Annotated in this window: 107 protein-coding genes, 6 pseudogenes and 1 riboswitch (1 of these 114 running past the window's edge); of the genes and pseudogenes, 81 read left to right on the plus strand and 32 right to left on the minus strand. The window is 72.7% G+C overall.

The window, feature by feature from the left end:
- Positions 1 to 86 precede the first annotated feature (86 nt).
- The 3 genes from QQK26_RS02220 (at position 87) to QQK26_RS02230 (ending at position 3960) form a co-directional block, all read left to right on the plus strand.
- Positions 87 to 215 (plus strand): hypothetical protein, encoded by a 129-nt coding sequence (locus tag QQK26_RS02220; RefSeq protein ID WP_284229614.1) that lies wholly within the window; start codon positions 87 to 89, stop codon positions 213 to 215.
- Positions 216 to 643: 428 nt separating this feature from the next.
- Positions 644 to 2233, plus strand: coding sequence for an ATP-binding cassette domain-containing protein (locus tag QQK26_RS02225; protein ID WP_348520042.1), 1590 nt, complete (start codon positions 644 to 646; stop codon positions 2231 to 2233).
- Positions 2230 to 3960 (plus strand): ABC transporter ATP-binding protein, encoded by a 1731-nt coding sequence (locus tag QQK26_RS02230; RefSeq protein ID WP_284229618.1) that lies wholly within the window; start codon positions 2230 to 2232, stop codon positions 3958 to 3960. The genes QQK26_RS02225 and QQK26_RS02230 overlap by 4 nt, the downstream gene beginning before the upstream one ends.
- A gap of 43 nt (positions 3961 to 4003) precedes the next feature.
- Here QQK26_RS02230 and QQK26_RS02235 read toward each other — a convergent pair whose 3' ends face one another.
- From QQK26_RS02235 to QQK26_RS02280, 10 genes are all read right to left on the minus strand, one after another.
- The gene (locus tag QQK26_RS02235; protein ID WP_284229620.1) at positions 4004 to 5044 is read right to left on the minus strand and encodes a zinc-binding dehydrogenase; all 1041 of its coding nucleotides are present in this window, start codon (positions 5042 to 5044) and stop codon (positions 4004 to 4006) included.
- Entirely contained in the window at positions 5034 to 5804 is a 771-nt protein-coding gene (locus QQK26_RS02240; RefSeq protein ID WP_284229622.1) for an SDR family oxidoreductase, read from the minus strand. Before QQK26_RS02240 ends, QQK26_RS02235 begins: the two co-directional genes overlap by 11 nt.
- Positions 5805 to 5815: 11 nt before the next feature.
- Positions 5816 to 6862 carry a D-2-hydroxyacid dehydrogenase gene (locus QQK26_RS02245; protein ID WP_284229624.1) on the minus strand — a complete coding sequence of 349 codons (1047 nt, stop codon included), beginning with the start codon at positions 6860 to 6862 and terminating at the stop codon, positions 5816 to 5818.
- 68 nt (positions 6863 to 6930) lie between these two features.
- Positions 6931 to 8181, minus strand: a complete 1251-nt coding sequence (locus QQK26_RS02250) for an aminotransferase class I/II-fold pyridoxal phosphate-dependent enzyme (protein ID WP_284234412.1) — start codon at positions 8179 to 8181, stop codon at positions 6931 to 6933.
- The gene (locus QQK26_RS02255) at positions 8138 to 8881 is read right to left on the minus strand and encodes a 4-carboxy-4-hydroxy-2-oxoadipate aldolase/oxaloacetate decarboxylase (RefSeq protein WP_284229630.1); all 744 of its coding nucleotides are present in this window, start codon (positions 8879 to 8881) and stop codon (positions 8138 to 8140) included. The genes QQK26_RS02250 and QQK26_RS02255 overlap by 44 nt, the downstream gene beginning before the upstream one ends.
- Positions 8878 to 9633 (minus strand): SDR family oxidoreductase, encoded by a 756-nt coding sequence (locus QQK26_RS02260; protein ID WP_284229632.1) that lies wholly within the window; start codon positions 9631 to 9633, stop codon positions 8878 to 8880. The genes QQK26_RS02255 and QQK26_RS02260 overlap by 4 nt, the downstream gene beginning before the upstream one ends.
- 29 nt (positions 9634 to 9662) lie before the next feature.
- Positions 9663 to 10997, minus strand: a complete 1335-nt coding sequence (locus QQK26_RS02265) for an MFS transporter (RefSeq protein WP_284229634.1) — start codon at positions 10995 to 10997, stop codon at positions 9663 to 9665.
- Entirely contained in the window at positions 10994 to 12037 is a 1044-nt protein-coding gene (locus tag QQK26_RS02270; protein ID WP_284229636.1) for a 5-oxoprolinase subunit C family protein, read from the minus strand. Before QQK26_RS02270 ends, QQK26_RS02265 begins: the two co-directional genes overlap by 4 nt.
- Entirely contained in the window at positions 12034 to 12750 is a 717-nt protein-coding gene (locus tag QQK26_RS02275; RefSeq protein ID WP_284229638.1) for a 5-oxoprolinase subunit B family protein, read from the minus strand. The genes QQK26_RS02270 and QQK26_RS02275 overlap by 4 nt, the downstream gene beginning before the upstream one ends.
- Complete coding sequence (locus QQK26_RS02280) at positions 12747 to 13517, minus strand: LamB/YcsF family protein (protein ID WP_284229640.1); 771 nt, start codon at positions 13515 to 13517, stop codon at positions 12747 to 12749. The genes QQK26_RS02275 and QQK26_RS02280 overlap by 4 nt, the downstream gene beginning before the upstream one ends.
- Before the next feature lie 249 nt (positions 13518 to 13766).
- On the opposite strand from QQK26_RS02280, the gene QQK26_RS02285 reads away from it, so the two are divergent.
- The 5 genes from QQK26_RS02285 to QQK26_RS02305 all read left to right on the plus strand — a co-directional run bounded on the left by QQK26_RS02285 (position 13767) and on the right by QQK26_RS02305 (position 19207).
- Positions 13767 to 14777 (plus strand): LacI family DNA-binding transcriptional regulator, encoded by a 1011-nt coding sequence (locus QQK26_RS02285; protein WP_284229642.1) that lies wholly within the window; start codon positions 13767 to 13769, stop codon positions 14775 to 14777.
- 443 nt (positions 14778 to 15220) lie between these two features.
- Entirely contained in the window at positions 15221 to 16312 is a 1092-nt protein-coding gene (locus tag QQK26_RS02290) for an extracellular solute-binding protein (protein ID WP_284229644.1), read from the plus strand.
- Positions 16313 to 16356: 44 nt separating this feature from the next.
- Positions 16357 to 17460 (plus strand): ABC transporter ATP-binding protein, encoded by a 1104-nt coding sequence (locus QQK26_RS02295; RefSeq protein WP_284229645.1) that lies wholly within the window; start codon positions 16357 to 16359, stop codon positions 17458 to 17460.
- Complete coding sequence (locus tag QQK26_RS02300; protein WP_284229647.1) at positions 17457 to 18389, plus strand: ABC transporter permease; 933 nt, start codon at positions 17457 to 17459, stop codon at positions 18387 to 18389. Before QQK26_RS02295 ends, QQK26_RS02300 begins: the two co-directional genes overlap by 4 nt.
- Complete coding sequence (locus QQK26_RS02305) at positions 18386 to 19207, plus strand: ABC transporter permease (protein WP_284229649.1); 822 nt, start codon at positions 18386 to 18388, stop codon at positions 19205 to 19207. Before QQK26_RS02300 ends, QQK26_RS02305 begins: the two co-directional genes overlap by 4 nt.
- A gap of 78 nt (positions 19208 to 19285) precedes the next feature.
- Here the strand turns inward: QQK26_RS02305 and QQK26_RS02310 are convergent, their stop codons facing one another.
- The gene (locus QQK26_RS02310) at positions 19286 to 19597 is read right to left on the minus strand and encodes a Dabb family protein (RefSeq protein WP_284229651.1); all 312 of its coding nucleotides are present in this window, start codon (positions 19595 to 19597) and stop codon (positions 19286 to 19288) included.
- Positions 19598 to 19687: 90 nt separating this feature from the next.
- Positions 19688 to 19796: riboswitch (TPP riboswitch) on the plus strand.
- A gap of 51 nt (positions 19797 to 19847) precedes the next feature.
- On the opposite strand from QQK26_RS02310, the gene QQK26_RS02315 reads away from it, so the two are divergent.
- The 4 genes from QQK26_RS02315 to QQK26_RS02330 are packed head-to-tail and all read left to right on the plus strand — an operon-like array spanning position 19848 to position 23695.
- The gene (locus QQK26_RS02315) at positions 19848 to 20498 is read left to right on the plus strand and encodes a YkoF family thiamine/hydroxymethylpyrimidine-binding protein (RefSeq protein WP_284229653.1); all 651 of its coding nucleotides are present in this window, start codon (positions 19848 to 19850) and stop codon (positions 20496 to 20498) included.
- Positions 20495 to 21091, plus strand: coding sequence for an ECF transporter S component (locus tag QQK26_RS02320; RefSeq protein ID WP_284229655.1), 597 nt, complete (start codon positions 20495 to 20497; stop codon positions 21089 to 21091). The genes QQK26_RS02315 and QQK26_RS02320 overlap by 4 nt, the downstream gene beginning before the upstream one ends.
- Positions 21081 to 22928: an ABC transporter ATP-binding protein gene (locus tag QQK26_RS02325; RefSeq protein ID WP_284229657.1), complete on the plus strand. Its 1848-nt coding sequence runs from the start codon at positions 21081 to 21083 to the stop codon at positions 22926 to 22928. Before QQK26_RS02320 ends, QQK26_RS02325 begins: the two co-directional genes overlap by 11 nt.
- The gene (locus QQK26_RS02330) at positions 22925 to 23695 is read left to right on the plus strand and encodes an energy-coupling factor transporter transmembrane component T family protein (RefSeq protein WP_284229659.1); all 771 of its coding nucleotides are present in this window, start codon (positions 22925 to 22927) and stop codon (positions 23693 to 23695) included. The genes QQK26_RS02325 and QQK26_RS02330 overlap by 4 nt, the downstream gene beginning before the upstream one ends.
- 217 nt (positions 23696 to 23912) lie before the next feature.
- Here QQK26_RS02330 and QQK26_RS02335 read toward each other — a convergent pair whose 3' ends face one another.
- The 4 genes from QQK26_RS02335 to QQK26_RS02350 form a co-directional block, all read right to left on the minus strand.
- Positions 23913 to 24596, minus strand: a complete 684-nt coding sequence (locus QQK26_RS02335; RefSeq protein WP_431307976.1) for an RNase H family protein — start codon at positions 24594 to 24596, stop codon at positions 23913 to 23915.
- A gap of 220 nt (positions 24597 to 24816) precedes the next feature.
- Positions 24817 to 25350 carry an alpha/beta fold hydrolase gene (locus tag QQK26_RS02340; RefSeq protein ID WP_284229661.1) on the minus strand — a complete coding sequence of 178 codons (534 nt, stop codon included), beginning with the start codon at positions 25348 to 25350 and terminating at the stop codon, positions 24817 to 24819.
- Positions 25351 to 25362: 12 nt separating this feature from the next.
- The gene (locus QQK26_RS02345) at positions 25363 to 25683 is read right to left on the minus strand and encodes a hypothetical protein (protein WP_284229663.1); all 321 of its coding nucleotides are present in this window, start codon (positions 25681 to 25683) and stop codon (positions 25363 to 25365) included.
- A 39-nt stretch (positions 25684 to 25722) separates the two neighbouring features.
- Positions 25723 to 26223: a DUF805 domain-containing protein gene (locus QQK26_RS02350; protein ID WP_284229665.1), complete on the minus strand. Its 501-nt coding sequence runs from the start codon at positions 26221 to 26223 to the stop codon at positions 25723 to 25725.
- Positions 26224 to 26284: 61 nt separating this feature from the next.
- Between QQK26_RS02350 and QQK26_RS02355 the strand changes: the two genes are divergently transcribed.
- The gene (locus QQK26_RS02355; protein WP_284229667.1) at positions 26285 to 27385 is read left to right on the plus strand and encodes a DNA alkylation repair protein; all 1101 of its coding nucleotides are present in this window, start codon (positions 26285 to 26287) and stop codon (positions 27383 to 27385) included.
- A gap of 5 nt (positions 27386 to 27390) precedes the next feature.
- Here the strand turns inward: QQK26_RS02355 and QQK26_RS02360 are convergent, their stop codons facing one another.
- On the minus strand, positions 27391 to 29529 hold the full coding sequence (locus QQK26_RS02360) for a RecQ family ATP-dependent DNA helicase (protein ID WP_284229669.1): 2139 nt from the start codon (positions 29527 to 29529) through the stop codon (positions 27391 to 27393).
- Positions 29530 to 29570: 41 nt separating this feature from the next.
- Between QQK26_RS02360 and QQK26_RS02365 the strand changes: the two genes are divergently transcribed.
- The 3 genes from QQK26_RS02365 (at position 29571) to QQK26_RS02375 (ending at position 31238) form a co-directional block, all read left to right on the plus strand.
- The gene (locus tag QQK26_RS02365) at positions 29571 to 30602 is read left to right on the plus strand and encodes an aldo/keto reductase (RefSeq protein ID WP_284229671.1); all 1032 of its coding nucleotides are present in this window, start codon (positions 29571 to 29573) and stop codon (positions 30600 to 30602) included.
- 47 nt (positions 30603 to 30649) lie between these two features.
- Positions 30650 to 30835, plus strand: a complete 186-nt coding sequence (locus tag QQK26_RS02370; RefSeq protein WP_284229673.1) for a hypothetical protein — start codon at positions 30650 to 30652, stop codon at positions 30833 to 30835.
- A 154-nt stretch (positions 30836 to 30989) separates the two neighbouring features.
- Positions 30990 to 31238: a hypothetical protein gene (locus QQK26_RS02375; RefSeq protein ID WP_284229675.1), complete on the plus strand. Its 249-nt coding sequence runs from the start codon at positions 30990 to 30992 to the stop codon at positions 31236 to 31238.
- A 6-nt stretch (positions 31239 to 31244) separates the two neighbouring features.
- On the opposite strand, the gene QQK26_RS02380 is transcribed toward QQK26_RS02375, so the two are convergent.
- Positions 31245 to 32012: a hypothetical protein gene (locus QQK26_RS02380; protein WP_284229677.1), complete on the minus strand. Its 768-nt coding sequence runs from the start codon at positions 32010 to 32012 to the stop codon at positions 31245 to 31247.
- Positions 32009 to 32659, minus strand: a complete 651-nt coding sequence (locus tag QQK26_RS02385; protein ID WP_284229679.1) for a hypothetical protein — start codon at positions 32657 to 32659, stop codon at positions 32009 to 32011. The genes QQK26_RS02380 and QQK26_RS02385 overlap by 4 nt, the downstream gene beginning before the upstream one ends.
- A gap of 78 nt (positions 32660 to 32737) precedes the next feature.
- Between QQK26_RS02385 and QQK26_RS02390 the strand changes: the two genes are divergently transcribed.
- The gene (locus tag QQK26_RS02390; RefSeq protein WP_284229681.1) at positions 32738 to 33067 is read left to right on the plus strand and encodes a hypothetical protein; all 330 of its coding nucleotides are present in this window, start codon (positions 32738 to 32740) and stop codon (positions 33065 to 33067) included.
- Positions 33068 to 33073: 6 nt separating this feature from the next.
- Here QQK26_RS02390 and QQK26_RS02395 read toward each other — a convergent pair whose 3' ends face one another.
- Complete coding sequence (locus QQK26_RS02395; protein WP_284229683.1) at positions 33074 to 33820, minus strand: hypothetical protein; 747 nt, start codon at positions 33818 to 33820, stop codon at positions 33074 to 33076.
- Positions 33821 to 33840: 20 nt separating this feature from the next.
- On the minus strand, positions 33841 to 34437 hold the full coding sequence (locus QQK26_RS02400) for a hypothetical protein (RefSeq protein ID WP_284229688.1): 597 nt from the start codon (positions 34435 to 34437) through the stop codon (positions 33841 to 33843).
- A 99-nt stretch (positions 34438 to 34536) separates the two neighbouring features.
- Here QQK26_RS02400 and QQK26_RS02405 point away from each other — a divergent pair, with 99 nt between their 5' ends.
- The 10 genes from QQK26_RS02405 to QQK26_RS02450 all read left to right on the plus strand — a co-directional run bounded on the left by QQK26_RS02405 (position 34537) and on the right by QQK26_RS02450 (position 48017).
- A complete protein-coding gene (locus QQK26_RS02405) occupies positions 34537 to 35634 on the plus strand; it encodes a hypothetical protein (RefSeq protein WP_284229690.1) in 1098 nt (365 codons plus the stop codon).
- A 1833-nt stretch (positions 35635 to 37467) separates the two neighbouring features.
- A complete protein-coding gene (locus QQK26_RS02410; protein ID WP_284229692.1) occupies positions 37468 to 39993 on the plus strand; it encodes an FtsK/SpoIIIE domain-containing protein in 2526 nt (841 codons plus the stop codon).
- A gap of 109 nt (positions 39994 to 40102) precedes the next feature.
- On the plus strand, positions 40103 to 40723 hold the full coding sequence (locus QQK26_RS02415) for an FHA domain-containing protein (protein ID WP_284229695.1): 621 nt from the start codon (positions 40103 to 40105) through the stop codon (positions 40721 to 40723).
- Positions 40724 to 40856: 133 nt separating this feature from the next.
- On the plus strand, positions 40857 to 41150 hold the full coding sequence (locus QQK26_RS02420) for a WXG100 family type VII secretion target (protein WP_284229697.1): 294 nt from the start codon (positions 40857 to 40859) through the stop codon (positions 41148 to 41150).
- 64 nt (positions 41151 to 41214) lie between these two features.
- Positions 41215 to 41718 carry a WXG100 family type VII secretion target gene (locus QQK26_RS02425; RefSeq protein WP_284229699.1) on the plus strand — a complete coding sequence of 168 codons (504 nt, stop codon included), beginning with the start codon at positions 41215 to 41217 and terminating at the stop codon, positions 41716 to 41718.
- Positions 41711 to 42022, plus strand: coding sequence for a hypothetical protein (locus tag QQK26_RS02430; RefSeq protein ID WP_284229701.1), 312 nt, complete (start codon positions 41711 to 41713; stop codon positions 42020 to 42022). The genes QQK26_RS02425 and QQK26_RS02430 overlap by 8 nt, the downstream gene beginning before the upstream one ends.
- Before the next feature lie 16 nt (positions 42023 to 42038).
- A complete protein-coding gene (locus QQK26_RS02435) occupies positions 42039 to 45941 on the plus strand; it encodes a glycohydrolase toxin TNT-related protein (protein ID WP_284229703.1) in 3903 nt (1300 codons plus the stop codon).
- Positions 45938 to 46717, plus strand: coding sequence for an Imm61 family immunity protein (locus QQK26_RS02440; protein ID WP_284229705.1), 780 nt, complete (start codon positions 45938 to 45940; stop codon positions 46715 to 46717). The genes QQK26_RS02435 and QQK26_RS02440 overlap by 4 nt, the downstream gene beginning before the upstream one ends.
- A gap of 218 nt (positions 46718 to 46935) precedes the next feature.
- A complete protein-coding gene (locus QQK26_RS02445; RefSeq protein WP_284229708.1) occupies positions 46936 to 47451 on the plus strand; it encodes a hypothetical protein in 516 nt (171 codons plus the stop codon).
- A gap of 209 nt (positions 47452 to 47660) precedes the next feature.
- On the plus strand, positions 47661 to 48017 hold the full coding sequence (locus tag QQK26_RS02450) for a hypothetical protein (protein WP_284229710.1): 357 nt from the start codon (positions 47661 to 47663) through the stop codon (positions 48015 to 48017).
- Here the strand turns inward: QQK26_RS02450 and QQK26_RS02455 are convergent.
- On the minus strand, positions 48014 to 48889 hold the full coding sequence (locus QQK26_RS02455) for an EamA family transporter (protein ID WP_284229712.1): 876 nt from the start codon (positions 48887 to 48889) through the stop codon (positions 48014 to 48016). The two genes, QQK26_RS02450 and QQK26_RS02455, sit on opposite strands and share 4 nt — an antisense overlap.
- 217 nt (positions 48890 to 49106) lie before the next feature.
- Between QQK26_RS02455 and QQK26_RS02460 the strand changes: the two genes are divergently transcribed.
- From QQK26_RS02460 to rlmN, 10 genes and pseudogenes are all read left to right on the plus strand, one after another.
- A complete protein-coding gene (locus tag QQK26_RS02460) occupies positions 49107 to 50246 on the plus strand; it encodes a glycerol dehydrogenase (RefSeq protein ID WP_284229714.1) in 1140 nt (379 codons plus the stop codon).
- A gap of 222 nt (positions 50247 to 50468) precedes the next feature.
- Positions 50469 to 51233, plus strand: a complete 765-nt coding sequence (locus QQK26_RS02465) for a DeoR/GlpR family DNA-binding transcription regulator (RefSeq protein ID WP_284229716.1) — start codon at positions 50469 to 50471, stop codon at positions 51231 to 51233.
- Between the two features lie 53 nt (positions 51234 to 51286).
- Positions 51287 to 51499 (plus strand): annotated as a pseudogene (locus tag QQK26_RS16370) (AraC family ligand binding domain-containing protein); the annotation flags it as partial.
- Between the two features lie 221 nt (positions 51500 to 51720).
- Entirely contained in the window at positions 51721 to 52023 is a 303-nt protein-coding gene (locus tag QQK26_RS02470) for a helix-turn-helix transcriptional regulator (protein WP_284229718.1), read from the plus strand.
- A gap of 253 nt (positions 52024 to 52276) precedes the next feature.
- Positions 52277 to 53302, plus strand: a complete 1026-nt coding sequence (locus QQK26_RS02475; protein WP_284229720.1) for an ABC transporter substrate-binding protein — start codon at positions 52277 to 52279, stop codon at positions 53300 to 53302.
- A gap of 7 nt (positions 53303 to 53309) precedes the next feature.
- A complete protein-coding gene (locus tag QQK26_RS02480) occupies positions 53310 to 54359 on the plus strand; it encodes a FecCD family ABC transporter permease (protein ID WP_284229722.1) in 1050 nt (349 codons plus the stop codon).
- Positions 54356 to 55414 carry a FecCD family ABC transporter permease gene (locus tag QQK26_RS02485; protein WP_431307977.1) on the plus strand — a complete coding sequence of 353 codons (1059 nt, stop codon included), beginning with the start codon at positions 54356 to 54358 and terminating at the stop codon, positions 55412 to 55414. Before QQK26_RS02480 ends, QQK26_RS02485 begins: the two co-directional genes overlap by 4 nt.
- Complete coding sequence (locus tag QQK26_RS02490) at positions 55411 to 56211, plus strand: ABC transporter ATP-binding protein (protein WP_284229724.1); 801 nt, start codon at positions 55411 to 55413, stop codon at positions 56209 to 56211. Before QQK26_RS02485 ends, QQK26_RS02490 begins: the two co-directional genes overlap by 4 nt.
- A gap of 28 nt (positions 56212 to 56239) precedes the next feature.
- A complete protein-coding gene (locus QQK26_RS02495; protein ID WP_284229726.1) occupies positions 56240 to 56938 on the plus strand; it encodes a phospholipase D family protein in 699 nt (232 codons plus the stop codon).
- 503 nt (positions 56939 to 57441) lie between these two features.
- Positions 57442 to 58662, plus strand: a complete 1221-nt coding sequence (rlmN, locus tag QQK26_RS02500; RefSeq protein WP_284229727.1) for a dual-specificity RNA methyltransferase RlmN — start codon at positions 57442 to 57444, stop codon at positions 58660 to 58662.
- A 66-nt stretch (positions 58663 to 58728) separates the two neighbouring features.
- Here rlmN and QQK26_RS02505 read toward each other — a convergent pair whose 3' ends face one another.
- Positions 58729 to 59061: a CHY zinc finger protein gene (locus QQK26_RS02505; RefSeq protein ID WP_284229729.1), complete on the minus strand. Its 333-nt coding sequence runs from the start codon at positions 59059 to 59061 to the stop codon at positions 58729 to 58731.
- Positions 59062 to 59262: 201 nt separating this feature from the next.
- On the opposite strand from QQK26_RS02505, the gene QQK26_RS02510 reads away from it, so the two are divergent.
- The 9 genes from QQK26_RS02510 (at position 59263) to QQK26_RS02550 (ending at position 67562) form a co-directional block, all read left to right on the plus strand.
- On the plus strand, positions 59263 to 59961 hold the full coding sequence (locus QQK26_RS02510; RefSeq protein WP_284229731.1) for a DarT ssDNA thymidine ADP-ribosyltransferase family protein: 699 nt from the start codon (positions 59263 to 59265) through the stop codon (positions 59959 to 59961).
- Positions 59962 to 59986: 25 nt separating this feature from the next.
- Positions 59987 to 60346: a hypothetical protein gene (locus QQK26_RS02515; protein ID WP_284229737.1), complete on the plus strand. Its 360-nt coding sequence runs from the start codon at positions 59987 to 59989 to the stop codon at positions 60344 to 60346.
- Positions 60343 to 60534, plus strand: a complete 192-nt coding sequence (locus QQK26_RS02520) for a hypothetical protein (protein ID WP_284229739.1) — start codon at positions 60343 to 60345, stop codon at positions 60532 to 60534. Before QQK26_RS02515 ends, QQK26_RS02520 begins: the two co-directional genes overlap by 4 nt.
- A 162-nt stretch (positions 60535 to 60696) precedes the next feature.
- A complete protein-coding gene (locus QQK26_RS02525; RefSeq protein WP_284229741.1) occupies positions 60697 to 61710 on the plus strand; it encodes a substrate-binding domain-containing protein in 1014 nt (337 codons plus the stop codon).
- Between the two features lie 4 nt (positions 61711 to 61714).
- On the plus strand, positions 61715 to 63268 hold the full coding sequence (locus QQK26_RS02530; protein ID WP_284229743.1) for a sugar ABC transporter ATP-binding protein: 1554 nt from the start codon (positions 61715 to 61717) through the stop codon (positions 63266 to 63268).
- Positions 63265 to 64266 (plus strand): ABC transporter permease, encoded by a 1002-nt coding sequence (locus QQK26_RS02535; protein ID WP_284229747.1) that lies wholly within the window; start codon positions 63265 to 63267, stop codon positions 64264 to 64266. Before QQK26_RS02530 ends, QQK26_RS02535 begins: the two co-directional genes overlap by 4 nt.
- On the plus strand, positions 64263 to 65480 hold the full coding sequence (mtnK, locus tag QQK26_RS02540; RefSeq protein ID WP_284229750.1) for an S-methyl-5-thioribose kinase: 1218 nt from the start codon (positions 64263 to 64265) through the stop codon (positions 65478 to 65480). The genes QQK26_RS02535 and mtnK overlap by 4 nt, the downstream gene beginning before the upstream one ends.
- The gene (gene mtnA, locus QQK26_RS02545; protein WP_284229752.1) at positions 65386 to 66471 is read left to right on the plus strand and encodes an S-methyl-5-thioribose-1-phosphate isomerase; all 1086 of its coding nucleotides are present in this window, start codon (positions 65386 to 65388) and stop codon (positions 66469 to 66471) included. The genes mtnK and mtnA overlap by 95 nt, the downstream gene beginning before the upstream one ends.
- Positions 66468 to 67562: a RuBisCO large subunit C-terminal-like domain-containing protein gene (locus QQK26_RS02550; protein ID WP_284229754.1), complete on the plus strand. Its 1095-nt coding sequence runs from the start codon at positions 66468 to 66470 to the stop codon at positions 67560 to 67562. Before mtnA ends, QQK26_RS02550 begins: the two co-directional genes overlap by 4 nt.
- 266 nt (positions 67563 to 67828) lie before the next feature.
- Here the strand turns inward: QQK26_RS02550 and QQK26_RS02555 are convergent, their stop codons facing one another.
- Positions 67829 to 68221: a cupin domain-containing protein gene (locus QQK26_RS02555; protein WP_284229756.1), complete on the minus strand. Its 393-nt coding sequence runs from the start codon at positions 68219 to 68221 to the stop codon at positions 67829 to 67831.
- Between the two features lie 401 nt (positions 68222 to 68622).
- Here QQK26_RS02555 and QQK26_RS02560 point away from each other — a divergent pair, with 401 nt between their 5' ends.
- The 9 genes from QQK26_RS02560 (at position 68623) to QQK26_RS02600 (ending at position 76052) form a co-directional block, all read left to right on the plus strand.
- Positions 68623 to 69006, plus strand: a complete 384-nt coding sequence (locus QQK26_RS02560; protein ID WP_284229758.1) for an LbetaH domain-containing protein — start codon at positions 68623 to 68625, stop codon at positions 69004 to 69006.
- Between the two features lie 157 nt (positions 69007 to 69163).
- Entirely contained in the window at positions 69164 to 70117 is a 954-nt protein-coding gene (locus QQK26_RS02565) for an ABC transporter substrate-binding protein (protein ID WP_284229760.1), read from the plus strand.
- Between the two features lie 55 nt (positions 70118 to 70172).
- Complete coding sequence (locus tag QQK26_RS02570; RefSeq protein ID WP_284229762.1) at positions 70173 to 71150, plus strand: ABC transporter permease; 978 nt, start codon at positions 70173 to 70175, stop codon at positions 71148 to 71150.
- Entirely contained in the window at positions 71137 to 72147 is a 1011-nt protein-coding gene (locus QQK26_RS02575) for an iron chelate uptake ABC transporter family permease subunit (protein WP_284229765.1), read from the plus strand. The genes QQK26_RS02570 and QQK26_RS02575 overlap by 14 nt, the downstream gene beginning before the upstream one ends.
- On the plus strand, positions 72144 to 72902 hold the full coding sequence (locus QQK26_RS02580; RefSeq protein ID WP_284229767.1) for an iron ABC transporter ATP-binding protein: 759 nt from the start codon (positions 72144 to 72146) through the stop codon (positions 72900 to 72902). Before QQK26_RS02575 ends, QQK26_RS02580 begins: the two co-directional genes overlap by 4 nt.
- A 74-nt stretch (positions 72903 to 72976) precedes the next feature.
- Positions 72977 to 73309 (plus strand): TraR/DksA family transcriptional regulator, encoded by a 333-nt coding sequence (locus QQK26_RS02585; RefSeq protein WP_284229769.1) that lies wholly within the window; start codon positions 72977 to 72979, stop codon positions 73307 to 73309.
- A 273-nt stretch (positions 73310 to 73582) separates the two neighbouring features.
- Positions 73583 to 74257, plus strand: a complete 675-nt coding sequence (locus QQK26_RS02590; RefSeq protein ID WP_284229771.1) for a sugar phosphate isomerase/epimerase family protein — start codon at positions 73583 to 73585, stop codon at positions 74255 to 74257.
- A 66-nt stretch (positions 74258 to 74323) separates the two neighbouring features.
- On the plus strand, positions 74324 to 75094 hold the full coding sequence (locus QQK26_RS02595) for a polyprenol monophosphomannose synthase (protein WP_284229773.1): 771 nt from the start codon (positions 74324 to 74326) through the stop codon (positions 75092 to 75094).
- Between the two features lie 25 nt (positions 75095 to 75119).
- Positions 75120 to 76052: a hypothetical protein gene (locus QQK26_RS02600; RefSeq protein ID WP_284229776.1), complete on the plus strand. Its 933-nt coding sequence runs from the start codon at positions 75120 to 75122 to the stop codon at positions 76050 to 76052.
- A gap of 10 nt (positions 76053 to 76062) precedes the next feature.
- On the opposite strand, the gene QQK26_RS02605 is transcribed toward QQK26_RS02600, so the two are convergent.
- The 4 genes and pseudogenes from QQK26_RS02605 to QQK26_RS02620 all read right to left on the minus strand — a co-directional run bounded on the left by QQK26_RS02605 (position 76063) and on the right by QQK26_RS02620 (position 80199).
- Positions 76063 to 77148 (minus strand): carboxylate-amine ligase, encoded by a 1086-nt coding sequence (locus QQK26_RS02605; RefSeq protein ID WP_284229778.1) that lies wholly within the window; start codon positions 77146 to 77148, stop codon positions 76063 to 76065.
- Positions 77149 to 77235: 87 nt separating this feature from the next.
- A pseudogene (locus QQK26_RS02610) lies at positions 77236 to 78248 on the minus strand (LLM class flavin-dependent oxidoreductase).
- A 123-nt stretch (positions 78249 to 78371) separates the two neighbouring features.
- Complete coding sequence (locus QQK26_RS02615) at positions 78372 to 78656, minus strand: GNAT family N-acetyltransferase (protein WP_284229780.1); 285 nt, start codon at positions 78654 to 78656, stop codon at positions 78372 to 78374.
- A 67-nt stretch (positions 78657 to 78723) separates the two neighbouring features.
- The gene (locus QQK26_RS02620; RefSeq protein ID WP_284229782.1) at positions 78724 to 80199 is read right to left on the minus strand and encodes an MDR family MFS transporter; all 1476 of its coding nucleotides are present in this window, start codon (positions 80197 to 80199) and stop codon (positions 78724 to 78726) included.
- 221 nt (positions 80200 to 80420) lie between these two features.
- Here QQK26_RS02620 and QQK26_RS02625 point away from each other — a divergent pair, with 221 nt between their 5' ends.
- From QQK26_RS02625 to QQK26_RS02640, 4 genes are all read left to right on the plus strand, one after another.
- Entirely contained in the window at positions 80421 to 81026 is a 606-nt protein-coding gene (locus QQK26_RS02625; protein WP_348519978.1) for a CDP-alcohol phosphatidyltransferase family protein, read from the plus strand.
- Positions 81027 to 81042: 16 nt separating this feature from the next.
- The gene (locus QQK26_RS02630; protein ID WP_284229783.1) at positions 81043 to 81522 is read left to right on the plus strand and encodes an FHA domain-containing protein; all 480 of its coding nucleotides are present in this window, start codon (positions 81043 to 81045) and stop codon (positions 81520 to 81522) included.
- Positions 81523 to 82227: a transcriptional regulator FtsR gene (gene ftsR / locus QQK26_RS02635; protein WP_284229785.1), complete on the plus strand. Its 705-nt coding sequence runs from the start codon at positions 81523 to 81525 to the stop codon at positions 82225 to 82227.
- Positions 82228 to 82407: 180 nt separating this feature from the next.
- Positions 82408 to 82956 (plus strand): MerR family transcriptional regulator, encoded by a 549-nt coding sequence (locus QQK26_RS02640; protein ID WP_284229788.1) that lies wholly within the window; start codon positions 82408 to 82410, stop codon positions 82954 to 82956.
- 78 nt (positions 82957 to 83034) lie between these two features.
- Here the strand turns inward: QQK26_RS02640 and QQK26_RS02645 are convergent.
- Positions 83035 to 83825, minus strand: a pseudogene (locus QQK26_RS02645) (ParA family protein).
- A gap of 155 nt (positions 83826 to 83980) precedes the next feature.
- Between QQK26_RS02645 and QQK26_RS02650 the strand changes: the two are divergent.
- Both QQK26_RS02650 and QQK26_RS02655 read left to right on the plus strand, forming a co-directional pair.
- Entirely contained in the window at positions 83981 to 85273 is a 1293-nt protein-coding gene (locus tag QQK26_RS02650; protein WP_284229793.1) for a MinD/ParA family ATP-binding protein, read from the plus strand.
- A complete protein-coding gene (locus QQK26_RS02655) occupies positions 85273 to 85761 on the plus strand; it encodes a peptide deformylase (protein ID WP_284229795.1) in 489 nt (162 codons plus the stop codon). The genes QQK26_RS02650 and QQK26_RS02655 overlap by 1 nt, the downstream gene beginning before the upstream one ends.
- Positions 85762 to 85821: 60 nt before the next feature.
- Here QQK26_RS02655 and QQK26_RS02660 read toward each other — a convergent pair.
- Positions 85822 to 87650: pseudogene (locus QQK26_RS02660) on the minus strand (AMP-dependent synthetase/ligase).
- A 154-nt stretch (positions 87651 to 87804) separates the two neighbouring features.
- On the opposite strand from QQK26_RS02660, the gene QQK26_RS02665 reads away from it, so the two are divergent.
- Both QQK26_RS02665 and QQK26_RS02670 read left to right on the plus strand, forming a co-directional pair.
- The gene (locus QQK26_RS02665) at positions 87805 to 88494 is read left to right on the plus strand and encodes a lysophospholipid acyltransferase family protein (RefSeq protein ID WP_284229796.1); all 690 of its coding nucleotides are present in this window, start codon (positions 87805 to 87807) and stop codon (positions 88492 to 88494) included.
- Between the two features lie 83 nt (positions 88495 to 88577).
- Entirely contained in the window at positions 88578 to 89951 is a 1374-nt protein-coding gene (locus tag QQK26_RS02670; protein ID WP_431307978.1) for a class II 3-deoxy-7-phosphoheptulonate synthase, read from the plus strand.
- Positions 89952 to 90008: 57 nt separating this feature from the next.
- On the opposite strand, the pseudogene pknB reads toward QQK26_RS02670, so the two are convergent.
- Positions 90009 to 91984 (minus strand): annotated as a pseudogene (gene pknB / locus QQK26_RS02675) (Stk1 family PASTA domain-containing Ser/Thr kinase).
- A gap of 73 nt (positions 91985 to 92057) precedes the next feature.
- Complete coding sequence (locus tag QQK26_RS02680) at positions 92058 to 93566, minus strand: lytic transglycosylase (RefSeq protein WP_284229798.1); 1509 nt, start codon at positions 93564 to 93566, stop codon at positions 92058 to 92060.
- A 151-nt stretch (positions 93567 to 93717) separates the two neighbouring features.
- Here QQK26_RS02680 and QQK26_RS02685 point away from each other — a divergent pair, with 151 nt between their 5' ends.
- Positions 93718 to 94056, plus strand: coding sequence for an Rv2175c family DNA-binding protein (locus QQK26_RS02685; protein ID WP_284229800.1), 339 nt, complete (start codon positions 93718 to 93720; stop codon positions 94054 to 94056).
- Positions 94057 to 94118: 62 nt separating this feature from the next.
- Here the strand turns inward: QQK26_RS02685 and QQK26_RS02690 are convergent, their stop codons facing one another.
- Positions 94119 to 95225, minus strand: coding sequence for a polyprenyl synthetase family protein (locus QQK26_RS02690; RefSeq protein WP_284229802.1), 1107 nt, complete (start codon positions 95223 to 95225; stop codon positions 94119 to 94121).
- 78 nt (positions 95226 to 95303) lie between these two features.
- On the opposite strand from QQK26_RS02690, the gene QQK26_RS02695 reads away from it, so the two are divergent.
- From QQK26_RS02695 to QQK26_RS02770, 17 genes and pseudogenes are all read left to right on the plus strand, one after another.
- Complete coding sequence (locus QQK26_RS02695; protein WP_284229803.1) at positions 95304 to 95693, plus strand: SCO2097 family morphological protein; 390 nt, start codon at positions 95304 to 95306, stop codon at positions 95691 to 95693.
- A gap of 391 nt (positions 95694 to 96084) precedes the next feature.
- Complete coding sequence (gene mraZ / locus QQK26_RS02700) at positions 96085 to 96516, plus strand: division/cell wall cluster transcriptional repressor MraZ (protein WP_284229805.1); 432 nt, start codon at positions 96085 to 96087, stop codon at positions 96514 to 96516.
- 101 nt (positions 96517 to 96617) lie between these two features.
- Positions 96618 to 97574, plus strand: coding sequence for a 16S rRNA (cytosine(1402)-N(4))-methyltransferase RsmH (gene rsmH, locus QQK26_RS02705; RefSeq protein WP_284229807.1), 957 nt, complete (start codon positions 96618 to 96620; stop codon positions 97572 to 97574).
- A complete protein-coding gene (gene ftsL / locus QQK26_RS02710) occupies positions 97571 to 98164 on the plus strand; it encodes a cell division protein FtsL (protein ID WP_284229809.1) in 594 nt (197 codons plus the stop codon). The genes rsmH and ftsL overlap by 4 nt, the downstream gene beginning before the upstream one ends.
- Positions 98165 to 98195: 31 nt before the next feature.
- The gene (locus tag QQK26_RS02715; protein ID WP_284229810.1) at positions 98196 to 99965 is read left to right on the plus strand and encodes a peptidoglycan D,D-transpeptidase FtsI family protein; all 1770 of its coding nucleotides are present in this window, start codon (positions 98196 to 98198) and stop codon (positions 99963 to 99965) included.
- Positions 99966 to 100005: 40 nt separating this feature from the next.
- Positions 100006 to 100797, plus strand: coding sequence for a Mur ligase family protein (locus QQK26_RS16135; protein ID WP_348519979.1), 792 nt, complete (start codon positions 100006 to 100008; stop codon positions 100795 to 100797).
- A gap of 331 nt (positions 100798 to 101128) precedes the next feature.
- Positions 101129 to 101536: pseudogene (locus QQK26_RS16145) on the plus strand (glutamate ligase domain-containing protein); the annotation flags it as partial.
- A complete protein-coding gene (locus QQK26_RS02725) occupies positions 101533 to 102969 on the plus strand; it encodes a UDP-N-acetylmuramoyl-tripeptide--D-alanyl-D-alanine ligase (protein ID WP_284229811.1) in 1437 nt (478 codons plus the stop codon). The pseudogene QQK26_RS16145 and the gene QQK26_RS02725, both read left to right, overlap by 4 nt.
- Positions 102966 to 104066: a phospho-N-acetylmuramoyl-pentapeptide-transferase gene (mraY, locus tag QQK26_RS02730; RefSeq protein ID WP_284229813.1), complete on the plus strand. Its 1101-nt coding sequence runs from the start codon at positions 102966 to 102968 to the stop codon at positions 104064 to 104066. The genes QQK26_RS02725 and mraY overlap by 4 nt, the downstream gene beginning before the upstream one ends.
- The gene (gene murD / locus QQK26_RS02735) at positions 104063 to 105592 is read left to right on the plus strand and encodes a UDP-N-acetylmuramoyl-L-alanine--D-glutamate ligase (protein ID WP_284229815.1); all 1530 of its coding nucleotides are present in this window, start codon (positions 104063 to 104065) and stop codon (positions 105590 to 105592) included. The genes mraY and murD overlap by 4 nt, the downstream gene beginning before the upstream one ends.
- Positions 105555 to 106790, plus strand: coding sequence for a putative lipid II flippase FtsW (ftsW, locus tag QQK26_RS02740; protein WP_284229817.1), 1236 nt, complete (start codon positions 105555 to 105557; stop codon positions 106788 to 106790). Before murD ends, ftsW begins: the two co-directional genes overlap by 38 nt.
- The gene (locus QQK26_RS02745; RefSeq protein ID WP_284229819.1) at positions 106787 to 107881 is read left to right on the plus strand and encodes a UDP-N-acetylglucosamine--N-acetylmuramyl-(pentapeptide) pyrophosphoryl-undecaprenol N-acetylglucosamine transferase; all 1095 of its coding nucleotides are present in this window, start codon (positions 106787 to 106789) and stop codon (positions 107879 to 107881) included. Before ftsW ends, QQK26_RS02745 begins: the two co-directional genes overlap by 4 nt.
- A complete protein-coding gene (gene murC, locus QQK26_RS02750; RefSeq protein WP_284229820.1) occupies positions 107878 to 109275 on the plus strand; it encodes a UDP-N-acetylmuramate--L-alanine ligase in 1398 nt (465 codons plus the stop codon). The genes QQK26_RS02745 and murC overlap by 4 nt, the downstream gene beginning before the upstream one ends.
- Before the next feature lie 131 nt (positions 109276 to 109406).
- Complete coding sequence (locus QQK26_RS02755) at positions 109407 to 110387, plus strand: FtsQ-type POTRA domain-containing protein (protein ID WP_284229822.1); 981 nt, start codon at positions 109407 to 109409, stop codon at positions 110385 to 110387.
- A 154-nt stretch (positions 110388 to 110541) separates the two neighbouring features.
- Complete coding sequence (gene ftsZ / locus QQK26_RS02760; protein WP_284229823.1) at positions 110542 to 111672, plus strand: cell division protein FtsZ; 1131 nt, start codon at positions 110542 to 110544, stop codon at positions 111670 to 111672.
- A complete protein-coding gene (locus tag QQK26_RS02765; RefSeq protein WP_284229825.1) occupies positions 111638 to 112342 on the plus strand; it encodes a YggS family pyridoxal phosphate-dependent enzyme in 705 nt (234 codons plus the stop codon). Before ftsZ ends, QQK26_RS02765 begins: the two co-directional genes overlap by 35 nt.
- Before the next feature lie 33 nt (positions 112343 to 112375).
- Positions 112376 to 112728, plus strand: partial view of a cell division protein SepF gene (locus QQK26_RS02770; RefSeq protein WP_284229827.1) — the 5' portion only. Its footprint extends 145 nt past the window's final position; the window shows 353 of its 498 coding nt (coding positions 1-353); it begins with the start codon at positions 112376 to 112378; its stop codon lies beyond the right edge, outside the window.

The raw sequence follows: 112728 nt of genomic DNA on the forward strand, positions 1-112728 counted from the left end.
CAGAATCGGAGCAGTTCAGTGGACCAGCCGCGAAGGAGCCGTCCCGGATCGCTGCGCGTACGAAGTCCACTGCACCAGGAGGTCCGATGTCCGCTCGCTCGCACCGTCGGAAGCCGCCGCGCCGCCCCGATCGGATGGACCGCATCCTCATTCCGATCGCCGTGGTGCTCGCCATCGGCGCCGCCGTGCTGGTGGTGCTCGCGTTGACCCGCTGAGTCACGCGCCCGTTCCGCGTCGCCGACGCGCCCTCTCGGCCGGCGCTTCCTGTGCACCCGCCCAGCGCCGCCGGCCTCGGGTCGGGCGGGCCGTGCGCCGCCGGTAGCATGGCCTCGCCGATGCCCAGCGCTCGGCTCCGGCGTACGCAGCCGGCCGCCGTCGCGGCCCCGTCGCCGGCCACCGCACGAACGGCAAGGCACCCCATGACCGCAGAGCGTCCGGCGCACGGAACCGACCCGCGCCCGGGCGGAGTGGTCGCACGCCCCGGCGGAGCGCATCCCGGCGCCGCGGCACCCGGAGGGGTCGTCCCGGCGGCGGTCACTCCGGGCACGCGGGGCACCCCGGGCACACGGGGCGTCCCGGTCACGCCGAACACGCGGGGCGGCCCGGGCACCCCGGCGCCGCCTCCGGGCCGCTGCCGGCCGCGATCCGCGCGGCGAGCCCGCGGTGGGCGCTCGTCGCGTCGGCGGCGCTCGCGTGGGGGTCCGCATCCGCCACCGCCGTGCTGTTCGTGCTCGCCGGTCACGGCATCGACGACCTGCTGGCCGGCAGCCGGCCCGACGGCCTGCTCGGCATGGGCGTGCTCGCCGTGCTCGCCGGGGTGCTCGCGGGTCTCGGCGCCTGGTTCTCGCAGCGGGCGGCGGCCGATGCCGAGCGGCGGCTGCGCGGCACCGTGCTCGCCCGGGCGTTCGAGCGCGGCGCGGTGGACGTCGCCGGGCGCACGGGCGCCCTGCTCGCGCTGGCGACCGGCGCGGTCGAGCGCGTGGCGCAGTACCGGGCGGCGTTCCTGGGGCCGATGCTCGGGGCGCTCACCAGCCCGCTGCTCGCCCTCGCGGTGCTCGCCGTGACGGTCGATCCCGTCGCCGCAGGCCTGCTCGCCGCGCTCCTGCTCGTCGTGCCGCCCATCATCGGGGGCTTCCAGCGCCTGGTCCGCCCGCTCGGCGGCGCCTCGCGGCGCACGCAGGCGCGCCTCACCGCCGAGTTCCTCGAGGCGATCCAGGCGATCGGCGCACTCGTCTACGCGCGCGCCGCCCGGCGCACCGGCGAGGAGCTCGCCCGCCGCGGCGAGGCCTACCGCCGCGACCTGCTGCGGGTGCTCGCGGGCAACCAGCTGTTCATCCTCGTCGTCGACGCCGTGTTCTCGCTCGGCGTCATCGTGGCCGCGGCCGTCATCGCCGCCGCGCGGGTCGCCTCGGGGGCGCTGACGCTCGGCGAGGGCGCGGCGGTGCTGCTCGTCGCGCTGCTCGTCACCGGGCCGGTCGACATGATCGGCCAGTTCTTCTACGTCGGCATCGGCGGTCGCGCCGCGCAGGGGCAGATCGCCGCCCACCTCGCCGGGCCGCGCCGGCGCGATGGTGCGGAGCGAGCGGATGCGCCGGCCGGCTCGATCGTGCTCGATGCGGTCACCGCGGGCTGGCCCGGTGCCGAGCCCGTGCTGCGCGAGCTCTCGCTGCGGGTCGAGGCGGGGGAGCGGGTGGCGCTGGTCGGGCCGAGCGGCGTCGGCAAGTCCACGGCCGCCGCGCTCATCCAGGGGCATCTCCTGCCGAGCGAGGGGCGCGTGATCGTCGACGGCCTCGTCGGCGACCCGGCCGCGCTCCGCGAACGGCTCTCGGTCGTCGAGCAGCGCAGCTTCCTGTTCCTCGGCAGCGTCGCCGACAACCTCCGCGTCGCCGCGCCGGAGGCCTCCGACACCGAGCTCTGGGCCGCGCTCGACGCCGCCGGGCTGCGCGAGGAGATCGCCGCCCTGCCCGACGGGCTCGGCGCGGAGGTCGGCGAGCAGGGCGCGCTGCTCTCCGGCGGACAGGCCCAGCGCCTCGCGATCGCTCGCGCGTTCCTGCGCGACGCGCCCATCCTGCTGCTCGACGAGCCGACCTCGCAGGTCGATCTGGCCGCCGAGGCCGCGATCCTCGCGGCGCTCGACCGGTTGGCCGCGGGGCGCACGGTGCTCATGATCGCCCATCGGCCCGGCGCCATCCTCGCCGCCGACCGCGTCATCGCGCTCGGGGGCGCCTCGTGAACCGGCTCGCCGTGCTGCGCTGGCTGCTGAGCGGCATCCGCGGCCTGCTGCCGGTGCTCGGCGTCTCCGTGCTGGCGCGCGTGCTGCAGCAGCTGCTCGGCGTCGCCCTGCTCGTGGTCGCCGCGGCGGCGGTCGTCGCCGCCGAGCCGCCGACGTGGGCGCTCGCGGGCTGGTTGGTCGGCATCGCGCTCGTCAAGGCGGCACTGCGCTACCTCGAGCAGTACGCGGGGCACTGGGTGGCCTTCACCGCGCTGCAGCGGCTGCGCGAGCTGTTCTTCGCACGGCTCGCACCGCAGGCCCCGGCCGCCACGCAGGGCCGCGCCGGCGCCGAGCTCACCGAGCGCGCGACCCGCGACATCGACCGCGTCGAGGTGTTCTTCGCCCACACGATGCCGCCCGCGATCTCCGCGGTGGCCGTGCCGGCGATCGCGCTCCTCTGGCTCGGCGCGGCGGTCGACGCCCGGCTGGCGCTCGTCCTGGCCCCCTTCGCCGCCGCCGCGATCGCGCTGCCCTTCCTCGCCGGCGGCGCGTCCTGGCGCGGCGCCCGCGCGGTCGCCGCGCGTCGGGGCGCGCTCGCCGCCCGGATCGGCGACGACCTGCAGGGCATCCGCGAGGTGCTCGGCTTCGGCATCCAGCACGCCCGCCTCGACGCCCTCGACGGCGCCGACCGTGCGCTGACCGCCGCCCGCAGCCGCGACGGTGCGCTGCAGGGCGTGCGCACCGCGTGCGTCACGGCGCTGCTCGGCGGCTCGCTGGTCGCGGTGCTCGCCGTCGCCGCGGACGGAGCGGATGCGCTGCTCGCCCTCGCGGTCGCCGCGGGCCTGTGGACGCCCATCCGCGGCGTGGACGCCTTCGCCAGCGGACTCGACACGGCCTTCGCCGCCGCGGCGCGCGTGCGCGAGGTGGTGGAGGCGCAGCCGCTCGTGCGCGACGACACCGCGACGACGGGGGCCGGCCCCGCGGGGACCGGACCGGCGGGATCGGCCCCGCCGGCCGCATCCGCTCCCGGCATCGTGCTCGACCGCATATCGCTCACCTACCCGGGCCGCGCCCGCCCGGCGCTCGACGCGGTGAGCCTGCAGCTCGCCGCCGGCGACTGGTCGACCATCGTGGGCGTCTCGGGCAGCGGCAAGAGCAGCCTCGGCGCCCTACTGCTGCGCGGATGGGACCCGGATGCGGGCACCGTCTCGCTCGACGGCGTCCCGCTGACCGCTCTGCCGCTGGACGCGCTGCGGCGGCGGGTCGCGCTCGCCCCGCAGCAGCCCGTGCTGCTCAGCGGCACCGTGGCGTCGAACCTGCGGCTCGCCGCGCCCGACGCCGACGACGCGCGGCTGCTCGACGCGCTGCGCACCGTCGCCCTCGACGACTGGCTCGCCGGTCTGCCCGCGGGGCTCGACACGCCGCTGCGCGAGCGCGGCGTCGACGTCTCCGGCGGGCAGCGCCAGCGGATCGCACTGGCCCGCGCGCTCGTCGCCGAGCCGGAGGTGCTCGTGCTCGACGAGGCGCTCAGCCAGCTCGACGGCGCCACCGCCGCGACCGTGCGCGCGCGGCTGCTGGAACGGCATCCGGGGCTCACCGTCGTCGAGATCACGCACCGCGCCGACCTCGTGCCCGACGGTTCGCCGGTCGTGGTCCTCGATGCGGGGCGGGTGCTCGAGACGGGCCTCGCCGGCGCGCTCCGCGCCACGGGCGGGGCCTTCGCGAGCATCGAGGCCCGGGCGCGCTGAGCGGACCGTCGCCGCCTCGACGGCTGCGGCCGTGCGCCGCGGCTCAGAACCGCAGCAGCACCTTGCCCGAGACGGCCGCGTCGCGCGCGACACCGAACCCCTCGAGCGCGTCCTCCACGCGGTACTCGTGCGTGACGACGGCAGCGGCATCGAGCGAGCCGTCCGCGAGCGCGGCGATCACCTCGTCGATCTCGCCGTTGAAGCGGAACGAGCCGACGAGCTCGAGCTCGCGTTGGAGGGCCGTGGCGATGAGGACGGGCTGCTCGCCGGCGGGGAGCAGCCCGACCATGACCAGGCGTCCGCCCCGGGTCGTCGCGCCGATCGCGGACGACAGGCCGCGGAGGCTGCCCGACGACTCGAACGTCACGTCCGCATCGACGGCGGCGACCGCGGCCGCATCCGTGGCCGGGATGGTGCGGGTGGCGCCGAGGGCGCGAGCGCGAGCGAGCGCGGAGGCCTGCAGATCGACCGCGACGATCTCCGCAGCCCCGGCGCGGCGCAGCACGGCCACGATGAGCCCGCCGATGGGGCCGGCGCCGATGACGAGCACCCGCTTGCCGGCGACGTCGCCGCCGCGGCGCACCGCGTGCCAGGCAACGGCTGCGGGCTCCACGATCGCGGCGGTACGCAGCTCGAGGCCGTCGGGCAGCGGGCGCAGCATGCGGCTCGGCAGCGCCACGCGTCGGGCGAAGGCGCCCTCCGTGTGCGGGTCCTGCTGCGCGCTGCCCAGGTAGGTGACGCCCGGGGAGAGGTTGGGGCGGTCGGCGGGCCAGCGCGCTCCGGTTCCGCCGGGGGTGGCCGGATGCACCGCGACACGGGTGCCCGTCGCAGGACCGGAGCCGTCCGCTGCGGCCTCGAGCACCGTGCCGACGATCTCGTGACCGAGCACCATCGGACGCTTGAGCACCGACGCTCCCGCGGCACCGTGCAGCCAGTAGTGCAGATCGCTGCCGCACACCCCGCCGTAGGCGATCGCGAGGACGGCCTCATCGGGCGCCGGACGGGGTTCGGGGCGCGCCTCGACGCGCAGATCGCCCGCCGCGTGCGCGACGACGGCGAGGTTCGGGCGCTGATCAGACGACAACGGTCATCCCACCGTCGATGAAGACGACCTGTCCGTTGACGAAGTCGCTGCCGTCCGAGGCGAGCCAGACGGCGGGGCCGGCGAGGTCCCGCACCTCGCCCCAGCGGTTGGCGGGCGTCCGCCCCAGGATCCAGCCGTTGAACGCCTCGTCGTCGATCAGCCTCTGCGTCATCTCGGTGCGGATGTAGCCGGGCGCGATCGCGTTGATCTGCAGGTTGTGCTGCGCCCATTCGGCCGTCATCGCGCGGGTGAGGTTGCGCAGGCCGCCCTTCGCCGCGGTGTACGGGGCGATCGTGGGGCGGGCCAGGTCGGTCTGCACCGAGGCGATGTTGATGATCTTGCCCTCGCCGCGGCCGATCATGTGCCGGGCCGCCTCGCGGCCGACCAGGAAGGCGCTGGTCAGGTCGGTGTCGATCACGCGTCGCCAGTCGGCCACGTCGAGGTCGAGCATGGGCACCCGGTGCTGGATGCCGGCGTTGTTGACGAGGATGCGCAGCGGGCCGATCTCCCGCTCGATGCGCGCGACCGACGCGGCCACCGCATCCGCATCCGTGACGTCGAAGGCGATGGCACCGATGCGCTGCTCGCCGTAGCGCTCCGCGAAGGCGGCGCGGGTCGCCTCGAGGCGCTCGGGGTCGCGCCCGTTGAGTACGAGCGAGGCGCCGGCGTCGGCGAGGGCGAGGGCGATCTCGCGGCCGATGCCGCGGCTCGAGCCGGTGACGAGGGCGAGGCGCCCGCTGAGGTCGAAGAGGCTGGTCATGGTGCTCCGGATCAGTAGAACTCGACGGTGTTCACGCGGTTGCGCAGCGGCTCGCCATCGAGCAGGCGCCGCGCGTTGTCGGCGAAGAGCTCGGCGATGGCGCGTTCCTCGCCGTGCGAGAGCGCGGCGGTGTGCGGGCTGATGAGCACGTTCTCGAGGCCCCAGAGCGGGCTGTCGGCGGCGAGCGGCTCGACGGCGACGACATCGAGCGCGGCGTAGCCGACCCGGCCACTGCGCAGGCCGGCGATCAGCGCCTCCTCGTCGACGACGGTGCCGCGGCCGACGTTGACGACGGTGACCCCGTCGCGGGCCGCGCCCAGCAGCTCGGCCCCGAGCAACCCGTTCGTGGCGTCGGTGCCCGGCAGCGTGTTGACGATCGCGTGGGCGCGCGGCGCGACCTCGATCAGGCGGTCCGGATGCACCAGCTCGACCGGGAAGTCGGTGTGCGTCACCGAGCGGCTGGTCGCGATCACCGTGGCGCCGAGGGCGGAGAGGATGCGCGCCGTGCGCTCGCCGATGCCGCCGAAGCCGAGCACGAGCACGGTCTGCTCGGCGAGCTGCCCCATGGTCCAGCGGCCCGGCCACGTGCGGGCGGCCTGATCGCGCTGGAGGCGCACCAGCCCCTTCGCGCCGGCGAGGACGCCGAGGAGCGCGAACTCGGCGAGCGGCGCGCCGTGCACGCCGGCCGACGTCGTGAACGCGACGCGCCCGAGCTCCGAGTCGTCGAGGCCGGCAGCGCGCACCTGCGCGCCGCCGCCGGCGGCCATGGTCTGCACCCAGCGCAGGCGCGGGTTCGCTCGCACCGCTCGGGCGAGCGCGGCCGGATCGACGTCGGGGATGCCGTAGAGGGCGTCCGCCTCGTCGATCAGCGCCTCAAAGGCGGCCTGCTGCTCGAGAGTGCGGGCGAAGGACGGGTCGCCGGAGTAGTCGGCCGGCCAGCGCATGGGCGGCAGGAGCGACGGCTCGCGCACGAGCTCGACGCGCGGCTCCGTGCGTTCGATCAGGGCGCAGAGCTCCTCGCTCAGCGGGGTCGCGACGGCGACGCGGAGGGTGGTCATGCGGGGGTGGGCTCCTCTCGGGATGCGTGCGGGGCGCATGCCGGGTGCTCGGCGGGCGCCCGGGTGGGTCAGCGCAGGGCGCGCACCGCGGCGTCGACCGCGGCCGCGCCGCGCTCGATGACCTCCTCGCTGGTGGCGAAGGAGATGCGGAAGAACGGCGCGGTGCCGTAGGCGGAGCCCTGGATCACGGCGACGCCGGCGGCCTCGAGCAGGTGCAGGGTGACCTGCTGGTCGTCCTCGAGCACGGTGCCGTCCGGCGTCGTGCGGCCGATCAGTCCGGCGCAGTCGACGTAGAGGTAGAAGGCGCCGTCGGGCACGAGCGGTTCGAGACCGTCGATCGCGCCGAAGCGCTCGACCGCGAGGTCGCGCCGCGCGCGGTAGGCGGCGACGCTCTCCCTCACGAAGCCCTGATCGCCCGTCAGCGCCTCCGCCGCCGCCGCCTGGCTGATCGACGACGGGCACGACGACACCTGCGACTGCAGCTTGTTGATCGCGCCGACCAGCGTGGGATGGCCGATGCCGTAGCCGAGTCGCCAACCGGTCATCGCATAGCTCTTCGAGACGCCGTTGACGCTGAAGACCCGGTCGCGGATGGAGGGCGCCGACTCGGCGAGACTCACGAAGGGCTCGTCGGCGAAGAGGATCTCGTCGTAGATCTCGTCGGTGAGCACCCAGACGTGCGGGTGCCGCTCGATCACGGCGGCCAGCGCCTCGAGCTCGGCACGGCTGTAGACCACGCCGGACGGGTTGCTGGGCGCGTTGAGGATGACCCACTTCGTGCGCTCCGTGATGGCGGCCTCGAGCTGCTCGGGGGTGAGCTTGTACCGTTGCTCGGACGAGGTCTCGACGATCACGGGCGTGCCGTCGTTCGCGAGCACCATGTCCGGGTACGAGACCCAGTAGGGCGCGGGGATCACGACCTCGTCACCGTGGTCGAGGGTCGCGGAGAAGGCCATGTAGATGACCTGCTTGCCGCCTCCGCCGACCGTGATCCAGCTCTGGTCGTAGGCCACGCCGGTCGCGCGCTCGGTGCGCTCGAGGATCGCGGCGCGCAGCTGGGGGTGCCGTTGACGGGGGTGTACTTCGTCTCGCCGGCCTCGATGGCGGCGATGCCCGCATCCTTCACGTTGCGGGGCGTGTCGAAGTCGGGCTCGCCCACGGTGAGGTCGATGATCTCGCGCCCGGCGGCCTTGAGCTCGCGCACCTTGGCTGCCGCGGCCGAGCTCGGCGAGTCGCGGATGCGCCGCACCCGCGACGAGACGATCGTGCTGTCGCTCACCGCTCGCCCAGTCCCTGGTCCGGGTCGATGCCGTCGAGATCGGTGGTGATGCCCTTCTCGCGCAGCTTGTCGTGCAGCTTGCAGAGGTCGATCGTGGTGCGGCCCTGCTTGTAGAGCTCGATGAGCTCGCGCTCATCGGCGTCGCGTGCCTCGCTGAGCGCGATGACCTCGTCGATCTCCTCGCGGCGCACGACCACGATGCCGTCGGCATCGCCCTTGATCACGTCACCGGGGTGGATGATCTCGTCGCCGAAGACCAGCGGCTGGTTGATGTAGCCGAGGGTCTCCTTGACCGTGCCCTTGATCGACACGGAGCCCGAGAAGACCGGCAGGCCGAGCGCCCGCAGGTCCTGGGTGTCGCGCACGCCGCCGTCGGTGACGAGGGCCGCGATGCCCTTGGCCTTGCAGGCGTTGCCGAGCACGTCGCCGAAGGTGCCGGCCTCGGCGAACGCGCCGGTCGAGACGACGAGCACGTCGCCGGGCTGGGCGAAGTGGATCGCGACCTGCAGCATGAGGTTGTCGCGCACCCCGCCGACCACCGTGACGGCGGACCCGATGAAGGAGCTCTCGAGGTCGATCGGCTTGATCGTGGAGGAGAGCGCGCCGCGGCGTCCCTGGGCCTCGTGGATGGTGGCCGAGCTGCTGCGCCCGAGGCGTTCGATGGCCGCCGCATCCGCTCGCTCGATGCGGGTGGTGACGTGCGGGGGTGCGATGCGGGTGACCGCGGGGGCGATGCTCATGCTTCTCTCCGATCGAAGGTCAGGCCGCCGGCGACCTGGAAGGTTGGGGTGATCTCGATGAGGCCGAGGTTGACGTGCCGCGGCGCGGCGACCGCGAAGTCGACCGTGCTGACGATGTCGGCGGTGGTCAGCGACTCGTAGCCCTCGTAGTAGGTCTCCCAGGCCTGCTGCAGCGCCTCGGGGGTGCCGCCGAGGTTGCGCCCGAAGATCTCGGTCTCGACCCGGCCCGGGCACACCTCGGTCACGCGGATGCGCTTGCCGACGGTGTCGTTGCGCAGCTGCCGGGAGATCTGCCCGACGGCGGCCTTGGTCGCGTGGTAGGCGGTGTGGCCGAAGAAGTTGTAACGACCGGCGATGCTGGAGATGTTGATGACGTGGCCCAGATCGCGCTCCACCATGCCCGGCAGCAGCAGCCGTGCGAGGTGCAGCACGGCGCCGACGTTCACGTCGATCATCGCGTCGACCGTGGCGCGGCTCGCGTCGAGGATGTTGCCGGTGGCGCTGACGCCGGCGTTGTTGACGAGCACGTCGATCTCGAGACCGCCGAGCTCGCGCTCGAGGGCGTCGACGTCGGCGAGGTCCACCGCGTGCGGGATCGCGCCCGTCTCGTCCGCGAGCCGGCGCAGGCGCTCGGCGTCGCGGGCGACGGCGTGCACCTCGAGCCCCCGTTCGCGGAACTGCTCGACGATGGCGGCGCCCATGCCGGTGGAGGCGCCGGTGACCAGGGCGGTGCGGTAATCGGAGTACGGCACGTGATTCCTTTCGTGGAGGTCGGAGGGGCTCAGTCGCGCAGCGGCTGGTGGGCGCGGTCCTTGACCGTGAGCACCGCGGCGAGCGTGCCGAGCGAGGTGAGCACCGCGTAGAAGGCGGGCATGTAGACGTTGCCGGTGCTGCCGATGAGCCAGGTCATGAGCAGCGGGGCGGTGCCGCCGAAGAGGGCGGAGGAGATGTTGTAGCCCAGCCCGTAGGCGCTGTAGCGGATGCGGGTCGGGAACAGCTCGACGATCATGATGTGGATGACCGCGGTGTGCCCCGCGAAGACGACGGCCATGACGCACGCGCCGAGGATCGCGAGCGGCAGCTGCCCGGTGGCGATGAGCGCGTAGCTCGGCACGGCGAGCACCGCCATGGCGATGGCCGCCCCGGCGAGCACCCGCTTGCGCCCGATCCTGTCGGAGAGGCCTCCCATGATCGGGATCGCGATGCAGATCGCCACGAGGCTGGAGGCGGTGACGACGAGTGCCGTGCCCATGTCGAAGCCGATGGTCTCGCCCTTGAGGAAGGTGGGCATGTAGGAGAAGAGCACGTAGTAGCCGGAGCCGTTCATGAGCGGGATGAAGAGCGCGAGCAGCATCGCCCTGCGGTGCTCCGGCGTGGAGAAGGCCTCCTTGAGCGGATTGCGGCTCAGACCGCCCTCCTGCTGCAGTTTCTTGAAGTTGGGGGTGTCGTCGAGCGACTTGCGGATGACGAAGCCGATCACACCGAGCGGCACCGCGACGAGGAAGGGGATGCGCCAGGCCCAGGCCCCGAAGCCGTCGCCGGTGAGCGCCTCGTCGGTCAGCCAGGGCGACATCATGAAGGCGACCAGCGTGCCCACGAGGAGCGCGCCGAAGGAGGCGATCTGGGCGAGGCTCGTGTTGAAGCCGCGCTGGCCCTCGGGGGCGTGCTCGGCCAGGAAGGTCATCGCGCCGGCCGCCTCGCCGCCGACCGAGAAGCCCTGCATGAGGCGGAACAGCACGAGCAGGATGGGTGCCGCGATGCCGATGGCCGAGTAGGGCGGCAGCAGGCCGAGGCCCGCCGTCGCGACGCTGATCAGCATGATCACGGCCACGAGCATCCGCTGGCGGCCGAAGCGGTCGCCCATGAGCCCGAAGAAGATCGCGCCGAGCGGACGGACGAAGAAGGAGACGGCGTAGCCGGCGAAGACGAACACCAGCGCGGTGGTGGGGTCGCCGGAGGGGAAGAAGACGATGGCGAGGGCCGCCGCCATGAAGGCGAAGATGCCGTTGTCGTAGAGCTCGACGAAGATGCCGATGCAGCCGGCGACGAGCACGCGTCGGTTGGACGGGTGCTCCTGCTGCACGGCGGTGGCCGGAACGGTGGATGACGCGGTCATGAGTGCACTTCCCAAGCGATGGTGTGGTCCGCTGCGGCGGACGGGACGGCCTCGGGCAGCCCGAGCTGGGCGGCGACGCCGAGGCAGGAGTAGATGGTGCCGATGCGCTGTCGCAGGGCATCGAGGCGGTCGCGCCACAGTCGCGCGTTCCGCTCGGCCTGCTCCACCGTCGAGTGACGGAAGCGCACCCGCTGGCCGGGTCGCACCTGCCCGAGATCGTCGAGCGAGAGGGGTGCGACGACGGCGAGGACGGGGTAGCCCGCCGTGACCCCGCGTCCGCGGTGGAGGACGAGGAGCTCGTCGCCGGGAGGCACCTCGACGGCGCCGACGGGCACGCCGCGCGAGATCACCTCCTCGGTGCTGCGCCGCACGGGCAGGTCGCCGGTGAGGCGGAGTCCGATGTGGTTGCTCTTGGCGGTGACCGTGAACGGCTCGCGGAGCAGCCGGTCGGCCGTTCCCGCGAACTGCTCCGCATCGGGGCCGTCGGTGACGTCGATGATCGCGTCGCCGCCGAGGTAGGGCACGAGCACGTCCAGGTTGAACAGGGACATGTCGAAGTAGGGATTGACGATCGGATCGATCGAGCGGCGCACGGGCAGCGCGGTCCCGGGGGCGAGCACGGTGCCGAAACCCGCGACCGTGTCGGGCGCGCAGCTGCCGAGCAGCAGCGGCACGTCGAAGCCGCCGTGCACGGCCACGTAGGTGCGCAGCCCCTCGGTCATGCCCGCGAGGCTCACCGACTGGCCGGCGCGCACGGAGACGGGCTCCCACATCGGGCGCGGCACGCCGTCGACGCGCACGCCCATGGGAGCGCCGGTGACCGCGAGCAGCACGTCCGCATCCGCGGTGAAGGCGAGGTCGAAGGCGGTGACCTCGATGATCGGAGCACCCTCGTCGTTGGCGACGAGGATGTTGCCCACGCGTGCCGAGTACTGGTCGAGTGCGCCGTTGACGGGCAGCCCCAGCGCCGGCCCGCGCGCTCGCCCGAGATCGGTGACCACGGCCACGCGGGACTCGGTGACGAGCAGGGCGCCGCTCATGCGAGCACCTCCTCGGCCCGCAGCATGGCGCCGTCGAGCCGCGCGAACTCCGCGTCGTCGATGGCGCGGAAGCGCAGGGTGTCGCCCGGGCGGTAGGGCACCGGGGGCTCCTGGGTCAGGTCCATCACCCGCAGCGGAGTCCGGCCGATGACGCACCAGCCGCCGGGGGCTACGGCGGGTGTGAGCGTGGCCTGCCGCCCCGCGACCGAGATCGCGCCGACCGGCACGCTCGTGCGGGGGCTCGCGAGCCGCGGCACGGGCACCGGGAACGCCGGGCCGTCGAGCATGGGTGAGCCTCCAGGGGCGCCGAGGCAGCGCACCGTGTACGTGGGCTCGCCGTGCAGGCGGACCACCTCGGCGGCGTCCAGGCCGGTGAGCCGAGCGACGTCGTCGAGGTCGGGCCCGTGCTCGCCGCCGTAGACCACCGGCACGGTGAAGCGGCGCGGCCGCTCGCTGAGCGGTGCGTCGGCGTCGATGGCGTCGAGCAGGGCGTCGACCACCGAGCGGATGCGGGCGCCCGTGGTCGCGAGCGCATCGAATTCGACGAGCACCGACTCGTAGGTGGGGATGCTGCCGAGGTAGCCGGCCGGTGCCTCGGCGGCGAGACCGCGCGCGAGATGGTGCACCGTCCGCCAGTCGCGCTCGCGATCGCCCGAGACGCCGGTGACCCGCAGCGCGGCGGGTCCGCACGGGGCGATCTCGATGCCGTTCACGCACGCCGCCCGGGCGCTGCGATGGCGATGCCGTTCGTCTCGAACCCGGCGCGGATGCGCTGCGCCACGGCAACGGCCTCGGGGGAGTCGCCGTGCAGCAGGATCGAGTCGCAGTCCACGGGCACGACGGTGCCGGCGCGGCTGATCACGACGCCCTCGAGCACCATGCGCAGGGCCCGCTCCGCGATCTCGCCGGCGTCGTGCAGCACCGCGCCGGGCTGCGAGCGCGGCACGAGCGTGCCGTCGTCCTCGTAGGCGCGGTCGACGATGCCGACGATGCCGACGGCGATCCCGTCCGCTCGGGCCGCGTCGGCCAGGCAGCCGTCCTGGGCCAGGATCCGCAGCGAGGGGTCGACATGGCGCACCGCGTCCACGACCGCATCCGCGTAGTCCTGCCGCGTCGCCACGAGGTTGCCGAGGCGCCCGTGCGGGGCGAGGTGCACGACCTCGGCGCCGTGGTACGCGGCCACGGCGCGCAGGGCGCCGAGCTGGTAGACGACGTCGGTGCGCACCTCGTAGCCGGTGAGGTCCATCGCACGGCGGCCGAAGCCGACCAGGTCGGGGAAGGCGGGATGCGCGCCCACGGCGACCCCGCGGCGCACGCATTCCGCGACGGTGCGGTCCATCACCCTCGGGTCGCCGGCATGGAAGCCGCAGGCGACGTTGGCGGAGGAGAGGATCTCGAGCAGTGCGGCATCGTCACCCATGCTCCAGTCGCCGAAGCTCTCGCCGAGATCGGCGACCAGGTCGATGGTGCGGTGCGTCATGCTGATGAGCCCTTCCGTTGCGGCGTCCTTACCGAGCAACGTAGGAAACGCTACGTTTCGGCGGTGTTACGCCTCATCGACCTTGCCAACTCCGTGCCAGATCGCCGTCCCGGAACCCCGTAGGGTGCGGATGCAGGGCGATCATGGCCGCGGAAACGTGGCACGAAAGTTGCCGGATCGCTTGCCACCGCCGCCGACGCCGCCGACGCCGAGGCGCCCATCCGTCCCGTCGAACCCGAGGAGCCGATCGTGCAGCCCTCCCGCCGCGTGCAGCGCCGCGTCACCCTCACCGAGATCGCCGCGGCCTGCGGCGTCGCCCCGTCGACCGTCTCCCGCGCCCTGTCGAACCCGAACCGCGTGAGTCCGCAGATGTACGAGCGCGTCGCGCGCAAGGCGCGCGAGCTGGGCTACGGCTCGGCCGCGATGGCCGAGCAGCGGCGCCGGGTCGCCCGCGGCACCATCGCGCTGCTGCTGCCGAACCTCACCAACCCGTTCCTGCTCGACTTCATCCGCGGCAGCCAGGCGCAGGCGCAGGCCGCGGGTTTCCTGCCGCTGCTCGCCGCGAGCGAGGAGAGCGAGCAGGTCGAGGCGGATCTGCTCGACGAGCTCGCGCACTCGGTCGACGGCATCGTCGTCGTCTCGCCCCGATCCGACGACGCGCTGCTCGCGCAGATCGCCGAGCGGGTGCCGCTGGTCGTGCTCAACCGCGACGTACCGTGGATCTCCGGCGTGCTCATCGACACCGCGGCGGGCGTGGCCCAGGCGTTCGAGTACCTCGTCTCGCTCGGCCACGAGCGCATCGCCTACGTACGCGGGCCGGCGACGTCCTGGACCGACAAGGCGCGTTTCGCCGCGCTCGAGGCGGTCGCGGAGCGCAACGCCGCCGAGCTCGTCGCGGTCGGGGCGTTCCGGCCGACGCTCGCCGCCGGTGCCGCGGCGGCCGACGCGGTGGCCCTCGCTCGGGTGAGCGCCGCGATCTTCTTCAACGACACCCTCGCGATCGGTGCGCTCGGCCGCTTCCAGCAGCGCGGCATCACGGTGCCCCGTGACATGAGCGTCGTCGGCTGCGACGACGTGTTCGGCGCGTCCTTCACCTCGCCGCCACTGACCACGGTCACCGCCTCCGGCGAGCAGGCCGGTCGGGCGGTCACCGACCTGCTGCTGAGCGGCTTCATGGCGAAGGGTCGCCCGCACCGGCTCGACTCGCTGGCGACGCACCTCACCGTGCGCGAATCGACCGCGCCCGCGCCCTCCGCCTAGCCGTCGTCTCTGCGCCCGTGCACGCGCCGGGCGAGTGCAGCGCGTCGCGATGAACCCCCGCCCCAGTGGGCGGAAGATGCGCCGCACGCGCGTCCGAGAAGCACGTGGTGTCCCCTCGGGTCGTCGCTGCACGACCTCCCGAGGAGCTCCTCCGAGGGGAGCCGCGATCCGCCGTGCGGCACCACCCGTGCCGTCGCGAATGGCAAGAACGTTGCCAGATCTGCGACGGTCCGCATCCGCTCGTTCCCGCTGGATCGGGGGATCGCGTGGCGCTCTCGGCACGCGCTTGGCAAACCCGAGGCTATTTACCCCGTTGTAACAAGCCGTTGCCTAGCGTTCACTCACCGGCCACCGCGCCGGTGCCTCGCACCGCTCCACCCCACCTGCTGCGGTTCCGTCACTGCAACGCCGCAGCAACTCGAAGCACCACGAGAGGAACCACCGTGAAGTACACCCGAAGCGCTCGTCGCACCGCCGTCATCGCCGCCGGCGCCGCGACCACCGCGCTGCTGCTCAGCTCCTGCTCGGCGACCACCGACGCCGAGCCGTCGGGTGACGGCGGCGGGCTGACCGGCGAGCTCGTCATCACCGCCTACGCCTCCATCTGGGAGGAGCAGTACCGCGCCGCCGTCATCGACCCGTTCCTCGAGGCGAACCCCGGCGTCTCCGTCACCTACAACGCCCGGCGCTCCTCGGCCGAGATGCTCAGCGCCCTGCAGGCCGAGGGATCGGCAGCCACCAGCGACGTCGCGATCATGGACGTCTCGGTCGGCAACACCGGCAACGCCACCGGCCTGTTCCGCACCTACGACGAGACCGAGGTGCCGAACCTCGCCGATGTCGCCCCGGAGTTCCAGAACGCCGACGGCTACGGTCCGGTCGTCATGGCCGACGCCGTCGGCCTGCTCTACGACGCGCAGACCTTCGACGAGGCGCCCGACAGCTGGGAGGCGCTCTGGGACGACGACTACGCCGGCCGCGTCTCGGTGATGGCCCCGCCCTCGGGTCTCGGCATCAACCTCACCGCGATCACGGCCGACCGCATCGGCGAGGACTTCACCCAGGGCATCGACGAGACCATCGCCGAGCTGCAGGAGCTGGCCCCGAACGTGCAGACCTGGGTGCCCAGCCCCGACGAGTACCAGAGCGTGCTCACCGGGCAGACCGTGCTCGGCATCGGCCAGAACGCCCGCGGGCAGTTCTACGCCGATCAGAGCGGCGGCAAGCTCGGCGTGACCATCCCCGAGGAGGGCACGGTCTACCAGCTCAACACCATCAACATCCGGGAGGGCTCCCCGAACGAGGAGGTCGCGCTGGCCTTCGTCGACTACGCCCTCTCCGCCGAGGCGCAGGAGGCCTTCGCCGCCGCGCTCTTCTACGCCCCGACGGTGACGGATGCGGAGCTGCCGGCCGAGGTCGCCGATCGCGTCGTGCAGACCGACGGCTCCACGAACGTCATCGAGCTCGACCAGGCGTGGCTCTCGACCGTGCGCGAGGCGTGGAACGAGCGCTGGCAGCGCGAGGTCATCGGCTGACCCCGAGCCCGCATCCGATCGAACCGCTACCGGAGACACCCATCATGACCGCCGTCAAACTCACCCTCGATCGACTCACCAAGCAGTACCGGGCAGGCCTCGCGCCGGCGGTCGACCGTCTCGACATGGAGGTCGAGGAGGGCCACCTCGTGGCGCTCCTCGGCCCCTCCGGTTGCGGCAAGACCACGACGCTGCGCATGGTCGCCGGCCTCATGGACCCCACGGCCGGACGCATCGTCGTCGACGGGCGCGACATCACCGCCACCCCGGTGCACGAGCGCGGGATGGGCATGGTGTTCCAGTCCTACGCGCTCTTCCCGCACATGGACGTGGCCGCCAACGTGGCCTTCGGGCTCCAGATGCGCAGGGTCGCGAAGAGCAAGCAGACCGAGCTCGTCAGGAACGCGCTCGACATGGTCAAGCTCGGCCACCTCGCGAGCCGGCACCCGAAGGAGCTCTCCGGCGGCCAGCAGCAGCGCGTCGCGCTCGCCCGCGCCCTCGTCGTCGAGCCGACGCTGCTGCTGCTCGACGAGCCGCTGTCGAACCTCGACGCGAAGCTCCGCGAGACGATGCGCACCGAGATCCGCTCGATCCAGCGCCGCACCGGGGCCACGACCCTGTTCGTCACCCACGACCAGGACGAGGCGCTCGACATGGCGGACCGCATCGCGGTCATGAACGGCGGGCTCATCGAGCAGTTCGGCACGCCCGCCGACATCTACGAGCGCCCGCGCACGCGCTTCGTGGCCGACTTCATCGGCCGGGCCAACCTCTTCGAGGCGAGCGTCGCTGCGGCGTCGGGCACCGGTTCGAAGGGCGAGACCGTCTACCGCATCGACGTGCCCGGGATCGGCACCTCGGAGGCCATTGGCGAGGCGGGCCTCGAGGGCTCGCAGCGCACCGTGCTCGTGCGGCCGCACCGCGTGCAGGTCGAGCTGGGCGCGCAGCCCGGGGGTCTCACGGGCACGATCGAGAACGTGAGCTACACCGGCGACGCGCTCGGCTACAGCATCCGCCTCGGCGACGTGCTGCTGCAGGTCGAGCGGCACACGGCCGACGGCACCATCCCCGCTCGCGGCGAGCAGGCGACGGTCCGCTGGGCGGCGGAGGACGCCTACGTGCTGCCGGAGGAGGTGCGGGCACCGTGACCGCCACGCAGGCGATCCGCACGGTCGCGCAGGGGGAGCATCCGCCGCTGCAGCGCAGCGCCGAGGAGCGGCGCAGCCGCACCAGGCAGCGCCGCACGTTCTGGCTGCTCGCCGCGCCCGCGATCCTCGGCCTCTTCGGCAGCTTCGTCGCCCCGCTGCTCTACATGGTGCGGATGGCGTTCAACCGCGGCTCCAGCGACGGCGTCATCGAGGAGACCTTCACGCTCGACACCTTCGCCCGAGCGGTCGAAGACCCGTACTACTGGAAGGTCACGCTCGACACGTTCCTGATGGGACTCACCGTCGCGGTGCTCTGCGTGATCGTCGCGTACCCGATCGCGCTGTTCCTCATGCGCTCGCAGAGCCGGTTCAAGAGCGTGCTGATCGCCCTGGCCATCGCACCGCTGCTCACCTCGGCGGTCGTGCGCACCTACGGCTGGATGGTGATCCTCGGCGGCGGTGGCCTCATCAACGGCACGCTCATTGACCTCGGGCTCATCACGATCCCGCTACAGCTGGCGAACAACTTCACCGGCGTCATCATCGGCCTCACCGAGATCTTCATGCCCTACGCGATCCTCGCCATGATGTCCGGCTTCGGCAAGCTCGATCCGCGCCTCGAGGAGGCGGCGGGCTCGCTCGGCGCCAACCGCATCCGCACCTTCCTCAAGGTCACCCTGCCGCTCAGCCTGCCCGGCGCGCTGGCCGCCGGCCTGCTCGTCTTCGTCCTCGCCATCAGCACCTTCGTCACGCCACGGCTGCTGGGCGGCGGCGCGGTGCGGGTGCTCGCCACCGAGATCTACGACCAGGCGACCGGCCTCATCAACTGGCCCTTCGCGGCCGCCCTGTCCATCCTGCTGCTCCTGCTCTTCGGCGCGATGATCGCCGGCTACCAGGCGCTCGTCCGCAAGTTGGGAATCGACCGATGACCGCATCCGCTCCCGCCCCGTTCAAGAAGCGCGTGGACGGTGGCGCCATGGCCTTCCGCGTGATCGTGGCGCTGTCGTACCTGTTCCTGCTGGCACCGCTGCTCATCGTGGTCGTCATCGCGTTCAGCTCGAACCAGTACCTCTCGTTCCCGCCCGAGGGCTTCACGCTGCGCTGGTTCGCGGAGCTGCCGCAGCAGGCCGGCTTCATGCAGGGCCTGCAGACGAGCCTCATCACGGCGAGCGCGGCGACGCTCATCGTGCTGGTCATCGGCGTCTCGGCCGCGCTGGCGCTCGACCGCTACGACGTGCCCGGCAAGGCGGCGCTGTCGTCGTTCTTCCTCTCGCCGCTGCTCGTGCCGACGATCGTGATCGCGCTCGGCCTGGTGCTGGTCCTCGGCCCGCTCGGCCTCACGAACACCTACGAGTCGATCGTGCTCGGCCACATCGGCATCACCCTGCCGTACGTGGTGCGCACCACCCTCATGAGCCTGGCGACGAGCGACACCTCCTGCGAGGAGGCGGCGCGGGTGCTCGGTGCGAACGCCTTCACCGTGTTCCGCAGGGTCACGCTGCCGATCATCCGGCCGGGCGTGATCGCGGGCGGCGTCATCGCCTTCATCGTCTCCTTCGACGAGGCCGTCATCTCGCTGTTCGTCGCCGAGTCCGGCCGCCCGACCCTGCCGGTGCAGATCCTCCGCTACGTCGAGTACTCGGCGGATGCGGCGGTCGCGGCGCTGTCGGTCGTGCTCATCGTGTTCAGCGCGGTGGTCGTGGTGGTCGTCGAGCGGCTGATGGGGCTCAAGCGCACCCTGGCCTGATGCGAGCGGATGCGGGTCGCGCCGCCCGCGTCCGCTCGGGGGCTCCCGCGGAATGGCCGCGGGGCGCCCCCTCGCCGATCAGGCGGCGCCGAGCGTCTCGTCGGGCACGAAGTCGAACTCGGTGAAGTCGGCGACCTCGACGAGCCAGCGCTCCTGCACGAAGGCCTGGTGCACCGGGTGCTGGTCGTAGGCGGTGTAGGCCGCCTGGTCCTCGAACGCCATCGAGAACTGGAACTGCAGATCGCTGTGCCGTCCGGTCTGGCGGGCGATGGTGAAGTCGTGCACCCCGGGGATGCCGGTGAGGTCGCGTCGGGCGGTGCGCAGGAAGTCGGCCTCCTCGGCGGAGCCGGACTCGTGGCGCAGCGTGAAGCAGACGGTGTGGATGATCATGATCCGAGGCTAGCTCCGAACCTGCACGGTGCAGGGGATCGCGCGGTCGGTGGCGGGGCTCGCGCCGCACCCGACGACGCTGCTACCGTGGCGCCGAAGCACGGGAGTCCGATGAGTCGGGCTGAGAGGGAGTTCTCCAACTCCGACCGTCGAACCTGATCCGGATCATGCCGGCGCAGGAAGCGATCAGCAGGGCCATGCCAGGTCGGCGTGCGTCCTCCCGTGCTCTCGAGCACCGGGAGCGAACCGCATGACCACCACCTCCATCGCCCGCACCGCCGCCGAGGCGGCCGAGCTCCGCGACGACCCGCTGCGCTTCGGCGTCGGCGCGCGCGTGACCGTCTCGATCATGGCCGACGACTACGCGGCCGTGATCCTGGGCGCTCTCGCCGCCACCGATACCAGCGGACTCGTCGTCGACACGGGCGACGTGAGCACCTACCTGGGCGGCGCCGAGGGCGACCTGCTGCGCGCGATCACGCAGCTCACCGCATCCGTCGCCGCCGGCGGGCACCACGCCAGCGTCACCGTGCACCTCTCGCGCGGCTGCCCCGGCGAGGCGGTCTGCGAGCTGTCCGGCGGCGCCGGCGCGCGCGGCGTCGAGACGCTGCGGGGCGAGCGCACCGGCCGCTGGACCGCGGCGGAATGGGCGCTCTACCCGCTCGCCGACGCCCCGGGCGCCGACCACATGAGCGACATCCACGCCGCCATCGACTTCGCCCGCGGCAACGGCACCTTCCGCGGCAGCGAGCACTTCGTCACCCGTCTCGAGGGCGATGTCGGCGACGTGCTCGCCACCGCCTTCGCCGGCTGGACGCTCGTCGGCCGCAGCGTGCAGCACGTCACGAGCCACCTGACGCTGTCGCTGAACAGCCCGTCGCACGCGGGGGTGCAGCGATGAGGCGGCTGGCCCTGCGCGACATCGTGCTGCTCGTCATGCTCGGCGTGGTCTTCGGCTTCCTCTACTGGGCGCTCGTGCAGGCCTGGAACGGCCTCGCCATCGCGATGGGGCCCGCCGGCGACCTCGCGCAGCACGTGCTGCTGGGCGGTTGGCTGCTCGTCGCGCCCATCGCCATCGCGATCATCCGCAGGCCGTTCGTCGGCATCCTCGCCGAGGTCATCGCCTCCGTCATCGAGGTCGTCTTCCTCGGCTCGCCGGCCGGACCCACCCTGCTCATCGCGGCGACCCTGCAGGGACTCGGCAGCGAGCTGCCCTTCGCCCTCACCCGGTACCGCCGCTTCGGCTGGTGGGTCTACGCGCTCAGCGGGGTGCTCGGCGCCCTGCTCGTGTTCTTCTACTCGGCGTTCCGCTTCGGGTGGTTCGGGCAGGAGATCCTGCTGCTGCGCCTCGGCATGCAGCTCGTCTCGGGCCTCGTGCTCGGCGGACTGCTCGCTAAGGTCATCGTCGACGCGCTGCGGCGCACCGGCGTGCTCGACGAGTTCGCCATTGGTCGAGCGGATGCGGCGCTCGGCGGGCCCCGCCGTGTCGGCTGAGCCGGTCGTCGCGACCCGCTCGCTCGAGGCCGTGCTGCCCTCGGGCGATGGCGTCGGCCCCGTCGACCTGTCCCTGGGGCCGGGGGAGCGGATGCTCGTGCTCGGCCCCTCCGGCAGCGGCAAGAGCACGCTGCTGCGGCTGCTGCACGGTGCGATCCCGCACGCCTTCCGGGCGACGGTGAGCGGATGCGCCAAGCTGGCCGGCCACGACGTCGCCTCAGCTACGGTGGCCGGCCTCGCCGCGCACGCCGGGGTCGTCGCCCAGGACCCGGTCTCGGGGGTGTGCCTCGCCACGGTCGAGCAGGAGGTCGCCTTCCCCCTGGAGAACCTCGCGATGCCCCGCTCCGCCATCGAGCCGGCCGTCGATGTCGCGCTCGCCCGAGCCGGGGCGGCGCACCTGCGCCACCGCGGCACGGGGGAGCTCTCCGGCGGCGAGCTGCAGCGCGTGGCCCTCGCCGCCGCCATCGCCGCCGAGCCCGCCGCGCTGCTGCTCGACGAGCCCACGGCGATGCTCGACGCCGCCGGCATCGACGCGGTGCGCGCCGCCCTCGAGACGGCGCGCGCGGCCACCGGCGCCGCGAGCGTGCTCGTGGAGCACCGGCTCGACGAGCTGGCGGGCGACGCGGGGGCCGCCGCGCTGCCCGAGCGCTGGCTGGTGCTCGGACCCACCGGGCGGGTCCGCTGGCAGGGGCACCGGGAAGCGCTCGACGTCGAGACCTTGCGCGAGCTGATCGCGCTCGGCTGCTGGCTGCCGGCCGACCTCGAGCTCGCGGCGCTCGCCGGGGACCGGGACCTCGAGCTCGAGGCGGCGCTCGCCGCGGTGCTGGGGGAGGCGAGCCGGGCGAGCGGCCGGTCCGGCGAGCTCGCGGTCGGCCCCGACCCGTCGGCGTCCTGCGATCCCGGAGCGGGTGCCGTCGCGTCCGTGACGACCCCGGCGGCTCGCAGCGATCCGCCGGGCACCGGGCGCGTGCATCCGCTCGGCGCCCTCACCGCCGAACCGCTGCTGCGCGCCGAGGGAGTCGCCGTCGGGCACCGCCGCGCACCGGTGCTCGAGGGGTTCGACCTGGCGCTGCGCCCCGGGGAGGTCGTGGCGCTCGTCGGCGCCAACGGCACGGGCAAGACGACGCTGCTCACCGCGCTGGCCGGCCTCACGCGTCCGCTGGCCGGCAGCGTGCGCGGCGAGCGCGCCGGCATGGTGTTCCAGCACCCCGAGCATCAGTTCGCCGCGTCGACGGTCCGCGCCGAACTGGCCGTCGGGCTGCCCGCATCGCTGCAGGACCGCATCGGTCCGATGCTCGAGCGCTTCGGGCTCGAACGGCTCGCCGAGCGCAGCCCGCACCGGCTCTCCGGCGGCCAGCAGCGCCGGCTCAGCCTGGCGGCGATGCTCGTGCACGAGCGCCGCGTGCTGCTCGCCGACGAACCGACCTTCGGTCTGGACCGCCACGCCGCATCCGCCGCGCTCGGGGCGCTGCGCGAGGCCGCGGACTCCGGGGGCGCCGTGCTGCTCGCCTGCCACGACCTGCGCGCGGTCGCCGCACACGCCGACCGCGTGCTCGTGCTCGCGGACGGCCGGCTGCTCGCCGACACGACGCCGCTGGCGCTGCTGCGGGACGAGCGGATGCACGTCGCCGCCGGCCTGCGCCCGTCGCGCCTGCTGCGCGCCCTCGCCGCCCGCGCGGTCGACGACGCCGCGCTGCGCGACGAGCTGGCCCGCCTGGAGGCCGCGGCGCAGGCGCTGCGCGGCGAGGTCGACCTCGGCGGGGCGCCGCCGGCTGTCGACCGGGGGATCAGCTCCGCGCATCCATTCGCCACCGCCTCGACCGGGGCTCCCGCGTGACCGCCGCCGGCGTGGCTCCGCTCGCCCGCCGCAATCCCACGGCCAAGGCCGCGGTGCTGCTGGTCGTCTCGCTCGGCGTGATCCTGCTCGACGCGCCGGCGCCGTTGCTGGCGCTCTGGCTGCTGGCACTCGCCGTCGCGCGCTGGGCGGCCGGGATCGGCTGGCGCCGGCTGCTGCTGGCACAGCTGCCGTTCCTGCTCTTCGCGATCGGGGTGGTGTCGGTCAACGCCCTCACCCGGCCCGGTGCGCCGCTCCTCGACGCGCCGGTGCACCTCTCGGCCGAGGGCACCGTGCTCGGGCTCGCCTTCGCGCTGCGCGGCTTCGTCATCGGCACGGCGAGCCTCGCGTTCCTCGCGTCGACGCCGCCGCGCGAGCTCATGACCAGCCTCGTGCAGCACGCCCGGCTCAGCCCCCGCTACGCGGCGGCGCTGCTCGCCGGGCACCGCATGCTCGAGGCGACACCGGAGCGCTGGGCGACCATCCGCGCCGCCCAGACGGTGCGCGCTCCGCTCGACCGCCGCGGCCGTCCGCGCTTCGGCCTCGCCGGCTTCGGGCGTACCGCGTTCGCGTTGCTCGTCGTCTCCATCCGCTCCTCGGAGCGCATCGCCCTCGCCCTCGAGAGCCGCGGACTCGGCGACGGCCCGCGCACCGTCTGGCACCCCGTGCCGCTGACCCGAGCGGATGCGCTCCTGGCGGCCGCCGTGGCCCTGGCCGTCGCCGCCGTGGTCGCCGCCTGCGCGCTCACCCTCGGCTGGCACGCGGTCTGACCCGCCCAACCCCGACCCCTCTTCACCAAAACGAAGGAGATCTCGACGACACGCCGGTTGCAGGGCGCAACACGCCGGCACCTCGCCGCGAGCTCCTTCGTTTTCGAAGGGACGACGCACCTCAGGCCGAACAGCTCGGCGATGTCAGCGCGGCATGCCGACCATCGCTGTGCGTGGCCGCAGTGCGGCGCCGTCCACCGTTGTGCGCGGCCGCGGCTCAGATGAGCCCGCGCAGCAGCTCCTCGGGACTGCGGCCGGCGGCCTTGGCGCGCTGCAGCAGGCGCCGGTGCTCGGCATCGTCGAGCCGCAGCGTCAGCTCGTGCGCGGGCGCGGCGGCCTCGTCGAGCTCGAACAACCCGTCGAAGAGGGTGTCGGCGGCAGGCTCGGCGAGCACCCGCTCGGCGGGACGCGCGGTCACTGGCGCGGGCGCGCCGCCGCCGCGGGTGAAGCCCGGTCCGCTCGGCACGGCCGTGCCGCGCTGGAACGCCTCGGCCGCGGCACGGGCGCGCACATCCGCCGCCTCGTTGAGGTCGTGGCCGGCATGCCCCTTCACCCACTCGAAGCGGTAGCGGCGCCCCTGGATCGCGGCGTCGATCTCCTTGAGCAGCTCGACGTTCATCACCGGCTTGCCATCGGCCTTGCGCCAGCCCTTGCGCTTCCAGCCCGGCATCCACTGCGTCACGGAGTTGATCACGTATTGGCTGTCGCAGAGCACCAGCAGATCGTCGTCGACGTGCGCGGTCGCCCGGAACAGCTCCAGCACCGCCTGCAGCTCGCCGATGTTGTTCGTGCCGTGCGGCCAGCCGCCCGCGGCCCAGCAGTCGTCGTCCACGTACCAGGCCCAGCCCGCCGGGCCTGGGTTCTTGAGGGCGGATCCGTCGGCTGCAGCGGTGATCGTCACCGACCCATCGTAGGGAAGCCCGAGGACACGAGCGGATGCGCGGCCGGCCGCGCCGCGCCGCGCTCCCACCCCATGACTCATCACCCGAACGACGACTCAGCACCGCAGAAGCTGCTGAGTCGTCGCTCGGATGCTGACTCGCGCACGGCGTCTCCGCGCCAGGGGCAGGTCACACCGTGCATCCGACGTGTCGCCTCGGAGACGGGGAGCCGCCCCAGGCTCAGCGCAGCAGCGCGGCCGCGAGCGCCGCAGCGGTCTCCGCAGGATGCGTCACGGGGAACAGATGGCCCCCGGGCGCCTGCAGCACCTCCGCGCCGAGCTCGGCTGCGAAGCGTTCCTGCGTAGGTCGACGCGGATCGCCCTCGGCGCAGACCACCAGCAGCGGGCCCTGCGGTCGCCCGATCCGATGCGGCGTCCGCAGGCGCGAAGCCGCGCTGTCGAGCGGCAGAGCGGAGCCGAGCGGAGCGGATGCACCGTAGCGGTGGAAGGTCGCGATGCGCAGCCGCTCGGCCAGTGCGGTCGACCACGGTGACCGGTGCGCGGCAAGCAGGAGGGCGCGGAGTGCGGGCCTGCCGGATCGGCGCCGCGGAACGCTCGGCGCCAGAAGAATGGTCGTACCGTCGATCGGCTCACCCAGCGCGTCGAGCGCGCCGAGCGAATGCGCGATCGCAGCGACCGGCCAACCCTGCATCCGCTCCAGCAACGGGAGGTAGTCCTCGTGCGTGAGCGGGAAGCCCGGGTGGACGCGGATCACGAGCGGATGCGCCTACAGGCCCCGCCGCATCCGCTCGATGCGCGTGCGGTTGTGCACGGTCACGGCGAGCAGCTCGCTGCCGCCGACGACGAGAGCGATGATCGCGCCGACGACGAGCGCGGACCACGACTGCGGCAGCGCCGGTGCGTCGAGCAGGGGGAACAGGATCGCGAACAGGGAGCCGGCGCGCAGCAGGTGCCGGTGCCAACCGTGGGACGGGACGCCGCGGCGGTAGGTGAGGGCCTCGGGTCCTGCATCGCGAGCATCGAGCAGCGTCCCGACGAGTACGCCCGCGATGCCGATGGTCAACAGGATGATGTGGGCGGCCCCCATGCGAGCAGTCTCCTGAAGTGGGGGAGCACCCCGCAACCCTCAGCAGTCGAAGCGCTCGCCCTCCGGCTGCGACGACCGCAGCAGCATGAGCGCCAGCACGAACGGCCCGAGCGGAAGCCCCGAGACGAGCAGCCAGAGCCCCGAGAAGTTCGCGTCGTGCAGCCGCCGCACCGCCACGGTGATGCCGGGCAGCACGGTGCCGAGCGCCAGGGCGATGAAGAGCATGTTGGCGGCCACGACCAGGCCTGGCGTGGTGCCCTCCGGCCCCGTCGACTCCAGGACGGGGAACGTCGCGAAGGGTCCGGCCAGACTCAACACGACCGGGTTCGCCCCGTAGCCGAGCAGTGCCGGCACCCCCGCGACCAGCACCAGCGACACGGCGGCCTGCACGAGCATCCACCACCAGTACTCGCTGCGACTGGCCCTGCCGCGGATGCGCAGCCCGTGCGACAGGAACCGCCCCATCGCCTGCGCGAGCGTCGCCCCGCGCAGCGGTGCGTCCCGCACGTCGATCTCGTCGACGATCCCCATCCGCCCCATGCCTGCGAGCCTAGGCCCGAGCGCGCCAGGATGGTCACCACCACCCGAACGGAGCCCGCCCATGCCCTTCGCCGACGAGCTGCTCGGCCCCGAGCAGGCCGCCGCCATGACGCGCAGCATCGCCGGCGCCCTCGGTCGGCGCCCCGAATCGCTCGCCGCCGCCGAGTCCGCGCTCGCGCCCCTGGCCCTGCGCGAGCGGGCCGATCTGCTGCGCGACGCACTGCTGGCGGATGCACCGGCCGGCTACCCGGCTCTCGCCCGCCTCGTGCGCGACGCGGCCGCCGACCCGGCGCTCACCGGATGGACGATCTGGCCCGTCCTCGGCGCGATCGCCCAGCGCGCCGTGGAGGACGGAGGAGCGGAGGCGTTCGACGACGCGATGGCGCTGCAGGCCGAGCTGACGGGCAGGCTGACGGCCGAGTTCTCCGTCCGCACACTGCTGCGGCACGACCCCGACCGCGGCCTCGCCATCATGCTCGGCTGGACGACGCACCCCGACGAGCACGTGCGCCGGCTCGCCAGCGAGGGCAGCCGCCCGTTCCTGCCGTGGGGCCTGCGCGTGCCGGCGCTCGTCGCACGCCCGGAGGCGACCCTGCCCATCCTCGATGCGCTGGAGCGCGACGAGAGCGAGTACGTGCGCCGCTCGGTCGCGAACCACCTCAACGACCTCAGCCGCGAGCACGGCGTGCTCGTCGTCGCGACGGCGGCGCGATGGCTCGAGCGCCCAGCGCCGACGACCCCCGCCCTCGTGCGCCACGCGCTGCGCACCCTCGTCAAGCGCGGCGACCCGGCGGCGCTCGCCCTGCTCGGCTTCGCCCCGGCGAGCATCGAGGTCGACGGCCCGGTGCTCGACGCCGTCTCGGTGCCGATGGAGGGCTCGATCGGCTTCTCCGCCGAGCTTCGCAATGCCGGCGACGAGCCCGCCCGCATCGCGATCGACTACGTCGTGCACCACCGCAAGGCGAACGGCGCGTTCACGACCAAGACCTTCAAGCTGACGACGGCCGCGCTGCAACCGGGCGAGCGGATGCGCGTGGAGCGCCGCCACCCGTTCCGCACGATCACGACCCGCCGCTACCACCTCGGCGAGCACGCCATCGCCCTGCAGGTCAACGGGGTCGCCACCGAGCCCGCGCGCTTCGAGCTCGTCGCGGCGGAGTAGGACCCCTACCCCACGCTCGCCAGCGCGAACGGCAGCACCGCATCCGCTCCCGCCCGGCGCAGCGCGCGCCCGGCGACGGTCAGCGTCCAGCGTGAGTCGACGAGGTCGTCGACGAGCAGCACCGGCCCGCGGTGCCCTGCGAGCGCCGCGGCCAGCGCGGGGCCGACCGCGAAGCCCTCCCACACGCCGCTGAGCCGGTAGGCGCTGTTCACCGAGCCGTCGCCTCGACGGGTCGGGGCGCCGTCGAGGTCGAGGGTGCCGAGCAGCGGCAGGCGGCCGATGGTCGAGACGGCCTGCGCGAGCGATCCGACCAGTTGGGGGCGGCCGCGCGAGGGCATCGCGACGACGGCGGTCGGGCGCTCCGCCCAGGGCCAGTCCTTGAGGGTGCGCACGCAGGCGTCCACGAGCGGCGCGGGAACGGGCCCGTCCGCGGCGCCTGGCGCGAAGAGCGTGCGCAGCGGGCCGCCCCAGCCGAGGTCGGTGAGGCGCGCGACGACGCGGCCCTCGAGCACGCGCTCGCCCGGGTCGAGCTTGCCGCGCACGGGCACGCCGAGCGACTCCATGCCGCTGGGCCACTGGGCGCGCGGGGCGATCTCGACCCCGACCCCGTCGAGGGCGCGGGCGGCGTCGCCCGAGGCGTCCTCGGGCACGTCGCCGGGGTACCAGGCCCCGGCGCAGACGTCGCAGCGGCCGCAGGGGGCGGCGGCGGGGTCGTCGAGCTGCTCCTGCAGCAGCTGCATGCGGCACGAGCCGGTGCGCTCGTAGTCGAGCATCGCCTGCTGCTCGTCCTCCCGGGCCCGCGCGACGCGCTCGTAGCGGTCCGCGTCGTAGGTCCACGGATGGCCGGTGGACACCCATCCGCTTTGCACCCGACGCACGGCGCCGTCGACGTCGAGCACCTTGAGCAGCAGCTCGAGGGTGGTGCGCTTGATGTCGACGAGCCCCTCGAGCGCGATGGTCGACAGCGGACGCTCGGTGTCGAGCGCGGCCAGCACGGCCTCGGCGCGCTGCTCGGTGGGCATGGAGGCGCTGGCGAAGTACTGCCAGATGTCGCGGTCCTCCGGCCCCGGCAGCAGCAGCACGTCGGCGTTGTCGACGCCGCGGCCGGCGCGGCCGATCTGCTGGTAGTACGCGACGGGGGATGAGGGCGCGCCGAGGTGCACCACGAAGCCCAGGTCGGGCTTGTCGAAGCCCATACCGAGAGCGCTGGTCGCGACGAGCGCCTTGAGCTCGTTGCGCTTGAGCTGCTGCTCCAGCTGCGCGCGCTCCTCGCTGTCGGTTCGCCCCGTGTACGCGGCCACCGCGTGCCCGGCCCGACTCAGCAGCCGCGCGGTGTCCTCGGCGCCCGAGACGGTCAGCGAGTAGACGATGCCGCTGCCCGGCAGCTCGCGCAGGTGCGCGAGCAGCCAGCCCAGCCGGGCCCGCGCATCCGGCAGCCGCAGCACGCCGAGGCGCAGCGAGGCGCGGGCGAGCGAGCCGCGGATCGTGAACACCGGCGCGCTCGACCCCGAGGTCAGCTGCTCCTCGACGTCGGACACCACCCGCGAGTTCGCGGTCGCGGTGGTCGCCAGCACGGGCACGCCCTCGGGCAGCGAGCGGATGAGGGCGGCCAGCCGCCGGTAGTCGGGCCGGAAGTCGTGCCCCCAGTCGCTGATGCAGTGCGCCTCGTCCACCACCAGCAGCCCCATGCGCGCCACGAGCGACGGCAGCTGCTCCTCGCGGAACCGCGGGTTGTTGAGCCGCTCGGGGCTGACGAGCAGCACATCGACCTCGTCGGCGGCCAGCGCCGCCTGCGCCTGCTGCCACTCGTGCGCGTTCGCGGAGTTCACCGACACGGCCCGCACCCCGGCGCGCGCCGCCGCCTCGACCTGGTCGCGCATGAGCGCCAGCAGCGGCGAGACGAGCAGCGTCGGCCCCGCACCGCGCCGTCGCAGCAGCAGCGACGCCAGGAAGTACACGGCCGACTTGCCCCATCCGGTGCGCTGCACCACCAGGGCGCGCCGCCGGTGCTCCACCAGCGCGGAGATGGCCTCGAGCTGGCCGTCGTGGAAGACCGCATCCGCTCGCCCCGTCAGGGCGCGCAGCGCCTCGAGCGCCTCGTCGGTCAGCTCGGCGGAGGGGGCGTCGTGCGCTAGGTGGCTCATCCGCACCATGGTCGCAGGAACCGCCGACACCGGCTGCGAGGATGGACGCACCGTCAGAGAGGACACCCCATGCAGCACCACCCCGCCCCCGTCTCGACCGCGAGCTCTCCGCCATCGGCCTCGGCACCTGGCAGCTCGGCGCCGACTGGGGCGACGTCTCCGAGGACGACGCGCTCGCCGTGCTGCGCGCCTCCGCCGACGCCGGAGTCACCCTCTTCGACACCGCCGACGTCTACGGCGACGGCCGCTCCGAGGCGCTCATCGGCGCCTTCCTGGCCGAGCGGACGGCCGAGCGAGCGGATGCGGGCGTCACCGTCGCCACGAAGATGGGCCGCCGGCTGCCCCAGGAGCCGGGCAACTACACCCCCGAGCACTTCGCGGAGTGGACCCGTCGCTCGCGCCTGAACCTCGGCGTCGACCGCCTCGACCTGGTGCAGCTGCACTGCCCGCCGAGCGCCGTCATCGACGACGACGCCACCTACGACGCGCTCGACGCCCTCGTCGCCGAGGGCTCCATCGCCGCCTACGGGGTCTCCGTCGAGACCAGCGACCAGGCGCTCGCCGCCATCGCGCGCCCGAACGTCGCGAACGTGCAGATCATCATCAACCCGTTCCGCCTCAAGCCCCTCGACGCGGTGCTGCCGGCGGCGGCGGATGCGGGCGTGGCGATCTTCGCGCGCGTCCCGCTGGCCAGCGGCCTGCTGAGCGGCAAGTACACCGCCGAGACGACCTTCGCCGAGAACGACCACCGCACCTACAACCGCGACGGCTCGGCGTTCGACCAGGGCGAGACGTTCTCGGGCGTCGACTTCGCCACCGGCCTCGAGGCGGTGCGCGAGCTGCAGACGGCGCTGCCCGACGGCGTGAGCCTCCCGGCCGCGACGCTCGCCTGGATCGCCGGCCTGCGCGGCGTGACCACCGTCATCCCCGGAGCCCGCAACCTGCGGCAGGCCGAGTCGAACGCCGCCGCCGCGCAGCTGCTCGACGACCGCACCGACCTCTCCGGCTTCGACGCCGCCGTGCACGAGGTCTACGACCGGCTGCTGCGCGCGGAGGTGCACCCGCGCTGGTGAGGGCCGACGCGGACGTGTGCTGAGGCTCGCGCCCTAGGCTCGACGCCATGAGCGCCCCGATCGTCGACCTCGCCCTGGACCTGCCCGAGCACTGGCTGCCCGTGCCCGTCGAGCGCGACCTGCACGCCGGACGGGCCTGGGCGATCGACCTCGCCCAGCAACGGGGGCGACCCCGGCGCTCGCCGGCGCGCTCGCCGCGGAGCAGGCGCGTCTCGCGCTCGAGGAGCCGCTGATCGGCCTCGTCTTCGTGCCCGACGCCCGCGCCGAGCGCCTCGAGGCGAGCCTGCGCATCGACCTCCTGCAGGCGGAGGGGAGGGGGCGATCGACTCGCCCGAGGCCTTCCTCGCCGGCATCGAGGCGGAGGCGCGGGCCGCCGGCGCGCGCGAGGTGCGCTCGTGGTCGTCCCCGCATCCGCAGGGCGCCGTCGCCGGCATCTCGTCGGTGCAGGCCGCCGCCGGTCCGGGCGGCCGCGGCGAGGCGCTGCTGCGCAGCACGATCGTGCTGTTCCCGGACGGCGCCGCGCAGGCTGTGCGCCTGGTGCTCGACGCGCACCCCGTCGCGAGCCCCGCGCTGCGCGATCCGCTCGCCGCTGCGAAGCGCCTCGCGACCTCGCTGCGGGCCGTGCTCGAAGCGTGAGCCGGATCAGGCGCGCCCTTCGACCACCTTGCCGATGAGCAGGGCGTACTCGCCCGTCGAAGTCGGACGGTAGACGGGCACGCCGTGCAGCGCCGCGGCGCCGGTGAGCGCGGCGCCGAGCCGCGCGACCTCGTCCGTCTCCATCACTACGTCCAGCGTGAGCGTCAGATCACCGGGCGTTCGGCCCGTGGAGTCCTTCGACCAGAGCCGCACGAGCTTCGCGTCCTCGGGCGGCTGCACGAGCGCGCGCACCGCCTCGCCGTCGTGGAAGGCGAGCGTCGCCGCGATGCTGCCGTCGCCGCCGTTCATGGCCATCGCCGCGCCCCACCCCACGATGGGCACGCTGCGCTGGGCGCGGTTGCGCGCCGAGTCGTCGTAGAGGATCACCCCTCGCACCATCGACCACGGCAGCGAGCGGATGCGCGGCAGCGTGATGCCTTCCGCCCCGACGGACACGGTGGTACCGCCCACGGCGGCGCGACGGAGGTTGCGATGCCGCAATCGGAGCGACTTGCGCACGGTGAAGATCATGGCCAGCAGGAAGAGCCCGCCGACGACGAAGAAGGAGACGTGCCCGTATCCGCTGACGATGACGACCGCGAGCAACACGACGACCACGATCGACGCCAGGAGGGCGCCGACGATGCTGCCGGTATTCCACCGGCGCGCCCGTGCGAGCAGGCGGGGCGAGAGCACGGCGTCGTGCCGGCCGCCCGCGCCGAGGTGCTCGGCCCATCGCCGATCGAGCTCGCCGGGAGGCGTCGCCGACGTCACCGCACTCCGCCCTGCGCGCGCAGCGGGTTGCGGTCGTCGGGCAGCGGGCGGTCGAGGCCCTGGCGCAGCGCGGCCTGCAGCGCATCGAAGTGCGCGCCCTCGAGACGGATGAGCGGTGCGTTCAGCGTCGACTTCGCCGCGGCGCCCCAGCTCAGCCCGACGTACCCGACCCGATCCTCGTTCGCGGTCCACACCATGACGACGGCCGGGCCGCGCTTCACCTGCTCGGGCAGCGGCGTGTACGCGCCGGGGTCGCCGGAGGCGTAGGCCCCATGCAGCGCGTCGAACTGCTCCGGCGACATCGCGTGGTAGCCCTCGAAGCGCTTGTGCAGCACCGCACCGCTCGCGGCTCTGGTCCAGACGCGGGTGCCCGCGCCGACGAGCGCCATGACGGCCGCGACCGCCAGGCCGGCGGCGAGGATGATGATCGCCACAGGCAGGAAGCCCCCGCCGTATCGGTAGCGCACGCGCGAGGCGTCCTGCGCGTTCTCACGACCCTGCTCGGCGAGGTCCAGGAAGTTCGCCGCCGAGTACACGATGGCCGCGATCGCGACGATGATGGCGAGGACGGCGAGGACGGTGCGCACGGTGGAGCGGCGGCGAGCCAGCTCGGGCGCCTTGGCGAGGGTCGGATCGTAGAGGCTCACCCGCACATCCTGCCCGTTCGGGTGACGGGGGCGCGACTAGACTCGCCCCGACCGATCCGCATCGACCCGGGGGCTGACATGACCGATCTTCGCGAGGAGCGCTGCGCCGAGCTGCTGCCCGTCCTCTCCGCCATGACGCCGCTGCTCATCGAGGTGCAGGGCGACAGATCGCGGGCGAAGGAGCTGCTGCCGCTCGTCGCGCAGCTGCGCGCGGTCGCATGGAAGGGCGCCGAGGGCGTCGACGCGGCACCCTACCGCCAGTGGATCGCCACCTCCGAGAGCAGCCTCGACGCCATGGAGGAGGCCCTGCGCGACGGCGATACCCAGAAGGCCTGGCAGCTGTTCGCCGACCAGTCCACCGGCGTCAATCTGCTGGGCCAGGCCTGCGCCGACTGCGCCGGCTGGTAGATTGGCTCAGCCGCAGTCGACGGCGACGTCTTCGGGTGCGGTGACCGCCTCGGTTCCGCTCCAGTCGGCGAAGTCGATGCTGGCGTTGCCGCTCACGTCGCCGACGACCAGTCGCTGCGGCAGCGGGGCGTAGACGGCGCTGACGGTGAGGGCTCCGACCGGTGCCCCTCCCGCGCCGACGACGATCTCGGTGGTGCCGCCGCCGTCGGCCGGCGCATCCACGCCGAGCTCCGCACCCCCGAGCGCCTCGTCGATCAGCTGCGCGGGATCGGTGAGCGTGCGCCACTCCGTGACCAGGTCGTCGTCCGGGGTGAGGCACACGAAGCCCGAGACGAAGCGCTCGTCGCCCACGCGCTGCGCGTAGGCCGCGTTGCCGCGCAGGTACGCGGCGCCGTCGGCGACGATGAGCTCGAGCTCCTGGCCCTCCACGGTCAGCTGCGCGCGGTACGCGCTGGCCGTGCCCGCGACGGCGAGGTCGATGCGACGCCCGGGCACCGGCGTGGCGTCCTCCACCGGCACCGACTCCTCGATCCATCCCTGCATCCGCCCGCCGCCGCCGGCCCGCACGGCGTCCACGACGCGCTGCAGGGCGGTGGGCCCGTCCAGCAGCCAGATACCGTTCGCTGTCTCATCGTCGATGTCGACGGCCTCGAGGTCGACCCCGGCGGGCGCCGGCGGCGGCTCGATCTCGTCGCCGACACTGCAGCCCGCCAGCGCGGCGATGGCGATGGACGCCGCGACGAGGCGCAGCACGCGGAGCCTCCGGCGAGGGGTCATCGGGCGTCGGCGACGCACGCGCTGCGCGCGCCCTGCTCGTCGAGCGCGGCGGCGTCGAGGCTGACCTCCGCATCGGCGTTCGCGTGCGGTCGCACCACGAAGCAGGTGCCGTCGTCGAAGCCGCCCTGCGCGAGCGGCAGGCCGACCGGGAACCAGGCCTCGTCGCCGCTGCGGACCAGCTGCGACATGTCGAGCACTTCGCCGCCGTTGACGACGTAGAGGTCGACCGGCTCCTCGGCGCCGGTCCAGGTGAGGTGCGCGTTGCCCTGCCCGACCTCGAGCTGCACGTCGTCGACCCGGTCGGGGCCGTCGGAGAGCAGCCAGAGCACCAGGAACACGCCCGCGGCGATGAGGGCGGCCAGGGTCAGCGCGACGGAGACGATGAAGGCGGGGTGCTTCCAGAGCGGCCGGGGCTTCGCGACGGTCTCGTCGAGCTCCGGGATCACGCTCTCCGTCGCGACGATCGGTCGCTTGGCCGCGGTGGGCGCGCCGGTTGCGCCGATGTCGGTCTGGCCCGACTCCCGGCCGAGCACGCGACGGCGTCCGCCAGCGGATGAGGGCGCCGCGTTCGGGGCGCGGTTCACGTCGGTCACGAACGTCCCCTGCAGATTCGAGTCGCGCCACCTGCTGGCGACGACTGGTGGGTATTGTCTAACACACGGTCCGAGGCGACGTGAGGGGGTCGACACCGCATGGTGCTGCACCACCGTGTCCGCGCCCTCGGAGCGGTCGCCTCCCTGGCCCTCGTCGCGATGCTCGGCATCGCCGCTGCTCCTGCCGCTGCGCAGCCACGAGCGGATGAGGCCGCCGTGGGCGCGGGCAACCAGGTCTCAATCCCGTACCTCGGCGAGATCCAGGTGACGCCGGCGGAGGGCTGGCGCTTCGACGACTGCGCCGCGGTGCTCGCTGCCACGCCGCTGGCCACCGGATGCACCCCCGAGCAGCTCGTCTTCTCCGCCGCGGAGTACGACTCCGACGCGGCCCCGGTCCGGGTGCCGGTCGCGCAGTCGAACGGCACCGTCTCGCTCGTGGTCGACTACGTGGTCGCGCTCGAGCCCCCGGAGGCGCCGGCCTTCGCCGAGGCCGTCTACGGCTATCCGCTGCCGGCCGGCGGGCGCGTCCTCATCCCGCTCAGCGACCTCGGCGCGGTCTGCACCGCCTGCGACGAGTCGGGCGGGCCGCGGGTGCGGGTCGACTCCGTCTCGCCGGCGTCGGCCGGGACGGTCGAGGTGACCGCGACGCATCTCGTGCTCGCGGCCGCACCTTCGTACACCGGCAACGTCGAGCTGGCGCTGCGGATCGGCGACGATGTCGGGCAGTGGAGTGCGACCACGGTGCTGCAGTTGCGGCTCGTCGAGTCCTCCGCCGAAGGCGCGGGTGCGCTGCACGTGCTCGTGCAGATGGACCCCGGCGGCGTGACGCAGCTCGACCTGACCGCCTTCGTCGACGCCGACGAGGCCCGGGTGATCGGATGCGGCGCCGCCGCGGAGGGCACGGTGTCGTGCGCTCCGGGCGGCACGGCGACCGTCTCCGGCTCGACGCGCGACGTCGACCAGTTCTCGTTCCACATCGTCGATGCCGCCGGTGATCAGAGCACCGGCAGCGTGACGCTGATCCGGCCCGGCTCCGAGGTCGTGCCGGACCTGGACGGACCCGTCCTCGCCGGCGCGATCGGCGAGGACGAGCTCGCCGCGATCGTGCCCGCCACCATCCCCGTCGACGGGGCCGTCGAGGAGGGGACGGGCGTGCTGACGCCCATCCTCGGTGTCCTCGACCGCCTCGGCGCGTGACCCCGCCCGGAAGGCTGAACCGATGACGCTGCGATTGACCCTCGGCACGGACGACGGCGAGCGCTCCTGGATCGTCCGCGCGGACGACGCGACCACCGTCGCCGAGATCGCCGAGTCGCTGGACGTGGAGCCCTGGAGCGTCGCGCCCGCGATCGAGCCGACCACCCCGGCCGTCGCCGCAGGACTCCTCAACGGCATCGCGCTGCCCGCCGCCCCCTCGTCCGAGGTCCAGCCGGGCACGCCCCGCATCGAGATCGTCGGCGGTCCGTTCGCCGGCGAGTCGATCCCGCTGCGGGCGGGGGAGACGCTGCGCATCGGCAGCGGCGAGGGTGTCGAGCTCCCGGTCGCGGACCCGTACCTCGCCGCGCATCACGCCACCCTGGTGCTGCAGGCGACGCACGGTGAGGACGGGCGCCCCGCCCCGCTCGCGGCGGAGATCTCGGCGACCGACCCCGCCCATCCGCTCCTCGTCAACGGCGAGAGCGTCGCCGGCGCCGCGCGCATCGTGCCCGCCGACGTCGTGCAGCTCGGCAGCATCGTGCTCCGCCTCGGTGTGCAGCCGGGATCGGATGCGGACCTCTCGCCCGATCGCGTCGGCATGCGGGGCTTCAACCGGCCGTCGCGGATCGCCCCCGCCCGCCCGCAGCCGGTGCTGCAGCTGCCCGGCGACCGGCCGGAGGAGCAGGACCGCTCCCCGCTGCCGTGGCTCTCGGCGGTCATCCCGGTCGTGCTGGGCGTGACGATGGCCGTGCTGTTCCAGCGCCCGGTGATGCTGCTCATGGCCGCGGCGTCGCCGATCATGGTGATCGGGTCGTTCCTGACCAACGCGAAGCTCGCCAAGCGCAAGGGAGAGCGCACGCAGGCGCAGTGGGCCGAGGACGTCAAGAAGGGTGCGAAGCGCGTCACCGCCCTGGTGCGCGAGCAGCGCCTCGACGGCTGGTACCGCCACCCCGACCCGGTCGTCGTGCGCGACATCGCGACGGCGCCGCTCTCCCGGCTCTGGGAGCGGCGCAAGGGCGACGACGACGCGCTGCAGGCGCGCATCGGCCTCGCGGAGGTGACCCTCGACGTGCGCTACGAGGGCGGATCGTCCAAGGAGCGCGGCTCCCGCCGGGTCGGCGTCGCCCCCGCGCCGGTCGCGGCCGACCTGGCGCTCGGCTCGGTCGGCGTCGCCGGCGAGATCGATGCGGCCCGCAGCACCGTGCGCGCCATGCTCGCCTCGCTCGTGACCCTGCGCTCGCCGCGCGACCTGCGCGTCGTCGTGCTGTGCGACGAGGGTGACCAACAGCAGTGGTCGTGGCTGACCTGGCTGCCGCACACGAGCGGCGGCGAGGGCGCCATAACCATGATCGGCAACACGGACGACACGCGGCGCGAGCGCCTGCGCGAGCTGACCGGGCTGCTGGCCACCCGCATCCGCGCCACAGGCGACCGCGGCGGCTCCTTCGCCGAGGACATCGTTGTCGTGGTGGACGGCGCGCGTCGCTACCGCACGCTGCCGGGCATGGTGCCGCTGCTCGACAAGGGCTCCAAGTTCGGCATCCACGTGGTGGCGATCGACGTCGACCGCTCGCGGCTGCCCGAGGAGGCGACGACCGTGGTCGCCCTCGACGGCGCCGACCGATCCCTCGCCCGAGTCGAGTCGATGAGCGACTACTACGGCAGCGTGCTGGTCGACGGCATCTCGCTGCCCGCGGCCGAGCAGATCGCGCGTCGGCTCTGCTCGATCGAGCACGTGAGCGGCGTCGGCGACGAGGGACTGCTGCCGGCCAGCGTGCGCTTCGTCGACCTGCTGGCCCTCGATCTCGACGACCCGGAGCAGCTCGCGCGGCGTTGGAGCACCTCCCGCGCCGCACCTTCGTCGTGGTCGGCGCCAACGCCGACGGCGAGTTCGCCTTCGACCTCGCGAGCGACGGGCCGCACGCCCTCGTCGCGGGGACGACCGGCTCGGGCAAGTCCGAGTTCCTGCAGACGCTGGTCATCTCGCTCGCGCTGGCGAACCGCCCCGACGCGCTCAACTTCGTGCTCGTCGACTACAAGGGCGGATCGGCGTTCGCGGACTGCGAGCGCCTGCCGCACACGGTCGGCATGGTCACGAACCTCGACGCGCGCGAGACCGAGCGCGCGCTCGCCTCGCTCGACGCCGAGCTCAAGCGGCGCGAGCGGGTGCTGCGCGAGCTGGGGGCGAAGGACATCGACTCCGCGTGGGCGAAGGATGCGGAGGCGGCCGGTCGGCTGGGCCTGGCGCGCCTCATGATCGTCATCGACGAGTTCGCCGAGCTCAAGACCGAGCTGCCCGACTTCATCACGGGCCTTGTGCGCATCGCGCGCGTCGGCCGCTCGCTCGGCGTCAATCTCGTGCTGGCGACGCAGCGTCCGTCGGGCGTGGTGACGCCCGAGATGCAGTCGAACATCAACCTGCGCGTCGCGCTGCGCGTCACCGACCGCGCCGACTCCACCGATGTGCTCGGCTCCGCTGAAGCGGCGCTCATCAGCCCCGGCACGCCGGGGCGCGGCTACGTGCGCGCCGGTCAGAGCGCCGACCCCGTGCCCTTCCAGACCGCCCGGGTCGCTGGCCTGCGCCAGGGCGCCCAGCGCGTCGCCCGGGTGCTGCCGGCGAAGGCGCCCATGGAGTGGTCGGCGCTGGGCTTCGCGGCTCGCTTCCCGGCGAAGCAGGCGCAGACGACGCGCACCGATCACGACGACACCGACCTCCGGGCGCTCGTCAACCTCGTGTCGGCGACGACGCACGCCCTCGGCATCGAGCGCAACCCCTCGCCGTGGCTGCTGCCGCTGCCGACCCTGCTCACCCTCGACCGCTTCGCCGGCGACGAGCTGCCGGCGGACTCGGTCGTGCTCGGTCTTGAGGACGTGCCGGCCGAGCAGAAGCAGCGTCCCCGGTTCTGGAACGTGGTCGCCGACTCGCACCTGCTCTTCATGGGCGGCGCGCTCTCCGGCCGCACGACGGCGTTGCGCACCGTGCTGGCGCAGGTCGTGCAGCGCTTCGCCCCGTCGGACCTGCACCTCTACATCGCCGACTACGGCAACGGCGCGCTGCTCCCGCTGGCCGACGCCCCGCACTGCGGAGCGGTCGTCACCCCGCTCGACCAGGAGCGCTTCCCTCGTCTCGTGGGCCGTCTGCTCGAGGAGCTCAGCCGTCGCCAGAGCGTGCTCTCGCAGGCCGGGGTGGGCAGCATCACCGAGCAGCGCCGACTGGCCGCGCCGACCGACGCCCTGCCGTACGCGATCGTGGCGATCGACGGATGGGAGCGGCTGGCCTCGAGCCTGAACCCGGACCAGCTCATCGCCTTCCGCGACCAGCTCATGCGCGTGCTGCGCGAGGGACCGGCGGTCGGCATCCGGGTGCTCATGACCGGCGACCGTGCCATCAGCGGCGACAAGGTCTCCAGCTTCATCGACGCGCAGTACGTGCTGCCGATGCGCGACGTGAACGACTACCGCGCAGCGGGCATCATGATCCGCGACATCCCCGGCGATCTGCCCCCCGGCCGCACGCTGGTGGGTGCGCAGGGCGCCGAGGTGCAGCTCGCCGTGATCAGCCGCGAGACGAGCGGCGAGGCCCAGACCGCGGCCTTCCGCGCGATCGTCGAGCACGTGCGCGACCACTTCGACGCCTTCCCCGAGCTGGCCGACCTGCCGCGGCCGTTCCGCGTCGATCCGCTGCCGGCGTACATCGCGCTCTCCGCCGCGTACCGGCTGCCGCTCGCGGCGGGCTGCACGGCGCCGGTGCCGACCGTCGGCGTCGGCGGCGACGAACTCTCGCGCATCACCGTCGACTGGTCGGGCGAGCAGGGCTTCGTCGTGGCCGGTGCACGCGGCACCGGGCGCTCGAGCGCGCTCGCCGCGATCGCGCACCAGCTCGCATGGGCCGAGCATCCGGTGCTCGTCGTCGCGCCGAAGGAGTCGGTGCTCACGCAGGTGGCCGGCGGGCACGGCATCACCGTGGTCTCCGACCCGCAGACCGACCCTGCCGCGCTGCTAGCCACTCTCGACGGCGTCGCCGCCGGGCGGGGCGGCAGGGTCGTCGTGATCGTCGACGACGCCGAGCAGCTCAAGGGCGCGCCGATCGAGCAGGCGCTCAGCGGCGTGTCGGCGGGGGCGAGCTTCTGCGTCGGCGTGGACACCGAGTCCGCCTCGAGCATGTTCGGCGGCGCGCTGCCCATCGCGCGCAAGGCGCGGCTCGGGCTCGTGCTCTCCCCGCTGAACGCGATGGCCGGCACGACGCTCTTCGGCACGCAGATCCCGCGCTACATGCTCGGCGCGCAGACGCCCGGCGGGGCGGCGCTGCATCGCGACGGCGCCTGGCAGGCTGTGCGGGTGCCGGATGTGCGCCAGTGAGCGCCATGGGGAACGGTACCCGAGCCGGACGGGCCTGCTGAGCGCACGGCCCGCGTAGACTTTTCGAACAACCCGGCCCCCTGCGCGGCGGCCTGTGAGGAGTGGTGGGATGTCCGCACGCTGTGCGTACTGCGACGCCGAGCTGCGGCCCAACTCGATGTTCTGCTTCGAGTGCGGCCAGCTCGTCCAAGGGGCGACCCCTCCGGTGCCTGCCGGCTTCGCCGCGCCGCCGCCCGTGGCGCCGCAGCAGGCGGCGAGTCCTGCCGCCGCGACGATCCGACCGGAGGCGGAGCGCCCCGTCGTGCCGCTCCCGCCCGTCTGGCAGCCGGCGCCGTCAGCACGGCCTGCGGAGGCCGCAACCGCCGCGCCGGCGCCTGCCGCGCCCGCTGCCGCATCGGCGTCGGGTCGCGTGCGCCTGCGGTTTAGCACCGGCGAGCAGGTGGTGGTCGCAGGCCGCGCCATCATCGGTCGCCAGCCGCACTCGACCGCCCAGAACGAGGGTGCGCAGGCCGTCGAGGTGCACGACCCGAGCCGATCCGTCTCGCGGGTGCACCTGATCGTCGAGGTCGACGCGAACGGGGTGTCCGCCGCGGACGCTGGGTCGGGCAACGGCTCTGACCTCGAGCGGGGCGGGGTGCGCATGCCGCTGCGCGAGGGGCGCCCCGCCGCCCTGCACCCGGGCGATCGGCTCTGGATCGGCGAGGTGTCCATCGAGGTCGACGCGGCCTGAAGTCCGTGAGCTGCATCCTGCGAGCGCGGCTCATGGGCAGTGCTCCCCATTCCGTTGCACGCATCCCTTTCAGTAGGGTCATCCCTGTCGGCGCGAGGGGTGCCGGCGACCACCCACTCTCCCTGGAGGAAAAATGGCCGAGATCCGCGTTACTTCCGAATCGCTCGCCGGTGTCGCCGGACAGCTCTCGTCGGGCGCCCAGTCCATCGAGTCGCAGCTGCAGAACCTCAAGTCGCTCGTCGACGGCCTCGTCAGCGGCGACTGGGGCGGCTCCGCCTCGCAGAGCTTCAACGAGCTCTACGGTCAGTGGGACACCGCGGCCATCCAGCTCAAGGAGTCCCTCGCCGGTATCAGCGACCTGCTCAACCAGGCCTCGCTGAGCTACGAGGACTCGGAGAACGCGATCTCCGGCACCTTCCGCGGCTGAGCCGCGTTCCGACCGATCGAGTTCGCCGTGCGCCCTCCGGGGCGCGCGGAGGTGAGGGGACATCATGGTGCAGTTCCGCGTCCGGGCGCAGTCGCTCGGCGAGGTCGCAGGGCATCTGCAGACGGCGATCGCGGTCTTCGACGGGCACGTCGCGCAGGTCGACGGTGTCGTGGGCGGCGTCGTGCAGACGTCGTGGCGGGGCGAGGATGCCGACAAGTTCGCCGAGTACTGGCAGCAGTGGCACGCCCAGGCCGACGCCGTCCGGCTGTCGCTGAGCACCCTCGCGACGCTGCTCGCGGCTGCGGAGGGCACCTACACGACCACGGAGTCCTCGCTCACCGCTGCTTCGACGCGGGAGCGTCAGGAGGACCGCGTCGTGATCGAGACCGTCGGCGAGGTCGCCGAATCCGTCGAGCTCGGTCTCGAGTCTGCGGCGGCAATGGAAGCTCCGCAGCTCGTGAACGCCTCGCTGTCCGGCGTGAGCGGCCCGAGCGCCGGCGGGCAGCGTCTCGAGACCGTCTCGGCGGCCGTCGAGCAGGAGACGAATGGGGTGTCGGAGGATGTCTGAGCAGGCTGTCGACACGGTCGCCCTCAGGGCGATGGCGGATGCGCTCACCGAGCTCACCACGTACGCGGGCATGCTGCGGGACGGGGCAAGCAGCTTCGCCCACATGCTGCCCGCCGAGTGGCAAGGGCCGGCCATGACCCAGTTCCTGGCGACCTTCCAGACCTGGTCGGTCTCCGCCGAGGGGCTCAGGGCCCAGACCGAATCGCTGCAGCAGCTCGCCGCAGCAGTGGTCACCGCATACGAAGGCGCCTCAGAACAGCTCGACACCACCTGGTCCCAGGTGGCGTCCGGTCTGCAGGCGTAGACGAGGGGAAAACGACATGGTGGAGATCCGGGTCAATCCCGCGGTCCTCGTCGGGGACGGCGACCAGCTGTACTCGATCGCGAGCACACTCACATCGGGCATCCGCGCGGCGGCTTCGCAGCTGCGCGGCACTGACGGCATGGCGGGCAGCGACCCCGTCGCCGAAGAGTACGCCGAGATCTACGACGGCGATGCTCCGAAGATCATCGAGGGAGCCTGGAGCCTGGCAGAGGCGCTCCGCGGCCTTGATTCGGCCGTCGCTGCTACCGCCGCGGGTTACGACGCCGCGGGCAACGTCGGTTCCGGCCAGCAGGGCAGCACCATCCCGGTGCCGCAGCACGGGACGCTCGGCGCGGCGCCGACCATCGGCCGCGCCATAGGCGCTGGCGTGCAGGGCGACTTCCTCGGTATCGACATCGGTCTGATCGCCGAGTGGGTTGAGGATCGGCTCGCCGACCTCGGCATCATCATCCCCAATGGCGACACAGGCGCCCTCGCGACGGCAGCATCGGCTTGGGATGGCCTGCAGGGCGACCTGGACGCCGCGGCCGTCGCCGTCAACGGCGCTTTCACCGCGACGCAGTCCATGGACTTGCCGCAGAGCGGTGACATGCTCGCCAGTCGCGACGCCGTAGGCAGGATGCTCAATGCCCTGAAAGGCAACGCGCAGGCGATGAGCCAGGGGTGCACCGGCTTCATCGACACCATCGAGCAGATGCGTACGGAGCTCTTGTGGCTCGTCCGTCAGCTCGTCGCCGAGGTGCTGCTCGACGTCGGGCTCTCTTTCGCACTGGGTGCCCTCACCGCGGGCATCGGCGCCGCCGCAGGCGCGGCGAAGGCCGCAACGACGATCGCGCGCTGGGTGCAGCGCATCGCAGAGCTCATCGTCGAGACGGCGCAGAAGATCCGCAATTTGAAGCTCTGGATGCGGGGGCTGATCCGGGCCGCTGCCGAGGGTGTGCAGGGTGCAGCGGTCTCGGTCACCGTGCAGGCGGCCGTCAATCAGGCACGGTCTGGCGAAGAAGGCTACGTGCCCGTCAACCTGTTGCAGACGGGCGTCGCATCCTTCGTCGGCGGCGCTGCGGCGAGCCCGGTCGGCAACTTTGTCGCGGGCCAGTCCGGTCGCGTCGGTCGTGAGATCCTCGGCGGTGTCACCGAGGGCGCTACCGATGGTGCCGCGTCGAGTGCGGTGGATGCCCTGTGGGAGGGCAAGCCCTGGGACCCGTGGCAGGACATGGTGCTCGGTGGCATCCTCGGCGGTGCGCTGCGCCCAGCGCTCTCGAATCTTCCGTCGATGGGCGATCTGGGTGCTCCCGGCGTCGGGCTGCGTGCTCCGTCCGCCGATGCGAGCACGATCGGCGTGCCGACGGTGACGGGTGCGGATACGAGCGGAGGCACGTCCACGGGTCCTGCGGGTGGCAATGCGCCGTCGACGCAGGGCAACGCCCCGCAGCCCGGCGTCGGCACGGGCGGTGGGGGCGGGTCGCAGCCCGCTGGTGGCAACGGTGTGAATGTGCCGGACAACTCGGCGCCGCAGCCCGGCATGGGCAACGGTGGCGGTGGCGGCTCGCAGCCGGCCGGTGGTGGTGCTCCGCCCATCGACAACTCGGCTCCGCAGCCGGGTGCCGGTGACGGTGGCGGTTCGCAGCCCGCCCCGAGCAATGCGCCGGAGGTGCCGAGCGGCGACGTGCCGTCGCCCGCGGGCGACGCGCCTGCGGCTCCGCCGGCTGACGCGCCTGCGGCTCCGCCTGCGGATGGTCCGGCGGCCCCGCCTGCGGCTCCGCCTGCTGACGCGCCTGCGGCTCCGCCTGCTGATGCTCCCGCAGCTCCGCCCGCTGATGCCCCCTCGGCTCCGCCCGCCGATGCTCCCGCGGCTCCGCCTGCTGATGCTCCGGCGGCCCCGCCCGCGGACGCTCCGGCTACGCCTCCTACGGATGGTCCTGCGACCCCGCCGGCCGATGCTCCTGCGGCTCCGCCTGCTGACGGTCCTGCGGCGGATGCGTCCGCGGCAGACGCGCCTGCCTCGGATGCGCCGGCCTCCGATGCTCCGCCGGCTGACGGGACCACCTCCGATGCCTTCGGCATCCCTGTGGTCGACCTGCCGAACCTGCCCGATGCCCTGCCTTCCAGTGCACCGTCCGGCCCCGAGTCGCCCTCGAGCGCCGGTGACGCTTCGACGAATGCCTCGTCACCGGCGAGCGACGCTCCGCAAGACGCTGGCCCGATGCCCGCGAGCACTCCTGCGACGGTGTCGCCGTCTCAGCCCGCCGCCGACGCGGATGCGCCTACGACGAGCGATGCCGGTTCGGACGCACCCGGCCAGGATGGAACCCGCCCGCCCGCACCCGACGCAGCCGATGCTGCGCCCGATGCGTCCGATGCGGCGCCTGCCGAGGCGGAAGGGCCCGCTCCGGCAGATGCGGACGGTGAAGGGTCGGACGCCCCGATCGACATCGAGGATGCTGCCGCGATCGCTGGGGGCTCCGCCGCATTCGTCGCTGCGGGCACCGTCGCCTCGGGCCGCCTGCCGAACCTCTTCGACACGGGACGTCCCGCGCCGGACGGCACCGCTCCCGAGGCGGACGGCAGCACGCCTGACGCGGACCGCGGCGGCGACTCCGACGACGCCTCGAGTGCCGCCGACGACACGTCGATCGGCGACTCGGATGCGAAGGCTGACGAGCCGACGTTGCGCGGGAATGAGCCTTCGACGCTGACGATCGATGAGATCCGTGAGCGGATGGCGCAGATCAATCCGAACTTCGATGCGACGGACCCTGCGAACGAGTTCACGCAGAACTGCGGCGATACGTCGTCGATCCTCAATGACGTGCTCAACGGGGGTCCGGTGCGTCAGGCGGGAACGGACACGTTGACCATCGAGCAGATGCAGGCTCGGACCGGTTTCGAGCAGACGTCGATGTCCCCGACGGAGATCGCGGACGTGTTGCGGCGGATGGGGGCCGGGTCGCACGCCGTCGTCGGGGTCGATCGTGCTGGTGGTCAGGACGGGCACTGGTTCAACGTCTACTTCGATGGCACGGATGTGTGGACGTTGGATGCGCAGACGAATGAGATCGGCGGCTTCCCTCCGCTCGAGCCCGATGCGATCCATTGGGACGTCTCGATCGAGGTCGAGCGACCGGACACGACGGATGCTCCGGGAGCGGATGCCGATGCGACAAGTCCGGGGGATGAGTTCGCCGGCGCGGACCGGGGCAGTTCGACGCCGATCTCGGACCGGATCGCCGCGGGTACCGACCCGACCGGCGTCGCCACGCCGCCGCCCGGCGCGAGCTGGGCGAATGGCACGGATCTCGCCCCGACCCCGAAGAACTTCACTTACGGAAGGCCGATGACTGTGCATGGTGTTGCAGAGCCTGCCCCTGCGCCGCTGGCGCCCCATTCCGGGTACGACATGGTCGCTCATCCCGACAACTCCTATGGCAACAGCGGCATGTCGCGAACTGAGTACGAGCGCATCTACAAGCTCGCTCGACTGGACCCGATGACGGGTCTCCACTGGGACAACTACCCGCCGAATGATGGGGCGGTGTACAACACGCGCCGTGTCTTCGACGATCTCCTGAACTTCTCTGTGGAGTACGGCGATCGTTTCGATCGCATCGGTGACGATCGCGGCACCTACCTGGGTCTCGCCCCGGATGGGCAGCCGGCGAGTTGGGAGCAGCGCGCACTGCCGGTCAGTAGTCTCGGGAAGCCGGTGCACGACTACCGCCTCGACCCGAACGCGATGCTCCCTTCGGGGTGGACGATCGAGATCAGTAGAATCGCTCCAGGTTTCGGGCATCCAGGTGGGGGTCTGCAGGTCCAGGTCAAGGACGCCGATGGCGAACCCCAACGTGCGCGAGTGCTGGCTGGACTCGGTATCATCAAGGAAGTCGGAGGGGTGTTGTGAACATCAGGTTGACCGACGAGTTCGAGGTCTTCGCGAGGACCGCTGGATACACGGTGGAGTACCTCGAGGACGCCGTGGAGATCTACAACCTGGGCGGCGAGATCCGCTCCTTGGTGCATCGAGTCGGTGCTGAGGTCGTGATCGAGTCCGCTGAGCGCGCGCGCGATTACTCGGTGGAAGCAAAGACGAGCACGGAGATTGACGCCGAGCGGTATCTCACTTACGAACTTGGTGGGCCTTTCCGTGAGGCGCTCGGTCTTCGGGTGATCGTCACGGGGTTTGTCTCCGTGGGAGCGCCAGAGGTGTTAATCACGTATGCGCCTCGCGTCACCACGTTGGAATGGACCGGTGAGCCGGACCGCAAGGTGCAGCTTTTCGGGCCTGGAAAGCACAGCGGGGAGATTTTCAGCTTCGCCATGAAGCTCTCGCTTGCGGAGCTTCGAGCGTCGTTCGCGGCGGAGGACGGCCTGCCGTTGTATGCGTTCCTGCATCGAGATGACGCCTCGGCCTCGACGTCGCAGGTCGAGGCGTTAGGCGAGATCGGTCGGGGGCTCTTCCACTCGCTTGCAGCGAAGGCGGGTCAGACGCTCGACGATCCGCTCAACGTCATCCCCTTCGATGGTGGCGTCGCGGTGATCCGCGCCGTCCGTGGTGGTGGCAAGATCTTCGTCGCTGAGGACGGTTCGGTGATGTACCGGGGCTCGTCGTACACGTTCGAGCGTGCGTTGGAGGAGTTCCGGGCGGGGGAGCGGACACCGTTGGAGTCGTTCCGCTGACTGGTCGGTCATGCGGGCTCGTCTACGGTGACTCACCGCTGATCGTGGGGAGGCCAGGGATCAGATCCTAGGGTTCGTTATCGGCGGATGTGGCGACTCGGCTTTCGCGCAGATCCCTGACGATGTCATCATCGGCGATGGACCGCCGCAGGCCAGCCATGCGCCGTCTGGGGTGACCGCGGCGGCGACATGGTCATCGAGAGGACCCTCTGAATCGGATGCGCAAGTTGCAGTGGCTGACGAGAATCCTCGCCTCGCCTCGACGGCATGAAGAGCTCCGCTTCGACGCCCAGCAGTGGTCCGTGCTCGGGGGTCACGATACGGAGCTGCTCGATGCCGCATCGGTGCGGGCCAGGTTCAGCGATGAGCCGTTCCGCAGGGTCAAAGCCTTCGAGGCGGAGGAGGCCGACGCGTTCAGTCCATCGATGACTCCGCTGCTCGGGCGACGTCCGATCGGGGCAGCGGAGCGGGCCGGTTGGATCGTGGTCGAGGATGCAGACCGGCGTGCCGAGCTGCGGCGCGATGCCGCGAGGCTGCGCGTCGAGCCGGATGGGCACTGGTGGCTGCGAGTCGCCCTCAGCCTCGAGGGCGTCGAGGTCGGCAGCGGCACGAGCGCCGACGTCGGGGCTGTCGAGGAACTCCTCGTCCTCCTGGCGGAAGGAGGTTCACCGTCGTCGAACCTCGCTGAGAAGTTCTACTGGAGGGAGCATGACGCCGACGTGGACCCCGCGTAGTCGTCGGGAGCGCTGAATCCGACTGGAGATCGACCGAGATCGTCGCGCAGTCCTGCGGTCGAACGCGCGGTCGAGTTGAGCGGATCATCGTCCCACCGCCCGGAGTCGGCCGAATGCGACGGCGCCCCGAACCGTTCCGCCCGGAAAGCCCCAAACCTGACAGACTGCACCGTCGCCATCCGGCGGCAGCACGACTGAGGACGGACCACATGAGCGCCACGAGCATCGATGACCTGGCCGCGGCGGTGCGCGCCGGCGACGCTGAGCTCGAGCAGCTGCTCATCGCGGTGCTCGAGGCCGAGCTGCTCGCACCGAGTCCCACCGACCCTGCCGTCGACGGCTTCTCGGGCGCCTGGGCCGACATCGAGGGCGTGCCGCACCTCGTGCTCGGCACGACGCCGCAGAGCCTGCGGGCCCTCGGCGACCGCGCCTCCTACGCGCTGACGCTCACCGGACGCCGCGCGCTCGGCGGGCTCGGCGAGGGCGCCGGGGCGCTGCTGCACACGGCGCACGGCGTCTTCGCGATCGGGCCGGAGCTCGTCGAGGGCCTGCGCGCCGGCTCCTAGCCGACCCGCACCGCCCGCCGCCGCACCCTGAGCGTCGCCACCGCGAGCCCCGCGATCATCACCGCGCCGCCGAGCAGCTCGCCGGCGCCCGGCTCCTCGCCGAGCAGCAGCCAGGCGCTCAGGATGCCGACGAACGGCACGAGCAGCGTGAACGGCACGACCTTCGCCGGCGCGTGCAGGCCGAGCAGGGTGTTCCAGATCGTGTACGCGACGAGGGTGGCGAGCACCACCGTGTACGCCGTGCTGGCGAGGGCCGGCAGACTGATCGCTGCGATGCCGTCGGCAACGCCTGAGGGACCATCCACGACCAGCGCCATGAGCAGCGCCGGGACGGGCACGAAGAGCGCGCCCCACACCACGATCGACAGGCCGCTCGCGCCCTTCGCCGTGCGGCTGACGATGTTGCCGATGCCCCAGCTGAGCCCCGCGGCCACCGTCAGCAGCAGCGGCAGCAGCGGGGCGCCCTGACCGTGCGTCCCGCCGACGATGGCGAGCCCCGCCACCCCGATGCCCACGCCGAGCAGTTGACGCGGGCTGGGGCGCTCGCGCAGCACGATGGCGCCGAGCACGATCGTGAAGACCACCTGCGCCTGCAGCACGAGCGAGGCGAGCCCGGCCGGCATGCCGAAAGCCATCGCCAGGTAGAGCAGCGCGAACTGGCCGAAGCTCATGAAGATCGCCAGCAGCGCCAGCTTCCACCACGGCAGCTTCGGCGGCTTGACGAAGAAGACCGCGGGCACGGCGACGAGCGCGAACCGCAGCGCCAGGAACACGAACGGCGGCACGTCCGCCAGACCGACGTCGATCACGACGAAGTTGACGCCCCAGATCAGCACCACGGCGAGGGCGAGCAGGGTGTGGCGCAGGGGCATGCGCTCATCCTGTCGCACGGTCGCGACCGTGCAGGGACGAGCGGATGCGGCTGGCCGTCACGCGCCGGAGGATGGCGCTTCCTCGACGGAGCCGGGCGCCGCATCCGCTCGCGCTGCACGTGCACTCCACGCCCGCCCGCTCGCGGTCGCCGCTCCCTAGCGTGGAGTCGCGCCGTGCTCGACCGGGCGCGGCGGTCGAACGGAAGGCAGCCGCACCATGACCACCACCGTCCTCTCCTCGCCCGCCCGCTACGTGCAGGGGGCCGGCGCCATCGCCGACCTCGCCGAGCACGTCGGCAAGCTCGGCGGCACGCCGCTCGTCGTCAGCGATGACACGGTCTGGGGCATCGTCGGCGAGGCGGTGGGGCGCAGCTTCGAGGCCGCGGGCACGCCGCTGGTGCGCGTCGGCTTCGGCCGCTTCGCCACACCTGGCGCAGTCGACGAGCTGAAGGAGCGGATCGAGGCGGACGGCCACGACGTCATCGTCGGCGTCGGTGGCGGCTCGACGATCGACGCGGCCAAGGCCGCGGGTCACCTCGCCGGCATCCGCTGGGCGAGCGTGCCGACCGCGGCCTCGAGCGACGCGCCCACGAGCGCGCTCAGCGTCATCTACAGCGAGGAGGGCGAGTTCCTCGAGTACCGCTTCTTCCCGCGCAACCCCGACCTCGTGCTCATCGACACGCAGCTCGTCGCCAACGCCCCCGTGCAGTTCCTGCAGGCCGGCATCGGCGACGCCCTCGCCACCTGGATCGAGGCTCGCGCCGCACGCCGCGGCCAGGGCTCGACGATGGCGGGAGGCCGCCCCACCCACGCCGGCACGGCCCTCGCCGAGCTCAGCTGGAAGCTGCTGCACGAGAACGCCCTGCTCGCACTCGACGCGGTGCGCGCCAAGGTCGTCACCCCGGCGCTCGAGGCGGTCGTCGAGGCGAACACGCTGCTCTCGGGCCTCGGCTTCGAGTCGGGCGGCCTGGCCGCCGCGCACGCGATCCACAACGGCCTCACCGCGGCGCCGCAGACCCATGGCCTCACGCACGGCCAGAAGGTCAACCTCGGCTCGATCGCCCAGCTCGTGCTCGAGGGCGCGCCGGCCGAGGAGATCGAGGAGTTCATCGTCTTCACCACCCAGGTCGGCCTGCCGAACTCGCTCACCGAGGTCGGGCTCACCCCGGAGCACACCGCCGAGCTGCGCGCCGTCGCCGAGGCGGCGACCGCCGAGGGTGAGACCATCCACAACATGCCCTTCCCCGTGACCGCCGACCTCGTGGTGCAGGCGCTCGTCGCCGTGGAGGGCATCTCGCGCCGCATCCGCGCCGAGTACGGTCTCGACGCCCCGGAGCTGCACGTCGCGGAGCACTGACGGGGCGGAACGTCGGCGATCGAGCGGATGCGGGCGGCCCCGCATCCGCTCGTCGCCCGCCGACCTGCTCGGCGATGCCGTACGCGCACGACCGTGCCGTACCGGCACCGGTACTGCGCAGTCGTCCGCATGCTGCCTCGCCACATCGCCCGGGCCTGCCCGCGGCATCGCCGGGGCCGGGCGACGCCGAACGCCCGCGCGCCGCACCCCTACGATGAACGGATGATCGCCGCACAGCGCCGCAGGCTCATCCTGGCCGCGCTCCGCGGCGATGGCGCCGTCTCGATCGCCGCCCTCGTCGAGCAGCTGCAGTCGAGCGCCGTCACGGTGCGCCGCGACCTCGACCTGCTCGCCGACGAGGGGCTACTCGACCGCACCCACGGCGGCGCCGTGCTGCGCTCGAGCTCGCGGGAGTCGTCGTACGCCGAGAAGCTCTCCCAGGCGCTCGCCGAGAAGACGGCGATCGCGGCCCGCGCCGCGGCCGGGGTGCGCGACGGCGACAGCATCGCGCTCGGTCCGGGCACGACCACCGAGCTGCTGGCCAAGGCGCTGGTCGGGCGGATGGGGCTGCGCGTCGTGACCAACTCGCTGCTCGTCGCCGAAACCTTCACCGCGTCGCCGGAGAACGAGGTCGTGGTCGTGGGCGGCGAGCTGCGGCACAGCATCCGCGCCGTGGTGGGCGGCACCGCCGTGCAGCAGCTCGCGGGCCTGCGCGCCGACACCGTCTTCCTGTCGGGCAACGGCCTCACGGCCGATTTCGGGCTCTCCACTCCGGCGCTGCCGGTGGCGGACGCGGACCGGGCGCTCGCCGCCGGCGCCGAGCGCGTCGTGGCGCTCGTCGACCGCACCAAGGTCGGCGTGCGCTCCTCGGTGCTGACCGTGCCGACGACGCGTCTCGACACGCTCGTCACCGACGGGGGAGCGGATGCGGGCGAGCTCGACGCCCTGCGCGCGGCCGGCGTCGCGGTGGACGTCGTGTCCGCGTGAGCGACGGCGTCGACGAGCGGCTGCTGCCGCTGTACGCGGCGGGCGAGCTGGAGGTGCCCTTCGTCATCGCGGGCTGGGACGAGCGGGTCGACCGCGACACGCACTGGCCCGCCCACTCGCATCCGACCCACGAGCTGCTCTGGAACGAGCGCGGCGCCTCCACGGTGTCGGTGGGCCCGCGGGTGTTCACGGTCACTCCCGCGCTCGGCCTCTGGACCCCCGCCGGCACCGTGCACTCCGCCGATGCCCCGGCCGGTACCTGGTACCGCGCCGCGCACTTCGGCATGCAGGCCGTCGAGCCGCTCGCCGCCGAGCCGACCGCCGTGGCGATCACCCCGCTGCTGCGCCTGCTGCTCGCGCGCCTCCTCGAGCCCGGGCTCTCCGAGGGGAGCCGCGCCGTCACGGAGGCCGCGGTGCTCGACGTGATGGCGCCCGCGCCGCGCGAGCTGGTCGTGCGCATGCCGCGCTCGGCGCTGCTCGCGCCCTCGTGCGCGCACTGCGTGCCCGGCCCGGCGATCCGCGCTCGCTCGACGACTGGGCGCGCGAGCTCGGGGTCAGCACGCGCACCATCACCCGGGCGCTGCAGGCGGAGACGGGGTTGGGCTTCGCGCGCTGGCAGGCCGCGGTGCGGGCCAACCACGCCGCCGTGCTGCTCCTGCGCGGCGACGATCTCGACGAGGTGGCGAGCGGATGCGGCTTCGCCACGGTCAGCGCGTTCGGCACCGCCTTCCGCCGCGCCACGGGCGTCACACCGGGTGCGTTCCGCTCGCAGGGCCGCAGCCTGGCCTGAGCCGACGGAGGCGCGCATCCGTCCGCCGCGCCGCGTCATCCGTCCGAAGGCGCGCATCCGTCCGCTGCATCGCCGTCGGCCCCGCTGTCCGAAGCGCGCATCCGGTCGTCGGATCTGCGCGATTGCGTCTCCTGTTGAGGCACGCCTAACCTAGCTGAGGCTTGCCTGACCCACCCGGGGCTCGATCCCCGCGGTCCGGCTCCGCGGCCCTCGCCGCACCCCGCAACCCCTCACCGACTGGAGTCGATCCCGCATGCGTCCCTCGCGCCTCCTCCCCATCACCGCGGCCTCCGCTGCGCTCGCCCTCGGGCTCGTCGGCTGCGCCAGCGGCAGCGGCGCCGAGACCGGTGGCGCCACCGGCGACACGGTCACCATCGAGCACGCGCTCGGCACGGTCGAGGTGCCCGCGAACCCCGAGCGGGTGGCCACCGTCGCCTGGGCGAACCACGAGGTGCCCCTGGCCCTCGGCGTCGTGCCGGTCGGCATGGCGGCGGCGAACTTCGGCGACGACGACGGCGACGGGCTGCTGCCCTGGGTCAGCGAGAAGCTCGAGGAGCTCGGCGCCGAGACCCCCGTGCTCTTCGACGAGACCGACGGCATCGACTTCGAGGCCGTCGCCGACACCGACCCCGACGTGATCCTGGCCGGCTACTCCGGTCTGACGCAGGAGGACTACGACACCCTCAGCGAGATCGCCCCGGTCGTCGCCTACCCGGAGGGCCCGTGGGCCACCAGCTGGCGCGAGCTCATCGAGATCAACGCGGCCGGCATCGGCCGTGCCGACGAGGGCGAGCAGCTCATCGCCGACATCGAGGCGGAGATCGCCGAGGCCGCGGCCGAGCACCCGGAACTCGAGGGTAAGACCGCGGGCTTCATCACCCACATCGACCCCACCGACCTCAGCGAGATCTCGTACTACACGACCGCCGACCCGCGGCCGGCGTTCTTCGAGGACCTCGGCCTCGTCGAGCCGGCCGGCATCGCGGCGGCCTCGGAGGAGGCCGGCGACGACGTGTTCAGCCTGACGCAGAGCGCCGAGCAGGCCGACTTCTTCGACGACGTCGACATCGTCGTGACCTACGGCACCGACCTGCTCACCACGCTGCAGGCCGACCCGCTGCTCTCGCAGATCCCGGCCGTGCAGCGCGAGTCCTTCGTGCAGCTCGACGGCACCGGTCCGCTGGGCACGGCGGCCAACCCGACGCCGCTCGCCATCTCGTGGGTGCTCGACGACTACCTCGAGCTGCTCGCCGAGGCGGCCGCCAAGGTCGACCAGTAGGCAGCGCATGACCACGGTTCCGGTCGGAACCGCTTCGGACGCCGCGGCCGAGAGGCTGCGGCGTCCGACCCGCGTCCGGCTCCTCTGGTTCGCGGCGTCGCTCGCGGCGCTCGCGCTGATCGTCGCCGCCTCCGTGGCGATCGGGTCGCGGGACGTGCCGCTGCCCGCGATCGTCGCGGCGCTCGGCGGCGGCGGCGACGGCCTCGACGCGGCCGCCGTGCAGACCAGGGTGCCGCGCACCGTGCTGGCCCTCGTCGTCGGCGCCGCGCTGGGGGTCTCGGGCGCCGTCATGCAGGGCGTCACCCGCAACCCGCTCGCCGACCCGGGCATCCTCGGCATCAACCAGGGCGCGTCGCTCGCCATCGTCGCCGGCATCGCCACCGTCGGGCTCACCTCGGCGACGCAGTACGCCTGGGTCGCGATCGCGGGCGCCGCGGTCTCCGCGGTCGTGGTCTACACCATCGGCTCGCTGGGGCGCGGGGGAGCGACGCCGCTCAAGCTCGCCCTCGCGGGCGCTGCCACCACGGCCGTGTTCAGCTCCTTCATCACGGCCATCGTGCTGCCGCGCAACGACATCAACTCGGTCGTGCGCTCGTGGGAGATCGGCGGGGTCGGCGGCGCCCGCTGGGACGTCCTCACCCAGGTCGCGCCCTTCCTCGTCGTCGGCCTGCTGCTGAGCCTCGGCTCGGCCCGTGCGCTCAACTCGCTCGCCCTCGGCGACGACCTCGCCGCAGGGCTCGGCGAACGGGTCGCGCTCGCGCGCATCACCGCTGCGCTCGGCGCCGTGATGCTGTGCGGCGCGGCCACCGCGGCCGCCGGGCCGATCGCGTTCGTCGGCCTGGTCGTGCCGCACCTCTGCCGGCTGCTCGTCGGCGTCGACCACCGCTGGCTGCTGCCGTACTCGGCGGTCGTCGGCGCGGCGCTCCTCGCCGCCTCCGATGTGCTCGGCCGCATCGTCGCTCGACCTGCGGAACTCGACGTGGGCATCGTCACCGCCGTCGTGGGAGCGCCCGTGTTCATCGCCATCGTGCGCCGGCGCAAGGTGCGCGAGCTGTGAGCGTCGTGGACCGCATCCGCTCCTCCGACGGCGCGCTCGCGCGCGTCGTCGCCGGCAGGCGTCGCCGTTCCGCGCGGCGGCGGGCGATCCTGCTGGGGCTCGGCGTGCTCATCGTCGCGGCCTTCGTGGTCACCCTCATGGTCGGGCGCACCTTCTACGGGCCCGACGAGGTGCTCGCCGTGCTCTTCGGCCGGGACGTGCAGGGCGCGACCTTCACCGTCGGACGGCTGCGGTTGCCGCGCGCGGTGCTGGCGGTCGTCGCCGGCGCCGCCTTCGGCATGAGCGGCGCGGCGTTCCAGACCATGCTGCGCAACCCGCTCGCCAGCCCCGACATCATCGGCATCACCTGGGGCTCCGGGGCCGCGGCCGCGTTCGCGATCGTGGTGCTCGGGCTCGGCGGCGCACCGGTCTCCGCCATCGCGATCGTCGCGGGCCTCGCGGTGGCGCTCGCCATCTACCTGCTCTCGCGTCGCGGCGGGCTCGTCGGCCTGCGCCTGGTGCTGATCGGCATCGGGGTCGCCGCGATGCTCCACGCGGTGACGCTCTACATCCTCTCGAAGGCCCCCGACTGGGAGGCGCAGGAGGCGATGCGCTGGCTGGCCGGCAGCCTGAACGGCGCGAACTGGCAGTCCGCCGCCCCCGTGCTGGTCGCCCTGACGGTGCTCGGCCCCGTGCTGGTGCTGCTGGCCAGGGACCTGGATGCGCTGCGGCTCGGCGACGACACCGCCGCCGGCCTCGGCGTGCGCACCGAACGCACCCGGCTGCTGGTGCTCGTCGCAGCAGTCGGGCTGCTCGCCTTCGCGACGGCGGCGACCGGCCCGATCGCGTTCGTCGCCTTCCTCGCCGGCCCGATCGCATCCCGGCTCGTGGGCGCCGACCGCCCGGTCCTCGTGCCGGCGGCGCTCATCGGGGCGCTGCTCGTGATCGTCGCCGACTTCACCGGTCAGTTCCTCGTCGGTGCCCGCTACCCGGTCGGCGTGATCACCGGGGTACTCGGCGCGCCGTACCTGCTCTTCCTCATCATCCGCAGCAACCGAACGGGAGGCTCGCCATGACCGTCGCCCACACCCTCGAGGCGCGATCGCTGAGCGTCGGATACCAGGACCGCGAGGTGCTGCGCGGCCTCGACCTCCGCATCCCGCCCGGCCGCATCACCGCCATCGTCGGCGCGAACGCCTGCGGCAAGTCGACGCTGCTGCGCTCGATGTCGCGCCTGCTCGCGCCGCGCGCCGGCCAGGTGCTGCTCGACGGCAAGGCCGTGCACCGCACGCCCGCCAAGCAGCTCGCCCGCACGCTCGGCCTGCTGCCGCAGTCGCCCGTGGCGCCGGAGGGCATCACCGTCGCAGACCTCGTCGGTCGGGGGCGGCACCCGCACCAGGGCGTGCTGACCCGCTGGCGCACCGAGGACGACGAGGCGGTGGCTGCGGCCCTCGAGGCGACCGGGTCCGTCGAGCTGGCCGACCGCGACGTCGACGAGCTCAGCGGCGGCCAGCGCCAGCGCGTCTGGATCGCGATGGCCCTCGCCCAGCAGACCGAGCTGCTGCTGCTCGACGAGCCGACGACGTTCCTCGATGTGAGCCACCAGGTCGAGGTGCTCGACCTGCTCACCGACCTCAACCGCGCCCGCGGCACCACCATCGTCATGGTGCTGCACGACCTCAACCTCGCGGCCCGGTACGCGGACCACCTCATCGCCCTCGCCGACGGTGCCGTGCACGCCGCGGGCGCCCCGGCCGAGGTGCTCGATGCCGGCCTCGTCGAGGCGGTCTTCGGCCTGCGCAGCACCGTCATCGCCGACCCGGTCTCGGGCAGCCCGCTCATGCTCCCGATCGGCCGCCACCACAGCGGCTGAACGACTGCCGCCTGGCAGACTCGCCCGCATGCGCATCGACCTGGCCCTGCAGCCGTACGCCGACTCGCCGTCGCTGCGGGAGGTGCTGCTCGAGGTGCTCGCCGACGACCGCTACACGAGCCTGCGCATGGTCACGGCGTGGGTGCGCGCCAGCGCGCTGCCGGCCCTGGACGAGCGGATGCGCGCCTTCCGCGCCCGGGGCGGCCGCATCGAGCTGACGAGCGGCCTCAGCCAGGGCGCCGCGACCCGCGCCGGCCTGGCGAAGTCGCTCGCGCTCGTGGACGAGTCCTGGGTGCTCTTCGACGCCGACGGCCGCACCTTCCACCCGAAGGTGCACCTCGCCCGCGGCGAGGGCGTCGCGCTGCTCTTCATCGGCTCGCAGAACCTCACCGCCGGCGGCCTGTCGACCAACGCCGAGGCCGGCGTCGTGCTGCGCCTCGAGCACCCGGACGACCCGTGGCACCTCGCCGACGAGGTCGACGCCTACCTCGACCGCCTGCACGCGGACGCCGGCATCGCGCGGCGGCTCGACGAGTCGCTGCTGCAGCGCCTGGAGCGCGACCCGTTCGTGGCGCTGGCGGACCGTCCCGGGGGAGCCGTGCATCCGCATCCGCTCTTCGCCCCGTTCGCCGGCGACGTGCGCCCCCTGCCGAAGGGCGCCGTGCCGCCGCCCTCCCGCATCCCGCGCCGCCCGTGGTGGCAGCGCCTCCTCCGCCGCCTCGACTGAGCCCCGCCCGCGCCCGCCCCCCGCGCTTTCCGCCGGCGCCCCCGCCTCCCGCACGCGCGCACCCCACGACCCGCGCCCCCCACCACGCCCCTCGCCCGCGCACCCCGTGCGATTCGGAGGACCACCACCCTCCTCGCCCGTGCGATTCGGAGGAACCCGCCGCTTCGTCAGGCGTCCCGCGGCAGCCCTGACCGGAACGACCCCAGGATGCCCGGGCATCAGCTCGGCGCGTCGAACCTCCGTGACGCTCGCACTCCTCCGAACCGCACAGGCGGCGGGAGCGCCCTTCAAGCACGTGCCCGCAGGACTCCTCCGAATCGAACACGAGCGGATGCACCCGGCGGGCCTGCGACCGCAGGACTCCTCCGAATCGAACACGAGCGGATGCACCCGGCAGCCTCGCGACCGCAGGAACCCGTCCGCATCGCCCGGCCGCAGCAGTCCGGAGCACACCCCGCCGAGCGCGACACGCCCGGGCCCCCGCGGTGCCGTACCCTGGAGGGATGCCCACGAACGCCGGTAACCCCACCCCCATCCGCGAGCGCCGCCCCCAGGTGCGCCCGGCGACCGAGGGCTGGACGCAGGCGCTCGACGCCGACGGCCGCCCGAAGCTGCAGTTCGCCTCGCCCAAGAAGGGCAAGCCGCCCGTGCACTGGGCCGACCTCACGGTCGAGGAGCGCCAGGCGAAGGTCGTGGAGCTGGGCCTGCCGAAGTTCCGTGCCAAGCAGCTGTCGAACCACTACTTCGCGAACTACTCCAGCGACCCCGCGACGATGACCGACCTGCCGGCCGAGGGCCGCGAGGAGCTCGTCGCCGGCCTCATGCCGCCGCTGCTCACCGAGGTGCGCCGGCTCGAGACCGACAAGGGCGACACGATCAAGTTCCTCTGGAAGCTGCACGACGGGGCCCTGGTCGAGAGCGTGCTCATGCGCTACACCGGCCGCATCACGCTCTGCATCTCCTCGCAGGCCGGATGCGGCATGAACTGCCCGTTCTGCGCCACCGGCCAGGCGGGCCTCACCCGCAACATGTCGACGGCCGAGATCGTCGACCAGATCGTTCGCGCGAACGCCGCCCTCGCTGCGGGCGAGCTCGGCGGCCGCAAGAAGGGCGACAACACCCCCGACCGGGTCAGCAACATCGTCTTCATGGGCATGGGCGAGCCGCTCGCCAACTACAAGCGCGTCATGGACGCGGTGCGCTCGATGGTCGCCCCGCAGCCCGACGGTCTCGGCATGAGCGCGCGCGGCATCACCGTCTCGACGGTCGGCCTCGTGCCCGCGATCAAGAAGCTCGCGGACGAGAACGTGCCCGTCACCTTCGCCCTCTCGCTGCACGCGCCCGATGACCAGCTGCGCGACGAGCTGATCCCGATCAACTCCCGCTGGAAGGTCGACGAGGCGCTCGACGCCGCCCGAGAGTACTTCGAGAAGACCGGCCGACGCGTCTCGATCGAGTACGCGCTGATCAAGGACATGAACGACCACGCGTGGCGCGCCGACCTGCTCGCCGAGAAGCTGCTGGCCCGCGGCAAGGGCTGGGTGCACGTCAACCCGATCCCGCTGAACCCGACGCCCGGCTCGATCTGGACCGCCAGCGAGCCCGAGGTGCAGGACGAGTTCGTGCGGCGACTGAACGCCGCAGGCATCCCGACGACCCTGCGCGACACCCGCGGCAAGGAGATCGACGGGGCCTGCGGCCAGCTCGCCGCGGCCGACGCGTAGTCGACGAACGGATGCGGGCACCGGCCCGCCGCGCGACAGCGAGCGGATGCGGGGCCGGCCCCGCTGCTAGGCCTCGAAGTACAGCGCGTGGTGCAGCGCGCACCCCGGATTGAATCCCGCACCGCAGGCGGGGCAGGCGTCAGCCTCGAGGTACCCGTCCACGCTCATCGCCGCGCGGCACACCCCGCACAGCACGGCCGGCTCCTCACGCCGGGCACGCGGCCACGGAGCGATCGCGTGCCCGGCCTCCTCCTCGTGACAGGCGTGGCAGGGCCACCACCCCTCGCAGCAGGCCAGGCGCATCGCGACCACGTCGAGCGGGCTCGCGTAGTGGGCGCAGCGGGTCGCGCCGTCGACGACGGCGCCGCGCACGCGCATCCGCTCGACCGAACCGTCCATCGGGGTCGAGCGTAGCCCCGACCGCACGTGGGCGACCGGCCGGCCCGGTACCCTGGAAGCTTGACGATCACCCCACGTCGAGAGGAACCACACCACGTGACCGAGTGCCGCCATGGATTCGACGAGGAGCTCTGCGACATCTGCTCGCCGCGCCGGACGGCCGAGCCGGTCCGGACCGCTCCGGCCCCCCGACGGGCCCCGGTGTCCAAGGCGCGCGAGCGTGTCGCCCCCACCTCCCTGCGCGACCCCGCTCCGGCGGCGACCGTCGTGCACCAGGCCAAGACGTCGGTGCCGTTCGCGCAGCGGCGGCTCTACCACGTGACGCACGTGGACAACATCGCGGGGATCCTCGCGGACGGCGCGATCCGCGCCGGGGCGATCCCGGATGTCGATCTCATCACCCCGGAGGGGCGCGCGGCGATCGCCGAGCGCGAGCTCGTCCCGGGCGCCCCGCTCGCTGGCTTCGTGCCGTTCCTGCTCTCGCCCGACGCCCTGTGGTGGAACGCGCTGCGCGCCGCCGAGGCCGGCGAGCAGTACTCGCGCGCGGCGCGCAAGGCCGCCACGGCCGACTTCGTCGTGCTCATCGCGACGACGGCCGCGGCGGGGCCGGAGATCGTCGTCACGGACGGACCGGTCGGCGCGGCGTCGACGAGCTTCGCGGTGGGCGCCGATGCCGCGGTGCCGCTGCTGCGGCGCGTCCAGGTGCGCGACCCCGACCTGCGCTCCGCCGAGGCCTACGTCAACGGCTCCTACGCGGTCGCCGAGCTGGCGATGGTGGCCACGGCGAACGAGCCGATCCGCGCCGAGGTCAAGCGCCTCGTCGGCCTCGCGGGCGTGCGCCTGCCGCGCCTCGGCGTGTTCCCGCCGATGTTCCAGCCCACCGTCGACGACGAGGTCTGAGCGCGCGGCGCGCAGCGGAGTCGCCATGGGATCGCTGCAGCGCGCCGCCGAGTCGCTCGACGGGGCGCGCGTGGCGCTCGCTGCGGCTGGCGCCGGCACCGAGGTGCTCGCCCGCTGGCAGCGGCGGCGCCGTGCGCTCGGCCTGCTGGGATCGGAGACCGCGCTGCGCCCGGTCGGCACCGCCTGGCGCCTGGGCGTGCTGCTGCTGCCGACCGATCCCGCCGGCACCGCCGGCGCGCTCGCGGCGGGCGGCACGACGACGCGGGCCGTCGACGACGGCCCGCGCGGCTACACCGCTGACTCCGCACGCGCTCGCGGCGAGCTGCGCGTCGCCGCTCGCCGCGGGGAGCGCCGGAGGGCGCGACGGTCGCCCTCGACTGGGTGATCGTGCCGCTCGGGGCCGGCCTCGGCCCCGACGGGGTCGAGCAGGAGGACGGCCCGCCGCTCGGTCCCGTGCTGCTGCGCGGCGGCGAGCTGCTCGTGCGCTGGGCCGGCCTCGGCGCGCCGCCCGCGCCCTTCGACGGCTACCTCGCCGAGCACCTCGCCCTCGCGCTCGAGGCGGCCCGTGGCTGAGCGATGCGGGGACGGCCCGCCGGTCGGCGACGCGGCCCGCCGCTGAGCGGCGGCGCCACCCGTCACAGTACGTCACGCGAGTTCCCCGCATCCGGCCGACGGTCCTAACCTCGCAGACGCGGCACAGCAGCCCGCCCCTCCCGACACCCCATCGAGGCCCCCATGACCCACCGCACCCCCGCTCTCGTGCTCGGCGGCGTCGCCGCCGCAGGTGCGCTCCTGCTCGCCGGCTGCGCCAGCACGCCCACCACCGACGACGACGCCGTGAGCATCGCGCTCGTCCGCCAGCTCAGCTCGGGCGACTACTTCGAGCAGTGGCTCACCGGTGCGCGCGCCGAGGCCGACCGCCTCGGCGTCGACCTCGACGTGCTCGAGGCCAACGGCGACGACGCCCAGCAGGCCACGTACCTCGAGTCCGCCGTCACCCAGGGCTTCGACGCCATCGCGATCAGCCACGGCTTCACCGAGACGGTGCAGCCGGGCGTCGCGGATGCGCTGGCCGCCGACATCCCGGTCGTCACCTTCGACGTCGACTCCGGTGAGGACGGCGCGATCACGGTCGCTCAGAGCGACCAGCAGCTCGCCACCCTCGTGCTCGACCAGCTCGTCGAGGACACGGCCGGCGAGGCGCAGGTCATCTACGCCTACGTCGCCGGCTTCGCGCCGCTCGACCGCCGCGACGAGGTCTGGCAGGAGGTGCTCGCCGACAACCCCGGCCTCGAGCAGGTCGCCCAGGTCGGCAGCGTGAGCGAGAGCACCGCCGCCGAGACGGCCGCGCAGGTGAGCGCCGCGCTGCAGGCGAACCGCGGCACGACCGCGATCTTCGCGCCGTACGACGAGTTCGCCAAGGGCGCCGTGCTGGCGCTGCAGGAGCTCGGCCTGGAGGACGAGGTGCAGGTCTACGGCGCCGACATCTCCACCGCCGACATCGAGGTCATCACGGCCGACGGCAGCCCCTGGGTCGCCACCGCCGCCACCGACCCGGCGAACGTCGGCGCCGTCACCATCCGCGCCGCGTATCTCGCAGCGACCGGCGGCGAGGTCGACGACACCATCGAGATCACGCCCGCGCTGCTGACCCGCGACGCCCTGCTCGAGGCGGGTGTCACCACGATCCAGGAGCTCACCGAGGCCTTCCCGGAGCTCTCGACGCCGGACATCGCTCCGGCAGACTGAGCGGATGAGCTCGGAACCCGATCACGGCGGGCCGGGAGAGCAGGGGGTCACCCCCGTGCTCTCGGCCCGCTCGGTCGTGCAGCGCTTCGGCGCCACGACCGCGCTCGCCGGCGTCGACCTCGAGGTGCGCGCCGGCGAGGTGCTGGGCCTGGTCGGCGCAAACGGCGCCGGCAAGTCGACGCTGATGGCGGTGCTGGCCGGTCTGCTGGCGCCGACGGAGGGTCGCGTCGAGGTCGACGGCGAGCCCGTCGTGCTCGGCATCCCGGCGGCGGCAGATCGGCACGGCATCGCGCTCGTGCCCCAGCACGTCGAGACGGCGCTCGTGCCGGAGCTCAGCGTCGCCGAGAACCTCGTGCTCTTCGCCCTGGCCCGCGGCGAGCTCGGACCGCTGCCGGGGCGCCGCCGCATCCGCGCCGCCGCGCGCGCGATCGCCGGCGACGACCTGCTCCAGCGCGCCGGTATCCGGCTCGACGCGCGCGCCGGCACGCTGCGCACCGCGCAGGCCCAGCAGCTGCTCATCCGCCGCGCCCTGCACCGCGGCGCTCGCGTGCTCATCCTCGATGAGCCCACCGCGGCGCTCAGCGTCACCGAGCAGCGCGAACTGCACGAGCAGGTGCGCCGACTCGCCGCCGAGGGCACCGCGGTCGTGTACATCACCCACCACCTCGCGGAGTTCGTCGGACTCGCCGACCGCGTCGTCGCCCTGCGCGAGGGCCGCGTGGTCGACGCGTTCGATGCCCCTATCGAGCCCGCCCGGCTCGTCAGCGCCATCCTCGGCCCGATCGAGCACCTGCCCGAGGAGCGGCCCGTCCGCGAGGCCGGCGAGGTCGTGCTCGCGCTGCGCGGGCTCCGGTCGCGAGCGGATGCACCGCCCGTCGACCTGCAGCTGCGCCGTGGCGAGGTGCTCGGCATCACCGGTCTGCTCGGCGCCGGCAAGACGGAGCTGCTGCGCCAGGTCGTCGGCGCGGAGCCGCTGGTCGACGGGACGATGACGCTCGACGGGACGGCGTTCGCCCCGCGGCATCCGGCCGACGCGATCGCCCGCGGCATCGGCTTCGTGCCGGAGGACCGCCGGCGCGACGCGGAGCTGCCGGAGTGGGATCTCGTGCGCAACACGACCCTCGCCGAGCTGCGGCCGCACCACCGCTTCGGGCTGCTCAGCGCGCGCTCCGAGCGCTCGGCGACCGCCGCCCTCATCCGCTCGCTCGGCATCGTCGCGGCCGGACCTCGCGCGCTGCTCTCCAGCCTGTCCGGCGGCAACCGGCAGAAGGTCGTCGTGGCCCGCTGGCTCGCGGCCGGCAGCCGGGTGCTCGTGCTCGACGAGCCGTTCCGCGGCGTCGACCTGGGGGCGCGTGGCGACATCGGCGCGCTCATCCGGTCGTCCGCCGTCGAGGCCGCACTCGTCGCCTCCAGCGACCCCGAGGAGATCCTCGAGGTCGCCGACCGCATCGTCGTGCTCGCCGGCGGCGCCGTCGTCGGCGAGTTCCGCCCGGACGAGCTCGACGAGGCCCGCCTCGCCGAGCTGCTCGTCACCAGCACCGCGAAGGACCTCGCATGACCATCAGCCTCGCCGACCGAATTCGCGACGGCGTCTACCGCTCCGGGCTGCTCGTGCTGCTCGCCGCGCTGATCGTGACCTTCGCGGTGTCGCTGCCGGCGTTCGGCACGCCCCGCAACGCGGTCATCATCCTGCAGTCCGTCGCGATCACGGCGATCATCGCCCTCGGCGTGACGATCTCGCTCACGGTCGGCGGCTTCGACCTCTCGGTGGGCTCCACGGTCAGCTTCGTGGTGATGCTCACCACCGCCTCGCAGGTCTACTTCGAGGCGCCACCGGTGGTGGCGGTGCTGTTGGGCCTCGTCGCCGGCGCCGGCATCGGGCTCATCAACGGCCTGCTGGTCGTCGTCGCCCGGGTGCCCGACCTGCTCGCGACGCTCGGCACCATGTTCGTCTTCGCGGGTCTCGCGCTGGTCATCACGGCCGGCCAGTCGGTGTCGTCGGGGGCGACCTTCGACGGCCAGCCGGCGCCCGGGCGCATCACCGAGGGCTTCGCCTGGCTCGGTCGCGGCGACGTGCTGGGCCTGCCGGTGCCGGTCGTCGTCATGGTGGTGCTGGGCGTCGTCGTCACCGTCATGCTCTCGCGCTCGCGCCTCGGCAGGCTGCTCGCCGCGGTGGGCGGCAACGCCGATGCGGCGCGGCTCGCCGGCGTGCGGGTCGGCCGGTTGAAGGTCACGGCCTACGTGCTCTCCGGAACCCTGGCGAGCGTCGGCGGCGTGCTGCTCGCCGCGCGGCTCGGCCGCGGCGACGTGGGCGTCGGCGGCGCGTACCTGCTCGAGACGGTGGCCGCCGCCCTCATCGGCTTCGCCGTGCTCGGCGCGAACCGCCCGAACGGCTTCGGTACGCTCGTCGGTGCCGTCTTCGTCGGCGTGCTGCTCAACGGGCTGACCATGCTCGACGTGCCGTACTACACCCAGGACCTCATCAAGGGCGCCATCCTCGTGGGCGCGCTCGTGATGAGCTTCTCGGCCCTGTTCAAGCGAAAGGACGCCTCATGACCGTCGAGGTGCTCACCGTCGAGACGATCCCCGCCTACCTCGCCTCGCGCACCGACCTGGCCGGCCTGGTCGACCTGGAGACCGTCACGGTGCAGGAGGTCGGCGACGGCAACCTCAACCTGGTGTTCATCGTCACCGACGCCGCCGGCGACTCGCTGGTCGTCAAGCAGTCGCTGCCCTACGTGCGCATGGTGGGGGAGTCGTGGCCGCTCAGCCAGGACCGCATCCTCGCCGAGGCCCGCGGCTACGACGCCGCCTCGACGCTCAGCCCCGACACGATCCCGACCTACCACGGCCTGCATGAGGAGCGCCGGGTCATCGTGCTCGAGGACCTCTCCGCGGGCACGGTCTGGCGCCGGGCGCTCAACGAGGGCCGGATCAGCCGCGGCGCCGCGGCCGTCATCGGCCGCCACGTCGCCCGCGTCGGCTTCGGCACCTCGCCGTTCGCGCTCGACTCGGCCGACTACCTGCGCGCACTGCAGGCCTCGCCGAACCCGGAGCTCGAGCGCATCACGCTCGACCTGGTCTTCACCGATCCGTACCGCGACCACCCCGACAACGCCTGGAACCCGGCGATCGACGCGGAGGTGCTCGGCCTGCGCGAGCCCGCGCTGCTCGACGAGGTCGCGGCGCTGAAGCTGCGCTTCCAGACGGGCGCCGAGGCCCTGGTGCACGGGGATCTGCACACCGGCAGCGTCTTCGTGCCGGCCGAGGGCGATGCGGATGCGCCTCCCGCCAAGGTCTTCGACCTCGAGTTCGCCTTCTACGGCCCGGTCGGCTTCGACCTCGGCGCCTTCTTCGGCAACGTGCTGCTCGCCCAGGCGCGAGCGGCCGTGCTGGACCGACCCGCCGAGTTCCAGGAGTGGCTGGGCTCGCTCGTCGCCGAGGCGTGGGCCGCCTTCGACGCCGAGTTCCGCGCGCTCTGGTCGACCCGCGTCGACTCCGCCTTCAGCGACGGCTTCCTCGAGCGGTGGCTGCAGCGCACCTGGACGGATGCGATCGGCTTCGGCGGCCTCAAGGCCATCCGCAGGATCGTCGGCCTCGCGAAGGCGAGCGACATCGAGACCCTCGATGAGGCGCAGCACATCGCCGCCGCCCGCTGGGTGCTCGGCACGGCGCGTGCGATCGTCGAGGGCCGGGAGGGCCTCGCCGACCGCGCCGCGCTGGCGACGCTCGTGGGCGGGCGCCTCGAACGGCTGCGGGGTCGCGCATGACGGTGCTGCCCCCTCCGTCGCCTGGGACGGCACGATGTCATCCGGGCTCGTCGAGGCGATCGCCGTCATCGACCAGCGCCTGCTGCCCGGCGAACTCGTCGTGCGCCGCCTCGAGACGGTCGAGGCCGTCGTCGACGCGATCGCCACGCTCGCGGTCCGCGGCGCGAACGTCATCGGCTCGGCCGGCGGTCTGGGCCTGGCCCTCGGCATCCGTCAGGGCCTCGACGCGAACACCACCGCCGAGCAGCTCATCGCGGCGCGCCCGACGGCGGTCAACCTGGCGGTCGCCGTGAACCTCGTGCTCGCGGCGCACGACGCGGGGGAGGACCCGCTCGAGCGCGCGCTGGCGCTCCTCGCGGAGGATACGGAGCAGACGCGCCTGATCGGCGAGTTCGGCCGCGCCGAGCTCGCCGGCGTCACCACCGTGCTCACCCACTGCAACACGGGCCGCCTCGCCACCACCGGCTGGGGCACCGCGCTCGGGGTCGTGTACGCCAAGCAGGCTGCCGGCGAGGAGATCCACGTGATCGCCACCGAGACCCGGCCGTTACGGCAGGGCGCGCGCCTGACCGCGTGGGAGCTGCACGCCTCGGGCGTGGACGTCGCCCTCATCCCCGACTCCGCCGCCGCCAGTGCGCTCGCGCAGGGCCGGGTGGGCGCGGTCATCGTGGGCGCCGACCGCATCGCCGCCAACGGGGACACGGCGAACAAGATCGGCACGCGAGCGCTGGCCGTGGCCGCGCACCACGAGGGCGTGCCGTTCTACGTGGCCGCCACGCTGAACGCCGTCGACCTCGGCACCGTCTCCGGCGACGCCATCGAGATCGAGGAGCGCGGAGCCGGCGAGATGCTCGAGGGCATCCCCGTGCCCATCCCGGTCTGGAACCCCGCGTTCGACGTCACCCCGGCGCACCTCATCGCCGGCATCATCACCGAGGCGGGCGTGCTCAAGCCGCCGTTCGACGCATCCCTGAAGGGCGCCATCGCATGACCGAGGTCATCACCGCCGTCTACGAGATCACGGCGGAGGATCCGCTCTCCCGAGCCACCGACGTCGCCGTCGAGCAGAGCCACGAGCTGCCCACCGAGCTGGCTCCGCAGAACGCGATCGAACTGTCGCTCGGCCTCGTGCGCTCGATCGAGCAGCGCGCTGGACGCTCTGCCCTCGCCACCGTCGACTACCCGGTCGACCTGGCCGGCGGCGAGCTCGGCCAGCTGCTCGTGCTGCTGCTCGGCAACGTGTCGCTGCAGGACGGTGTGCGCCTGGTCGACGTCGAGATCCCCGCCTCGCTGCTCGCCGCCCTGCCCGGCCCCCGCCTCGGCGTCGCCGGCGTGCGCGAGCTCGTCGGCGAGCCGCGGCACGCCCTGCTCGCCACCGCGCTCAAGCCGGTGGGCATGTCGAGCGAGCAGATCGCGCAGCTCGCCTACGAGATCGCGGCCGGCGGCCTGCACATCGTCAAAGAGGACCAGGGGCTGGCGAACCAGCCCTGGGCGCCGTTCGTCGACCGCGTGCCGCGCATCGTCGAGGCGGTGCGCCGCGCCAACACGGAGACGGGCGGCCGCAGCGTCTACCTGCCGGTCGTCAACGGACCCGCGGCAGGCTTTGACGACCAGGTCCGCTTCGCCCGCGCGCAGGGTGCGGACGGCGTCATGGTGCTGCCCGGCGTCGCCGGCTTCGGCAGCCTGGCGCGCGCCGCCGAGCTGTTCCCCGGTGGCATGATCCTGTCGCATCCGTCGTTCCTCGGCGGCTTCACGGCCAGCGCGACGCACGGCATCGCACCCGACGTGCTCTTCGGCACGCTGCTGCGGCTGGCCGGAGCGGATGCGAGCATCTTCCCCGGCTGGGGAGGCCGATTCAGCCTCACCCGCGAGCAGTGCCTCGCCATCGGCGACGCCGCGCGGCGTCCGCTGGCCGGCCTCGCCCCGATCCTGCCCGCACCGGGCGGTGGCATGTCGATCGAGCGCGCTCCCGAGCTGCTCGACGCCTTCGGCCCCGACACGGTGTTCCTCATCGGCGCCGGCCTGCAGCGTGGCGGCGACCCCCGCCGCGCCGCCGAACGCCTCGTGGCCGCCACCCGCTGAGCATCCCGCTGCCCCCGCCCCGCTGTCCCGGCCCCGCCCCGACGCCCCGCGCCCGGGCCGGGTCCCCGTTCCCAAACGACGGAGATCAGCATCCCTGACGACCGCATCCGCCCCGGACCAGCTCGTTTCCCGGTGATGAGCTGCGGGATCTCCGTCGTTCGGCGATCGAAAGCGGCTGAGGCATGAAGGGGGACGGGCCACGAGCGGATGCGCGTCGGCCCCATCTCGCCGGCACGGCGGAACGCGGCGACCGAGGGACGAAGCGCTCAGTACCGGATGAACTCCGCGATGGCCGGGTCCTGCTCGAACGCCGCGATCTGCTCGGGCGTGGGACGCACGGGCCGATCGCGCTCGGCGGTGACGGCGCAGAGGAATCCGAAGGGCTCGTCGCCGGTGTTGCGGAACTGGTGCCAGCCCCAGCTCGGCACGAAGACGACGTCGTGCTGGGCGAGCGGCACGATCCGGTCCTCGACGAGCGCGGCGCCGATGCCGCGGATCGGGATCACGACGTGCGTGTGCTCGTGGTGCTCGAGCGTGGTGTGCCCGCCGACGCCGACCTCGAAGTAGCGCAGCGACGACCCCTGACCGTGCTCCGCATCGGCCAGCACCTGGCGGGTCACGGAGCGGAACGTGCCGTCGGCCTCCTTGTAGGCCAGCACGTCGCCCCCTCCCACACGTAAGGCTCGGTCTGCGCGCGGTGGGTGGCGGGGGTGCTCATCCTCCGATGCTACGTCGCCGCGCCCCTGACGGAATGCCAAGAACCATTGCGCACGCGCGGGGCGCCGCGTGAGAATAGCCGACGGCGGTCGTCCCCGCCGCGCCCCCTCCCCGGAGCGCGGTACCCCGAGCTGCGCGAGCAGCGGAGGCCGCCGAGGGTCCGTCGAGGGCGGATGCGGAACGCGCGGCCGACCGCCGCGCGCCGTGCCGCAGGAGCCCGAGGACCCGACGACCGGCGCACCGGCGCGCACGGCGGAGAGCGGATGCGCGCATCCGGCCCGCCTGCCCGCACCGGAATGCGCGGGCGCGGTCGACCGTTGAACACTGCGTCAGGAGGAACACCATGGGCAAGCGTTACGAAGAGGTCGAGACCGACACCGGCACGATCCTGCGGTACAAGCGCCACGAGAACGGCGGCGGCATGATCTCTCCCGGTGCGTGGGTGGACCCGAGCGCCTACGTCTCACGCAGCGGCTACGTCGAGGCCGGCGCGCACGTGAGCGCGAACGCCTGGATCGGCGCGGGCACCTGGGTCGATTCCGGGGCGTCCGTGGAGGCCGGCGCTCGGCTGGGCGCCGCCGTGCACGTGGGCCGCGGCGCGACCGTCGGCCGCGGAGCTCGCGTCGGCAGCAACACCCGCATCGGCATCGGAGCCAGCGTGCGTGCCGGCGCGACCGTGCCCGGCGACGCCATGATCGCCGGCGCATCGCTGCAGGAAGTCGCCTGAGCCCACCCGCTCCCACGAGGCCGGCCCCATTCGGGGCCGGCCTCGTCGCGTCCCCCGCTTGCGGGATATGGGGTAGGTAAGGCTAAGCTGAGTTCGATCCCATCCGGTTCCGGGCGCCCTGTGCGTCCGGCTTCAGCCATGCCCTGGAGGCACCATCGTGACCCTCGCCCGCCGCATCCTCCCCGCATCCGCCGGCCTGCTCGTGGGCGGGCTCGTGCTCGCCGGCTGCTCGGCTGGGACGCCCGCCACCGACGACTCGGCCCGGACGGTGACGGTCGCGACGAACCTCGGCGAGGTCGAGGTGCCGGTCGCCCCGGAGCGCGTCGTCGCCCTCGACAACACGTCGTTCGAGACCTTGCGGGACTGGGGCGTCACGCCCGTCGCCCTGCCCAAGGGCCTGCTGCCCGACGAGGGCTTCGAGGACTGGCTGGCCGACGAGGACATCCTCGACATCGGCATGCACCGCGACCCGAACCTCGAGCTCGTCAGCGAGGCGGAGCCCGACCTGATCATCGGGGGCTACCGCTTCCAGGACTACCAAGACGATCTCGAGAGCATCGCGCAGACGATCGACGTCGCGGGCAGCGACGTCGCCGCGGACGGCTGGGTCGAGTCGCTCAAGGATCAGACGGCCGCACTCGGCGCGATCTTCGAGAGGGAGGACGAGGCCGCCGCCCTGGTCGAGGAGTTCGAGACGGTCGAGGCCGAGGCGGCCGCCGCCACGGGTGGCGAGAGCGTGTTCCTCGCCGTCGTGTCGGCCGGTCAGATCGACAACGGCGCCCAGCGCATCGGCCGCCTGCTCGAGCCGCTCGACCTCGTCGACGTGTTCGCCGGCGAGGAGGGCGACGTGCACGGCGACTCCGGTCTCGCACCCGAGACCGTCGCGCAGGCGAACCCCGACTGGGTGATCGTCCTCGACCGCGACGCGGCGGCGGGCGAGGGCGAGGTGACGCCCGCCGAGCAGGTGTTCGCCGAGCAGGAGGCGTTCGCCGGCACGACCTTCACGACCGAGGACCAGATCGTCTACCTCGACCCGTTCTTCTACACCCGCGAGGGACTGCAGGCCTACCAGCAGGCCTACGAGCAGATCACCGAGGCCTTCTCCGCCTGACCGCCGTCGTCGAGGGGCCGCCCACCCGGCGGCCCCTCGACGCGTGGAGACGACCATGCGACGCACCCGACGCCTGCCGCTGCTCGCGGCGCTGCTGCTGCTCACGACCGCGCTGATCGCCGCCTCGCTGATGGTCGGCGGCTACGACATCACCCTCGACGCGCTCGTCACCGACCCGGCGGCGCTGGAGATGTTCTTCATCTCGCGGGTGCCGCGCACACTGGCCCTGGTGTTCGCCGGCGTCGCCATGGCGATCTCGGGCGTGCTCATGCAGCTCATCACCCAGAACCGCTTCGTCGAGCCGTCGACCGCCGGCAGCAGTCAGTGGGCGGGCCTCGGCATCCTGGTCGTCACCATCGCCATGCCGGCCGCGCCGGAGATGCTCAAGATGCTCGTATCGACGGGCTTCGCCTTCGTCGGCACGATGCTGTTCATCCTGGTGCTCCGGCGGGTCCGGGTCACCGCGAACAGCATCGTCGTGCCGCTGGTCGGCATCATGCTCGGCGCGGTCGTTGGCGCGATCACGACGTTCCTCGCGAACGAGTCCGGGCTGCTGCAGACGATGGCGGCCTGGCGTTCCGGCGGCTTCAGCAGCATCGTGCGCGGCTTCTACGAACCGCTCTGGATCGTGGTGGGCGTCGCGATCCTCGCCGTGGTGCTCGCGGACCGGTTCACCGTCGCCGGCCTCGGGCGCGACCTCGCCGTCAACGCCGGCCTGCACTACGAGCGCCTCGTCCTGCTCGGCGTCACCATGGTCGCGCTCTGCGCCGGGGTCACGGCGGTGGTCGTCGGCTTCATCCCGTTCCTCGGCCTCGTCGTGCCGAATCTCGTCTCCATGCTGCTCGGTGACGACCTGCGCAGGAACCTGCCGTGGGTCGCGGCGCTCGGTGCCGCGCTGCTGCTCGCCTGCGACCTGGTCGGCCGCGTCGTCGTGGCTCCGATGGAGATTCCCGCCTCGGTGATCCTCGGCGCGGTCGGCGCCGTGGTGTTCATCCTCTTCGTGCTCCGACAGCGCCGCCATGTCGCCGCGTAGCGCCGTGGTGCGCGCGAGTCGGGGCGCGGCAGAGCGGATGCGGGCCTTCAGCCCGAACGCCCGGCTCGTCATCGCCGCTGCGATCGTGCTGCTCGTGGTCGCGTGCTACCTGGTCCTGTTCCTGCGCGGCAGCCTCGCCTTCGCCGTGCCGCGTCGTCTGACGACGCTCGGCGCCATGGTCGTGGCCGCCTTCGCGCAGGGGATCGGCACGGTGCTCTTCCACACGGTGACTGGCAACCGCATCCTCACCCCGTCGATCGTCGGCTTCGATTCGCTGTACGTGCTCATGCAGACGCTCATGGTCTTCGTCTTCGGCGGGTCGGTGATCGCGGCGACCGAGGGCATCCCGAAGCTGCTGACGCAGACCGCGCTCATGGTCGGCTTCGCCGTGCTGCTCTACCGATGGCTGTTCTCCGGGCGCTTCGGCAGCCTCATGCTGCTGCTGCTCATGGGGGTCGTGCTCGGGCTCGCTTTCGACAGCCTCTCCACCTTCCTGCAGCGCCTGCTCTCGCCCACGGAGTACGACCTGCTCTCCACGCGCCTGTTCGGTCGGATCGGCGACGTCGAGCCGAGCTACCTGCCCATCGCCTTCGCGGTCTGCGTCCTCGTGGGCGTCGTGGTGTGGCGCCGCCGGCACGTGCTCGACGTGCTGCTGCTCGGGCGCGATCACGCGACGAGTCTGGGCATCGACCACCGTCGCGAGCTGACGCTCGCGCTCGTGCTCATCGCCGTGCTCGTGGCCTTCTCCACGGCGCTGGTCGGGCCGCTCACGTTCTTCGGCTTCGTCGTGGCGACGCTCGCGTACCAGCTGGCGGGGGACTGGCGGCATCGCGTCGTGCTGCCCATGGCGTTCCTGCTCGGGCTCGGCACGCTCGCCGGCGGCCAGTTCGTCCTGCAGCACCTCCTCGCCGCGCGCGGCATGCTCACCGTCATCATCGAGTTCGTCGGCGGGATCGCGTTCCTGCTGCTGCTCCTGCGCAGGAAGGGCGCGCTGTGATCGAGTTCCACGACCTCACGAAGGACTACCTGGACGCGCGCGTGCTCGGTCCGGTGTCGGGCTCGATCGAGCCGGGCGGCATCACGGCCCTGATCGGTCCGAACGGCGCCGGCAAGTCGACGCTGCTGACGATCATCGGACGCCTGCTCGAGCCGAGCGGCGGCTCCGTGACCATCGACGGCACGGAGGTGCGCAGCGTGCGCTCGCGCGACCTCGCGCGGCGGCTCGCGATCCTGCGGCAGGAGAACCACCTCACGGCGAGGCTGACCGTCGAGGACCTCGTCGGTCTCGGCCGCTTCCCGCACTCCCTGGGGCGCCTGACGGCGTCCGATCGCGAGCAGGTCGAGAGCGCCATCTCGTTCCTCGACCTCGGCGACCTGCGCCACCGTTTCCTCGACCAGCTCTCCGGCGGGCAGCGTCAGCGCGCCTTCGTCGCGATGGTGCTCGCCCAGGACACCGACGTCGTGCTGCTCGACGAGCCGCTCGCGAGCCTCGACCTCAAGCACGCCGTGCACATGATGCGGCGTTTGCGCGAGGCGGCGTCGGCGCTCGGCAAGACGATCGTCATCGTCATCCACGACATCAACATGGCGGCCGGATACGCGGATCGCATCGTGGCGCTGCGCGACGGGGTCGTGCACTCCAGCGGCACCGTGGCCGAGATCATGACCGAGACGGTGCTCAGCGCCGTCTACGACACGGTCATCCGCGTGCACGATCTCGACGGGGTGCCGACGGCGGTCGTGGCGCACTGAGCGGTGACGGCACGCGGGCGTAGGCTCGCCGGCATGACGCGCCCCATCCGCACGGCGCCGGCCTGGAGCCGGCCATGAGCGATCCGCTGGCGCGACTGCTCGAGGAGGCCGAGCTGGAGGCTCGTCGGCTCGACGAGGCGCTCGCGCAGGCCCGGGCGGCGCGGGCGGACCAGGGCGACGACGAGCACGATCCGGAGGGAGCGACGGCGGCCGACGACTGGTCTCGCTTCACCGCGCTCCGCCAGGCGAACGAGCGCTGGCTCGCCGAGATCGCCCGTGCCCGGACGCGCCGGGACGCCGGCGCGTACGGGGTCTGCCTGGTCTGCGGGCAGCCGATCGCGCCAGAGCGCCTGGCGGTTCGCCCGACGGCGGACCGCTGCCGGGACTGCGCGGAGCGGAGGGCGTGAGCTCCCCGCATCCGCTCGAACGGTGCTCCAGACGCACGGTGCTTGCGTGCTGCGCAAACGGGCTGCGGGGAGCGGGCAGCCTCCGGGTTTTCACCTACCGCGACGTTCGCCGCCGGGCATATGGTGAGCGCCATCGGGCGATTCGGGTCGCTCGCAGCGAGTGCAGCGGGGTCAGCCGCCGGTTCGGCGACCGGCTCCCGCGGAGGGGGTGCAGTGCGCAGTGGGTTGAGCGCCGAGGGTCTCGGGGACCATCGGACGGGGGACATCCTGGCCTTGGCGGAGCGCGCCGGGCTGCAGAGCATCGAGTGGTCCGGCGATGCGCAATCGCTCTCCGGAGACCGGCGGCGCGCGGCCGAGCTCGGCAGCCGCACGCGGGACGCCGGGCTCGTCGTCGGCGGGTACCGCACGCCGTACCGGGTGGGCATCGACGAGCAGGACGACGCGCTCGTCGACGAGGCGCTCGCGCTCGGCGCGCGGCGCATCCGGGTCCGAGCGGGCCTGATCGGAGCCGGGGAGGCGGATGAGGCCACCTGGCGGTTCGTGATCCGCGCACTGCGCGGACTCGCCGCGCGCGCGAGCGACGTCGGCATCGGTGTCGGCATCGGCATGTACCCGGACTCGCTCGCAGACTGCGTGGAGACCGCATCGCTGCTGGTTGAGCGCGTCGGCGAGCCGACCGTGCGCCTCTACTGGTCGCCGCCTCGTTTCGAGCCGGCCGGCACGGCGCTGCGCGGTCTCTACGCGTCGCTGCCCCTCGTGTGCGCCGTCGAGGCGCCGGTCGCCGGTCGCGAGCCGCTCGCCGAGCGGTCGGCCCTCTGGGAGCGGGCCCTGCGGCTCGTCGACGGCGACGACATCGACGTGCTGCTGCAGGCCGACTGCGCGATCGCCTCCGATCCGCTCGTGCGGGACGCGGCCTACCTGATCGATCGTCAGCGCGCGGTCGGCTGAACCCGGTTCCACGGCCCGTACGATTGACGGGACGCGCCGATCGGAGCGCCGATCGGAAGGACCGCCGTGCCGCAGACCCTCGTGGTCATCCCGACCTACGACGAGCGCGAGAACCTCGAGTCGATCGTCGAACGCGTGCTCTCCCTGGGCGTCGGCGCGCACGTGCTCGTCGTCGACGACGATTCCCCGGACGGCACCGGTGCGCTGGCCGACGCGCTCGCGGCTCGCCGCGCCGAGGTGCACGTGCTGCACCGCTCGGGCAAGCGCGGCCTGGGCGCCGCCTACCTGGCCGGCTTCGACTGGGCGCTCGAGCGCGGCTACGAGGCCATCGTCGAGATGGACGCCGACGGCTCGCACCACCCCGAGGAGCTGCCGCGCATGCTCGAACTGCTGCAGGGGCACGACCTCGTGCTCGGTTCGCGCTGGGTGCCCGGCGGCGCCGTCGAGCACTGGCCGAAGCGCCGCGAGCTGCTCTCCCGCGGCGGCAACCTCTACACCCGCATCGCCCTCGGCATCGACGTGCGCGACTCCACCGGCGGGTACCGCGTCTTCCGCGCCTCCGCGCTGCGCGGCATCGACCTCGACGGCGTCGCCAGCCAGGGCTACTGCTTCCAGGTCGACCTGCTCTGGCGCGCCCTGCAACGCGGCCTCCACGTGATCGAAACGCCGATCGTCTTCACCGAGCGCCAGCACGGCGCCTCGAAGATGAGCGGCTCGATCGTGCGCGAATCGCTGCTGCGGGTCACCGGCTGGGCCGTGCGCCGTCGCCTCTTCGTCACCAAGGAGGCCCTCCGCGGCCGCCCGGTCCCGTCCCTGCGCGACCTCAGCACCCGCTGACGACGACATCCCCTACGCTGAGCGCATGGGGGAGCGGATGCGATCGAACGGTGCTGCGCGGACGTGGTGGACGCAGACGCTGGTCCAGTCGATCGGTGCAGTGGCGCTGACGCTGCTGACGGGCCTCGTCTACGCCCTGGCGACCGGGTTCGAGCATGATCCGCTCCACCGCGCCTCCTTCGTCCTCCCCGCGATGCTGGTCGCCATGACGCTCTGGATCCTCCTGGCCGCGGTCCTCGGCTCATTGCTGCGGCGCTCGACGCCATCGGTCCGAGCGGCGCTCTCCGGCCTCCTCGCGGCGATCGTGGTCCTCTCCATCGCCGTCGCCTGGTGGCAGCTGGGGACCGGGCCCGAGATCGCTGGCTCGGATCTCGCCTGGATACCCCTCTGGCGCGCCGCGCCACTGCACCTCGCGCTCGTCGCCGCGCTCCTCGCCGCGGCGCTCCTTGGTCTCGCCCTCGCCCTCGACCTGGCGGTTGCGCGACGCTGGTCCATCGTGGTCGCCGCTGGCCTGCTCGCCGTCGGCGGCGCCGTCACCGCCGCGCTGCTCTACCAGTCGTTCTTCGCAAGCTGGTGGATCGTCTTCGTGCCGGTCGAGGTGCTCCCGCACGAAATCCTCGCAGGAGTCGCCGTGGCTGCGTTCGGAGTCGCGGCGCTCCTGCTGGCCTCCGCCCGCCGGTGGTCCTGGTCCGCGCTCCTGGCAGCGACCGCGATCGCGGTCCTCGCGCTGTCCATCGCTCTCGCGCCGGGCGGGGGATTCGTGGCACCGGCGCCGTCGAGTAGCCCGTCGTCCTCGCCCGCGGAGGGTGCGCCGATGCCGGAACAGACGCAGCCGTCGGCACCGGCGCTCGATCCCACATCGCCGCCATCGGAGCCGGAGCCCGCGCCGACCTGGACGGTCCCCGACGACTACGCCGAGTGCGCGTTCGACGCGAGCCGCCCCGGCTGCGGCGGCTGACGGCGCGACCTCACGCCTGCGTCTGCGCCGCCGCCTCGCCGATCATCGCGTGCAGGTCGGCGGTGCGGGCGAATGCCGCCCGCTGCCAGTGCGCACCCGTGCCGCCGTCGAGCATCCGCTCGAGCCATCCGCGCACGGCGACCTCGTCGCCCGTCTCCGCGAGCGCGCCGGCCACGTGGGCCGCGAGCGACTGCACCACGTCGCGAGCGGATGCGGGCCGTCCGGTGAGCGGGTGCACGAGCTCGCCCTCGACGCCCGAGATCGACGCCCGCCACGACGCGAGACGCAGCGTGTCCGCCGACGGCTTCGGGGGCTCGATACCGCGGCGCCACTCGGCTGCGGCCGTGGCCACGAGCCCTCGGATCAGCGCCGCGATGGACGCCGAGGTCTCGGCGTGCAGGCTCACATCCGCCACGCGCACCTCGACGGTGGGGTAGCGCTTCGAGGCGCGCGCCTCGAAGTGCAGCATGTTCTCGTCGATGAGCACGCCGGTCTCGAGCATCTCGTGCTCGTAGGCGTCGAGGGCCTCGACCGAGCCGAAGTAGGGGGTTGGGTTGGCCGTGGGCCAGCGGCGCCAGAGCTGGGCGCGGTAGCTGGCGTGCCCGGTGTCCTGACCGGCTGAGAACGGCGAGTTCGCACTGAGCGCGAGCACGACGGGCAGCCAGGTGCGGATGCGGTCCAGCACCGCCACCGCCTCCTCGCGCGAGTCGACGGAGACGTGCACGTGCTGCCCGCAGGTGATGCTCTCGCGGGCGGTCATGCCGTAGTGGTCGAGGATGCGCCGGTACCGCTCGCCCGGCATCACGTGCGCTTCGACGGCGAGCGGCGGCGAGGCCAGCGCGACGATGCGCGCACCGTGCTCGCGGGCCAGCTCGTCCGCGGCGCGCCGGTTCTCCCGGATCGCGGCCAGCATCCCGTCGAGCGTGGTCTGGGGCTCGGTGACGAGTTCCAGCATCTCCTGCTGGATCTCGGCGTCGAAGCCCTCCCGGTGCTGCTCGTCGACCGCCCGCCGGAGCACCTGCCGGGCGACGCTGCGCGCCTCACCCGTGGTCCCGTCGACCAGCAGGTACTCCTCTTCGACTCCGAACGTCCTCATCCGCCCAGTCTGCTCGGAGCCGCATGCGCGCGCACCAGGCTGCGGCTGAGCGCAGGCTGAGGGCGGTGCGTCGTCGAGGCGCGGCGGTCAGCCGAGCGCGGGGACGACGTGGCGCACGATCGCCTCGAGGGTGCGCGCGTTGAAGTCGACACCGAGCTGCGACGGGATCGTCACGAGCACCGTGTCGGCCTCGCGCACCGCCGCATCCTGCGCGAGCTCGTCCGCGATGACGTCGGGCTCGCCGATGTAGCTGCGCCCGAACCGGGCGAGGCCGCCGTCCAGGTGCCCGACCTGGTCCTTCGACTCCGCCTGCGCGCGCACGCCGAAGTACCGCCGCGTCACGTCGTCGATGATCGGCACGATGCTGCGGCTCACCGAGACGCGCGGCGTGAAGTCGTGGCCCTGCTCGGCCCAGGTCGCGCGATATCGCGCGATCTGCTCGGCCTGCAGCTGATCGAAGGGCACGCCGGTGTCCTCGGTGAGCAGCGTCGACGACATGAGGTTCATGCCCTGCTCGGCGGCCCACTCGGCGCTCGCGCGGGTGCCGGCGCCCCACCAGATCCGCTGCCCGAGGCCGGGGAGTGCGGCTGCACCATGAGCGGTTGCGAGACCCCCGTCATCCGCGGGTCGCTCATCGCGACGCCCGCGCCGTCGATGGCGCCGCGGAAGAGCTCGGTGTGACGGCGGGCCATGTCCGCATCCGTCTCCCGGTCCGACGGCACGAACCCGAACGACTCGTAGCCGCGCACCGCCGTCTCGGGTGAGCCCCGGCTGATGCCGAGCTGCAGCCTGCCGCCGCTGATGAGGTCGGCGGTCGCGGCGAGCTCGGCGCTCATGAGGGGGTTCTCGTACCGCATGTCGATGACGCCGGTGCCGAGCTCGATGCGGCTGGTGCGCGCGGCCATCGCGGCCAGCAGCGGCCAGGGCGAGGCGAGCTGCGGGGCGAAGTGGTGCACGCGCAGGTACGCGCCGTCGACGCCGACGTCCTCGGCGGCCACCGCCAGTTCGATGTGGTCCCGCAGGGCCTCGGCGGCGTCCGGCGAGCCGGCCTGGCCGGGGCCGTGGTGGTGTCCGAAGGAGAGGAACCCGATGCGCTTCACGGTCGGTGCAACCGTCCCGCGTCCGCCGTCATTCCGCTTCCGCGGACGCTTCGGGGCGCTCGCCCGTCAGGGTCGCGCCGTCGTCGACGGGCGGGTCGGGCAGCCCGAGCACGTCGGCGACGCTCAGCGGGCCAGCAGGTGCGCCTTCTCGGGGTGGCGCTCGAACCAGTCGCCGACGTACCAGCACAGCGGAACCATGCGCGCGATGCCGCGACGCTCGGCGTCCTCGACCGCGAAGGTGGTTACGACGTCGGCGTAGCCGCGCCCGCGCAGCGCCGGATTGGTGAAGGCCCGCGTGAAGCTGATCGCGTCGCCGCGCTCCGCGATGTCGAGCACGCTGGCCACGACGCCGTCGATGCGCAGCACGTAGCGGTTCGCATCCGGTTCGTGCGTCAGCTCCTGTCCCATGGGAGCGAGCCTAGGACGACGACGGCCCGGGAGCGGATGCTCCCGGGCCGCGTCGAGGTGCGAGCGGTCAGTGGCCGCCGTGCGCCGGCGCGCCGTTCGCCGGCTTGCGCACGAAGAAGGCGAGCACGATCGCGAGGATGGAGATGACGCCGCCGCAGAGGAAGGCGGCGCGCATGCCCTCCGCCGTCTCCGCGAGGCCCGCCTGCTCGAGTCCCGCGGAGGCCGTGGCCTCCGCCGTGACGATCGTGAGCATCGTCACGAACAGGGCGGTGCCGGCGCCGGCGGCGACCTGCTGCAGTGTGCTGACGACCGCGCTGCCGTGCGAGTAGAGACGCGGCTCCACCGAACCGAGCGCCGAGGTGAACAACGGCGTGAACAGGAAGGCGAGGCCCACGCTGAGCGCCGAGTGTCCGATCGGCACGACCCACACCGGGGTGGTCTCGCTCAGCATGGTCATGGCCCACAGCACGCCGCTGACGATGGTCGAGCCGGTCAGCAGCAGCGCGCGCGGCCCGAACCGGTCGTACAGGCACCCGACGAACGGGCTGAGCAGCGCCATCACGATGCCGCCGGGCAGCAGCACCAGGCCGGCGTTCAGCGGGTTGAGCAGCAGCACCTGCTGCAGGTAGAGCGGCAGCACGATGAGCGTGCCGAAGAGCGCCATCATGCTGATGAGTAGCATCACGAGCGACACGGTGAAGTTGCCGGAGCGGAACACGCGCAGGTCGAGCAGCGCTCGATCCGCCTTGGCGAGCGCGAACTGCCGCCAGGCGAAGACCGCGAGGGCCACGGCGCCGATCGCGATCGGGGCCGCCGGCGGCACCACCGCGACGCCGCCGTGGGCAGCGGCCTCGCCGATGCTCGAGAGGCCGTAGATGAGCGCGCTGAAGCCGAGCGCCGACAGGATGACCGAGATCACGTCGACCCGGCCCGGGCGGGGCTCGGTCACGTTCTGCATCCGCGCGGCGCCGAGGATGAGCGCGCCGACCGCGAGCGGCAGCATGACGATGAACATCCAGCGCCACTCGAGCGCGTTGAGGATGATGCCCGAGATGGTCGGGCCGAGCGCTGGGGCGACCGACATGACGATGGAGATGTTGCCCATGGTGCGGCCGCGCCGCTCCGCCGGCACCAGCGTGAGCACGGTCGTCATCAGCAGCGGCATCATCACGGCGGTGCCGCTGGCCTGCACGATGCGGCCCGCGAGCAGCACCTCGAAGCCCGGGGCCGCGGCGCTGATCGCGGTGCCCGCCGTGAAGAGGGTCATGGCGGTGAGGAAGAGCGTGCGGGTGTGCAGGCGCTGGATGAGGAAGCCGGTGATCGGGATCACGACGGCCATCGTCAGCATGAAGCCGGTCGTCAGCCACTGGCCGGTGGCCGTGGTGATGCCGAGGCTGCGCTCGAGGGCGGGCAGCGCCACGCCCATGATCGTCTCGTTGAGGATGACCACGAAGGCGCTGACGAGCAGCAGCGCGATGACGAGGCGGTTGCGCCGCTCGGTGGCGTCGTCGGTCGCGGCGGACGCGTTGAGGGTCTCGGTCACGGGGGAGGGGGATCCTGTTCCTCTGAGGGCGGCCGGCCTGGCCCGCTTCGGGAGCGGATGCGGCGCGGAGGGAGCGGCGCGCCACGGGCGCGCGATGCGACGGGAACCCGCCGACAGGTGGGGCCAACGCCGTGCCCATCCTCCCTCATTCCCGATCCGCGCGATCTGGCGGTGCCGGGTGCGCGTCGAGAGCGGATGCGCGCCGCCCCTAGGATCGGAGCGTGGAGCAGGCGGAGCCGACGGTGAGCGATCGCATCCTCACCGTGCCCAACCTGCTGAGCATGCTGCGGCTGGCCCTCGTACCGCTCTTCCTCTGGCTCATCGTGTCCGGCGACGACGTCGCGGCCCTGGTCGTGCTGGTCGTCGCGAGCTGCACCGACTTCCTCGACGGCAAGCTCGCCCGTGCCTGGAACCAGATCACGCGGCTCGGGCAGCAGCTCGATCCGGCGGCCGACAAGCTGTACATGCTGGCGGCCCTGATCGGCTTCACCGTCCGCGAGCTCGTCCCGGCGTGGCTGCTCGCCGCGATCGTGCTGCGCGAGCTGGTGCTGCTGGTCATCGGCATCGTGCTGACCCGGCACGGCATCGGCCCGCTGCCGTCGAGCCGGCTCGGCAAGATCGCGACCTTCGTGCTGTTCACGGCGATCCCGGTGCTCATGCTGGCGCATGCCTTCCCTCGCTGGCCGCGGCCGCGCATCCGCTCGGCTGGGCGCTCGCGCTGTGGGGTCTGCTGCTCTACTGGTGGTCCGGCGTGCGCTACGCCCGGCAGGCGGTGCGGGTGGTGCGGAATCCGCCGCGCGGCGCGGGTGCCGATTCCGATACGCTGAACGTCCTAGGAGGTGGATGATGTCCGAGATCCACGATCGCCGCAACGCGGAGGCGGCCCGCCGCAGTCAGAACGACTCGACTGCGACGTTCAGTCACGAGTTCAGCGCGCAGCTCGCGGCCATGGAGAGTGGCATCTCGCTCGAGGAGCAGGAGGCCATCGGAGCCCTGCCGTCCGGATCGGCGCTGCTGGTCGTGCGCCGCGGTCCGAACGTGGGCGCACGATTCCTGCTGGACGCCGACGTCACCGTCGCCGGCCGCCACCCGAACGCCGACATCTTCCTCGACGACGTCACGGTCTCGCGCCGGCACGCCGAGTTCATCCGCTCCGGCACCGCCTTCCAGGTGCGCGATCTGGGGTCGCTGAACGGCACCTACTTCAACGGCCAGAGCATCGAGTCGGCCGCGCTCGACGACGGCGCCGAAGTGCAGGTCGGCAAGTTCCGGCTCACCTTCTACGCATCGCGGCAGGATCTCGCCGCAGCTCCGAGGGGCTGAGTGGCCCGCGCGACCGCGGCGGCGGCGAGCCCCGCGGGCGACGGGGGAGCCCAGCTGCTCAGCATCGGGCAGGTGCTCGCGCGCCTCACGCCCGAGTTCCCCGACCTCTCCCCGTCCAAGCTGCGCTTCCTCGAGGAGCGGCAGCTCATCACCCCGCAACGCACCGCGTCGGGCTACCGCAAGTTCTCGCCGGCCGATCTCGAACGGCTTCGCTTCATCCTGCAGCTGCAGCGCGATCACTACCTGCCCTTGAAGGTCATCCGCGGCCACCTCGACGAGCTCGACGCCGGTCGGGTGCCGCAGCTGCCCACGGGCGCCGGCACGCCGAGCATCTTCCCCGCCGAGCGCCGGCTCAGCCGCGACGAGCTGCTCAAGGAGGCGGGCGCATCCGCGCCGCTGCTGGCGGATGCGGTCTCCGCCTCCCTCATCGCGCCGGCCGAGCACCACGGCGAGGATGCGCTGGCCGTGCTCCGAGCGCTGGCCGAGCTGCAGCGCGCCGGTATCGAGCCGCGGCACCTGCGCGGCCTGCGCGCCGCCGTGGAGCGCGAGACGGCGCTCATCCAGAGCGCCCTGGCACCCGCCGCGCGCCGAGGCGACACGGCGAGCCGGGCCCGGGCGGCGGAGCTCGCCCGCGAGATCTCGGCGCAGCTCGACCTGGTGCGCGGCAGCCTCGTGCGCAGCGCGCTGTCCCGTCTCGACGGCTGACCGGGCGCGCCCGCTGGCGCTGTCGTCGGTCGGCCGTACACTGGTCGAGCGAGGGCTCGACATCGGGGTCCGACACGCCGGACCAATGTCGGTCGGCGTGGGGAGCCGTCGCTAGCGTGGACCTCGTCAAAACCGTCAACCTGAACTTGAGGTTGAACGCAGAGCCCGAAAGGCACGTCGATGAGCGAAGCACCCCGTCCCGAGGACTCCCGGTACGATCTCGGCTTCCTGTTCACCGACGGCCTGCCCGAGATGGACCCGACCGCCGGGTACCGCGGCACGGTGGCGGCGAAGGCCGCCGGCATCACCTACCGGCAGCTCGACTACTGGGCTCGCACCGAGCTCGTGGAGCCCACCGTGCGCGGCGCCGCCGGCTCCGGATCGCAGCGCCTCTACGGCTTCCGCGACATCCTCGTCCTCAAGCTCGTCAAGCGTTTGCTCGACACGGGCATCTCCCTCCAGCAGATCCGCACCGCCGTCAACCAGCTGCGTGAGGCGGGTGTCAGCGACCTGGCCCAGACCACCCTCATGAGCGATGGCGCGGGCGTCTACCTCTGCACGTCGAACGACGAGGTCATCGACCTCGTCAGCCGCGGCCAGGGCGTCTTCGGCATCGCCGTGGGCAAGGTGCTCCGCGAGGTCGAGACCTCCCTCGTCGAGCTCGACACCGCGCAGGGTGATCCTGCGGACGAGCTCGCCGCCCGCCGACGCTCCCGTCAAGCCGGCTGACCGCTCAGCGGCTCCCGCCGCGCCGCCCACCTGCTCCGGGGCGACCGCACGCGCGCCGGGGAGCGGAGGCCCGCGGTTTCAGATGCCGATGCGACCGGCGCGCATGACCCGCTCGAGGAGCATGTCGAAGTTGTGCGCCATCTCCTGCGCACTCTCGCCCGGCCACATGTGCAGCGGCTTCGCAGCGCCCTGCGCCTGCTGCAGCGACGTGCGCTCCGGCAGCTGCGGGCTGAGCACGAGCGGCCCGAACATGTCGCGCAGCTCCTTGATGCGGAACTGGTGCTCGAGCGACTGCACGCGCGTGCGGTTCACGACGATGCCGAGCGGCTGCAGACGGGGGAGAGGCCGCGGCGGATCTCCTCGATCGCGCGCAGCGCGCGGTCGGCTGCGGCGACCGAGAACAGGCCGGGCTCCGTCACGACGATGACCCGGTCGCTGGCCGCCCACGCGGTGCGGGTCAGCGCGTTCAGCGAGGGGGCGGAATCGATGAGCACGAGGTCGTACTCGTTCTCGACGTGCGCCAACGCCTCTTCGAGCTTCCAGATGTCGCGGATGCTCGGATGCGGTCCGTCGAAGTTGATCGCGGAGGGGCTGCCGATCATCACGTCGACCGTGCCGTTGCGACCGCGAGTCCAGCCGCTCGGCGCGATGGCCTGGCGGACGGTGCGCTCGCGCGGTGCCGTGAGCACGTCGGCGACGTTCAGGTGACCCGCGACGGCGATGTCCATGCCGGTGGAGACGTCCGATTGCGGGTCGAAGTCGACCACGAGGGTGCGGAGGCCTTTGGCGAACGAGGCGGAGGCCAGACCGAGGGTCACAGTGGTCTTGCCCACACCGCCCTTGAGGGAGCTGACGCTGAGTACGTGCACGATCCATAACGTTACCGTTACGAAGCTGGAAGGGCTCCGACCGGATGCGGCGCGCCGCGCTGCGCTCGGACCGCATGCCGGGCACGGGGTGCCCGTGGAGCGGCGGACCCCGCGCGGTAGGATGGGAGTTCCCCGTGCATCGAAAGGCAGCCACAGTGGCACTGAACCGCAAGAAGCCTCTGGGCGACGACGAGGTCTTCCCGGATCACGCCGACGCCGGCGATCGGGGACGGCTGCACGACGACCCGACCGAGCCCTCCGGCGAGGATCTCACCCTCGTCGTGCCCGAGCACCTCACCTTCTCCGTCGACCTGCCCGAGCAGGTGCACGACGCCCCCGAGGACGAGCGGGCCGTCGCGATCGACGACACCACGGTGGATCCGGGCCGCCTCGATGTCGGCCCCGCGGCGACGACCTCCATCCCGGTCTCCCCGCCCGTCGAGGAGACCACGGGTGACGGGCCGAGCCGACGCGAGCGGCTCAAGGGCGGCACGTCGGAGACGCCCGAGTCCGCAGCCATGCTCACCGCCGACCGCCTCATCGAGCCGCGTCGCCGGCACCGGCCAGCGCCCGAGGGCGGGTTCAACGCCTTCCTCTACGCCGCGACGTTCCACAACGTGAACCTCGGCGACTCGAAGAGGGTGCGCGCGCGCAAGGAGGTCGAGGCGCGCATGGCCAAGAAGTTCGAGGGCGGCACCCGCTTCGTGCCCGTGCTCACCCGCAAGGGCGGCGTGGGCAAGACCACCATCACCACGCTGCTCGGCATGGCGCTGGCGGATGCGCGCGAGGACCGCGTCATCGCCATCGACGCCAACCCCGACCGCGGCACCCTCTCGGAGCGGGTGCACAAGCAGACCCGCGCCACCGTGCGCGACGTCGTCACGAGGGCCAGCTCGGTGGTCGGCTTCACCGACTTCGCGAACCTCGTCTCGCGCGACATCACGCGGCTCGACGTGCTCGCCTCCGACACCGACCCGCTGCTCTCCGAGGCGTTCAGCGAGGACGACTACAACGTCGTGGCCGACCTCGCGCAGCGCTTCTACTCGATCGCCCTCACCGACTGCGGCACCGGCATCGTCCACTCGGTGATGCGGGCCACGCTCGGCCGCGCCGACTCGGTGGTCATCGTCTCGGGCGGCAGCGTCGACGAGGCGCGTCTCGCCTCCGAGACCCTCACCTGGCTGGAGGCGAACGGCTACGGCGACCTCGTCCGCAATGCGGTCGTGGCGATCAACACCGCGACCCAGGGCACGCAGCTGGTCAAGCTCGAGGAGATCGAGTCGCACTTCCAGTCGCGCGTGCGCGCGACCGTGCGGATCCCCTACGACCCGCAGCTCGCCGCCGGCTCCGTGGTGAGCTACCGCGATCTGCACGAGGTCACCAAGCAGGCCGCACGCGAGCTCGCGGCCCTCGTCATGGACGGGCTGCCCGTCCGCCGCGATCGCTGATGGCGGAACGCGCCATCCGGATCTTCGGCGACCCGGTGCTCAAGACCGTCTCGGACGCGATCGCGGACCCCGCATCCGCTCGCGCCCTCGTGCAGGACCTGCTCGACTCGGTGGCGCTGCCCGGGCGCGCGGGCGTCGCGGCCTGCCAGATCGGCGTCAATCTGCGCGCCTTCAGCTGGAACGTCGACGGCGAGACCGGCTACGTCATCAACCCGACGCTGGTCGAGGTCGCGGGCGAGGCGGAGCTCGTCGACGAGGGCTGCCTCTCCGTGCCCGAGCTCTTCTTCAAGACCCCGCGGCATCCGTTCGCGCGCGTCGTCGGCGTGGACCTCGACGGCGAGACCGTCGACGTCAGCGGCACCGGCCTGCTGGCCCAGGCGCTGCAGCACGAGTGCGACCACCTCGACGGCCTGCTCTACCTCGATCGGCTCGAGCAGCCGACCCGGCGCGAGGCCCTGAAGGCGATCCGCGGCACGAGCTGGTTCTGAACCGCACAGGTCGAGGGCCCGGGAGCGCACGCTCCCGGGCCCTCGACACGTGCACCGACGTCAGTGCGCCAGCGACTGCCCCTGCGTCTTCGGCGCCGAGTCGTACATGCCGGTGATCTCCGCGGCGAAGTCCGCGAGGATCAGGTCCCGCTTGATGCTGAGCTTCGGGGTCAGGTGCCCGCTGGCCTCCGTGAGCTCGATCGGCAGGATCGTGAACTTGCGGATGGATTCGGCGCGCGACACGAGCGTGTTCGCCGCGTCGATGGCGCGCTGCACCTCGGCGAGGACGGTCGGATGCGCGGCCGCCTCCGCGAGGCTCAGCGTGCCCTGCACCCCGTTGTTGGCGAGCCACGCCGGCAGCATCTCGGGATCGAGGGTGACCAGCGCCGCGATGAACGGCTTCTGGTCGCCCGTCACCACGACCTGCCCGATGATGGGGTTCGCGCGGATCGGGTCCTCGAGCACGGCGGGGGCGACGTTCTTGCCCGCGGCGGTGACGATGATCTCCTTCTTGCGACCGGTGATGGTCAGGTACCCCTCGGCGTCGATCGCGCCGAGGTCGCCGGTGCGGAACCAGCCGTCCTTGGTGAAAGCGGCCTTCGTCGCCTCCTCGTTCCTCCAGTACCCCTGGAACACGTTGATGCCGGTCACCTGCACCTCGCCGTCGTCGGCGATGCGCAGACCGACCCCCGGCAGCGCGGGACCGACGGTGCCGATCTTGAACTTCGAGGGCACGTTCACCGAGGCCGGTGCCGTGGTCTCGGTGAGGCCGTAGCCCTCGAGGATGCGCACGTCCATGCTGCGGAAGAAGTGCCCGAGGCGGGGGCCGAGCGGCGCCGAGCCCGAGACGGCGTATCGGACGTTGCCGCCCATGGCGGCCTTGAGCTTGCCGTAGACCAGCTTGTCGAAGAGGGCGAACTGCAGCTTGAGGCCCAGCGGCACGCTGCCCGCGTCGAGCGCCTTGGAGTGCGCCACGGCGACGTCGGCGGCGCGACGGAAGATCTTGCCCTTGCCGCCGGTCTCGGCCTTCTGCTCGGAGGCGTTGTAGACCTTCTCGAAGACGCGCGGCACGGCGAGCAGGAAAGTCGGCTTGAAGCTGCCGAGCGACGGCAGCAGCAGCTTCGTGTCGGGCTGGTGGCCCACCTTGACGCCGGCGTGCACGGCCAGCACCGAGATGAACCGCGCGAAGACGTGGGCCAGGGTGATGAAGAGCAGGGTGGAGGAACCCGGCGCGACGACCTCCGCGAGCTCCTTCGCCGAGTTGCGCGCCAGCTCGACGAAGTTCGAGTGGTTGAGCACGCAGCCCTTCGGGCGGCCGGTGGTGCCCGAGGTGTAGATGAGCGTGGCGATGTCGTCGGCGTTCGCCAGCGTGCGGCGTCGCTCGATCTCGGCGTCGGTCACGGAGGTGCCCGCCGCGGTGAGCTTGTCGAGGTCGCCCGTGTCGATCTGCCAGACGCTGCGCACCTGGGGGACATCCGCGTGCACCTCGTCGAAGCGCGCGAAGTGGTCGCTGTTCTCGACGATGACGGCGACCGCCCCGGAGTCGGAGAGGTTCCACTGCACCTGCGAGGGGAGGACGTCTCGTAGATCGGCACGAGCACGGCGCCGGCGAACCAGACGGCGAAGTCGATGAGCGTCCACTCGTAGCGGGTCTTCGCCATCAGGCCGACCTTGTCGCCGGGCTCGATGCCGCTCGCCGCGAGCCCCTTCGCGAGCGCGGTCACCTCCTCCAGGAAGCGGCGCGAGGTCACATCCGTCCACCCGCCACGGCCGTCGGGCAGGGCGAACAGCGGCGCATCCGGGGTGAGGCGGACCCGCTCCACGAGCAGGTCGGTCGCATTGGCGGTCGGGTCCGCGGGGACCACGGCGGGCACGATCTGATGGTTCACGGCAACTCCTTCGGTACCGGTCAGCGTAGAGCTCGTCACCACCCTAGCCCGCGGTGCCGAGCCGACGCCGAGCGGAACGTCCCCCGTCCGGGCCGCTCTGGGGGACGGAACCCTGGGGGTAGAGTGGAGCGGTCCGTCCCGAGGTGAGGTCTCCATGTTCTACTGGCTGATGAAGCATCTCGTCGCCGGCCCCATCGTCAAGGTCGTGTTCCGTCCCTGGATCGTCGGGTTGCAGAACATCCCCGAGCACGGCGGAGCCATCCTCGCCTCGAACCACCTCTCCTTCGTCGACTCGGTGTTCCTGCCGCTCGTCCTCGACCGGCGGATCAGCTTCCTCGCCAAGAGCGACTACTTCACCGGCCGCGGCATCAAGGGCTTCCTCGTCCGCCTCTTCTTCGAGGCGACGGGCCAGCTCTCGATCGACCGCTCCGGCGGCAAGGCCAGCGAGGCCTCGCTCAACACCGGTCTGCAGGTGCTGCACAAGGGCGACCTGCTCGGCATCTACCCCGAGGGCACCCGCAGCCCTGACGGGCGCATGTACCGCGGTCGCACCGGCGTCGCGCGCATGGTGCTCGAGGGCAAGGTGCCGGTCGTGCCCATCGCGATGATCGACACCGAGAAGATCATGCCCATCGGCACGAAGATCCCCACGGTCCGCCGCGTCGGGATCGTCATCGGCGAACCGCTCGACTTCTCGCGCTTCGAGGGACTCGAGGGCGACCGCTTCATCCTGCGCTCGATCACCGACGAGATCATGTACGAGCTCGGCAAGCTGAGCCAGCAGGAGTACGTGGACGCCTATGCGTCGTCCGTCAAGGAGAAGCGCGGCCCCGCCGCCCGATAGGCTCAGCCTCGGTCCGCGCTCCCCGCCGGACCGTCAGGACCGGCGCCACCCCCGCCACCCATCGAAACTCCAGAGGAATCACCGTGGTCGACTCCACCGAACCCGTCATCACCGCAGCACCGGCCGTGATCGAGGGTCTCGACTACTGGCGCACGCTCCCGGTCAAGCAGCAGCCCTCCTGGCCGGACGCCGCCGCCACCGCGGCCGTGTCCGCCGAGCTCTCGACGCTGCCGCCCCTCGTCTTCGCCGGCGAGGTCGACCAGCTGCGCGACCGGCTCGGCAAGGCCGCGCGCGGTGAGGCCTTCCTCCTGCAGGGCGGGGACTGCGCGGAGACCTTCGCGGGCGCGACCGCCGATCAGATCCGCAACCGCGTCAAGACGCTGCTGCAGATGGCGGTCGTCCTCACGTACGGCGCCTCCATGCCCGTCGTGAAGATGGGACGAATGGCGGGCCAGTTCGCCAAGCCCCGTTCGAACGACTTCGAGACCCGCGGCGACGTCACGCTGCCGGCGTACCGCGGCGACATCGTCAACGGTTACGACTTCACGCCGGAGTCGCGTGAGGCGGACCCGCGCCGTCTCCTGCAGGGCTACCACACGGCGGCATCGACGCTGAACCTGGTGCGCGCGTTCACGCAGGGAGGCTTCGCCGACCTTCGCGAGGTGCATAGCTGGAATCGCGGGTTCGCCTCGAACCCGGCGAACCAGCGCTACGAGCACCTCGCCGCCGAGATCGACCGGGCCATCAAGTTCATGGAGGCTGCCGGCGCCGACTTCGACGAGCTCAAGCGCGTCGAGTTCTACACGGGTCACGAGGGTCTGCTCATGGACTACGAACGGCCCATGACCCGCATCGACTCGCGCACCGGCACCGCGTACAACACGTCGTCGCACTTCCAGTGGATCGGCGAGCGCACCCGCGAGCTCGACGGCGCGCACGTCGACTTCTTCTCGCGCGTGCGCAACCCCATCGGCGTGAAGCTCGGCCCGACGACGACCCCGGAGACGATGCGCGAGCTCATCGAGAAGCTCGACCCGAACCGCGAGCCCGGCCGCCTCACCTTCATCACGCGGATGGGTGCGGGCAGGATCCGCGACGCGCTGCCCCCGCTGCTCGAGGCCATCAAGGAGACGGACGCGCTGCCGCTCTGGGTCACCGACCCGATGCACGGCAACGGCATCACGACGTCGACCGGCTACAAGACCCGCCGCTTCGACGACGTGGTCGACGAGGTCAAGGGCTTCTTCGAGGCCCACCGCGCGGCGGGCACCCACCCGGGCGGCATCCACGTCGAGCTGACCGGCGACGACGTCACCGAGTGCCTCGGCGGCTCGGAGCACATCGACGAGGCGACGCTGGCCACCCGCTACGAGTCGCTCTGCGACCCGCGCCTCAACCACAAGCAGTCGCTCGAGCTGGCGTTCCTCGTCGCGGAGGAGCTCGCGGCGAAGCACTGACGCGTTGGAGAAGGGGGCGGATGCGATGCATCCGCCCCCTTCCGTGTATCGCGCGCCTCAGCCGGTGAGGCTCCAACGCAGCGTGATGGTGTCGCCGACGCGCGCCTCCTCGCCGGCGCCCGGGGAGATCTCCGTGACCGTGGCGAAGGCGCCGAAGGGACCGGGGTCGCTGTAGGCCACCTGCAACCCGGCGCCCTCGAGCGCGGACACGGCGTCGTCGACGTTGTCGCCGACGACGTCGGGCACCTGCACGGGCTCCGGCCCGTCGGAGACGTTCACCACGATGGCGGTGCCGGGGACCACGGGCTCGCCCTCGTCGACCTGCGCGTACCAGTCGATGACCCGGCCCTCGGCCACGTCGTTGTTGTACCGGCGCTCGCCCTCGCGGAACTGGAGGCCGGCGCCCTCGATGATGCCGCGCGCGGACGCGGCCGTCTCGCCGGTGACGTTCGGCACCGGGCCGGCGGAGACCACCAGGGTCACCGGCTGCTGCTCGGCGTACTCCTGACCCGGCTCGAGCGCCATCGATCCGCCCTCGGCATCGATGCCGGTGGCGCGGATGACGGCGCCGGCATCGATGTCGGCGTTGAACTCGGTCACGTCGTCCTGCAGCTGGAAGTCGCCGAGGTCGGCGCGCACGTCGTCGGCGGGCCTGCCGGCGAACTCCGGCAGCGCGATCAGCCGCGGCCCAGCGGAGACGACCAGGTCGATCTCCGACTCCGGCGGCAGATGCGTGCCGGCGCCGGGCGACGACTCCATCACCTCGCCGGCGGGCACATCGAGACTCGTCTCCGGCGTGACCGTCCCGACGGCGAAGCCGGCGCCCTCGATCGCCGTGCGCGCATCCGCCTCGGAGGTGCCGACGAGCGTCGGCACCGCGGCGTAGGAGCCGGGTCCGGCGAGGAAGTACCAGGCGGTGGCTCCACCGCCGCCGAGCAGCAGCACGAGCACGACGATCAGAGCGATCAGCCGTCCGCGCCGCTTGCGCGGCTCGTCCCCGTCCTCGCCGTCGCCGATCTCCCCCGTGCCGGCGTCGTCCCCACCGCTGCCCGTCTGGGCGGGGAGAGCACCTGGGTGAGACCCTGCGAGATCTCATCGGTGCCGGCGACCGGCGCGAGCACCCGGGTGGGCTGGTACGCCGCGGTGCCGGCGGCCGTGACGACCGGATGGGGCTGGGTCGCCTCCGGCACGACGATGCGCCGTGCGTCGGTCACCTGCTCGAGCAGGCTGCGCGCGTCCCGCGGGCGCGATTCGGGCTCGCGGGCGGTGGCCCACAGCACGAGCTCGTCGAGCTCTGCGGGTACGTCATCGACGACATCCGACGGCGGGGGCACACTGTCGTTGGCGTGCTGGTAGGCGATCTGCATCGGCTGCTCGCCCTTGAAGGGCTGCTCGCCGGCGAGCATCTCGAACATCATGATGCCGACCGCGTAGATGTCGCTGCGGGTGTCCGCGACGCCTCGGGTGACGAGCTCGGGGGAGAGGTAGGCGATCGTGCCGAGCAGCGCCTGCCCGGTGGCCGTGTTGGCGCTGACGGCGCGCGCCAGGCCGAAGTCGCCGATCTTGATGCGGCCGTCGTCGGCCAGGATCACGTTCTCGGGCTTCAGGTCGCGGTGCACGATGCCCGCACGGTGCGCGGCGGCGAGGCCGGCGAGCACGGCCTCAGAGATGTCGAGCATCTGCTCGGGAGTCAGCCGCCCGTATTCCTGCAGCAGGTCGCGCAGGGTGATGCCGGGCAGGTACTCCATCACCAGGTAGGCGGTCTCGGCCTCCTGCCCCTGGTCGAAGACGTTGACGACGTTCGGATGCGCGAGGCGCGCGGCGGAGCGCGCCTCCTGGATGAAGCGCTCCTTGAACTGGTCGTCGTCGGCGAGGTGCGGATGCATCACCTTGACGGCGACGCGGCGGTCCAGCCGCAGGTCGGTCGCCAGGTACACCGTGGCCATCCCGCCACGGGCGATGCGTGAGCGCACCTCGTACCGACCATCGATCAAACGGCCGACGAGGGGGTCCTCGGTGGGGTTGCTGCTCACCCTGCGAGTCTAGGGCTGGGCTGGATGGCAGTCCGCCCGAAACACCGTCCGACCCGCGGAAGACGGGCTGCGATCAGCCGAGCTCCGCGAGCCAGGACCAGGCGGAGGCCTCCCACTTGGCGTAGGCGGTGGGGTGGGCGGAGATCTGCACGGCCTGCGCAGCCTGGGTGAGGGTCATCGACTGCCATCCGCCGATGTCCAGCAGGCCGCGATTGCCCTCGGGGGTTCCCTGGTAGAAGGTCCGCGCGGCGTAGGCGGGGTCGAGGATCTGTTCGACCGAGCCCCAGCCGAAGCTCGGCCGCTGCTGGAACAGGCCGACGGAGTCGCGGTCACCGTAGTCGATGTTGCGCAACGAGGACTCCTGCATCGCGGTCGCCAACGCGATCACGATGCCGTAGTCGGAGACGCCCAGCTGGCGACCGACGTCGACGATCACCTTCGCGTTGGGGCGCATCGTCGAGCTGAGGCCCTGGACCGTGCCGGTCGCCGAGCCCGCGGGCGCGGCGGGGGCCGGAGCGGCCGGCGCGGGGCTCGCGGAGGAGCTCGATCCGGTGCCGGCCGCCGGCTGACCCGACGCGCCGGGGATGGCCAGCTCGCTGCCCGGGTAGATGATGCTGGTGCGATTGAGCCCGTTCGCGTCGAGGATGCTCGACACCGTCACGCCGAAGCGGGCGGCGATCGCGCTGATCGTCTCGCCGGCGCCTACCGTGTGGCGCGTTCCGCTGGTGGAGGAGGACTGCGTGTCGGCGGGCTCCTCCGCCGGCGCCTGCTCGGCGACCGTCTGCTCGGCGGGCTGCTCGTGGGCGATGAGCCGGGGCGCCCCCGGCAATGACGGCACGGCGCGGTCCGCACCCGGGAGCACGATGCTCTGGCCGGGGAAGATGGTGCTCGACCAGCTGAGACCGTTGGCCTCGAGCAGGTCCACCGTGCTGAGACCGTGTGCGGCGGCGATGCCGGCGATCGTGTCGCCCTCGGAGATCGTGTACGAGCCCGCGCCGGCGCTGGAGCCGCCGGGCGTCGGCGCGGCCGCGATGCCGTTGCGCAGCGTGAGGGTCTGCCCGGGGTAGATGGACGAGCGCCAGCTCAGCCCGTTCAGGGCCAGGATGCCGGCGGTCGAGAGCCCGAACTGCTCGGCGATGCCGCTGACCGTGTCACCGTCGGCGACGGTGTACCGGGAGGGCACGGCGGCCAGCGCGCGGACCGGCTCGACGCTCGCCGCACGGATCGTCGTGGACGCGGCGGCGAGACCGCGCACGCCCTCGTCGTGCTCGCTCGGTTCATCCGGCTGCGGCTGCGCGACGGCGTCGAGGTTGCCGGTGAGGTTGAGGGTGCCGATCGCGACCGCGCCGGCGATCATGATCGGCATCGTCGCGGCGCGCCCGCCGCCGCGCTTCGACGCAGCCTGCTTCGTCGCGCGTGCCTGCTGCCGTCGTGCGCCGTTCGCCGCGGCGTCGCGCCAGAACGGCGTGCGCTCGGTCTCGGCCCGGCTGGGGCGCAACCCGTCGAACACGGCTCGCGCGATGGCGTCCGTATCGCGGACCGCGGTGCTGTCGTCGGAAGCTCGATCGTCGCTGCGATCCATAGCTCTCACCCATCCCGATCTCATGGCTCGCGCGGCTCGTGGGGTGCGCGCGGGCGCAGTTGTACCCCGATAACGCTGTCACAGCGGTACAGAGCAGTCAACACGGCGGGCGCGTGCGACGCTGGGAGCCAGCCCATGGCACGCTTGACCTGTGACTGAGAACGCCGCCGCCTGGTTGACCGTCCCCGACCTCGTCGAAGAGCTCGGGCTCGGTGTGGGACAGATCCACCGCCTGCTCGAGGACCGCGCGCTCCTCGCCGTGCGCCGCGACGGGGTGCTCGTGGTGCCCGCGGAGTTCATCCGCGATGGGGAGCCGGTCGTGGGGCTCGCCGGGACGATCACGCTCCTCGCCGACAGCGGCTACTCCGACGACGAGGCCATGCGCTGGCTGCTGGCCGAGGAGGAGTCGCTCGGCAGGACCCCGATCGCCTCCCTCCGCGACGGGCACAAGTCCGCCGTGCGTCGCGCCGCCCAGTCGCTCGCCTTCTGATCCACCCCGCCGCGTCCTCAGCGTGGCGGGGGTCCGCAAGCCCGGTCGGACGAGCGGAGGGCTCAGGCCTCGCGGCGGATGACCGCCTCGCCGAGCCGCCGCAGCTCGTCGCGGGCCGAGCGGCTCAGCGGCGCTGCGGCGAGGCCGTCGAGCGCATCGCGCAGGCCGGCTTCGATGCGGCGCTCGATCTCGGCCACCGCACCGGACTCGCGCAGGGAGGCTCTGATGACCTCGACCTGGGCGTCGTCCAGATCGGGGTCGCCGAGCATCTCGTCGAGCAGGCGTCGGGCGCCGGAGGGCAGCGCCTCCCGGGCGAGGGCGATGAGCACCGTGCGCTTGCCCTCCCGGAGGTCGTCGCCCGCGGGCTTGCCCGTCACCGCCGGATCGCCGAAGACGCCGAGGAGGTCGTCGCGCAGCTGGAAGGCGATGCCCAGCGGGATGCCGAAGTCGCGCAGGGCCTGCACCTGCTCGGGCGAGCCGCCGCCGAGGCTCGCGCCGATGACGAGCGGCGCCTCCACGCTGTATTTGGCGGACTTGTAGAGCACCACGCGCGCGGCGCGGTCCGCGAGGGTCGACTCGGGGGCGTGCATCCAGGCTGCCTCCTCGAGGATGTCGAGGTACTGGCCCACGGTGACCTCGGTGCGCATCCGGTCGAACTCCGCCCGCGCCGATGCCGTGCGTGCGGGGCCGAGTCGCTGCAGGCCGCGCAGCAGGATCTCGTCCGACCAGGCGAGCAGCAGGTCGCCGAGCAGCATGCCGCCGCCGAGGCCGAACTGCTCGGTCTCGCCCGACCAGGCGCCCTCGCGGTGCAGCTGTTCGAACCGGCGGTGGGATGCGGGGAGTCCGCGACGCGTGTCCGAGCGGTCGATGATGTCGTCATGGACGAGCGCCGCGGCATGGAAGAGCTCGAGCGCCGCGCAGACCTCGACGATCGCGTCCAGGGCGACCGGGTCCGGGGCGTCGAGGCCGACGGGCGCCGGTTGCACGGACTGCCACCCCCAGTAGCTGAAGAGGGCCCGGAACCGCTTGCCGCCGCGCAGCAAATCGCCGGAGAACCGCGTCAGGTCGACGAGCTCCGGGGCGATCCGGGCCAGCTCTCCGGTCTTCTGCTCGAGGAAGTCGTCGATGCAGTGCTGCACCCTGTCCACTAGTCGGAGACTCTCAGCCACCCCGGTAGCCTAGCCTTCGGGCCGGGCATAGGATGGTGCTCCAGCGTCAGCGGGGTCTTCGATCCGAAAGGGGAACCCATGCCACTCTCCGAGCAGGAGCAGCGACTTCTCGACGAGATGGAGCGCAACCTCTACAAGCACGATGCGGACTTCGTCGCCACCGTCGGTGCCCGCCGAGTCGGCGCCCCGAACTACCGCATGATCGTCATCGGCGTACTGGTCGCGCTCCTCGGGGTCGCGACCATCGTGACCGGGGTGGCGCTGCGGGTCCCCGTCGTCGGGATCCTCGGCTTCGTGCTGCTCCTCGGCGGTGCCCTCCTCGCGCTGTCGTCCCCGCGTGGGGCGAAGGGTCGTGCTGCGTCCGCTCCCACCGGCGCTACCCCGAAGGCGCGGCAGCAGCAGAGCCGCGCGGGATTCATGGACCGTATGAACGACCGCTGGGAGCGACGCCAGGACGGCGACCGCTAACCTCCGAACCACTCGATCAGGGATCGGCCTCCGGGCCGGTCCCTTTTTCGTGCGCCCGGACGCATCCGGACGGCGAGGGCCGATCCGCCGCGTCCGCATCCGCTCGGGCCGATCGGGCCGTCCTGCGGGATCCCGCCGGCCTCCTCCACTTCCCTCCCCGCTGCCTCGGCGCGGCGTTGCCCGGCGCGGGGGAGGCCCGTGCGCAGCGGGATCACCGGGGCTGGCGATCTGAGGCGGACCCGCGTCCTCCACCCGGCTCAGTCTGTGTCTGAGCTGGGTTTTCTCGTGCAATAGCATCGTCGACGCGCCGTCAATCCTTCTTTTGTGGGGCTCAGTGGAGTAAAGTGGAGGAAATCGGCGATCGGCATCGAGAGGGCAGGGGGTGTGCACCGTGTTTCTCGGTACCTACGCTCCGAAGCTCGACGAGAAGGGCCGCATCGTGCTCCCGGCCAAGTTCTGGGACGAGCTCTCCTCCGGCCTGGTCCTCACCCGCGGGCAGGAGCGCTGCATCTACGTCTTCCCTAACCGCGAGTTCGAGCAGGTCCACGAGAAGATCCGCCAGGCCCCCGTGACGAGCAAGACCGCTCGCGACTTCCTGCGCGTCTTCCTCTCCGGCGCGCACGCCGAGGTGCCCGACAAGCAGCGGCGGGTCACCATCCCCGCCGCGCTGCGCCAGTACGCGGGCCTCGACCGCGAGCTCACCGTCATCGGTGCCGGCAGCCGGGCCGAGATCTGGGACACCGCTGCCTGGGAGGCGTACTACGCCGAGCAGGAGGCCGAGTTCTCCGACGTGTCGGAGGAGGTGATCCCCGGCCTCTTCTGATCCCTGATCGTCGACCCCCAGCCGACCGCCCTGGCGCACCTTCCCCGGTGCCAGGTCGCCGGATGGGGATCGATGAACAGGGGTCCAGCCGGAAGGAACCCATGCAGCACCACGACCGTCACATCCCCGTCCTGCTCGAGCGGTGCGTCGAGCTGCTCGCCCCTGCGCTGGAGCGCCCGGGCGCCGTCCTGCTCGACGCGACGCTGGGGCTCGGCGGCCACGCCGAGGCGTTCCTGCAGCGCTTCCCCGAGCTGACCCTCGTCGGGCTCGACCGCGACCCCGACGCGCTGGCCAGGACCGGGGAGCGGCTGGCGCCGTTCGCCGACCGCATCCGCCTCGTGCACGCCGTCTACGACGAGGTGCCGGAGGTGCTCGAACGGGAGGGCATCCCCGCGCTCGACGGCGTGCTCTTCGACCTCGGCGTCTCGTCGATGCAGCTGGACGAGGCCGAGCGCGGCTTCGCGTACGCGCAGGACGCGCCGCTCGACATGCGCATGGACAACAGCACGGGCGTCACGGCCGCCGATGTGCTCGCCGAGTACGACGAGTCCGAGCTGCGCCGGATCTTCTACGAGTACGGCGACGAGAAGCTCGCACCGCGTTTCGCCAGCCGCATCGTCGCGCGACGGCAGGAGCGCCCGATCCTGCGCTCCGGCGATCTCGTCGACATCATCGCCGCCGCCACCCCCGCAGCCGTGCAGCGGACCGGGCACCCCGCCAAGCGCGTCTTCCAGGCCCTGCGCATCGAGGTCAACCAGGAGCTGTCGGTGCTCGAGCGCGCCGTGCCGAACGCGCTCGACGCCCTCGCGGTCGGCGGACGCATCGTGGTGCTGGCCTACCAGTCCCTGGAGGACCGCATCGTCAAGCGCGAGCTCGCTGTGCGCACGGCGAGCACCGCTCCGGCGGGGCTCCCCGTCGAGCTGCCGGAGCACGCGCCGCGGTTCCGCGCCCTCGTGCGCGGCGCCGAGCTCGCGGGCGACGAGGAACGTGCCGTGAACAGCCGAGCGACGCCCGTGCGACTGCGCGCGGCGGAGCGCATCCGCGAGGAGAACCGATGAGCGCCGCCCCCAACTACCGTCGCCCGCTCGCGCCGCTGGCCCGACCGACCGCCCCCGAGCGCCCCGCGCTGCAGGCGGTCGAGGTCGCGCCGAGCCGCGCCTCGAAGCGGGCTCGGCCCCGTCCGCTGTACGCGGCCATCACCCTCGGCGGGGTCTTCGCCGTCATCGTGGCGCAGCTGCTGCTCAGCCTGGTCGTCTCGAACGGCGCCTACGAGCTCTCCACCCTCTCGAGCGAGCGCGCCGCGCTGACCCGCGAGGAGCAGCAGCTGCGCGAGCAGATCGACGTGTCCGGCTCGCCGCAGAACCTGGCGACGGAGGCCGAGCGACTCGGGATGGTCGCCAACGGCAGCTCCGCCGTGCTCTGGCTCTCGGATGGGCGCGTCGACGGCAACGTCGGGGCCGCGGAACCGGGCGCCGGCGTGGTGGGCTCGCACGGCAACCTGGTGGCGAACGCGCTGCTGGCGCAGCAGGCTGCGGCAGGTGCCGCCGTCGAGGCGCCGACCGGGTCAGCGGACACGCCGGAGGCCGCCGCGGCATCCGCCCCGGAGACTCCGACAATGAGTGGGCTTCCGACTCCCGCGACGCACTGAGCGTCCTCGTCGGAACGGGAAGGAACGCCTCGTGAGGTACCCCGCACGCACGCGCGGCCGGCTGGCGCTCGCGCTGATCGTCGTCGTCGTCCTGGTCGGCGTCTTCGTGGTCAGGCTCGTCGACCTGCAGGTCGTGCGCGCCGCCGATCTCGCCGAGCAGGGCGCGGATCGCCGCGGCGTCGAGGCGACCGTGTACGGCCGGCGCGGCGAGATCGTGGACACCAACGGCGTGGTGCTGGCCGACAGCGTCACCCGCTACGACCTCAAGGTCGATCCGGCGAATGCGAAGGACCGCGAACGACGCGTCGACGGCGAGAAGGTCGTGACCACGCGCGACGAGCTGCTCGAGCAGATCGCCGCCATCACCGGAGGCGACGCGGCCGAGTACGCCCGCATCATCGATGAGCGGCTGGCCGAGGACCCGGATGCGAACTTCGCGAACCTCGCCAAGGACCTCGACGTCGACGCCTACAACGCCATCAACGAGCTCGGTATCGCCTGGATCGGCTGGGACACGGTGCCGAGCCGCACGTACCCGGTCGGCGCCGTCGCCGGGAACCTGGTGGGCTTCATGGGCACGGACGGACCGCAGACGGGTCTCGAGCTCATGTACGACGAGGCCTGCCTCCAGGCCAGCAACGGCATCGAGACCTACGAGCGGAGCCCGGACGGCGTCCGTCTGCCCGGCAGCGTCGTCACCACCGTGCCGGCCGAGGACGGCGGCACGCTCAAGCTGACGATCGACAGCGACCTGCAGTGGTTCGTGCAGCAGCGGCTCAGCGAGTACGCGCTGTCGCTCGGCGCGCAGTGGGGCGCTGCGGCCGTGGTCCGCGTCTCGGACGGGCACATCATGGCGATGGCGGACTACCCGTCCGTCGACCCGAACGACGTCGGCGCCGTCGGAACCGACGCCCTCGGCTCGCGGGCGTTCTCGACCCCGGTCGAGCCCGGCTCGGTCATGAAGATGCCGGCCGCCGCGACCCTCCTCGACGAGAACGTCGCCGACCCGTACACCCGCCTCGAGACGCCCGGTTCCTGGACGGTCAACGGCGGCACCATCAACGACTGGTGGGCGCACGACACGATCCCGCTGACGCTCACGGGCATCCTCATGAACTCGTCGAACACCGGCACCTCGATGCTGAGCGACCGCATCGACGTGCAGACCCGCTGGCAGCACTTCTCCGACTTCGGCTTCGGGCAGAAGACGGCCGTCGGCTTCTCCGGCGAGTCCGCCGGCACGATCGGCTCGAGCGGCGCCTCGTGGGACGGTCTCACCAAGTACCTCGTCACCTTCGGCCAGGGCATGAGCGCGACGGTGGCGCAGATCGCCAGCGCCTACCAGGCGCTCGGCAACGACGGCGTGAAGATGCCGCTCACGCTCGTCGAGGGCTGCCAGTGGGCGGACGGCACGGTCACCGAGGCCCCGAGCACCGAGGGCACGCCCGTCATGCAGTCCGACACCTCAGTCGAGCTGCGCGGCATGCTCGAGAGCGTCGTCAACGAGGGCTACGCGGCGCACAACTTCGACATCCCCGGCTACAACGTCTCCGCCAAGACGGGTACCGGCGAGGTCGCGATCGACGGCGCCTACACCGCGGAGCGCACGCTCTCCGTCGCCGGCGTGGCACCCTCCGAGAACCCCGAGTACGCGGTCGTGGTGACCTACTACCGCCCCGCCAACAGCAAGAGCTCGTCGTCGGTCGCCGAGCCGTTCAGTAAGATCATGAGCCAGGTGCTGCAGACCTACCGCGTGCCGACCTCGACGGTCGGACCGGTCGGCTACCCGACCGAGTGGTGACCGGCATCCCGATGAAAGGCGCAGTGTGACCGAGGCTTCCGTGGGAATCCGTCCGGAGCATCCCTCGGCTCGATCGCTCGCCGCGCTCGTCGAGGATTCCGGTGTCGAGGTGTGCGGCAGCGTGCAGGGCGTCGAGGTGACGGGAGTGAGCCTCAGCAGCCGCGAGGTGCTGCCCGGCGACCTGTACGTCGCGCTGCGCGGCGATCGTGCGCACGGTGCCGCCTACGCCGCGCAGGCGCGTGACGCCGGCGCGGTGGCGATCGTGACCGATGCCGAGGGCGCCGAGCTCGCCGCCGATGCGGGACTGCCCGTCCTCGTCGTCGACGAGCCCCGCCTCGCGCTGGGCGACCTGGCCGCCTGGGTGTACCAGACCGACGAGCTGCGACCGACCCTCTTCGGGGTGACCGGCACGAACGGCAAGACGTCGACGTCGTATCTGCTCGACGGCCTGCTGCGCCAGCTCGGCCTGACCACCGGTCTGAGCACCACCGCCGAACGACGCGCGGGCGACCTGGTCGTCGAGGCCAAGCTGACGACGCCCGAGGCGCCGGAGCTCCACGCTCTGCTCGCCCGGATGCGGGAGTCGGAGGTGCGCGCAGCCGTCATCGAGGTCTCCTCGCACGCGCTGGGGCGCCACCGCATCGACGGGCTGCTGTTCGATGTCGTCGGCTTCACCAACCTCAGCCACGACCACCTCGACGAGTACGCCGACATGGACGAGTACTTCGGGGTCAAGCTGCAGCTCTTCCACCCCGATCACGCCAAGCGGGGCGTCGCGAGCCTCGACACCCCCTGGGGGAGCGCGTGCTCGAGGAGTCCCGCATCCCGGTGACCACGGTCGTCCTGGCCGAGGCCGGACGGAGCGCCGACTGGACCGTGACCGTCCTCGAGGAGCGGGTCGACCGCACCGTGTTCCGCCTCGACGGGCCCGACGGCCGCGAGCTGGTCACCAGCGTGCCGCTGCTCGGCCGCCACATGGCCTCGAACGCGGGACTCGCGATCGTCATGCTCGTCGAGGCCGGCTTCGACCTCGAGGCGATCGGCCAGGCGCTGGGCGATGACGGCATCGAGGCCTTCCTGCCCGGCCGCATCGAGCGCGTCTCGGGGAGCGGGGGCCTGCGCTCTTCGTCGACTTCGGCCACAGCCCGGAGGCGTTCCGCACCACCCTTGAGGCGCTGCGGCGCTTCACCGAGGGCGACATCGTCATGGTCTTCGCCGCCAACGGCGATCGCGACCACAGCAAGCGCGAGGCGATGGGGGCCATTCCCGCGGAGCTCGCCGACCATCTCATCGTGACCGACCTCAACCCGCGCACGGAGGATCCCGCGTCCATCCGCGCCGTGCTCCTCGAGGCGGCCCGGGCGACGGCGCCCGGCAAGCCGGTCGAGGAGATCGCCGACCCGACCGCGGCGATCCGCCGCGCGGTCGAGCTGGCGGGACCGGGAGACAGCATCCTCTGGGCCGGACCCGGCCACCAGGAGTACCGAGAGATCGGCACCGACAAGGTGCCGTACTCCGCGCGATCCGAGGCGCGACTCGCGCTGCAGGACGCCGGATGGGAGCCCGCATGATCGCCCTGACCCTCGCCGACCTGGTCGGCATCCTCGACGCGCGCCTCGTGCTCGCGCCCGGGACGACGGAGGAGACCGTCGTCGACGGCGCCGTCGAGACGAACACCAAGGACCTGCTGCCCGGTGGCGTCTTCGTCGCGTTGCCCGGCGAGACGACCGACGGCCACCGCTTCGCCGACGCCGCGGTCGAGGCCGGTGCCGTGCTGCTCATCGTCGAGCGCGAGCTGGAGCTCGCGAAACCCGTGCCGCAGCTCGTCGTGACGGACGGCGTGCAGGCGCTCGCGGCGCTGGCCCGGGAGGTGGTCGCCCGCGTGCGTGCCGGAGGCTCGCTGCAGGTCGTCGGCATCACCGGCTCCAACGGCAAGACGACCACGAAGAACCTCGTCGGCGCCATCCTGTCGGCCGAGGCGCCCACCGTCGCCCCGCGCGAGAGCTTCAACAACCACGTCGGCGCGCCCATCTCGATGCTGCGCATCGATCACGACACCCGGTTCCTCGTCGTCGAGATGGGCGCGAGCGGCACCGGCCAGATCCAGCACCTCGTCTCGATCGTCGTGCCCGACGTCTCCGCGGTGCTGAAGATCGGCATGTCGCACGTCGGCAAGTTCGGCGGCATCGAGGCGACCGCCGAGGAGAAGTCCGCGATCGTGCGGGTGCTGCCGGGAAGCGCGACCGCGATCCTCAACCACGACGACCACCGGGTCGCGGCGATGGCCGAGCGCACGGCGGCGAAGGTGCGCTGGTTCGGACTCGACGGCGGCGATCTGCGCGCCGAGGACATCGTCGGCACCGCCACGGGCACGGCGTTCACGCTCGTCGCCGGCGAGCGCCGGCTGCCCGTGCGCCTGCGCATCCTGGGCGAGCACCACGTCATGAACGCGCTGGCGGCCCTCAGCATCGCCGACGAGCTCGGCGTACCGCTCGAGCGTGCGATCGCCGCGATCGAGCAGGTCGCGCGCGCCGAGCGCTGGCGCATGGAGGTGCTGCACCCGCAGGAGGGCGTGGTGCTCATCAACGACGCCTACAACGCGAACCCGGAGTCCATCGCCGCAGCACTGAAGACGCTTGCGCAGATCACGGAGCCAGGCCAGCGCCGCATCGCCGTGCTCGGCGAGATGGCGGAGCTCGGCGAGCACGCCGACGAGGAGCACGACCGCATCGGCCGCCTCGTCGTGCGCCTCGGCATCGAGCAGCTCTACGTCGTGGGCCACGGCGCCCGGCACATCCACAACGCCGCCGGTCTCGAGGGTTCCTGGGACGGCGAGTCCGTGTACCTCGAGACGCACGACGACGCCTACCATCGGATCCGTGAAGATCTGCGCCCAGGTGACGTCGTGCTCGTGAAGTCCTCGAGGGTCGCAGGACTCCGGTTCCTCGGCGACCGCATCGCAGGCATCGGCTCGGACGGCGCTCCGCTGGAGCCCGTGGCATGATCGCGCTCCTCCTCGCGGGCGGCATCTCCATGCTGTTCACGCTCGTCGCCACGCCCCTGTTCGTCCGCCTGTTCCGACGGCTCCGCTGGGGCCAGTTCGTCCGCGTGGACACGGCCGTCGATCACAAGACCAAGCGCGGTACGCCCACCATGGGCGGCATCGTGTTCATCGTCGGCGCGCTGCTCGGCTACTTCCTCGGCAAGATCCCGACGCTGGGGGAGTCCGGCTACAGCGCCTCCGCCCTCCTCGTCATCCTGCTCATGGTCGGGCTGGGCCTCGTCGGCTTCCTCGACGACTTCATCAAGATCAGCCGCCAGCGCAGCCTGGGCCTCACGCCGTGGGCGAAGATCGCCGGTCAGGTCCTCGTGGCGAGCGCCTTCGCGGTGCTCGCGCTGAACTTCCCCGACCGCTACGGCCAGACGCCGGCCTCCAGCGCGATCTCGTTCATCCGCGACATCCCGCAGCTCGACTTCCGCGTGCTCGGCCTCGTGGTCGGCGGCATCCTGTTCGCGATCTGGGTGCTGCTCATCGTCGTGTCGACCTCCAACGGCGTGAACATCGCCGACGGCCTCGACGGCCTCGCGACCGGCGCCTCGATCTTCGCGATCGGCTCGTTCATCTTCATCGGCTTCTGGCAGTTCAACCAGTCCTGCGTGAACCTCGCCGGCGACGACCCCTTCCTCTACAAGTGCTACGAGGCCCGCGACCCGATGGACCTCGCGATCCTCGCGACGGCGATCACGGGCGGCCTCATCGGCTTCCTCTGGTGGAACACCTCGCCGGCGCAGATCTTCATGGGCGACACCGGCTCCCTCGCGCTCGGCGGCGCGCTGGCGGGCCTCGCGATCCTGAGCCGCACCGAGCTGCTGCTCGTGCTCATCGGCGGCCTGTTCGTCATCTCGGCCGGTTCGGTCGTGCTGCAGCGGGCCAGCATGAAGCTGCGCAAGAAGCGCATCTTCCGGATGAGCCCGATCCACCACCACTTCGAGCTGAAGGGATGGGCGGAGGTGACGGTGGTCGTGCGCTTCTGGATCATCGCCGCGCTCTGCGTCGCCGGCGGCGTCGGCCTGTTCTACCTCGAGTGGGTCAGCCGTTGAGCGGCGGGAACCGCCTCGACGGTCTGACGAGCTGGCACGCCGACTGGCGCGGGCTCCGGGTCGGGGTGCTCGGCCTGGGGGTCACGGGCTTCGCCGTGGCGGACACGCTCGTCGAGCTCGGCGCGCAGGTGCTGGTGGTGGCCTCGAAGGGGGCGCCGGATCAGGTGGAGCTGCTCGACGTCATCGGCTCCGGTTTCGTGCAGCAGGACGACCTCTCGACGCCGCCGCGGGAACTCATCGATCTCGATCCCGAGCTGCTCATCGTGTCGCCCGGCTTCCACCCCGACCATCCGCTGCTCGCCTGGGCCGCGGACCGCGGCATCCCGCTGTGGGGCGATATCGAGCTGGCGTGGCGCCTGCGCGACAAGGTCGGCGAGCCGGCGGAGTGGATCCTGGTCACCGGCACGAACGGCAAGACCACGACGACTCAGCTGACCGCGACGATCCTCGCGGCGGACGGCGTGCGCGTCGCGCCCGTCGGCAACATCGGCACGCCCGTGCTGGACGCGATCCGCGATCCGGAGGGCTTCCAGACGCTCGTCGTGGAGCTCTCGAGCTACCAGCTGCACGCGCTGCCGCTGACCGGGCCCGGGGCTCTGCATCCGCTCGCCAGCGTCTGCCTCAATCTCGCCGACGACCACCTCGACTGGCACGGCAGCGCCGACGCCTACCGCAGCGCGAAGGGCAAGGTCTACGAGAACACCCGCATCGCCTGCGTCTACAACAGGGACGACGAGGCGACGAGGCGGATGGTCGAGGAGGCGGACGTCGAGGAGGGCGCCCGCGCCATCGGCTTCGGCCTCGGCATGCCGGGCCCGAGCGACTTCGGTCTCGTCGAGGACCTGCTCGTCGACCGTGCGTTCCTCGAGACGCGACGCGACCAGGCGCTCGAGCTCGTCACGCTGGACGAGCTCCGCGCCGTCGGGCTCGGCGCGCCGCACCTGGTCGCCGACGTGCTGGCGGCCAGCGCGCTGGCCCGCGCCGCCGGCGTGCCCGCCCCCGTCGTGCGGGAGGCGCTGCTCGCCTTCCGCGTCGACCGTCACCGCACGGAGACGGTCGCCGTCGCAGCCGAGGTGCGCTGGGTCGACGACTCCAAGGCCACCAACCCGCATGCGGCCGAGGCCTCGCTGCGCGCGTTCGACTCGGTGGTGTGGATCGTCGGCGGTCAGCTGAAGGGCGTGGAGATCGCTCCGCTCGTGCAGCGGCACGCGAAGCGCCTCAGCGCCGTCGTGCTGATCGGCACCGAACGCGAGCCGCTGCGCGAGGCGTTCGCGCGACACGCGCCCGCGGTGACGCTGCTCGAGGCGTCCAGCGCCGACACTGAGGGGGTCATGCCCGACGCGGTCCGCTTGTCGGCCGGGGTCGCGCGGCCCGGGGACACCGTGCTCCTCGCACCGTCCGCGGCGTCGCTCGACCAGTTCGACGGGTATGCCGACCGAGGTCGCCGCTTCGCGGCCGCCGTGCAGCAGTTCCTGGGAGGTGACGCGGATGGACCGGAAGCCGCGCACCGCGCACCCCGCGACTGAGTCCGCGGCGCCCTCACGACCCGCCGCCGCGCTCGTCAGGGTGCGCAGCCTCTTCACGCCCGAGCACGCCAACTTCACGATGTTGCTCGGCATCACCGTGTTCATGGTGGGCTTCGGCCTGCTCATGGTGCTCTCGTCGTCCGCGATCACGAGCTACCGGCAGAACGACGAGGACTTCTTCTACACCGCGTCGCGCCAGGCCATGTTCGCGATCATCGGCCTGCCGCTGATGCTGATCGCGTCGCGGACGCCGCAGCGCTTCTGGAAGCGATGGTCGAACCTCGCCCTCTGGGGCTCGCTGGCCATCCAGTCGCTCATCTTCGTGCCCGGCATCGGCCAGAGCTTCGGTACCAGCAACACGAACTGGATCGCCATCGGCCCCGTGCAGGGCCAGCCCAGCGAGTTCGTTAAGATCGCGCTGGCCATCTGGCTGGCCTCGGTCGTCGCCGACCGCCCCGAGATCGTGAGCGACTGGCGGGCGCTGCTCAAGACCGTCGGCCTGCCGATCGGCCTTGCCCTCGGGCTGGTGCTCGCCGGCGGCGACCTCGGCACCGCGATCGTCATCGCCCTGATCGCGTTCGGCGCGCTGTTCGTCGCCGGGGTGCGCCTGCGGGTGCTGCTGCTGCCGATCGTCGTCGGCGCACTCCTCGCGATCATCGTGACGATGAGCTCCGCCAGCCGCTCCGGCCGTGTGATGACCTTCCTGAACGGCGGATGCGCGTCGGTCGACGAGGCCGACCAGGCCTGCTGGCAGACCGTGCACGGCCTCTACGCGCTGGCCACCGGCGGCGTCTTCGGCGTCGGCCTCGGCAACTCCCGCGCCAAGTGGTCCTGGCTGCCGCACTCGGAGACCGACTACATCTTCGCGATCATCGGCGAGGAGCTCGGCCTGATCGGCGCAGTCGTGGTGCTGCTGCTCTTCGTGGTGCTGGCGATCGCGCTGCTGCGCATCATCCGAGGCTCCTCCTCGCCCTACGTCAAGATCGCGGTCACGGCGATCATGGTCTGGATGATCGGGCAGGCCTTCATCAACATCGCGGTGGTGCTGACGCTGCTGCCGGTGATCGGGGTGCCGCTGCCCCTCATCTCTCAGGGCGGTTCGGCGCTCGTCGCCAACCTCTTCGCCATCGGCATCGCCCTCTCCTTCGCCCGCCGCCCCGCGGTCGAGCAGACCACCGACGGAGCCCCCGCCTCATGACGACGTACCTCCTGGCCGGCGGCGGCACCGCCGGCCATGTCAACCCCCTGCTCGCGGTCGCCGACCGCATCCGCGCCCGCGAACCCGAGTCGACCGTGCTCGTGCTCGGCACCGCCGAGGGACTCGAGTCGCGCCTGGTGCCGCTGCGCGGCTACGAGCTGCTCACGGTGGAGCGGCTGCCGTTCCCGCGCCGCCCGAACGGGGCTGCGCTGCGCTTCCCGACCCGGCTGGCGCGCAGCCGGGCGCGCGTGGTGCGGCTCATCCGCGACCGCGGCGTCGACCTCGTCATCGGCTTCGGCGGCTACGCGGCCGCTCCCGCCTACCTGGCCGCGCGACGTGCGGGCATCCCCTTCGCCCTGCACGAGGCCAACGCGATGCCCGGCATCGCGAACCGTCTCGGCGCCCGACTGACCCGCCAGGTCGGCGTCGCGTTCCAGGGCACGGTGCTGCCGAACGCCCGCTTCGTCGGCATGCCGCTGCGCCGCGAGATCGAGCTCCTCGACGTCGACGCCGCCCGCGCGGAGGCACGCCGTGAGCTCGGCCTCGATCCGGACCGCCGCACGCTGCTGGTGACCGGCGGATCGCTCGGCGCGCGCCGCATCAACCACGCCGTGCACGGCACCGCCGCCGAGCTGGTCGCCTCCGGCGCCCAGGTGCTGCACATCCAGGGGCGGATGACCGAGCTCGCGGATCCGGGCGTGCCCGGCTACACGCTCCTGGAATACTGCGATCGCATGGACCTCGCGCTCGCGAGCGCCGACCTGGTGCTCTCGCGCTCGGGCGCCGGCACGGTCAGCGAGATCTCCGCGCTCGGCCTGCCGGCCGTGTACGTGCCCTACCCCGTCGGCAACGGCGAGCAGCGCTTCAACGCGCGCGACGCGGTCGCCGCCGGGGCTGCGCGCATCGTCGAGGACGCGCTGGTCACCCCGGAGTGGGTGCGCGCCGAGCTGCTGCCGCTGCTGGGCGACGACGCCGTGCTCGGCGCCATGGCCGCCGCCGCGACGGCGTCCGGTATCCGCGACGGCGCCGACCGCATGCTCGACCTCGCGCAGGAAGCGCTCCGCCCGAGCGCGCAGAATGGATCCCGATGATCACCCCCGACCTCTCCGTCCCCATCCCCGCCGAACCCGGCACGCTGCACTTCGTCGGCATCGGCGGCAGCGGCATGAGCGGCATCGCCCGCATGTTCCTCGCCGCGGGCCACCGCGTCACCGGCTCCGATCGCAGCGAGTCGGCGACGACGCAGCAGCTGCGAGAGGCCGGCGCCGAGGTGTTCATCGGTCATGACGCGCGCCACCAGGAGGGCGCCGACACGCTCGTCGTGACGAGCGCGCTCTGGCCCGACAACCCCGAGTACGTCGCGGCGAAGGAGCGCGGCATCCCCGTGCTGCACCGCTCGCTCGCGCTCAAAGCGCTGACCCGCGGTCGCCGCCTCGTCTCGGTCGCGGGCGCGCACGGCAAGACCACGTCGACGGGCATGCTCGTCACGGCCCTGCGCGAGCTCGGCGCCGACCCCTCCTACGTGAACGGCGGGGTCATCCAGAACCTCGGCGCGAGCGCCGAGCACGGCGACGGCGAGCTCTTCGTGCTCGAGGCCGACGAGTCCGACGGCTCGTTCCTCATCTACGACACCGCCATCGCGCTCGTCACCAACCTCGACTCGGACCACCTCGACCACTACGGCACCGCCGAGGCCTTCGACGACGCGTTCGTGGAGTTCTGCTCCGCGGCCTCCGAGCTCGTCGTGCTCTCCGCCGACGACGAGGGCACCCGCCGCATCGGCGGGCGCCTCGTCGGCAGCCGGGTGCTCACCTTCGGCGAGGCGGCGGATGCGGATGTGCGCATCGCCTCCATTCGCACCGACGGCCCGGTCGCGTTCACCGTCGTCATCGACGGCCGCGAACTCGAGGGCCGGTTGCAGGTGCCCGGTCGCCACAACGCCGTCAACGCGGTCGGCGCCCTCACCGTGCTCGTCGGCCTCGGCCACGACCCGGAGGCGTCCCTGCGCGCGCTCGAGGCCTTCTCCGGCACCGGCCGCCGCTTCGAGCTGCACGCCACGGTGAACGGCGTGAGCGTCTACGACGACTACGCCCACCACCCGACCGAGGTCGCGGCCGCCCTGGCCGCCGCACGCACGGTCGTGGGGGAGGGGCGCATCATCGCGGTGCACCAGCCGCACCTCTACACCCGCACGCGCGACATGGCGGGCGAGTTCGCCGAGGCCTACGAGGCCGCCGCCGAGCACACCGTGGTGCTCGACGTCTACGGCGCGCGGGAGGACCCGATCCCCGGCGTGACCGGCGAGCTCGTCTCGGCGCGCTTCGGCGACGCGCGAGCGGTCGACTACGTGCCCGACTGGCAGGAGGCGGCCGACCGGGTGGCCGAGCTCGCGCGACCGGGCGACTTCGTCATCACGCTCAGCTGCGGTGACGTGTACCGCATCATCCCGCAGATCGTCGACGCGCTGGGCGCCGCCCGCTCGTGAAGCGTCCGGAGGGCTTCGAGCGCCGGCAGCCACCGCCGGCGGAGCAGCCGCCGACGCCGCCCCGTCGGCCGGCGCGCCGCGCCGTGCCCGCCGATGCTCCGGAACGACCGCTGCGCGCCGAGGCGGCAGCGGTGCGTCCCGCCCCCGCCTCCGCGGGGACCCCTCCGACCCCGGTCGAGGCCCCGGAGCAGCCCCGCAGCGGGTGGCGGCGCGCCTCGCACGAGGGCGCGGTCGGCGCCGATCGCGCCCCGCGGCGCTGGCTCGAGCGTCCGTCGGCGGATCCGGACGACCCCGTGGCCGCCACCAAGGCGCTCATCGTGGAGGCCCGCCGCGAGGAGCGGGCGGCGCGCCGCGAGGCGAAGCAGGCGGTCAAGGAGCGCAAGGCCGCGGAGCGCGGCGAGGTGCGGCGCTTCACCAGGCGCAGCCGACGTCGGCGGATCGGATGGATCACCGCCGGAGGCATCGTCGCCGGCCTCGCTCTGCTGGTCGGCGTACTCGTCGTCTCGCCCGTGCTCGCGCTGCGGTCGATCGAGGTCGAGGGCGCTCAGCGCCTGGACCCCGCAGCCATCGAGGCCGCGCTCGAGCCCCAGCTCGGCACTCCGCTCGCCCTGCTGGACGGCGACGCCGTGGAGCGCGAGCTGGGCGCCTTCCCCGTCATCGAGAGCTTCGTCACGGAGGCGGTGCCCCCGAGTACGCTCGTGGTGCGGATCGTCGAGCGCCAGGCGGTGCTCGCGGTGCCGACCGGAGCGGGCTGGGATCTCGTCGACCCCGCAGGGGTCACCGTCCAGACCGTGCCGGATCGTCCGGCGGAGTTCCCGGAGATCGTGGTGCCGGATGGCGAGCTCGACTCCGCCGTCTTCCGCAACGCCGCAGCGGTCGTGGAGACGCTCGACGCGGAGCTGCGCGGCAGGGTGGTCCGCGTCGAGGCGACGACCCTCGACGACGTGACGCTGCTGCTCGACGGCGTCGGCCAGACGGTCGTCTGGGGAGGCCCGGACCGGCCCGCTGCGAAGGCTGCGCTCCTGCGCGCGCTGATGACCGCGGAGGGGCAGGACGAGGCCGTGCAGTTCGACGTGACCGCGCCCGAGACCACCGGCATCGTGCGCCGCTGAACCGCATCGCGGCTCGCCTGAGAATCCGATCGCGACACGCGGCGCGCCTGGTGCTCCCGCCACCGCCTCGCCCATACCCTCGTAGAGGAAATTGCATACCCAGTAAGACTTTAAATCTCAGCTTGAGGTTGAAGGTTTCTCGGAGGCCGGAATCGTGACCACGAACCAGAACTATCTCGCCGTCATCAAGGTCGTCGGCATCGGCGGCGGCGGCGTGAACGCCGTCAACCGCATGATCGAGCTCGGCCTGCGCGGCGTCGAGTTCGTGGCGATCAACACCGATGCGCAGGCGCTGCTCATGAGCGACGCCGACGTCAAGCTCGACGTGGGCCGCGAGCTCACCCGCGGCCTCGGCGCGGGCGCCGACCCCGAGGTCGGCCGTCGTGCCGCCGAGGACCACGCGGAGGAGATCGAGGAGGCGCTGCAGGGCGCCGACATGGTCTTCGTCACCGCGGGCGAGGGCGGCGGCACGGGCACCGGCGGCGCGCCCGTCGTCGCCCGCATCGCCAAGTCGATCGGCGCCCTCACCATCGGCGTCGTCACCAAGCCGTTCACCTTCGAAGGCCGTCGCCGCGCCGCGCAGGCGGAGGCCGGCGTCGCCGCGCTCAAGAACGAGGTCGACACGCTCATCGTCGTGCCCAACGACCGCCTCCTCGAGGTGAGCGACCGCGGCATCAGCTTCCTCGAGGCCTTCGCGATCGCCGACCAGGTGCTGCTCTCGGGTGTTCAGGGCATCACCGACCTCATCACGACCCCGGGCCTCATCAACCTCGACTTCGCCGACGTGAAGAGCGTCATGCAGGGCGCGGGCAGCGCCCTCATGGGCATCGGCTCCTCGCGCGGTGCGGACCGCGCCATCAAGGCCGCCGAGCTGGCCGTCGCCAGCCCGCTGCTCGAGGCGAGCATCGACGGCGCGCACGGCGTGCTCATCTCCATCCAGGGCGGATCGAACCTCGGCATCTTCGAGATCAACGACGCCGCGCGCCTGGTGCAGGAGACGGTGCACCCCGAGGCGAACATCATCTTCGGCGCCGTCATCGACGACACGCTCGGCGACGAGGTGCGCGTCACCGTCATCGCCGCCGGCTTCGACGGGGGCGAGCCGATCGTCAAGCAGCCCGCCAGCGAGCGCCGCTCGAACTTCGTCGCCGCCGATGCCGCGCCGGCCGCCCCCGCGGTCGAGTCGCACGGCGCGAGCTCCCCGGTCGCGCCGATCGAGCGCCACCCGGAGCCGGTCGCGAAGGGCGAGGATGACGACCTCGACATCCCCGAGTTCCTCCGCTGATCCCGAGCTCGCGGACCGCCTCGCGGCGGTCCGCGACCGGATCGCCGAGGCGGCCCGCAGCGCCGGTCGCGACCCCGAGGAGCTCACGACGATCGTCGTGACGAAGTTCCACCCGGCGTCGCTGGTGCGCTCGCTGCTCGATCTCGGCGCGACCGAGTTCGGCGAGAATCGGCATCAGGAGGCCCGCGACAAGGCCGCCGAGCTCGACGGCACCGCCGCGCGCTGGCACTTCGTCGGCCAGCTGCAGGGCAAGAAGGCGCGCCAGGTGCGCGCCTACGCCGATGTCGTGCACTCGGTCGACCGGCCGAGCCTGGTCGACGCGCTGGCCGACCCCGCGCATCCGCTCGACGTCTTCGTGCAGGTGAACCTGACGGACGACCCGGGTCGCGGCGGCGTCGCGCCCGCTGAGCTCGAGGCGCTCGTCGAGCACGCCGAGGCTGCTCCTGGTCTGCGACTGCTCGGGCTGATGGCCGTGGCGCCGCTCGACGAGGAGCCCGCGCGCGCCTTCGCGAGGCTGCGTGAGCTCGCGGACCGGGCCCGCTCGATCGCCCCCGAGGCTCGCTTCCTCTCGGCGGGCATGTCCGCCGATCTGGAGCAGGCCGTCGCGGAAGGCGCGACACACCTTCGCATCGGGACGGCAATCACGGGTTCGCGCCCGGTCGCTGGTTAATCTCGAAGAGCACACGGATACCTGGAGGACGACATGAGCAACCCCTTGCGCAAGACCATGGTCTACCTCGGCCTGGCCGACGAGGAGCTCGTCGACGACCAGCCGCAGCCCGCCGCCGAGAAGGCGCAGAACCAGAGCGGCCCCGTCGCCCCGGTCACCCCGATCCCGACGCCGCAGGCGGCCAGCCGCCCCGCATCCGGATCGCGCAAGACGACCTCCACCCCGAAGAACACGGCGGCCCCCGACATGAACGAGATCCTCACCGTCCACCCCCGTCAGTACCGCGACGCCCAGGTGATCGCCGAGAGCTTCCGCGACGGCATCCCCGTGATCATCAACCTCTCGCAGATGCAGGAGGCGGATGCGCGTCGCCTGGTCGACTTCGC

It is taken from the genome of Arenivirga flava, from assembly GCF_030161575.1.
Taxonomy (GTDB): domain Bacteria; phylum Actinomycetota; class Actinomycetes; order Actinomycetales; family Microbacteriaceae; genus Arenivirga; species Arenivirga flava.

What these genes read in the sequence shown, in the direction of transcription:
- QQK26_RS02255 (WP_284229630.1), bottom strand. Translation starts at nt 8,881, where the DNA reads ATGAGCATCGCCCCCGCGGTCACCCGCATCGCACCCCCGCACGTCACC.
- QQK26_RS02465 (WP_284229716.1), top strand. Translation starts at nt 50,469, where the DNA reads ATGATCGCCGCACAGCGCCGCAGGCTCATCCTGGCCGCGCTCCGCGGC.
- QQK26_RS02305 (WP_284229649.1), top strand. Translation starts at nt 18,386, where the DNA reads ATGACCGCATCCGCTCCCGCCCCGTTCAAGAAGCGCGTGGACGGTGGC.
- QQK26_RS02600 (WP_284229776.1), top strand. Translation starts at nt 75,120, where the DNA reads ATGGGGGAGCGGATGCGATCGAACGGTGCTGCGCGGACGTGGTGGACG.
- QQK26_RS02535 (WP_284229747.1), top strand. Translation starts at nt 63,265, where the DNA reads ATGACCATCAGCCTCGCCGACCGAATTCGCGACGGCGTCTACCGCTCC.
- QQK26_RS02560 (WP_284229758.1), top strand. Translation starts at nt 68,623, where the DNA reads ATGGGCAAGCGTTACGAAGAGGTCGAGACCGACACCGGCACGATCCTG.
- QQK26_RS02455 (WP_284229712.1), bottom strand. Translation starts at nt 48,889, where the DNA reads ATGCCCCTGCGCCACACCCTGCTCGCCCTCGCCGTGGTGCTGATCTGG.
- rlmN (WP_284229727.1), top strand. Translation starts at nt 57,442, where the DNA reads ATGCCCACGAACGCCGGTAACCCCACCCCCATCCGCGAGCGCCGCCCC.
- QQK26_RS02355 (WP_284229667.1), top strand. Translation starts at nt 26,285, where the DNA reads ATGCCCTTCGCCGACGAGCTGCTCGGCCCCGAGCAGGCCGCCGCCATG.
- ftsL (WP_284229809.1), top strand. Translation starts at nt 97,571, where the DNA reads ATGAGCGCCGCCCCCAACTACCGTCGCCCGCTCGCGCCGCTGGCCCGA.
- QQK26_RS02530 (WP_284229743.1), top strand. Translation starts at nt 61,715, where the DNA reads ATGAGCTCGGAACCCGATCACGGCGGGCCGGGAGAGCAGGGGGTCACC.
- QQK26_RS02445 (WP_284229708.1), top strand. Translation starts at nt 46,936, where the DNA reads ATGCGCAAGTTGCAGTGGCTGACGAGAATCCTCGCCTCGCCTCGACGG.
- QQK26_RS02430 (WP_284229701.1), top strand. Translation starts at nt 41,711, where the DNA reads ATGTCTGAGCAGGCTGTCGACACGGTCGCCCTCAGGGCGATGGCGGAT.
- QQK26_RS02655 (WP_284229795.1), top strand. Translation starts at nt 85,273, where the DNA reads ATGGCGGAACGCGCCATCCGGATCTTCGGCGACCCGGTGCTCAAGACC.
- QQK26_RS02360 (WP_284229669.1), bottom strand. Translation starts at nt 29,529, where the DNA reads ATGAGCCACCTAGCGCACGACGCCCCCTCCGCCGAGCTGACCGACGAG.
- ftsW (WP_284229817.1), top strand. Translation starts at nt 105,555, where the DNA reads ATGGACCGGAAGCCGCGCACCGCGCACCCCGCGACTGAGTCCGCGGCG.
- QQK26_RS02725 (WP_284229811.1), top strand. Translation starts at nt 101,533, where the DNA reads ATGATCGCCCTGACCCTCGCCGACCTGGTCGGCATCCTCGACGCGCGC.
- QQK26_RS02315 (WP_284229653.1), top strand. Translation starts at nt 19,848, where the DNA reads ATGACCACCACCTCCATCGCCCGCACCGCCGCCGAGGCGGCCGAGCTC.
- QQK26_RS02490 (WP_284229724.1), top strand. Translation starts at nt 55,411, where the DNA reads ATGACCGTCGCCCACACCCTCGAGGCGCGATCGCTGAGCGTCGGATAC.
- QQK26_RS02695 (WP_284229803.1), top strand. Translation starts at nt 95,304, where the DNA reads ATGCCACTCTCCGAGCAGGAGCAGCGACTTCTCGACGAGATGGAGCGC.
- QQK26_RS02295 (WP_284229645.1), top strand. Translation starts at nt 16,357, where the DNA reads ATGACCGCCGTCAAACTCACCCTCGATCGACTCACCAAGCAGTACCGG.
- QQK26_RS02665 (WP_284229796.1), top strand. Translation starts at nt 87,805, where the DNA reads ATGTTCTACTGGCTGATGAAGCATCTCGTCGCCGGCCCCATCGTCAAG.
- QQK26_RS02310 (WP_284229651.1), bottom strand. Translation starts at nt 19,597, where the DNA reads ATGATCATCCACACCGTCTGCTTCACGCTGCGCCACGAGTCCGGCTCC.
- QQK26_RS02390 (WP_284229681.1), top strand. Translation starts at nt 32,738, where the DNA reads ATGACCGATCTTCGCGAGGAGCGCTGCGCCGAGCTGCTGCCCGTCCTC.
- QQK26_RS02270 (WP_284229636.1), bottom strand. Translation starts at nt 12,037, where the DNA reads ATGAGCGGCGCCCTGCTCGTCACCGAGTCCCGCGTGGCCGTGGTCACC.
- QQK26_RS02415 (WP_284229695.1), top strand. Translation starts at nt 40,103, where the DNA reads ATGTCCGCACGCTGTGCGTACTGCGACGCCGAGCTGCGGCCCAACTCG.
- murC (WP_284229820.1), top strand. Translation starts at nt 107,878, where the DNA reads ATGATCACCCCCGACCTCTCCGTCCCCATCCCCGCCGAACCCGGCACG.
- QQK26_RS02240 (WP_284229622.1), bottom strand. Translation starts at nt 5,804, where the DNA reads ATGACCAGCCTCTTCGACCTCAGCGGGCGCCTCGCCCTCGTCACCGGC.
- QQK26_RS02420 (WP_284229697.1), top strand. Translation starts at nt 40,857, where the DNA reads ATGGCCGAGATCCGCGTTACTTCCGAATCGCTCGCCGGTGTCGCCGGA.
- QQK26_RS02630 (WP_284229783.1), top strand. Translation starts at nt 81,043, where the DNA reads ATGATGTCCGAGATCCACGATCGCCGCAACGCGGAGGCGGCCCGCCGC.
- QQK26_RS02220 (WP_284229614.1), top strand. Translation starts at nt 87, where the DNA reads ATGTCCGCTCGCTCGCACCGTCGGAAGCCGCCGCGCCGCCCCGATCGG.
- QQK26_RS02435 (WP_284229703.1), top strand. Translation starts at nt 42,039, where the DNA reads ATGGTGGAGATCCGGGTCAATCCCGCGGTCCTCGTCGGGGACGGCGAC.
- QQK26_RS02505 (WP_284229729.1), bottom strand. Translation starts at nt 59,061, where the DNA reads ATGGACGGTTCGGTCGAGCGGATGCGCGTGCGCGGCGCCGTCGTCGAC.
- QQK26_RS02605 (WP_284229778.1), bottom strand. Translation starts at nt 77,148, where the DNA reads ATGAGGACGTTCGGAGTCGAAGAGGAGTACCTGCTGGTCGACGGGACC.
- QQK26_RS02460 (WP_284229714.1), top strand. Translation starts at nt 49,107, where the DNA reads ATGACCACCACCGTCCTCTCCTCGCCCGCCCGCTACGTGCAGGGGGCC.
- QQK26_RS02450 (WP_284229710.1), top strand. Translation starts at nt 47,661, where the DNA reads ATGAGCGCCACGAGCATCGATGACCTGGCCGCGGCGGTGCGCGCCGGC.
- QQK26_RS02245 (WP_284229624.1), bottom strand. Translation starts at nt 6,862, where the DNA reads ATGACCACCCTCCGCGTCGCCGTCGCGACCCCGCTGAGCGAGGAGCTC.
- QQK26_RS02370 (WP_284229673.1), top strand. Translation starts at nt 30,650, where the DNA reads ATGAGCGCCCCGATCGTCGACCTCGCCCTGGACCTGCCCGAGCACTGG.
- QQK26_RS02475 (WP_284229720.1), top strand. Translation starts at nt 52,277, where the DNA reads ATGCGTCCCTCGCGCCTCCTCCCCATCACCGCGGCCTCCGCTGCGCTC.
- QQK26_RS02615 (WP_284229780.1), bottom strand. Translation starts at nt 78,656, where the DNA reads ATGGGACAGGAGCTGACGCACGAACCGGATGCGAACCGCTACGTGCTG.
- QQK26_RS02525 (WP_284229741.1), top strand. Translation starts at nt 60,697, where the DNA reads ATGACCCACCGCACCCCCGCTCTCGTGCTCGGCGGCGTCGCCGCCGCA.
- QQK26_RS02320 (WP_284229655.1), top strand. Translation starts at nt 20,495, where the DNA reads ATGAGGCGGCTGGCCCTGCGCGACATCGTGCTGCTCGTCATGCTCGGC.
- QQK26_RS02640 (WP_284229788.1), top strand. Translation starts at nt 82,408, where the DNA reads ATGAGCGAAGCACCCCGTCCCGAGGACTCCCGGTACGATCTCGGCTTC.
- QQK26_RS02585 (WP_284229769.1), top strand. Translation starts at nt 72,977, where the DNA reads ATGAGCGATCCGCTGGCGCGACTGCTCGAGGAGGCCGAGCTGGAGGCT.
- QQK26_RS02280 (WP_284229640.1), bottom strand. Translation starts at nt 13,517, where the DNA reads ATGACGCACCGCACCATCGACCTGGTCGCCGATCTCGGCGAGAGCTTC.
- QQK26_RS02680 (WP_284229798.1), bottom strand. Translation starts at nt 93,566, where the DNA reads ATGGATCGCAGCGACGATCGAGCTTCCGACGACAGCACCGCGGTCCGC.
- QQK26_RS02405 (WP_284229690.1), top strand. Translation starts at nt 34,537, where the DNA reads ATGGTGCTGCACCACCGTGTCCGCGCCCTCGGAGCGGTCGCCTCCCTG.
- mraY (WP_284229813.1), top strand. Translation starts at nt 102,966, where the DNA reads ATGATCGCGCTCCTCCTCGCGGGCGGCATCTCCATGCTGTTCACGCTC.
- QQK26_RS02350 (WP_284229665.1), bottom strand. Translation starts at nt 26,223, where the DNA reads ATGGGGCGGATGGGGATCGTCGACGAGATCGACGTGCGGGACGCACCG.
- QQK26_RS02550 (WP_284229754.1), top strand. Translation starts at nt 66,468, where the DNA reads ATGACCGAGGTCATCACCGCCGTCTACGAGATCACGGCGGAGGATCCG.
- QQK26_RS02745 (WP_284229819.1), top strand. Translation starts at nt 106,787, where the DNA reads ATGACGACGTACCTCCTGGCCGGCGGCGGCACCGCCGGCCATGTCAAC.
- rsmH (WP_284229807.1), top strand. Translation starts at nt 96,618, where the DNA reads ATGCAGCACCACGACCGTCACATCCCCGTCCTGCTCGAGCGGTGCGTC.
- QQK26_RS02570 (WP_284229762.1), top strand. Translation starts at nt 70,173, where the DNA reads ATGCGACGCACCCGACGCCTGCCGCTGCTCGCGGCGCTGCTGCTGCTC.
- QQK26_RS02515 (WP_284229737.1), top strand. Translation starts at nt 59,987, where the DNA reads ATGGGATCGCTGCAGCGCGCCGCCGAGTCGCTCGACGGGGCGCGCGTG.
- QQK26_RS02345 (WP_284229663.1), bottom strand. Translation starts at nt 25,683, where the DNA reads ATGGGGGCCGCCCACATCATCCTGTTGACCATCGGCATCGCGGGCGTA.
- QQK26_RS02575 (WP_284229765.1), top strand. Translation starts at nt 71,137, where the DNA reads ATGTCGCCGCGTAGCGCCGTGGTGCGCGCGAGTCGGGGCGCGGCAGAG.
- QQK26_RS02495 (WP_284229726.1), top strand. Translation starts at nt 56,240, where the DNA reads ATGCGCATCGACCTGGCCCTGCAGCCGTACGCCGACTCGCCGTCGCTG.
- QQK26_RS02425 (WP_284229699.1), top strand. Translation starts at nt 41,215, where the DNA reads ATGGTGCAGTTCCGCGTCCGGGCGCAGTCGCTCGGCGAGGTCGCAGGG.
- QQK26_RS02265 (WP_284229634.1), bottom strand. Translation starts at nt 10,997, where the DNA reads ATGACCGCGTCATCCACCGTTCCGGCCACCGCCGTGCAGCAGGAGCAC.
- QQK26_RS02480 (WP_284229722.1), top strand. Translation starts at nt 53,310, where the DNA reads ATGACCACGGTTCCGGTCGGAACCGCTTCGGACGCCGCGGCCGAGAGG.
- QQK26_RS02765 (WP_284229825.1), top strand. Translation starts at nt 111,638, where the DNA reads ATGACGACCTCGACATCCCCGAGTTCCTCCGCTGATCCCGAGCTCGCG.
- QQK26_RS02365 (WP_284229671.1), top strand. Translation starts at nt 29,571, where the DNA reads ATGGACGCACCGTCAGAGAGGACACCCCATGCAGCACCACCCCGCCCC.
- mtnK (WP_284229750.1), top strand. Translation starts at nt 64,263, where the DNA reads ATGACCGTCGAGGTGCTCACCGTCGAGACGATCCCCGCCTACCTCGCC.